Origin of the sequence: Micromonospora sp. NPDC050784, from assembly GCF_044456765.1 — a bacterium.
GTDB lineage: Bacteria > Actinomycetota > Actinomycetes > Mycobacteriales > Micromonosporaceae > Micromonospora > Micromonospora foliorum.
The window spans coordinates 1-115,343 of the sequence record NZ_JBITGG010000018.1 but is presented as its reverse complement, the minus strand read 5'-3'; the positions used below and the strand labels follow the sequence as shown (position 1 = coordinate 115,343).

Here is a 115,343-nt window from a genome sequence, read left to right as displayed (position 1 = left end):
TCAAAAGTGACTCTACGTGCAGCAGATTTCCCCGATCGTCATACTCATCGTGACTTTGGCGTGTCCAAAGCGGACATACGGGGTTCAAAATCCATGGTGACGGATTCCCACGGATCGCTGCTATAACCGAAAAGCACGAGGGCACCGGTTGATACCTGAGTCATCAATCAATCGGCACTCTTCGGCTCCGACGGGGAAGGACGGGAAGGCGTCAGGGACCCAAACTTCCGCCACTATGGTCAGTCGAAAACGGCTTGATCCCGCGATTTCCCGTTACGGCGAACCAGGCCCTAGCGCATGGTCGTCAACGCTTTCACGCAGTTGTTCCCAAACACCCTGGAAAGGAAATCCATGCTTCTCGACAAGGTCAACAGCAACCCGGCGCTGGCGGGCTACGTGCCGCTGACGCCGACCGAGGGTGCCGCAGCGCCGATCATGGCCACCTTCACCATCGCCTGCCCGACAACCCCGGCCATCGCGGCCGGTGCCGCCAAGGCGCTCGGCTTCGCGGCCGGCGCCGGCATGGTGACCGGTGCGGCCTACGTCGCGTACGAGGTGACGAACCAGTGACCTGCACGAACATCATGCTGAGCAAGGTGAACGCCTGCCAGGCCGTGGCCGGTAGCCAGGCGATCATGCCGGTCATGGCGACGCCTGCGGCATTCGTCGTGGCCTTCAAGGCCGGTGCGCAGATCGCGGCGTGGGCCGTGGCCGGCGCGGCGGCCGGCGCCGCAATCGCCAAGACCGCCAACAGCTAGCCGAAAGTTTGGGTCCCCGACGTGAAGCTGCAGAACCGTCTCCGACGGGCTGCCGAGCAGGTCGGCGCTCAGCCTCTCAGCAGTGCCGAGAGGCTGAGCGCCGTCACCCACCTGCTGAGCAGTCTCGAATACATGGCCCGCTCCGTCGATCGCCAGCCGGGCGGGCTCAACAACTGGGAGTACACCCGCGACCAGTTCCCACTCAAGTCGCGCCGTGTCCAGAAGCTGATGGACCTCGTCGCCCGTGAGCCAGTCACCCAGGCCATCCACGCCTCCCGCGCGGCGGCTGCCGCCGTCCTCATCTCACCGGTCGGCGACAACCGCGTCCGGATGGCGTGCAACGCGTACCTCTCGGCCTCGCAACTGGTCGTCTACCCACGACACTTCTTCGGCACGGACGGCTCCGACCAGGTGTCGTTCCTGGTGCAGACCGCGGCGGCGCTGGGCCGACTCGGCGGCACCGACCGCAGCCGCAAGATCGCCAGTGACTTCATCGGCGCCCAGGCGGTGCTCGCCTACGGCGCCTCCGGCCTCGCCAAGCTGCCGGGGCACCGCTGGCGCAGCGGCGACGCCCTCATCAAGATCATGCGAACCCAGACGTACGGCGACGAGCAGTTCTTCCAGCTCCTGTCGAAGTGGCCGGCCGCCTCGCGCCTGCTCTGCCATGCGGTGTTGGCCCTGGAGTGCGGGTTCCCGCTACTCCTGCTCAAGAACGGGCGCCACATCGATCTCGGCCTGCTCGCCATGGGTTCGTTCCACCTGGCGAACGCCCGACTGATGGGGCTGTCCCGCTTCGCCTGGGCGTTCGTGGCCACCTACCCCTCCGTCCGGGCACTGGCGAAAGGAACGGGGCAGTCATGACGAGTCTCGGTAAGGTGACCGGGCTGCTGGTGGGCGCCCTCGGCGTCGCCGGCGTCGGTCACCAGATCTACTGCAGCCTGCGGGCCAAGGCCGACCCGCCGGAGTTGGAGCGGGAGCGGGTCGTCAGCCCGACCGGCAACATCCTCGCCTGCTACCGACGCCCGGGGCTGCCGGGCGGGCCGACCATGCTGCTCGAAGCCGGGCACATCACCAGCGCGATGGCGTGGCGGCAACTGCTCGACCACCTCGACCCCACCGCGACCGTGGTCATCTACGACCGGGCCGGGTACCGCAACTCCCTGCGTCGAAACAACGAGCGGTACTGCATCGCGGAGAGCGTCACCGACCTGGTCGAGGTGCTGACCGTCATGACCGAGGGTCCGACCGTCCTGGTCGGACATTCGCTCGGCGGTTACCTCGTGCAGCGGGCCGCCCGAGAAGCAGCCGAGCGGACCGCCGGGATCATCCTGCTCGACCCGATGCACCCACGGCAGCTCCAGCTGAGCCGGTCGCAGCGGGCCGGAGCCACCCAGCTCGACTCCACCCTCGTGCTGGCGTCGACGACGATGCTGCTGGGCGGTGGCGCACTGCTCGACAAGCGGGGCATCCTCGCCTTCGCGCAACACAGCCCGTACCGGCAGCAGCTGCGCTGGGAGCTGTCGGCCGCCTCGACCTGGCGCACCAGCCGCCGGGAGTGGTCGTACGTGTACCCGTTCATGCTCGACGGGGGCCGCCCGATCGAGAAGGTGCAGGTGCCGGTCAGCGTGATCGCGGCCGGCGAGACCCGCGAGCACCTACCCGAACAGTTCCAACTGTACGAGGAGTACGTCGAGGCGGGCACCGGCGGCGAGATCACCACCGTCGAGGGCTCCAGCCACCTGTCGCTCCTGCACGACCCGGAGCACTGCGCGGACGTCGCCAAGCAGGTCACGGCGATCGTGGACAGGTGGACCGGCGGACCCCTCCGGGCCGACTCCGTGGGAAAGGTGGCCTGACCATGCTCAAGGCCAGGGAAGCTGTCCTCTTGGGCGCCCTGTCGTCCTGGTTCGTCGCCAGCGTGATCTCCCAGCACCCCGACCGCAGCTACGACAAGCTTCGCAAATTCGACAAGACTGGGATTTTCATTCCCAACTGGCGCTTCTTCGCGCCCGAACCGGCGGTCGAGGACCAACACTTCCTCTACCGGCTGGCGACCGCCGACAAGAGCAGCCACACCGAGTGGCGTTCGGTGTACGAGGTGGCACCGCGACGGGCGATCCACGGGATCTGGTTTCCCGGGCGTCGCATCGAGAAGAGCATCTTCGACGTCGCCGCCACCCTGACCTCGAACACCAACACCAACAACCCGATGACCGAGCGCGCCCGCGAATCGGCCTACCGGCTGATCGTCGACTTCGTCCGGAACCGGGTCCAGCCCGAACCGGACCACCCGCTGATGCAGCTCATGCTGGTGCGCTACGCGGGCTACGACCACAGCGAGGACCCGAAGTACGACCTGATCATGGACTACGAACCGGTGACGCCATGACCAGCGTGCAGTACGGCGCCGGGGTCGCCCTGGTCTACGACCGGATGTTCGCCGATCCCACGCCCACCGAGATGACGGTGCAGAGCCTGACTCCGTACGTGCGGGGCCGAGACGTGTTGGAACTGGGTGTCGGGACGGGGCGGATCGCCGTACCACTGGCCGGCGAGGCGCGCTCGATCACCGGCGTGGACAACTCACCCGACATGCTGCGGACCTTTCGCGAGAAGGGCGTTCCGGCCAATGTGACCCTTGTCGAGGCCGACTTCCGCGACCCGGTGCCGGGTCGGCCGGGCCAACGGTTCGACGCCGCCTACAGCACTCTCGGCTCGATGGCCTGCTGCCTGACCCGCGACGATCTCCGCACCGCACTGGGGCATGTCCGCAACGTGCTGCACCCCGGCGCGGTCTTCTGCATGGAGTACTACGCCCGGGAGTTGTACCTGGAGGTCATCCGGCTGACCGGCGGCACCATGAGCACCTCGCTTCCCGGCGGCGAGCAGATGCACACCCGGCTCGCGGTCGACCCGGACACCGACATCATGACCGCGACCACCGACGTGCGCGCCGGCAACGAGACGACCAGCTTCGCCGAGCAGGTGCTGCTCCTCGACTCGGCAGAGATCACCAAGCTGCTGCGGGTGGCGGGCTTCGGCGCTGTCCACGTAGCCGGCGGTCCGGAGCAACCGTTCATCTGGTATATCGCCGAGACCCCGGCACAGCACCCCGAGAGAACGGAGTCGACACCATGATCAAGCGCCGACGTGGCCTACGGTTTCTGGCGGTCTTCGCCCTTACCCTGCCGATCCTGTTGGCCGTCCTGCGCGACGGTGACCTCGATGGCGGCACCTGGGCGCTGGCGATCGTGATCGCCTTCGTCCTCGGCGCGGCCTTCGCGTCGATCGGTGGCCGGGAGGCGAAGCGGTGAGCGTGCAGACCGCACCACGGGTGGCCGAACCGCCGGCGCCCGCCGTGGGCGCCGGCGACGTCGAGGTGCACGCGGTGACCAAGAAGTACGGCGACAAGCTCGCCCTCGACGCGGTCGGGTTCACCGTCCCGGCCGGCACCATCACCGGCTTCGTCGGCAACAACGGCTCGGGAAAGACGACAGCCATCCGCATCATCACCGGCCTGTTGCAACAGGACGGCGGTGAGGTGCGGGTCGCCGGGCGGCCCGTCACCACGGAGTTCCGCTCGGCGATCGGCTACATGCCGGAGGAGCGCGGCCTCTATCCGGAGATGCGGGTGGCCCGCCAGCTCGAGTACCTGGCCCGGCTGTACGGCGCCGGCAAGACGCAGGCTCGCCAGCAGGTCGCGGACTGGCTCGAACGACTCGGCGCGGCGCAGTACGCGTCCGCCAAGCTCAACACGCTGAGCCTCGGCAACCAGCAACGGGTGCAGTTGATCGCCGCCCTCCTCAACGGTCCCCGACTGGTGATCCTCGACGAGCCGTTCTCCGGTCTCGACCGGGCCGCCGTGGCCTCGATGTCGGACATCCTGCGCGAGCTCGCCGCCGACGGCGTGGCGGTGTTCTTCTCCAGCCACCAGCTCGACATCGTCGAGAGCGTCTGCGAGCGGGCGGTGATCCTGCACGCCGGCCGGGTGGTCGCCGAAGGCACGGTCGCACGGCTGCTCGACCGGGGCGACACCGTCGTCCGGGTCACCTTCGAGGCCCCGGTGCCGGCCGACCGGGTGCGGGCGGCGCTGCCCGCCGCCCGGCTGCTGCACGGCGACACCTGGGCGGTGCCGGTCGACGCGGACGACCCGTCGCGGGTGCTGCGCGAGTGCATGCGGCTCGGCGAGGTCACCGAATTCACCCGTGCCCGTCAGTCACTGAGTGACATCTTCGCGGAGGTGTGGCGTGCCGACGTTCCCGAGTAACGGACGCGTCCCGTTCGGACGGTCGCTGCGTATCATCGCCGGCCGGGAGATCCGCCTGCGGACCTTCTCCCGCGCCGCGCTGATGGGCCTGGCGTTCAGCGTCCTCATCATCGCTGGCCTGATCTTCGTACCGAAGCTGATCGGCGGCGACGCCGAACGCGCCCGCGTCGCGGTGGTCGGGATGACCCCGACGCAGCTGCAGGTCGCGTCGGCCCAGCTGCCCGGTCACGAGCTGGTGCAGGGCCAGCCCGGGCAGGTGCCGGACAAGCGGACGCCGTACGTGGTGTCGCTCGGCGAGGCCGGCACCACCGGCGCGGCCTGGAAGTCGTCCCAGCTGACCGACCTGGAGGGCATCGTCACCCGGTTGCAGTTGGACCGGCTCGCGGGCGAGGACCGCGCGGTGGCGACGCCGCAGCTCACGGCGGTCTCCGACGACTCGGAGGACACCGCCCGGCTGCTGATCGGGTACCTCGTCGTCGTGCTTCTCTTCGGGCAGATCGTCGGCATGGCCTCCGCCGTCACGCAGGCGCTGATGGAGGAGAAGGCCAACCGGGTCATCGACCTGCTGCTGCCCAAGGTCAAGACGCTCGCGCTGCTCTGGGGCAAGGTCATCGGTGCGGGTGTCGCCGGTCTGGTGCAGACCGGGGTGATGGCCGCCGCAGCCCTGCTCCTCCTCGCCGTCAGCGGCGATCACACGACGATGGGCATCGTGCTGGAGATCGGCTGGGTGGTGCTGCTCTGGTACGCCCTCGGCTTCCTGTTCATGGGCGTGATCTACGGCGCGGTCGGTGGGTTGATGCGCAAGCCCGACGACGCGCCGACCATCACCGTACCCATGCAGCTGATCAACATGATGACCTTCCTGGTCGGCATCGTCGCCGTGCAGAACCCCGCCGCCGCCTGGGTGGACGTGATCAACAAGGTGCCTCCCTTCTCGGCCGTCCTCGTGCCGCTCGGCGTGATCACCCGGGAGATCTCGACGGCGGACGTCCTGGCCAGCACGGCGGTGATCCTCGCCTGCGCACTGGTCCTGAGCCTGATCGGGGCGCGGCTGTTCGCCGCGGCGGTCCGGATGGACACACCCGGGGAGGCGTTGCGCCGGTTCTGGCGTCGTACCGCCTGATGGCATCGAGCGACAGGAGGATCGACGTGGCACCGACGGCGGCACACCCCCACCGAGGCACCCGAACCGAGGTCGACGTGGTCGTCGTCGGCTCGGGCCCCAACGGCCTGGCCGCGGCCCTGGTGCTGGCCGGCGCTGGCCTGGACGTCGTGGTCTTCGAGGCAGCCGGGACTCCGGGAGGTGGGCTGCGCACGGAGCAGCTCACCCTCCCCGGGTTCTGGCACGACGTCTGCTCGGCGGTCCATCCGATGGCCGTGGCGTCACCCTTCTTCCGGGCCTTCGATCTGCCGGCACACGGCGTCGAACTGGTGCAACCCGAGGTCGCGTACGCGCACCCGCTCGACGGCGGTCGCGCCGGGCTGGCGTGGCGTGACCTGGAGCGGACGGCCGAGGGCCTGGGCCCGGACGCCGCCGCCTGGCGCTCGCTGTTCGGGCCGCTGGTAGCGCGCTGGCAGTCCCTCGTCGACCTGGCGATGTCCGACTACCGCAGCCCGCCACGCGACCTCGGCAGCGCGGTGCGGCTGGCGGCGCGCACCGTCGAACAGGGATCCCCCCTGTGGGACGTCCGGTTCCGCGGTGAGGTGGCACCGGCGTTGTTGACCGGGGTGGGCGCACACGCCATCGCCCCGCCACGGGCGCTGGCGCCAGCCGGCGCCGGGTTGCTGCTCGGCACCCTGGCCCACGCGGTGGGCTGGCCACTGCCCCGGGGCGGCAGTCAGGCCATCGCGGCGGCGCTGCTCGCCGAGCTCTCTCGTCGGGGAGCACGGGTCATCACCGACCACCGGGTCGACAGCCTGCCGGAACTACCAGCCGCCCGGGCGGTCCTGCTCGACGTGGCGCCCCGGGGCCTCCTGCGACTGGCCGGTGGCGAGCTTCCCCCCGGGTACGCCCGGCAACTACGCCGCTACCGACACGGCGGTGCCGCTTGCAAGGTCGACTTCGCGCTGTCCGGGCCGGTGCCGTGGGCCGCCGACGGTTGCGACCGGGCGGGCACCCTGCACCTGGTCGGCAGCCGCACCGAGGCGGTACGGGCGGAACGTGCGGTCGCCGCCGGGCGGCACGCGGACCGACCCTACGTCCTGGCCGTGCAACCGGGTGTCGTCGACCCCGGCCGCGCGCCGGCCGGGCGGCACGTTCTCTGGACCTACGCCCACGTGCCGAACGGCTCCACCATGGACGTCACCGACGCGGTCGTCGCGCAGGTGGAGCGTTTCGCACCCGGCTTCCGGGACCTGATCCTCGCCCGACACGTGGTGACTGCCGCAGGCGAGGAGACCCGTAACCCGAACTACGTCGGCGGTGACATCTCCGGTGGGGCCACCACGCTGTGGCAACTCGTCGCGCGTCCGGTGCCGCGCTGGGACCCGTACCGCACCCCGTTGCCAGGCGTGTACCTCTGCTCTGCCTCGACGCCCCCGGGGCAGGCCGTGCACGGAATGGCCGGGGTGCATGCCGCCGCCCGCGTCCTGCGACAACGCTTCGGCATCTCGGTCAACCCTCTCGACCTGGTGCGGGGCCACGTCCCGCAGCTTCGGTGAGCCCACCATGGGTGAGACGAACCGCCGGGGCATCGATGATGCTGCTCGCCTAAATGATGACCATGCCGATACTGTCAAAGCCATGCGGGTGCTTCTGGTCGAGGACGACGTGCGAGTGTCCGCCGCCCTCGCCGGCGCGCTGCGTCGGCACGGCTACTCCGTCAACTGCGCGACCACCGCAGAGGAGGCGCTGGCCGCGCCGTCCGCCGACCTGGTCCTGCTCGACCTGGGGCTACCCGACCGGGACGGCCTCGAGGTGTGCCGACGGCTCCGCGAGCGTCACCCCCATCTGTCGATCATCGCGGTGACCGCGCGAGGCGAGGAGCACGAGCGCGTCGCCGGTCTCCGCACGGGCGCCGACGACTACGTGGTGAAACCGTTCTCGATGGCCGAGCTTCAGGCGCGCATCGAGGCGGTGCTGCGCCGTGCGGTCCGCGCCGCCCGCCCGCCCGGCGACGTGGTGGAGGTCGGTTCGCTGCGGCTCGACACGGCCGCCCGGCAGGTCAGCCTCAACGGCCGCGAGATCAGCCTCACCCGGATGGAGTTCGAGGTGCTGTTGACGCTGGCGAACAGACCCGGCGTGGCGGTCACCCGCGAGGAGCTGCTGCTGGCGGTCTGGCAGACCACCTTCGGGGGAGGCCGCACGCTGGAGGTGCACATCGCGGCACTACGCGCCAAGCTGGGTGACCCCGACGTGGTCCGCACCGTGCGGGGCGTCGGCTACCGCCTGCAGCCCCGGTAGGACCCGGGACCGTGCGCCGACGGTTGGTCCTTGGCTACGCCTCACTCCTGGCGGCGGTGCTGCTCGCCCTTGCCGTGCCGCTGGCGATAACCGACGTCGGGCATGACAGCCACCGGGTCACCGCCGACCGGTTGGCCGACGCGATCTCCCTCGCCGCTGTCGCCGAACCGGCGCTGCGCACCGGCGAGAGCGAAGCGCTCCGAACAGCGCTCGTCCGGTACGAGGACCTGTACGGGATCCACGCCCTCGTCGTCGACGCCGACGGCCGTACCGTCGCCCAGTCCCGCGTCCTCGCGGACGCCAGCGAAGACGCCGGCCGGGCAGCCGAAGCGGCCACCGGGGTGGACATCGGGCCGGTGCTCCGCCGTGCTCTGGCCGGTGCACAGGAGGGCTCCGACACCCGGATCTGGCCGTGGGGGCCGCACTGGCTGGTGATCGCTATTCCGGTTTCCAGCGGTGGCCAGGCCGTCGGCGCGGTGGTGACGCTGTCCCCCACCGATCGGCAACGCTCGGAGTCGGTCCGCAGTTGGCTGCTGCTGTCCGCCGCCGGCACGGTCCCCATGGCGGCGTGCCTCCTCGCCGCGACCCTGCTCGCCCGCTGGACCCTGCGGCCGGTCCGCGAGTTGGACCGCGCCGCCCAGGAGCTGGCGGCCGGCAAATACACGACCCGGGCGCTGGCCGACGTGGGTCCGCCCGAGCTGCGCCAGCTGGTGGTGGTGTTCAACGACATGGCCGACACGGTCACCGAGGCGCTCGCCCGACAACGGGCGTTCGTCGCCCAGGCCAGTCACCAGCTGCGCAACCCGCTCACCGCGTTGCTGCTGCGGATGGAGTCGCTCGGCGTGGAGCCGCTGACCGAGGAGGGGCGCACCGAGCATCGACTCGCCGTGGAGGAGGTCGACCGGCTGCGCCGGATGCTTGAAGGTCTGCTGGCGCTGGCCCGCGCCGAACGCGGCGGCGACGCCACCGTGACCGTCGACGCGGTCACCGTCGCCGCGGCCCGGGTACGCGCCTGGGAACCGGTGGCGACCGCCCGCGGAGGCCGGCTGCGCCTGGACGCACCGGATGGCCCGGTGCCGGTACTCAGCGTGGCGACCGGTCTGGATCAGTGCCTGGACGCGCTGATCGACAACGCGCTGAAGTTCGGCGCGCAGACCGTCACGGTGCGGGTCGTCGCCGGCGAGCGTCCGGCGGTTCATGTCCTCGACGACGGGCCGGGCCTGTCACCCGAGCGCCTGGCGCGGGCCACCGAGCGGTTCTGGCGGGCACCGGAGTCGCAGAACGTGGCGGGGCACGGCCTGGGTCTGTCCATCGTCGCCGCGCTCACCGCCGTCGCCGGCGGGCGACTGGAACTCGACCATTCTGACGTCGGTGGCCTGGAGGCCGTCCTGCACCTCGCGGTGAGCACCGCGGCGGAATCCGCGCCGGCCGGCGTCTAGGGCTTGCTCTCCTGGAAGTACGAGGCGGCCCCGGAGTGCAGCGGCAGGGGCCCGGTGTCGATCGCCTCGCGCCGATTGAAGTGCTCGGCCGCCGGATGCTCCTCGGCCAGCACGCTCCGCTGCTCCAGCAACACCTCGGTCAGCGCGTAGGCCGTTTCGGCGGGCATCGTCGGTGACACGACGAGGTAATTGGGCAGCGCGACCGTGGCGGTGGGCTCAACGCCGTAGATGGAGGTCGGGATGGACAGCTCCGCGTAGACCTCACCGAAGCGTAGGCGCAGGTCGGGAACATAGCGCCCGAGGCTGACGAGCCGCACCGGGGTCGCCTCGGCGAGCGTCGCGATGGCGGTCACGGGCAGTCCGCCGGAGAAGAAGAACGCGGACACGACACCGCTGGCGAGCGCGGCGGCCGACTCGTCGACACCCAGCCGTACGTTCACCACGTCGGCGGGAGGAAGCGCGGCGGCGGTCAGGACCCGCTCGGCGATCACCTCGGTGCCCGACCCCTGAGCGCCCAGCGACACGCGCTGCCCCCGTAGGTCGCTCACCGACCGCAGCGACCCGTCGGTGCGGACCACCAGGTGCAGGTAGTCGTCATGCAACCGGGCCAGCGCCGACACGGCCGGAAGCTGCCGGGGGTCCAGCACGTCGGCCTGGGTGAAGCCCACCTCGGCGGCGCCGGTGGCAACCAACTTCACGTTGCTCGCCGAGGCCGCGGTGACCAGGACCTCCGCTCGTAGCTCAGGATGGATCCGCCGCAGCGCGCGGACCAAACCCGTACCGAGCCGGAAGTACACGCCGCCCCGCCCGCCGGTGGCGATTCGGAGCGGACCCCGCGGGTGCGGATTGCCACCACAGCCTGCGGAACCGGCCACCAGGGCACCGGCCGCAGCCGTCAACAGGCTCCGCCGACGCACCGCCGCGGACGACAGCACACCCTCACCTCATCCCCGTTTCACGGCAAGGACCCTCCGGGCACGAACCATAGTCGTACGACGATGGATCCGGCGTCCGTCGGATCGGCGGACCTTGCCGTCAGCGGCGCAGGGTGAGGATCAGGTCGGCCACCAGGGCTGTCCAACCGGTCTGGTGCCAGGCGCCCAGGCCGGCCCCGTTGTCGCCGTGGAAGTACTCGGGGAAGGCGATCAGGTCGCGCCAGTCCGGGTGGGTCTGGAAGAGCTGACACGCACCGTAGATCGGCCGGCGACCCCAGTCGTCCTGGGTGAAGAGCGCGATCAGCCGGGCGGAGAGGTCGTCGGCGATCTCGTCCAGGGTGCGCTTCACCCCGGAACGGGTCGGGTACTCCACCTGGAGGTCGTCGCCGAAGAACGCCGCGTAGTCACGCAGTGCGCTGATCAGCAGGAAGTTCGTCGGCATCCAGATCGGGCCACGCCAGTTCGAGTTGCCCCCGAACAGTCCGCTTGTCGACTCGGCCGGCTCGTAGCCGACGGAGAACTCCTGCCCACCGAGGGTGACCGAGAACGGTTTGTCCAGGTGCGCGCGGGACAGCGTCCGGAGGCCGAAGTCGGAGAGGAACTCGTCGGGGTCGAGCATCCGGGCGAGCAGACGGACCACCTGCTCCGGGCCGACCATCGACAACAGCCGCTGCTGCCGGCCGTCGGGGCCCAGCCGGCGGGTGCCGATCACCTGCGCGTACTCCGGGCGGTTGGTGAGGAACCAGCGCAGCCGGGCTCCCAACTCCGGCAGGTGGTGCAGGGTCCGGGCCGTGAGCCGGGTGGTCGCGGCCAACGGCAGCAGCCCGACGACGGAGCGGACCTTCAACGGCACCTTCGTACCGTCGGCGAGGCGCAACACGTCGTAGAAGAAGGCGTCCTCGTCGTCCCACAACCCCTGCTCGTACGCGGCGGCGGCGATGTAGGCGAAGTGCTCGAAGAACTTGGTGGCGGTGTCCACCCAGGTCCGGTCATGCTCGGCGAGCACGATCGCCATGTCCAGCAGGTTGAGCGCGTACATGCCCATCCAGCCGGTGCCGTCGGACTGCTCCAGCACCCCGGCGACCGGCAGCGCCGCCGAGCGGTCGAACGGCCCGACGTTGTCCAGCCCGAGGAAGCCGCCCTCGAAGACGTTGTTGCCGCCGGTGTCCTTGCGGTTGACCCACCAGGTGAAGTTGAGCAGCAGCTTGTGCATCACCCGGGCCAGGAACTCGTAGTCCCGGCCGCCGTCGATCTCGAACACCTTCAGCGCGGCCCACGCGTGCACCGGCGGGTTCACGTCACCGAACGCCCACTCGTACGCCGGGATCTGGCCGTTGGGGTGCAGGTACCACTCGCGGAGCAGGAGCAGGATCTGCTCCTTGGCGAAGCCCGGGTCGACCCGGGCGATGCTCACGCAGTGGAAGGCCAGATCCCAGGCCGCGTACCAGGGGTACTCCCACGGGTCGGGCATGGAGATGACGTCGAAGCTGGTCATGTGCCACCAGGCGCTGTTGCGCCCGTGCCGACGCCCGGCCGGCGGCGGTGTCGAGCCCGGGTCGCCTTCGAGCCAGCGTTTGACGTCGAAGTGGTAGAACTGCTTGCCCCACATCAGCCCGGCGATGGCCTGCCGGGCGACCAGCGCCTCGTCGGGTGTGGCGGCCGGCGGGATCACTCCGGCGAAGAACCGGTTCGCCTCGGCCCGCCGCGCCCACACCACGGCCTCGAAGCCGTCGCTGAGGTCGGCCGGGGGCGGCGGCGCGGCGGCCGGCGGCGACGCGGTACGGGTCAGCCGCAGCCGGATCTGGCGTTGCTCGCCGGCCGGCACGTCGAGCACGTAGTGCAGTGCGCCCTTGGTGCCCTCCCGGGCCGGGTTGACCGTGGCCGCGCCGTTGACGACGTGGTCGTTGATGCCGTCCTTCGGGTACGGCGAGCGGCCGGGCAGCCCCCAGAGCCGTTCGGCGTTGGTGTCGTTGTCGCAGAGCAGCGGCACCGGGCCGCCGTCGCCCTCGAGCAGCAGTTGGCCGAGCACCCGATGTTCGCCGACGAGGCGGGTGCCCTGGCCGGTCAGCCGGGGGATCCGGTCACCGCCGGGCAGGCCCCAGGACCAGGTGTTACGGAACCACAGGGTGGGCAGGACGTGCAGGGTCGCCGCCCGGTCGCCCCGGTTGGCGACGGTCACCACCATGCAGAGGTCGGTCGGGGACGCCTTGGCGTAGTCGACGGTCACCGCCCAATACCGGTCGTCGTCGAAGATCCCGGTGTCCACCAGCTCGTACTCGGTGTCGTCGCGGCCGCGCAACGCGTTCACCGCGACGAGTTCGTCGTACGGGAAGGCGGCCTGCGGGTAGTGGTACCGCCAGCGCATCCAGGAGTGGGTGGGCGTGGAGTCCTCGTACCACCAGTACTCCTTGACGTCCTCGCCGTGGTTGCCGCCGTCGCCGCCGAGGCCGAACATCCGCTCCTTGAGGATCGGGTCCTTGCCGTTCCAGAGGGCCAGGGCGAACGCGAAGGTCTGTCGTTCGTCGCAGACGCCGGCCATCCCGTCTTCATTCCACCGGTAGGCTCTGGACCGCGCGTGGTCATGCGGGAAGTAGTCCCAGGCCGTACCGTGCTCGCTGTAGTCCTCCCGTACCGTCCCCCACGCCCGTTCGGACAGATAGGGACCCCATGCACGCCAGTCCTGCTCCCCCGAGTCAGCCTGGGCGAGCCGGAGCCGCTCAGCGTCGGGTGGCGAGGCGTCGGAGGACGATCGGTCAGTGATCACGTGCACATCTTTGACGTCGCCGCGGTACTTGACCACAGCGGCCATTCTCGTCGTGGCGTGTTACACCCCGCCGCCGGTGGAGGAAAGTTGATCGACATTCACTTCGGCCCGCAGATCTGTGGCGATCTGACCAGCGCTGCCAGCCGGGAGTGGCTGGTCCCCGACGGCCTCGGCGGCTACGCGATGGGCACGGTCGGCGGGCTGCGGACCCGTCGCTACCACGGTCTGTTGGTGGTTCCCGGCGAAACGCCGGCGTCCCGTCAGGTGGGACTGGTCAGTCTCGATCCGGCGGTCACCCTGCCGTCCGGCGCGCGGGTGCGCCTCGGCGCGCACGAGTGGGCCTCCGGCGACGTGGACCCGCGCGGCTTCGAGCTGTTGGAGCGCTTCGACCTGGTCGACGGGCTACCCCGCTGGCGGTGGCGGATCGGCGCGGTGGTGATCGAACGGGAGCTGGCCATGCTGCCCGGCCGCTCCTGCGTCGCCGTGGTGCACCGGCTGGTCGCCGGCGGTCCGGTCCGGCTGGAGCTGTCGGCCGCCTGCACCTGGCGGGACGCGCACGGCGAACGGCGGGCCGACGGCCCGGTCCCGCAGGTCGAGGCGGTGGCCGACGGCGCGGTGGTCGAGGGCGCGTACCGGCTCGACGGCCCGGGCTGGGCCCCCGAGGGGCAGTGGTGGCTGGGCGTGCACCACCGCGAGGAGGCCAACCGGGGGCTGCACCCGGACGAGGACCTCTGGTACGCGGGCCGCTTCTCCGGTGAGCTGGAACGCCCCGGCGACACGGTGTCGGTGCGGGCCTGGGCCGGTCGACTCGACGAGGAACCGCCGCCGGCGGAGGAGATCGTGGCGACGGCCCGACGGCGCAACCGTCAGGTGGTGGCGACGGCGAAGCCGGCCGACGACGTGGACGCCACCCTGGCGCTGGCCGCCGACGCGTTCGTGGTGCGCACCAACCAGGCCGCGGTGGACGTGGTCGCCGGGTACCCCTGGTTCGGGGCGTGGTCGCGGGACACGATGATCTCGTACGAGGGGTTGTTCCTCTGCACGGGTCGCGCCGACGAGGGTCGTGAGCTGCTGCGGGCGTACGCGGCGACGCTCTCCGAGGGGATGCTCGCCAACACGGCCGACACCGGGCGGGTGGAGTACAACACCGTCGACGGCACGCTGTGGTTCCTGCACGCGGTGAGCCGGCACGTCACCGTCACCGGTGACACCGACCTCGGCGACGAGCTGCTGCCCGCGCTACGCGCGGTGATCGACGCCCACGTGGCCGGCACCCGGTACGGGATCCGCGTCGACCCGGCCGACGGGCTGCTCACCCAGGGGGCCGCCGGCACCGCGCTGACCTGGATGGATGCCCGGGTGTACGGGGTGCCGGTCACCCCGCGTACCGGCAAGCCGGTCGAGGTCAACGCGTTGTGGATCAACGGGCTGGCCGGGCTCGCGGAGCTGACCGAGCTGGCCGGGCAGAACGCCGACGAGCTGTGGCGACGCCACGGGCAGGCCACCGTCTCGTTCCGGGAGCGGTTCCCGGCTCCGACCGGTTGGCTGCACGACGTGCTGGACGCGCCCGCGCCGGCGTACCCGCTGGGTGGCGCCGCCCTGCACGACGACGACGCGTTGCGCCCCAACCAGTTGCTGGCCTGGTCGCTGCCGTACGCGCCGATGGAGCCGGACGAGGCCACGCTGCGGCGGGTCGCGGGCGGGCTGCTCACCCCGCTCGGGCCGCGCAGTCTCGCCCCGGACTCCACGGAGTTCGTGGGCCGGCACCGGGGCGGCCCGGCCGACCGGGACGGGGGCTACCACCAGGGCACGGTCTGGCCGTGGCTGCTCGGCCCGTACGTGGACGCCGCACGCCGGGGAAAGGTGTCCGTCGATGACGTATTCGTCGGCATTGAGGCCCATTTGATGGAATATGGGTTAGGCTCGGTAAGCGAGACGGCCGATGGCCTCGCGCCGCACACCGCTACCGGGTGCCCGTTCCAGGCATGGTCGGTGGCCGAGCTGCTGCGGGTGCGGCGAAAGAGCCAGTAGCGCTTTACACGACCGCAACGGTGGTGTCGCCGCTGGTTATCGCGATCCCGGCAGGATTGGCCTCGATCCAGACGCGGCGGCGACACCCATTCCGGTGTCGGTCGGCGCGCGCCCGGGGACAACTCAAAGGGGGCCGCATGTCACTCGATGCCCACGTGATCGACATCAACCCCGCCCGACAGCTGCGGGTGCTGATGCTCTCCTGGGAGTACCCGCCGGTGCTCGTCGGCGGTCTCGGCCGACACGTGCACGCCCTCTCCGTCGCCCTCGCCGCCGCCGGCCACGAGGTCACCGTCGTCACCCGCCACAGCGAGGGCGCACCCCTGGAGGAGTACGCCGAGGGCGTGCGCATCCTGCGCGCCCCCGAAGACCCGGTGGCCTTCCCGCTCGCCACCGGCTCGCTGCTGGCTTGGACCATGGCCTTCAACCACACCCTCACCCGCACCGCGCTGCGCGCCACCCAGGCCGGCTCCTACGACGTCATCCACGCCCACGACTGGCTCGTCGCGCACACGGCCGTCACCCTGGCCGAGCACCTGGACCTCCCCCTGGTCACCACCATGCACGCCACCGAGGCCGGCCGGCACCAGGGCTGGCTGCCGGAGGAGATGAACCGCACCATCCACGGCGTCGAGCACTGGCTCAGCAGCTCCTCCATTCGGGTGATCACCTGCTCCGGGTACATGCGCGACCAGGTGACGGCACTGTTCGACGTACCGGCCGCCCAGGTCGACGTGGTGCCCAACGGGGTCGACGACAGGGCCTGGCGGGCCCGCCCCCGAGCGGTCGCGTCGGCCCGGGCGCGGTTCGCCGGGGACGGCCCGTTGGTCGGGTACGCCGGGCGGCTGGTCTACGAGAAGGGCGTCCAGCATTTGGTGCACGCCGTACCCCGGCTCCGCGAACGGCACCCCGGCCTGCGCGTGGTGATCGCCGGCGACGGCCCGTACCGCGCCGAGTTGGAGGCGGAGGCCCGGCGACTGGCGCTCAACTCGACCGTCCGGTTCACCGGGTTCCTCGACTCCACCCAACTGCCGGCCATGCTCGGCGCCACCGACGCGACAGTGGTCCCCAGCCTCTACGAGCCGTTCGGCATGGTGGCGCTGGAGGCGGCGGCCGCCGGCGCGCCGCTGGCGGTGGCCCGTACCGGCGGCCTCGCCGAGATCGTCGAACCCGGCGTGACCGGGGTGACGTTCCCGCACAGCGACCCGGACGCGCTCGCCGGCGCGGTCGGCCAACTGCTCGGCGACGAGGTCTTCGCCCGGCGGTTGGCCCGCCGGGCCCGCACGATGGTCGGTGAGCGGTACGGCTGGGCCACCATCGCGGCCCGCACCGCCGCCAGCTACGCCGCCGCCCGTCGCGAACACGGCCCCGTGCAGGCCCGCCGCGCCGCCGCCCGACTGGCCGGCGGGCGGAGCCGGATCGCCATCCCGGAGGGGAATCTGCTCGCCGCCGTCGACCACGCCGCATGCTGAGCTGAGTCGGACGACCGATAGGTGACTTCCGATCCGCTGGTTAGGGTGTAGCCCGGACAGCGGCTGAGGAGGAGCGTGCACAGGTGCTGATCGCCGGTCGGTACCGGCTGCTCGACCTGGTGGGTCGCGGGGGCATGGGTCGGGTGTGGCGCGCCCACGACGAGATGCTGCACCGCGAGGTGGCGGTCAAGGAGATCGTCCCACCGAGTTGGTTGGCCGATCGTGAACGGGAAGAGCTGCGCTCGCGCACCATGCGGGAGGCCCGCGCCGCGGCCCGACTCAACCACCCCGCCGTGGTCCGGCTCTACGACGTCGTCGCGGTCGAGGGCAGCCCGTGGATCGTCATGGAGTACGTCCCGTCCCGCACCCTGCAGGACGTCGTGGACGCCGAGGGCCCCCTGGAGCCCGCCCGCGCGGCCCGGATCGGCCTGGCCGTGCTCGACGCGCTGCGGGCCGCGCACACCGCCGGGGTGCTGCACCGCGACATCAAACCGCAGAACGTGCTCGTGGCGCACGACGGGCGGGTGATGCTCACCGACTTCGGGCTGGCCACCTTCGACGGCGGCGACGGCGCGATGACCCGCCCCGGCATGGTCCTCGGCTCCCCGCAGTACGTGGCCCCGGAGCGGGCCGCCGAGGGGGCGTCCACGGTGGCCGCCGATCTGTGGTCGCTCGGGGCGACCCTGCACGCCGCCGTGGAGGGGCAGTCCCCGTACGCCCGCAGCACGGCGATGGCCACCCTGAGCGCACTGGCCGCCGGCCCGCCGGACCCCGCCCCGCACGCCGGGGCGCTCGCGCCGGTGCTCGACGGGCTGCTGCGCCGCGACCCGCGCGACCGCCTCGACCACGACACCGCCCGTCGGTTGCTCAGCACTGCCGCGACCGGCCGCGCCGACCCGCCGTCGGCGACCGACCGGCCCTCGGCCGACGGGCCGGTGCCGGGGCTGGTTGGCCAGCGCGCCACGGCGGACGACCCCGACGACCAGGACCCCACCAATCCACCGCCCGACCCGGCCGCCTCGGCCGTAGCCGTCAGCGCCTCCCCCACCCCGGCCCCGGACCCGGCGGCCGCCGGGCGTACCGCACGTCGGGTGGCGGTGGTCGCCGTGGCGCTGCTGGTCGCCGTCGTGGCCGGCGTCGCGACCGCGCTGACCGTCGCCGACGACACGCCCCGCGACACCACCGGCTGGTCCACCCCGCCGCCGAACCGTCCGACCAACGGCGGGCCGTTCGGCCCCGGCCCGCCACCCGGCCCGCCGCCGAACGGGCGGAACGTCCCCCCGCCCCCGTTCGCCTGCGTCCGCCCCGACATCGTCGGTACGCCCGTGCAGGCCGGCACGCCGAACTCGGGCGAAGAGTTCCGTCCGCCGCCCGGCTGGGTCTGGCACGCCGACACCGCCGGCTTCCGGGTCTCCGTACCGGCCACGTGGCTGACCTCCCGCGACGGCACGGTGGCGTGCTTCCAGGACCCGGCGACCGGCCGGGCGTTCAGCGTCGCCGAGGGTGGCGCCGTCGATCCCCTCGAACGGCTGCGCACCGCCCGCGACACCGCAGCCGGGGCAGGCTCCCTACCGGGGTACGACGAGATCCGGCTCGCCGCGGGCGATCGTGACGCCGAGTGGGAGCTCCGCTGGCAGACACCGCACGGCACGTGGCTGCACGCCCGGCAACAGATCCTCGGGGCCGACCGCTGGACGCTGGGTTGGATCACCCGGGACGAGGACTGGGCCGGGGCCACCGCCGACTGGGAACGGGCGCGAAAGAGTTTCCGAGCACCCCGCTGACCTGCACCGTATGGCCATGATCCGGACCACCGTCCGGCGTGGATCGAGGCCGCTCAGTGGATGAGAAAGCCGACATCGGTGGCTATCGTGGATCCCGGGGTGACCGAGGGGGAGCGACCGTGCATCAGTTGCTGATCGCGGGTCGGTACCGGCTGCTCGACCTGGTCGGCACCGGCGGAATGGGCCGGGTTTGGCTTGCTCGCGACGAGATGCTGCATCGCGACGTGGCGGTGAAGGAATTCGTGCCGCCGTCCTGGCTGGCCGAGACCGAACGCGAGGAGTTGCGGCTCCGAACCCTGCGTGAGGCACGCACCGCCGCCCGACTCAACCACCCCAACGTGGTCCGCCTCTACGACGTGGTGCACGACCGGGAGAGCCCCTGGATCGTGATGGAGTACGTGCCGTCGCGGTCGCTGCAGCAGATCATCAGCGCCGAGGGGCCGCTGAGCCCGCAGCGCACCGCCCGGATCGGGCTGGCGGTGCTCGCCGCGCTCCGGGCCGCGCACGCCGCCGGGGTGCTGCACCGCGACGTCAAGCCGCACAACGTCTTGGTCGCCGACGACGGACGGGTGGTGCTCACCGACTTCGGACTGGCCACCTTCGACGGCGGTGACGGTGTGATGACCGGGCCCGGCACGGTGCTCGGCTCACCGCAGTTCGTCGCCCCCGAGCGGGCCCGCGAAGGCGTGTCCGACGCCCGCACCGACATGTGGTCGCTGGGCGCGACGCTCTACGCGACGGTCGAGGGGAAGTCACCGTACGCGCGCTCCAGCGCGATGGCGACGCTCAGCGCGCTGGCCACCGAACCGCCGGACCCGATGCGTCGGGCCGGCCCGTTGGGCCCCGTCCTCACCGGCCTGTTGCAGCGCGACCCCTGGCGGCGGTTGACCGCCGTCGAGGCGGAGCCGCTGCTGCGCGCCGCCGCGGCGAGCCACGACGAGCCGGCCGGTCCGGTCCGGTCCTCGGCGGTGGCGGCGGTCCGCAGCGCCGGCCGGGCCCTCGCGCCCCACCCGGTCGAACCGGTGGCCCCGTCGGACGAGCCGGCGACGCCGACCCCGAGCCCGCGCCGACCCGGCCGGCGGCGGCGCCTGATCGCCCTGGGTGGTGCGGCCACCGCGCTGCTCGTCGCGGGAGGCGTCACGCTGGCGCTGGTCACCCGGCACGACGAGCGGACGCCACCGTCCGGCTCAGGTGGTGGCGCGCCGACCTCCCGACCGGCGGCGTTCGCCTGCGCGTCGGCCCCGCCACCGTCAGCGACCCCGGTGGTGTCGGCGTCACCGCCGGCCGACGTGAAGTACGCGCTGCGCGAGGGCTGGACCTGGTACGACGACCCGACCGGGTTTCGGATCGCCGCGCCGGTGGGGTGGGCGCGCTGGACCGAGGGCCCGGCGACCTGCTTCCGGAGATCCGGCGGGTCCCGGGTGCTCAGCGTCGAGGCGGGGCCGGCCCACGCGGATCCGGTGGCGCACTGGAAGGCCGAGGAGACTCGGCTGACCGCGAGTGAGGCGCTGCCGGGCTATCGCAAGGTGGACATCTCCGCGATGGACATCTTCGAGGGTGGCGCGGTGTGGGAGTGCGGTTGGCAGAACGCCCTCGGCGTCGCGGTGCACAGCTTCCGGCTGCTGGCCAACACCTCGGCCGACCGCTCCTACACCGTCTCGTGGTTGACAGAAGAGTTCGACTGGCAGGTCAACGCGGCATACTTGCCGATGATCCGGCAGAGCTTCACCCCCACCCTGTGACACCGTCTGATGTGGACCTTCCGGGTGATGCCCCTGCGGCGCCGACGCTGACTACAGTGGCGTAGTTTTGGGCGCTCAAGATCCCTGGGGAGGGTGAGCCGAGATGATGGGACCGCAACACGCGCTGTCTGGCGCGGCGGTGTGGTTGGCGGGCTCCTGGGCGCTGGAGCAGTTCGCCGACTACCACCAGTCGCCACTCGCGTTGGCGGTGGGCACCGCGGTGTGCGCCGGTGGCGCGCTCTTTCCCGACCTCGACATGTCGGGCAAGGTGACCAAGAACCAGGGTGGGGCCACCGTGGCCCGTACCTTCGGAGTCTTCTCGCTCTTCGCCGCCGAGGTGATGGAGAAGGTCTCCCTCGGGGTCTACTACGCCACGAAGCTCAGCAGGGACCCACGCCGCAACAACGGGCACCGGACTCTGACCCACACGCTGCCGTTCACCGTGCTGGTCGGTTGGGGCACCACCGCGCTCTGCGCCGCGTACGGCAAGTGGGCGGTCATCACCATCCTGTTCTTCATGTTCGGCCTGGCCCTGCGCGGGCTGTTCGACGAGTGGGCCGAACGGGCCGGCTGGGTGATCATCACCCTCGCCTCGGCCGGCGCGGCCTGGTTCACCTTCGCCAACCTGCCGGGCGGACGCGGCTATCCCCTGATCGGCACCGCGCTCGGCGTGGGCTGCTTCGTACACATCCTGGGCGACATGATCACCCGAGCCGGCGTGCCGATCCTCTGGCCGATCCCGATCAAACGGCGCATGTGGATGATGATCGGCCTGCCGAACAGCATCGCCCTGCGCGTCGGCAGCAAGGCCGAGGTGGTCGGGATGCGCATCGCACTGACAGTCGTATCCGCGCTCGCGACCGTCGGCCTGATCGCGCCCTCGGTGCTGAGCCGATTCGACATCGACATATGACCGATCCGGTGCCGGTGGTCCCGCCAGCCGAGGACGAGCGCGTGCCGGAGTTCTGCCGCTCGCTGGGGCTACCCGGCCTCGCCGACGTGCACGTGCACTTCCTGCCACCGCGACTGCTGCGTCGGGTGTGGGCCTACTTCGACGCCGCCGGGCCGCTGGTCGGCACCGAATGGCCGATCCGCTACCGGTGGAGCGACGCCGACCGGGTCGCGCACCTGCGCCGGCTCGGGGTACGGGCGTTCAGCGCATTGGCGTACGCGCACCGGCCGGGCATGGCGACGGAACTCAACCGCTGGACGCTGGACTTCGCCCGCGACACCCCCGGGTGCCTGGCCTCGGCCACGTTCTACCCCGAGCCGGACGCCCCCCGGTACGTCGAGGCGGCCCTCGCCGAGGGCGCCCAGCTGTTCAAGCTGCACCTGCAGGTGGGCGGTTTCGCGCCGACCGATCCGGCGCTGGACCCGGTATGGGGGATGCTCTCCGACGCGGGTGTGCCGGTGGTGGTGCACGCCGGGCACGCGCCGGTGGGGACCGCCCACACCGGCCCGGACCCGTTCGCCGCCCTGCTCGCCCGCCACCCCCGGCTGACCGCCGTGGTGGCGCACCTGGGCGCCCCGGACTACCGCGCCTTCCTGGACCTCGCCGAGACGTACGAGCGGGTCCGGCTGGACACCACCATGGCGTTCACGTCGTTCTTCGACCAGTTCGTCCCCTTCCCCGCCGACGAGTTGCCCCGACTGCGCGAGCTGGGGCTGGCCGGCAAGGTGCTGCTGGGCAGCGACTTCCCGAACATCCCGTACCCGTACGCCGAGCAGGTGACCGGGCTGGCCCGACTGGACCTGGGCGACGACTGGCTGCGCGCGGTCTGCTGGAACAGCGCCGCCGCCCTCTTCAACCTGCCCTGACCCGCACCCCGCCCCACCCCGCCCCCGCGCCGCACCCCGCCGCTCCCCACCGCGATCTTGCACTTTCTGTCCCGACACAAGGTGCATATCCAGCCATGTCGGCAACAGGAACTGCAAGATCGGCGCGGTCCGCTCGCTACGCAGGCGCGCCGCGCGACCGCTGAATTCTTTTCGACATCGGCTATTGACGTCGCCGTAACAGGTGGCCTAGCGTCCTGTCGAACCGCTTCGTCGAAACGCTTCGACGAAGTTCGGGAGCGGTCCCACCCCAGGCCGGAGGAGGTGCGCGGTGGCCACCATGCACGACGTCGCCCGCCTCGCACAGGTCTCGGTCAGCACCGTCTCGTACGTGCTCACCGGCACCCGGCCGATCTCGCAGGCCACCCGCAACAAGGTGCTGGCCGCGATGGCGCAGCTCGACTACCAGCCCAACGCGATGGCCCGAGGGCTGGCCAGTCGCCGTAGCCGGATCCTCGGCCTGCTGATGCCGATGGACGAACGCGGCCTCGGCGCCACCGAGACCGCCTTCGTCACCGGTGCCGCCGCCGCGGCCAGCGTCGCCGGCTACCACCTGGTGCTCTCGCCGGTCGGCGGGGGCAACCTCGACGACCTGCGTCGGCTGGCCAGTCAGCGGATGCTCGACGGGGTCGTGCTGATGGAGGTCCAGCTGGCCGACGAGCGGGTCACCGTGCTCCAGGAGGCGGGGGTGCCGCTGGTGCTGATCGGCCGCACCGGCGACACCAGCACGCTCTCCTACGTCGACATCGACTTCGACCAGACCGTCCGGGAGGCCGTCGCGCACCTGGTCGGCCTCGGGCACCGGCGGATCGTCTACGTCAACCACTCGGAGGCCACGCTCGCCAGCGGTTACGGGCCGGCGCTGCGTACCCGTGACGCCTTCACCGCCGCGATGACCGGGCACGGCCTGGAGCCGGTGATGATCGCGGCCGAGGACAGCGCCGCCGGCGGGCGGGCCGCCCTGGCCGCCGCGTTCGCGCAGGCCCCGGAGCTGACCGCGGTGTTGGCCATGAACGAGACGGCGATCTTCGGCATCCTCGGCGAGTTGACCGGCCGCGGGTTGTCGGTGCCCGACGACGTCTCCGTCGTCTCGATGGTCACCTCGCCGCAGGTCGCCGAACTGGCGACCCCGGCGCTGACCGCGATGACGTCACCCGGTTCGGCGCTTGGCCGGATCGCGATCGAGGCGCTGACGCGCCACCTGGATGGCCCCGCTGACCTTCGTCACCAGCAACTGCTGCCGTGTGCGTTGGAGGTCCGGGGGTCGACCGCCGCGCCCCGAAGCCCCCATCCATTGGGGGCGGATCAGTAAATGGCCCGCCGCCGCGCTGCAACGCGACGACGGGCCCCGTGAAGTACCGGCTAGATACTCAACGAGGAGGATGCTAATGCAGCGATTCCACCGGCTCGTCGCCGCGATCGCCCTGGCCGCGACCGCGACGACCACCGTGGCCGCCTGCGGCGGTGGTGACAGCGGGGACGACAGCGACGCCAAGACCCTCAAGCTCTGGCATTACGAGAGCGAGAACAGCGCCATGGGGGTCGGCTGGAACCGGGCGATCGAGATCTTCAAGTCCGAGCACCCGGGCGTCGAGGTGCGCTTCGAGCGCAAGGCGTTCGAGCAGATCCAGCAGAACGCCGGCATGATCATCAATTCGTCCGAAGGCCCGGACATCATGGAGTACAACAAGGGCAACGCGACCGCCGGGCTGCTCTCCTCCCAGGGCCTGCTGGCCGACCTGAGCAGCGAGGCCGACAAGCGCGGCTGGGCCGGCAAGCTCAGCCCCAGCCTGCAGACCACGGCCCGGTACAGCGACAAGGGCGTGATGGGCTCCGGCAAGTGGTTCGGTGTGCCGAACTACGGCGAGTACGTCACGGTCTACTACAACAAGGACCTGTTCCAGCAGAACGGCGTCAAGGTCCCGACAACCATGGCCGAGATGACCGCCGCAATGGACACGTTCGTCGGCAAGGGCGTCACCCCGCTGGGCATGGCCGGCGCCGAGTACCCGGCCGGGCAGCTCTTCTACCAGCTCGCCCTCTCCAAGGGCGACCGGCAGTTCGTCGACAACTACCAGCTCTACAAGAACCCGGTCGACTTCAAGGCCGACCCGCTCAAGTACGGCGCGGACACCTTCGCCCAGTGGGTGCAGAAGGGCTACGTCGCGAAGAACTCGGCCAGCCTCAAGGCCGAGGACATGGGCACCGCCTTCATCGGCGGCAAGGTTCCGATGATCGTCTCGGGTAGCTGGTGGTACGGCCGGTTCAAGACCGAGATGAAGGCCAACTGGGACACCTTCCTCTTCCCCGGCAACACCCTGCAGGCCGGCTCCTCCGGCAACCTCTGGGTGGTCCCGGAGAACAGCAAGGCCAAGAGCCTGGCGTACGACTTCATCGACATCACCCTGCGTCCGGAGATCCAGGACCTGATCGGCAACAACGGTGGTGTTCCGGTCGCCGCCGACGCGTCGAAGATCAGCGACCCGAAGGACCGCAAGCTGATCGAGGACTTCAACACGGTCAGCAAGTCCGACGGGCTCGCCTTCTACCCGGACTGGCCGGTCCCCGGCTACTACGACGTGCTGGTCTCCGGCTTCCAGGGTCTGATCAACGGCTCGAAGACGCCCGACCAGGTCCTCGACACGATCGCCAAGCCGTACGCCGATGGCGTCAAGGAGATCACCGGCAAGTGACACGGCGAGCGGCGGGCGCGACCGGCAGGACCGGCGCGCCCGCCCGCCCCGCCGGGAAGGATCTTCCATGGCAGTCTCCGAGACGGTCGCCGCCACACCGCCGGCCGCGACCCCCACCCCGCCCGCGCCGAGCCGCAGAAGCCGCGGCCGCAACGCGGCGTACTGGCTCTACCTGCTCCCCGGAGCGGTTCTCTTTCTCCTGGTGATCGGCGCGCCGCTGGTCGGCACCCTCTACCTGTCGCTGACCAAGTGGTCCGGCATCGGCGACCCCCGGTGGGTCGGCCTGGACAACTACCAGCAGTTGCTGCACGACGACGTGTTCTGGGCGTCCTTCCGAAACACGGTCTGGATGCTCGTCGCCATGGTGGTGGTGCCCACCCTGCTCGGGCTGCTGCTCGCCGCCGTGCTCTTCGACGTCATCGGCCGCCGGTTCAAGCCCCGCACCGCCGCCGCGCTGCGGGCCGCGTTCTACCTCCCGCAGGTGCTGCCCGTCGTGGTGGCCGGCATCGTCTGGGGCTGGATCCTGCGCCCCGACGGGGCGTTCAACAGCCTCCTCGACGCGGTCGGTCTCGGCGCGCTGCGCCACGACTGGCTCGGTGACCCGGGCACCGCCCTGCCGGCCGTGATGGCCGTGATGATCTGGGTGCAGATCGGCTACCCGGTGGTCGTCTTCATGGCGGCGTTGCAGCGGGTCGACCCCGAGCTGTACGAGGCGGCCGAGGTCGACGGCGCGAACTGGCTGCACCGGTTCCGGGCGATCACCCTTCCGCAGATCCGGCCGGAGACCTTCGTGGTGGCCCTGACCTGCACCATCGCCGCGTTGAAGGTGTTCGGGCCGATCTTCGCCCTGACCCGGGGCGGCCCGGACAACGCCACGAACGTGCCGTCGTACTTCGCCTACTACACGTTCTTCAAGAAGCTGCAGGTCGGCTACGGCTCCGCGATCTCCATGGTGCTGACACTGATCATCGTGGTAGTGGCCGGGGTCTTCATCTGGATGCAAGCCCGCAGCGAGCGCCGGGACCGGGGGTTCTGACATGGCCGTCACGCTCACACCGAGCGCCGCGCCGGTGACGCCGGCCCGGCCGGTACGCGATCGACACCACCGCGGCGTCAGCCGCTGGGTGGTGCTCGCCCTGGTCACCCTCGGCGCGCTCGTCATGCTGGTGCCGTTCGCATTCATGCTGCTCAACGCGTTCAAGTCGCCGGGCGACTACTCGTCGGGCGGCCCACTGAGCTGGCCGACGGAGTTCTACACCAAGGGCCTGCGCACGTACTGGACCGAGGTGAACTTCCCGCTCAAGTTCTGGAACTCGGCGGTCATCGCCGGCTCGGTGGCCGTGCTCGGCGTCGCCGTGTCACTGCTCAACGCGTACGCCCTGGGTATCGGCCGGGTCCGCGGCCGGCTGTGGATCGTTGGTCTCTTCCTGCTGGCCAACATGCTGCCGCAGGAGGCGCTGATCTACCCGCTGTACTACGTGGCGAAGCAGGTCGGCCTCTACAACACCCAGCTCTCGGTGATCATCATCTTCACCGTGATCCAGAGCGCGTTCGGCACCTACCTGCTCGCCTCGGTGCTGGGCACGTTCCCGCGCTCGCTGCTGGAGGCCGCCGCGCTGGACGGCGCCGGCAAGTGGACGGTGCTGTGGCGGGTGGTCTTTCCCAACCTGCGCCCCACCCTCGCGGTGCTGCTCATCTTCTTCTTCATCTGGACGTGGAACGAGTTCCTCATCCCGCTGGTCATGCTTATCGACAACCAGACGCAGACCATTCCGGTCGCGCTCGCGTCGTTGCAGGGCGACCGGCTGATGGACGCTCCGACCACCAACGCCGGTGCGCTGATCAGCCTGGTGCCGGCCATCCTCTTCTTCCTCATCTTCCAGCGCACTTTGGCGCGCGGCATCACGGCAGGAGCCGAGAAGTGAAGTTCACCGACGGGTACTGGCAGCTGCGCCCCGGCGTCAGCGTCCTGCGCCCCGGCACAGTGGAGTCGGTCGAGCCGGACGAGCGCGGCTTCACCGTCTTCGCACCGACCGGTCAGATCACCGGACGCGGCGACACCCTCAACCGCCCGCTGGTCACCGTCCGGTTCTTCTCCCCCGCCCCCGGCGTCATCGGGGTGACCATCGCCCACCACACCGGCGGGCTGCCCCGCGAGCCGCACTTCGGGCTGAGCACCGACGAGACGCACCCGGTCACCGTCGACGTCACCGGGCTCAGCGCGACGCTGACCACCGGCGAGCTGACCGCGCGGGTCGCGCTCATCGACGGGTGGCGGGTCGACTTCCTGCACGGCGATCGGCTGGTCACCGCGTCCACCGCGCGCAGCATCGGCGTCGTCACCGACGCCGAGGGCCGCCGGCACGTACACGAACGGCTCGCCCTCGGTGTCGGTGAGACGGTGTACGGGCTGGGCGAGCGCTTCGGCCCGTTCGTCAAGAACGGGCAGACCGTCGACATCTGGAACGCCGACGGGGGCACCGCCAGCGAGCAGGCGTACAAGAACGTGCCGTTCTACCTGAGCAGCGCCGGGTACGGGGTGTTCGTGGACCACCCGGAGCACGTGTCGTTCGAGGTCGGTTCCGAGGTCGTCACGCAGACCCAGTTCAGTGTCGAGGGCCAGTCGCTCACCTACTACGTCATCGATGGACCCCACCCGAAGGACGTGCTGCGCCGCTACACCGCCCTCACCGGCCGCCCGGCCCGGATCCCCGCGTGGTCGTACGGCCTCTGGCTGTCCACGTCGTTCACCACCTCGTACGACGAGAAGACGGTGACCGAGTTCGTCGACGGGATGGCCGAGCGTGGGCTGCCGCTGTCGGTGTTCCACTTCGACTGCTTCTGGATGCGTCAGTTCCACTGGGTCGACTTCGTCTGGGACCCGGCGACCTTCCCCGACCCCGAGGGGATGCTGCGCCGGCTGCACGAGCGCGACCTGAAGGTGTGCGTCTGGATCAACCCGTACATCGCGCAACGCTCGTACCTCTTCGAGGAGGGCCGCGCGGCCGGCTACCTGGTCCGCAACCCGGACGGTTCGGTCTGGCAGTGGGACAAGTGGCAGGCCGGCATGGCGCTCGTCGATTTCACCAACCCGGACGCGGTCCGCTGGTTCACCGGCAAGCTCAAGACGCTGCTGGACATGGGCGTCGACTGCTTCAAGACCGACTTCGGCGAGCGCATCCCGACCGACGTGGTGTGGCACGACGGCTCGGACCCGCAGCGGATGCACAACTACTACTCGTACCTCTACAACAAGGCGGTCTTCGAACTGCTGGAGACCGAGCGCGGTGAGGGCGAGGCGGTGCTGTTCGCCCGCTCGGCGACCGCCGGCGGGCAGCAGTTCCCGGTGCACTGGGGCGGCGACTGCGAGTCGACGTTCGTCGCGATGGCCGAGTCGCTGCGCGGCGGGTTGTCCCTGGCGGCGTCCGGCTTCGGCTACTGGAGCCACGACATCGGCGGCTTCGAGGGCACCCCCGACCCGGCGGTGTTCAAGCGCTGGGTCGCCTTCGGGCTGCTCTCCTCGCACTCCCGGCTGCACGGGTCCGGCTCGTACCGGGTGCCGTGGGCGTACGACGAGGAGGCCGTCGACGTGCTGCGGCACTTCACCCACCTCAAGCTCGGCCTGATGCCGTACCTGGCGGCCGCCGCCCAGGAGGCACACCGCGACGGGACGCCGGTGATGCGGCCGATGTTCCTGGAGTTCCCGGACGACCCGGCGACGACGCACCTGGACCGGCAGTACATGCTCGGCCCGGACGTGCTGGTCGCCCCGGTGCTCAGCGCCGACGGCGACGTCACCTACTACGTACCCGCCGGCACCTGGACGCACCTGGTCACCGGCGCGCAGGTCACCGGCCCGGCCTGGGTGACCGAGAAGCATGGCTTCGACAGCCTGCCGGTGCTGGCCCGACCGGGCGCGGTCATCCCGTTCGGCTCGCGCACCGACCGACCGGACTACGAGTGGGCCGACGATGTGCGGCTGCGGGTGTACGCACCGACCGAGGGGCAGCGGACCCGGGTACGGGTACCGTCACCCGGCAACGGACCGGGCGCCGAGTTCGACGTGCGCTACGAGGGTGGGACGGCCAGCGCCGAACTGGTCGCCGGCACCTCGACGGGCTACATCTGCGAGATCCAGGGGACGGAACGATGACGCAACACCACTTCCCGGAGAGCTTCGTCTGGGGCTCGGCGACCGCCGCGTACCAGATCGAGGGCGCGGCGACCGAGGACGGACGCGGACCGTCCATCTGGGACACCTACAGCCACACCCCCGGCCGGACCCTCAACGGTGACACCGGTGACGTGGCCGCCGACCACTACCACCGGTGGGCCGACGACCTCGGGCACATCGCCGACCTCGGGCTCGGCGCGTACCGGTTCTCCATCTCCTGGCCCCGGGTGCAGCCGGGCGGCTCGGGCCGGTTCAACCAGGCGGGCATCGACTTCTACTCGCGGCTGGTGGACGGGCTGCTGGAGCGGGGCGTCCGCCCGGTCGCCACCATGTACCACTGGGACCTGCCGCAGGAGCTGGAGGACGCCGGCGGGTGGGCGGCGCGGGAGACCGCGTTGCGCTTCCAGGAGTACGCGGCGGGCATCGTCGGCGCGCTGGGCGACCGGGTGCACACCTGGACGACGCTCAACGAGCCGTGGTGCTCGGCGTACCTGGGCTACGCCTCCGGGGTGCACGCGCCGGGTCGGACCGAGCCGGCGGCGGCACTGGCCGCGGTGCACCACCTCAACCTCGCGCACGGCCTTGCCGGCCGGGTGGTCCGGGAGCTGGCCCCGTCCGCCGAGCTGTCGGTGACGCTGAACCTGCACGTCATCCGGGGTGCGTCCGACTCGGCCGCCGACCAGGACGCGGTCCGGCGGATCGACGCGTTGGCGAACCGGGCGTTCCTCGGCCCGATGCTGGACGGGGAGTACCCGGCCGACCTGTTGGCCGACACCGCCTCCGTCACCGACTGGTCGTTCGTCCGCGAGGGCGACGAGAAGCTGATCGCGGTGCCGCTGGACGTGCTCGGGGTCAACTACTACTCCAGCACCCTGGTCCGGGCCTGGGACGGGGTGTCGGCCCGCTCCGACGCCGACGGGCACGGCGCGTCGACGTCCACGCCGTGGGTCGCCGCGGACAACGTCGACTTCCTGCCGCAGCCCGGCCCGTACACGGCGATGGGTTGGAACATCGACCCGCCGGCGCTGACCGAGCTGCTGCTGCGCCTGCAGCGCGAATACCCCAGCCAGCCCATGATGATCACCGAGAACGGCGCGGCGTTCGACGATGTGGTGTCGGCCGACGGCCGGATCCACGACGACCGGCGGATCGACTACCTGCGTCGGCACATCGGCGCGATGGCCGACGCCCGCGCGCAGGGCGCGGACGTACGCGGCTACTTCGTCTGGTCGTTGCTGGACAACTTCGAGTGGGGCTACGGCTACGACCGCCGCTTCGGCATCATCCGGGTCGACTACGACACCCAGGTACGCACCTGGAAGGACAGCGCTCACTGGTACCAGCGTCTCGCCGCCACGGGTGAGCTGGACCAGGCGCAGGACTGACCGACCGGTTGCGCGTCGCCGTCACCCGCCCGTGCAGGGTTGGTGGCGGCGACGTCGTTCCGGCACCCCGACCGCCACGCCCCGACTGTCACCGGGAACGGCGTCCGTCTCAGGCGTTGCTGCGGTGGGCGCGCAGCCCGCCCCACAGCATCAGGAGGCAGATGCCGATCAGTACCGGCTCGAGGGCGAAGGCGGTGACCAGCCCGTACTGGTCCGCCAGGCTGCCGAGCAGGAAGGGCGAGACGCCGGCGACCACGCCGAGGATCAGTTGCGAGCGGGCGTTGGCCCGGTCCTCGTGTCCGTCGGCCGCGCCGAGGGTGAGGGCGAGCGAGAGCGGATAGAGATTCGCGATCCCCAGCCCGCACAGGAACAGCCCAAGGACGGCGAGGAACGGCTGGTCGGTCAGCCAGAACAGGACGAAACTGGGGCCGGTGACCGCCAGTGAGGCGTACAGCAACGCGACGCCGCGACCGGGACGGCGAGTCAGCCGCGCGCCGAGCAGGCGCCCGATCAGGATACCGAGGTAGTTGCTGCTCAGCGCCGTGCTGGCGGCGGTGGCGGACATGCCGGCGTGGATGAGCATCTGGGGTCCGAAGTACACCAGACAGAACTCGATCGCCGAACTGACCGCGGTCAGCACGGCGAACAGCCAGCAGGCCAGCGGCAAACCTCCGGCTCCCTTCGCCGCGGCGGGCTGAGGCACCGCCGGTAGCGGTTGGTGGCGGTAGCGCAGGTACAGCACCAGGAGGACGGCGGCCGGCAACGCGAACGTGGCGCGCCAGCCCACCGCGCTGGCCGCCAGCACGCCGAGGATCAGCGGGGCGAACACCGCGGAGGCGCCCGCGCCCACGTTGGCCTCGGTCAACGCCCGGTCGCGCCGATCACCGTGCCGGTCGGACAGCACCGCCTGAACCACGGTGAGCATCGTGGTCCCGGCAAGGCCGAGCACCACGGCTCCGAGCAGGGTGACCGGCACGGCCCCGCCAAGGGTGAACAGACCCGCACCGACGACCGTGGCGAGGGCCGAGCACCACAACAGCACACCCCTGGCCAGACGGCGAGCCGCCCACACGAACCCCATCGCGGCGAGGGCCGCGCCGGTCGCCAGGAGGAGTTCGTAGACGCCGAGCAGGGTGTAGGAAAACCCCCACTCCTCGCGCAGGAGGGTCAGCGCCGGCCCGAAGGCGTACAGCCAGAACGTCCAGCAACCCAGGGCGGCGTACGACAGCACGGTCGGCGCATCCCGTACGAACGTCTCGGTCTCGGTCTCGGTCGCGGCCTGCCGCCGTGCTGTGTATCGATACACAGATAGAGTCTGTGCCATGAACCGCCCCGCAGGCAACCCCAAACGGCCGACGCTGCGCCAGGTGGCAAGCGCTGCCGGCGTCTCGCCGATGACGGTTTCCTACACCTACTCCCAGCCGGGAAGGGTTTCCGCGGAGACTGCCGAGAAGGTGCGCGCGGCAGCGCGGAAGCTGGGCTATCCCGGGCCGCACCCAGCGGCCCGCGGGTTGCGCCGTGGGCGGGTCGGCACGCTCGGCGTCGTGCTCGGTGAGCGGTTGAGCTATGCCTTCGACGATCCGCAGGCGGCACGATTTCTCGCGGGGGTCTCCGACGTGTGCGCCGCCGAAGGCGTCGGACTCACCCTGGTCCCGATCACGGGCGCACCCTCCGACGCCCAGCGCGTCGCGCAGGCAGCCGTGGACGGCTTCGTCGTCTGGACCACCAGCGACGACGACCCGGTTCTGGACGCCGTCGCCGACACCGGCCTGCCCGCGGTGGTGCACGCCGGCCCGCACCGGCGGGACCTGCCGGTGGTCGGCATCGATGACCGGGCCGCTGCCGCCGCGGTCGGGCGGGTGGCCTTCGCCGAGGCCCGACGCCCGCTCGTGCTCGGCTTTCCGCTCGATCGGAGTCGCGTCCGCCAACTGCTCACCGGCGACGAGGAGCTGGGGGTGAGGTTTCCGGTTACCCGGCACCGGTGGGAGGGGTTCCGGGACGCCTGGACACACTCGGGTCAGCGAGCCGAGGACCTGCGACTGGCCGTCTGCCCGATCAACCACATCACCGAGGGCGAGACCTTCGTCGCCGAACTGCTCGGGGGCACGGACCCGCCGGACGCCATCGCCGCGATGAGTGACGAACTCGCCCTGGGTGCGCTGCGCGCCGCTGCGAGCGCCGGCCTACGCGTCCCCGACGACGTCGCGGTAACGGGCTGGGACGATTCCGACGCGGCTACGAACGCCGGACTGACCACCCTGGCACAGTCCCTGCGCGAGCAGGGCGCGCACTGTGCCCGTACGGCGCTGGGACGCCCCGCCACGGCATCAAGACGCCACGAGTGGCGCGTCGTGGTACGCGCGACCACCCGCCGCCAGCCCTGATTCGGGCCGCGCCCCGCAGCGGTGGTCAAGAGACTGGCCGGTCTGCTCGACCCGGAGCCGCCGGGGCGGCACTGCGATCACGGTCGGGGCAGGTCGGCGCAGAGCCGGCTCGGGAACGTCGGCTCGGTGGCGCGGACATCCCCGCAGCCGGCCTTCGTCGAGTTGGCGATCGTCGCCCAACCGCCCTGGCCGGCCCACCGCAGGAAGTACCGGCGAACGTTGACCGACGCGTCACAGCCGGGCCGCGCCTCAGCACCGCACGGCACCGGATCGAACGGGACCGTCATGACCAGCCAGGTGCCGTCGCAGCCCTCGACCGATCCGGTGGAGTGCCGGGACACGTCCATACCGCGGACCGCGACGCTGACCCACGCCGGGTCGCAGCGATCCGTCGGCATCGGATCGCAACCGAACGTCGGGTCGCAGCGGTGGTACTCAGCGCCGTTGCGTTTCCACGGCTCCTGGTTGAGCACGACGATCCGGTCGGCGATCTGCCCCGGCGCTGTCAACGTCACCTCGCCCGGCGTGTGGGTGGGGCAGGCCCCGACCACCTCGGACAGGCGCGAATCCTGCACCACGTTGGCGTAGACGCGGTTGTTCTCCTCGGTGAAGTAGGTGATTCGCGGATTCCGGGAGCAACCGTCCGCGTCACCCAGCAGCGCCACGGTCAGCACGAGCGAGCGCGGGTCCGCGCTGACCCGGACGGCCGTGACATCAGCCTGGTAGGTGGCCCAACGGGTGTCCGCGGCTGGGCCGGCCCGCACGGGCGCTTCGCCCGGCCTGGCGCAGCTGACGAGCGCGGCCAGGCACAGCAGAGCGGTGACGAGTCGACGCATGGCAACGAGTATCGCCGCTGGGCGGCCCGGCGCATCCGTACGGATACTCGGTCCGCCTCAGACCCCGACGCGCTGCGGCGGGACCGTCAGGCCATAGAGCGCCATCAGCTCCGGGGTGTCGACCCGGCTGCCGTCGGCCACCGAGTCGCAGGCGATGTCGACGATCTGGTTCTTGTGCGCCAACAGGTACGGTCGAGCGCCCACGTCGGCGCTGGCCAGGGTGGCGATGCCGGGCCAGTGCCGGCGACCGAACAGCATCGGGTAGCCGCGCAACCCGTCGTACGTGGCGCAGACCAGCACGTCCGGGTACGGCAGCGCGGCCACCCGGCTGACCGCCTCGGCGGTCAGGCCCGGCATGTCGACCGGGACCACCACCACCGCCTCGATCCCCTCGTCGTCCATGGCGGCCAGGCCGGCCCGGATGGACGAGCCGACTCCGGTGCCCCACGCCTTGTTGATCACAACGGTGGCCTTGCCCAGGTCGGCGGTCTCCTGGACCTGCTCCGCGGCGGCACCCAGGACGACCACGATCTGCTCGCAGCCCGCCTCGGTCATCGTGTCGATCATCTGATTGACCAGGGGCTTGTCTCCCTGGCGCAGCAGCGCCTCGGGACCACCGATCCGTCGTCCCCCGCCTGCGGCGATGATCATTCCTGCGATCCGGTTCAGCTGCGCCCCCTTTAGCACGGGACGGACCGCGACCGATCCGTCCCCTCCTACGGACACTGCAACGAGGACGGCCAGCCGAGGGTGGCGGGGCGAAAAGGAGAAATAGCACAACCGTTACACGACCGGCATCTCCCGACGCGGACACTCCGTCGGTCAGGCCGCGTCGGCGTAGCAGTCGACGATGGACAGGTCCAGCGGAAACCGGACCGGCGTCGTGCCGAAGAGCAGCGCCGAGGCCCGCTCGCCGGACCTGTTGACCGCCTCGGCGACCGCGTCCGCCTGACCGGCGGGCGCGTGCACGACCACCTCGTCGTGCTGGAAGAAGACCAGCTCGGCGTCGGTGCCGGACAACTCCGTGCGCAGCGTGGCCAGCAACGTGGAGGCCCACTCCGCCGCCGTGGCCTGGATGACGAAGTTGCGGGTGAAGCGCCCCCGGGACCGCGCGGCACGCGCCCGTGGACTGTGCGGATCGGCCGCCCCCTCCGGAGCGGAGGGCTCGTCGTCGAGATCACCGAACCCGGCCGAGCCGGGCGGGCACGTCCGCCCCAGCCACGACCGCACCAGGCCACCCGTCTCACCAGTACGCGCGGCCGCCTCGACGTAACCGAACGCCGTCGGGTAGCTGCGCTTCAGCACCGCCAACGCGGGCACCGCCGCCCCGCCGGTCTGCCCGTACATCGCGCCGAGCAGGGCCACCTTGGCCTTGGCCCGGTCGCCGCCGAACGAGTCCCGGGCCAGGGCCGCGTAGAGGTCGCCGGCACCGCCCGCCGCCGCCAGCCGGGCGTCGCCGGAGACCGCGGCCAGCACCCGAGGCTCCAACTGGCCGGCGTCGGCGACCACCAACCGCCAGCCTGGATCGGCCACCACCGCCCGCCGGATCACCTTGGGAATCTGCAACGCGCCACCACCCCGGGTGGCCCACCGGCCGGAGACGACACCACCCGGCACGTACTCCGGTTGGAACCGGCCACCCCGCACCCACTGATCGAGCCAGGCCCAGCCGTGCGCCGTCCAGATCCGATAGAGCTCCTTGTATTCGAGCACCAGCGGCACCGCCGGATGGTCCACCCCGCGCAGCACCCAGGCCCGGGTGTTGGGCAGCTCCACCCCGACCCGGGCGAACGCCTTCAGCAGCTCGGCCGGAGAGTCCGTGTGCAGGCCGCGTACGCCGAGCGCGTCGGCGATCCGGGCGGCCAACTCGGCGAGTCGGCGTGGCGGCCCACCGACCGGGGACGCCTCACCGAGCAGCTCGTGCAGGATCTCGTTGTGCACGTCGGCCCGCCAGGGCAGCCCGGCGACGCCCATCTCCACCGCGATCAGCGCGCCGGCCGACTCGGCGGCCACCAGCAACCGGAACCGGCCGGGGTGCTCGGTCGCGGCGACGCGGGCGAGCTGGTCGGCGTACACCTGGGTCAGTGCCTCGATGCCCGGGCCCGGCGGACCGGGCAGGGTGTCGAAGAGCGCGCCCTGGCCGTGCCCGGGCGGCGCGACGGCGCGCGGCGGCGGGTCGGGCGGCACCGCCGCGCCGGTCAGCCGGGCCCACGCGGCGGTCAGCGAGCGGGGCTCGCCCCAGCGGCCCGCGTGCCCGAGCAGCAACGCCTCGGTCAACTCCACGTCGTGACACCGATCGACCCGGACGCCGGCGCGCAGCAGCGTCGGGTAGACCGCCGCGGCGCTCGACCAGACCCAACGCGGGTGCGCGGCGGCCTCGCGGACGGCGACCGCGGCGACCAGATCGGTGACGGCCTCGGGCGGGCCGGTCGGCCGGCCGGCGGCGTCCAGCGGGCAGAGCACTCCCCCACCCCGCTCGTCGGACACCACCGCCACCAGCACGAACGTGATTCTGCCTCTCCCATCCGACAGAAACGGAGGCGCACCTCACCGCTGTCGGGTCGGTGCGGTGTCGGGGCCGGTCGGTAGCGTGACCGGGTGCCTCCGCAGATCCCGCACTCCGATCCTGGCACCCCCGACACCCGGGGTCCGATGCGATACCTCTGGTGGCTGGTCCGCTGCCAACCCTGGCGGGTGCTGCGCGGCAGCCTGATCGGCACGGCCTGGATGATCGGGCTCTCGGCCCGGCCCTACCTGATCGCCCGCGCCGTCGACGACGGGCTGCGCGAACGCGACACCCAGGCCCTGGCGCTCTGGGTCGCGGCGATCGTCGTCGCGGGCGTGGGCCTGTCCTACCTGGGCATCATGCGTCACCGCACGATGACCTTCATCCGGGAGGACGCCAAGGCCCGTTCGGCGGAGGTGCTGCTGCGCCACCTGTCCCGCATCGGCGCCGTGCTGCCCCGCCGGGTCGGGGCGGGCGAGGTGTCCACCATCGGTGGCTCCGACATCGACTGGACGGCGCAGGTGCTGACGCTGACCGGGCCGGGCGTCGGCGCGGTCGTCGCGTACGGGGTGATCGCCGTGGTGCTCTGGTCGATCTCCCCGATGCTCGCGCTGTGCGTGCTGGTGGGGGTGCCGGCGGTCGGTCTGGTCGTGGGGCCGCTGCTGCGCCGCCTGGAGCAGGTCGAATCGGTCTACCGCCGGCAACAGGGCGCGCTCACCGCCCGATCCGGAGACATCGTGGCCGGGCTGCGGGTGCTCGCCGGGGTGGGCGGCCGGGACCTGTTCGCCCGGCGGTACGCGGCCCGGTCCCAGGAGCTGCGCGCCGAGGGCTACCGGGTCGGCGCGGTCAACAGCTGGATCGACGCGGCGACCGTCGCCATCCCCGGGTTGTTCCTGGCGGCGGTGGTGTGGCTGACAGCCCGGATGGCGGTGACCGGTGACGTCACGATCGGCGAGCTGGTCGCCGTCTACGGCTACGTGGCCACCCTGATCGTGCCGGTCTGGTTTCTGTTGGAGGGCAGTTACCAGCTCATCCGCGGTCGGGTCGCCGCCCGGCGGATCGCCGACCTGCTCACCGTGACACCGGACGACGTCGGTGGCCCGGGTCGACGGTGGCCGGACGCCGTGCCCGAGGCCCGCCGGCCGGACGACCCGGGAGCGCCGGACGGCCCGGCCGACCTGCACGACCCGGTGACCGGCCTGACCGTGCGCGCCGGCCAACTGACCGGCGTGGCGGCAGACGATCCGGCGGCGGCCGTGGCGTTGGCCGACCGGCTCGGCCGGTACGTGGCCAGCGGCGTCACCTGGGGCGGCGTGCCGCTGCGCGAGGTCGCCCTGGACGAGGTCCGCGCGCGGATCCTCGTCGCCGACCACGACTCCTACCTCTTCGCCGGGACGCTGCGCGACATCCTGCGCGCCGGGGCCGACGACGATGACGAGCGGATGAGCGCGGCCGTGCGGACCGCCTCGGCGCAGGACATCGTCGACGCCCTGCCCGCCAGACTGGACACCCCGATCGACGCCCGCGCCCGGACGCTTTCCGGCGGTCAGCGCCAACGGGTCCGCCTGGCCCGGGCGCTGCACAGCGAGCCGGAGGTGCTCATCCTCGTCGACCCGACCTCGGCGGTGGACGCGCACACCGAGGCACGCATCGCCGAGCGGCTGCGGGCCGCACGGGCCGGGCGGACCACCGTGGTCATCGCCACGTCACCGCTGCTACTCGGCCGGGCCGACCTGGTCGCGCACCTGAGCGCCGGCCGGATCACCGCCACCGGCAGCCACAGCGACCTGCTCGACACCGACCCGGCCTACCGGCACCTGGTGGCCCGCGGCAGCGAGGAGGCGTACCGGTGAGCCGGCTGCCGGTGGCCGACCGCGGCACCGTCCGCCGGGCCCTACGGGACATGATCAGCCGGCACCGGCGCGCCGTCGGGGTCGTGCTGGCGCTGCACAGCGCCGCCGCGGTCGCCGGGCTAGCCCCGCCGTGGCTGCTGGGCACCATCGTCGACCGGGTAACCGCGGGCGCGGGCGTGGCCACGGTGGACCGGCTGGCACTGGCCATCGCCGGCTGCGTCCTGGTCAGCGCCCTGCTCTCCCGGTACGCCCAGTACGCCGGTCACCGCTTCGGCGAACGGGCCGTCGCCGAGCTGCGCGAGGAGTTCGTCTCCCGGGTTCTCGGGCTGCCCGTCTCGGTCGTCGAACGCGCCGGCGCCGGTGACCTGGCCACCCGCAGCTCCGTCGACGTGTCGACGGTCGGCACGACCGTCCGGGACGTGGTGCCCACCATCGTCATCGCCACGGTGCAGTTGACGTTGCTGTTCGGCGCGGTCTTCCTGCTGCACCCCCTGCTCGGGCTGGCCGCGCTGGCCGGGCTCCCGTCGATCGTGGCGGTGACCCGCTGGTACCTGCGCCGGGCCAGCTCGGCGTACCTCGCCGAGGGCGCGGCGGCAGCCGAACTGACCGAGACGCTGACCACCACCGCCGAGGGCGCGCGCACGGTGGAGGCGCTGCGGCTGGCCGACGACCGGGTCCGGCACGGCACCACCCGCGTCACAATGGTGTGGCGGGCCCGCCGGGCGACCCTCGCGCTGCGGACCGTGTTCTTCTCGGTCGTCGAGGCGAGCTACCCGCTGCCGGTCGCCATGGTCCTGCTCGTCGGGGGCTACCTGCTCTCCCGGGACATGGTGTCGCTCGGCGCGGTGGTCGCCGCCGCGCTCTACCTGCAACAGGCGATCGACCCGTTGGACCGGCTGTTGCAGTGGACGGAGCAGGCGCAACGCGGCTTCGCGTCGTACGCCCGGCTGCTCGGCGTCGGCATGGTCCCACCGGAACCACCCGGCACGACCGCCTCCTCACGGGGTGAGCGGCTCGTCGTGCGGGGAGCGCGGTTCTCCTACTCCGACGACGGGCCGGACGTGCTGCACGGCATCGACCTGGAGGTGCAGCCCGGTGAGCGGCTGGCCGTCGTCGGGCCGTCCGGCGCCGGCAAGTCGACCCTGGCCCGGCTGCTGGCCGGGATCGACGCGCCGCGGCACGGCGTCGTCAGCATCGGCGGCTGCCCGGTCACCGACCTCGACCCGGCGGAGCGACGCCGCCGGATCGCCCTGGTCACCCAGGAGCACCACGTCTTCATCGGCTCGGTACGCGACAACCTCTCCTTCGCCGCGCCCGACGCCTCGGACGACCAGATGCGCGCCGCGCTGCTCACCGTGGGCGCCGAGTGGTACGCGGAGCTGCCCGACGGCCTCGACACCCAGCTCGGCGACGGGGCCCGTCAGCTCGGTGCGGCCGAGGCCCAGCAGCTCGCGCTGGCCCGGTTGGTGCTCGCCGACCCGCACACGCTGATCCTGGACGAGGCGACCGCCGCGCTCGACCCGTCCACCGCCCGACGGACCGAACGTGCCCTGGCCGCCGTGCTGGTCGGGCGGACCGTCATCGCGATCGCGCACCGGCTCAACACCGCGCACGACGCCGATCGGGTCGCCGTGCTCGCGGACGGTCGGATCACCGAGATCGGCAGCCACGACGAGTTGGTCGCGGCCGGTGGCGCGTACGCCGCCCTGTGGCGCTCCTGGCACACCCGTGTCGACGAGCGGTGAGGCGCCCTACTTCACCGCGCCGGAGGTGAGGCCGGCCTGGATCTGACGCTGGAAGACCGCGTACACGATGATCATCGGGAGGATGGCGATGGTCAGCGCGGCGAACAGCCCGGACCAGTCCGCCTCGTAACCGGCGTTGACCGAGATGTCGGCGATGCCCTGGGTGAGCACCCACTTGTCCTTGGCGTTGGAGAGCAGCACCAACGGGAGCTGGTACTGCGCCCACTGACCGATGATGTTGAAGATCGCGACGCTGATCAGGCCCGGCTTCGCCATCGGCATCATCACCTGGAAGAACAGCCGGCTGTGCCCGCAGCCGTCGATCATCCCCGCCTCGGCCACCGACGACGGCAGCGTCTTGAAGAACGCGGCCAGGAAGAACACCGTGAACGGCAACGAGTACGCGGTGTAGACCAGCACCACGCCGGTGTGCGTGTCCAGCAGACCCAGGTTCTTCACCACGAAGAACAGCGGCACCAGGGCCAGGAAGACAGGGAAGGCCAACCCCGAGACGAAGAGGAAGTAGATCGCCCGGTTGCCCCAGAACCTGTAGCGGGCCAACACGTACGCGGCCATCGAGCCGAGCAGCATGGTGAGGAACGTGCTGCACGACACCACGATCACGCTGTTGAGGAAGTACCGCCCCACGTGCGCCTTGGTCCAGGCCCGCCCGAAGTTTTCCCAGCGCAGCTCGGCCGGGAGCGTCCACGGGCTGCTGAAGATCTCGCTGGTGTTCTTGAACGCGGCGAGGAAGGTCCAGAGGATCGGCACGATCACGATCACCGCCCACACGGCGAGCGCGACGTGCCCCAGGCCGGCGAAGAACCGTACCTCCGAGCGGGGGCCCTTGGGCCCCGGCCCGGCGGGGGCGGACGGGTCACCGGTCTTCGGCGGCAGCGCCGCCGGCGTCGGCGGCAGCGTCGACTGCGGATTCATCAGTACTCCACGCTTTCCCGCTTGGTGAGCCGCAGCGTCAGCGCCGCGAACGTGAGGGTGAGGAAGAACAGCGCCACGCCCATCGCCGAGGCGTAGCCGTACTTCGAGTAGACGAACGCGTTGCGGTAGATCTCCATGGCCAGCACGGTGGTGGCGCCGTCCGGGCCGCCACCGTCCACCGAGAGCACCGCCACGATGGCGAACGCGTCGAACGCCGCGATCCCGAGGTACACCCACGCCACCTGGAGGGTGTCCCACAGCAGCGGCAGGGTGACCCGGAAGAACAGGGTCACCTTCGTCGCCCCGTCCATCTCGGCGGCCTCGTAGATCTCACCGGGGATGGAGGCCATCCCCGCCGAGAAGAGCACCACGTAGAAGCCGACCGCCTGCCACACCAGCACCGCGATGATCGACCAGAGGGCCAGGTTCGGCTTGATGAGGAAGAGGACCGGCTCCAGGCCGAACTTCATCAGCACGCCGTTGATCAGGCCGGACTCGTTCGGCCGGTACACCATCTGGAACAACACCGCGATGATGGCCACCGCCAGGACCTGGGGGAAGAAGAACACCACCCGGTAGAACTTCGCCCCCCAGACCCCCTGGCGTTGACCGCCGCTGCTCTTGCCGCCCACGTTGAGCAGGAAGGCGAAGAACAGGGCGATGGCAATGGTGATCAGCGGCAGGGCAAGCAGCAGTACGCCGTGGTGCTGGACCGCCTTCCAGAAGGCGCCGTCGTCGAGCAGCCTCCGGTAGTTGTCGAAGCCCACCCACTGCGGGGCGGAAAGCCCCCGCCAGTTGGTCATCGAGATCTGGAACGCCTGCGCGTACGGCCAGATCACGAATGTCACGTACAGCGCGACCGGGGCGAACAGGAACCCGATCACGAATGGATACTTGCCGTGCCGCATGACCCTAGCTCCGATCGATCAGCGCTTGAACTTGGTGACGGAGCTGTCCTTCTTGATGGCGTCGGCGCGCTTCTGGATCCGCTCCACGAAGGCGTCCGCCTTGATCCGGCCGAACATCAGCTCGTTGGTGGCGGTACGCGCCTCCGTGTCGAGCTCCTTGTACCAGTTGTCGAAGAGCATGTTGAACACGTCCTTACCGGCTGCCTTCAGGGCCACCTGCGCGCTGGCCACACCCGGCGGGAACTGGAAGCCCTCGCTGCCGGCCGGCACGACCGTGGCCGCACCGACGGTCTCGGTGAAGCCCCGGGCGCCCGCCTTCGACAGCATCTGGCGCATGTACTCCAGGCCGCCACGCGGGTTCTTGCTCTTGGACGAAACGAAGTATCCCTCGCCACCGGCCGCCCGGATAGCGGCCGCCGGCAGCTTGTCCGACGCGGTGAGGCTGGGCACCGGCATGAGCTGGTAGGTGAAGCCCGCCGGCGTGTCCTTCTTCTGCTCGTTCTCCAGCCAGTCGCCGGACGGGTAGAAGGCGACCTTGCCCTGGTTCTGCCGCAGCTGCACGTCGGTGTGCTTCAGCCCCTCGAAGCTCTTGTCCGAGTACTTCGCGCCGATCTCCGCCCATGCCTCCGCGGCCTGCTTGACAGCGTCCTGCTTCCAGGCGCCGTCCTCCAGGTTGTCGATGTTCTTCAGGACGTCGGCGCCGCCGATCTTCGCGGCCTGGGTGAGGATCACGTTCCACTGGTAGTAGGCCGCGTTCGCCCCGGCGTAGCCGTACGGGGTGATGCCCTTCGCCTTGATCTGCTCGCAGAGCGCCTTGAACTGGTCGAAGTTGGTGGGCGCGGTCCAGCCGTTGTCCTTGAAGAGCTTGCCCGAGTACCAGATGCCGTAGACGGTCGACACGTAGTACAGCACGAACGGCTTGCGCTGCCCGTCGGCCGTGCTGAACATGCCCTGCTCGACGATGCCCGGGATGACGGTGTCGCGGACCTTCTTGCTCGGGTCGTCGACCGACGGCGCGTCCCACAGCTCGGTGAGATCCTGCAGCTGGCCGTCGTTGACGAGCGCACCGAAGTCGAGGAACTTCTCGCCCGAGTTGTTCACGAACTCCGGCGGGTTGCCGGAGGCGAACCGCGGCTGGAGCACGGTGGAGACGGCCTGGGTGGCCTGGTGCTTGATCTCCGCCTTGGGGAACGCCGTCTTGTACAGCGGCTCGTGCACGTCGGTGGCGTACTTCTCGCCGTAGCCACCGTTGAAGATGACCACCTCGATCGCGGCGTCCTCCTTGACGCCCAGCGGGTTCTTCTCGCTCTTGGTGCCGCCGGCGACCTGCTCGCTGTCACCGTCGCTGCCGCTGGTGGCGCAGGCGCTGAGCAGGCCGATGGCCGGAGTGGCGAGCATGCCCACGGCGGCGGCGCGACGCAGCACTGTGCGACGGTCGAGTGCGGCCGGGTGTTCGGGGGTAATCGACATCGTCGTCTCTCCTTGTGGAATTCGGGTCATGCGGTACGCCGGAGACGTCCGGCGTACCGCGACTCGAGGGCGAGGTTGTGCTCGTCCCCGCCGGGGACGTTGGCGGAGAGGTAGATAGGGGGTACCTCCCCGGCCTGGTGGAACCGTCGTACGACCTCCGCGGTCAGGAGCTGCGCCAGCAGCGCCGTGGTGACCGAGGAGACCGCACAGACCGCGCCGCCGCCCTCGAGCGGCAGCAGTGCATCGCCGTACGGCGCGCCATTGTCCAGCACGACGTCGGCGAGGTCGGCGAGCCGGTGCCCGGACGGGTGCCGTGGAGCCACCCGTGCGGTGTGCTCGACCGAGGTGACCGCGATCAACGGGTGACCGCGCTCGGTGACCAGCGCCGCCAGCTCGACCACCGAGCCGTTGATGCCGGATTGGGACGCCACCACGAACACGTCGCGCGGCTGAGGCGCCGCGAGCGCGTAGATCTGGTGGGCGATGGAGGGATCACGTTCCAGCTTGGGGTCGGCGAGCACGTCGCGCGGGGCGTCACCGTGCATCACCAGGTCCCGTACCGAGAGCCGGTTGGTGGGGACCAACCCGCCGGCCCGGGCGACCAGCTCGGCGGCGAACGCCTCCGAGTGCCCGGCGCCGAACGCCTGGAGCACACCGCCGTCGCGCAGACTGTCGGCGATCAGGTCGGCGGCCCGGGTGATCCCGTCGGCCTCCGAGTCGAGCAGCCGGTCGAGCACCGGGCGGACGGCGTCCGCGTACCCCTGGGCGCTGATCATGAATGGGCTCCCTTCGCTGCCTTGTGCCCGTCGACGGCCTGCGCGGTCCGCCGGAAGGCCGCGTGCGCGCGGTCGTGCGTGCGTTGGGCGACGGCGATGTAGAGCAGGTCGAGCACCACCAGCTGGGGGTGCCGGGCGGAGAGCGCGTCCGGCCGGAAGGTGGTCGCCTGGCTGGCCGTGAGCAACACGATGTCGGCCAGCTCGGCCAACGGCGAACGGGGGAAGCCGGTGAGCGCGAGCGTGGTGGCGCCCCGGCTGCCCGCCTCGGCGAGCATCTCGATCGTCTCCCGGGTCTGCCCGGTGTGCGAGATGCCGAGCGCCACGTCCCCCGATCGCAGCAACGCGGCGCTGGCCAGCCCCTCGTGCACGTCGTTCCACGCCCACGCCGCCACCCCGATGCGATGCAGGCTGAACTGCATCTCCTCGCCGACCAGGGCGCTGCCGCTGGCGCCGAAGATGTTCACCCGGCTGGCGCCGGCAATCGCGACCGCGGCCCGCTCCACCTCGGCGAGGTCGAGCAGGGTGGCGGTGTCGTGCATGGCCCGGGTGTCGGCGGCCATGATCTGGTCCAGCACTCGGGCCAGCGGGTCGCTCGGCTGGATCTCCCGTCCGATGTCGACGGTCCAGCCGGCCGAGCGTGCCCGGCCGGTCTCGGAGGCGATGCCCAGTCGCAGGTCGGCGTACCCCTCGAAGCCCATCGCCCGGCAGAAGCGGGTGATGGTCGCCGGTGAGGTGCCGCTCCGCTCGGCCAGCTCGACGATTGTCGAGCGGGCGGCGGCCTCCGGGTCGCTGAGCACGTGCTCGGCGACCCGGCGCAGGGCGCCGGTCAACTCGCCGAGGCCGTTGCGGACCCGGGCCAGCACCCCGTCGGAGGCCGAGGCCCTCCGGTCGAGCACGTCGGCGTCGACCACCGCGGTCCCCGCGGCGGTGTCCACCTCGTGATCAACCATGAGTTGCCTCCGCTTTCCGAAAAGACTGTTAACTGTTAGTGGTAAAAGTTCTTACTGAACGGCCCTCTGTGTCAAGACTGTGGGCGAAGTTTTCAAACTGTTACCTGCTGCACAGCCCCTCACGCCCGCCACAACTTGCCCCACACGACGCCGCCGACCAGCATGAACAAGCCAGATCGCCGTTCCGCGCAAGGAGACCCGTGCCGATGTCCGACACCGTCGTGGTGGGTCTCGATGTCGGCGGTACGTCCACCCGGGCGACCGCCCTCACCCTCACCGGGCAACGCGTCGGCACCGGCCGCGCCGGCGGCGGCAACCCCACCAGTCACGGCGCCGAACGCGCCGCCGCCGAACTGCTGACCGCGCTCCGCGAGGCGCTCACCGACCTCGACCCGACCCGGGTGGCCGCCGGCACCATCGGGCTCGCCGGAGCCGGCCGGCTGCTCGCCGACCCGGCCGGGCGGGCCGCCTTCGACCAGGCCTGGCAGGACGCCGGCCTGCGCTGCCCGTACGAGGTGCACGGCGACGCCCTGGTCGCGTACGCCTCCGGCACCGCCGCCCCGGACGGAACCATCCTCATCGCCGGGACCGGGGCGATCACCGCGCACGTCCACGAGCTGCGGCTCGACCGGATCGCCGACGGCCACGGCTGGCTCCTCGGCGACGCCGGCTCGGGCTTCTGGCTCGGCCGGGAAGCGGTACGCCGGCTGCTCGCCGACCTGGACGCCGGCCGTGAGCTTGGCGGGCTGGCCACGACCGTGCTCACCGAACTCCTGGGCAGCGCGGACATCGCCGCCCGCCCCCGGGACACCGTCGACGCCACCATCCAGACGGTGACCCGGCGACCCCCGATCGAACTGGCCCGGCTCGCGCCACTTGTCGTCGACGCCGCCACCCACGGCGATCCGGTCGCCACCGCGCTGATCACCGACGCCGCCGCGCACCTCACCGAGAGCGTGAGCCGCATCCGCCCCGCCGGGGCGGTGACACCGATCGTGCTCGGCGGCGGCCTGCTCACCGCGGACACCCCGCTGGCCACCACCGTCCGGGCCGAGATCGCGCGACACTGGCCGGACGCGCCCCTGCGGACCGCCGGGGACGGGGCCGCCGCCGCAGCCTGGCTTGCCGCCCGCGGCCTACCCGAGGTGACCGACCCAGCCGCCCTGCACGCCCGCCTCTTCCCCGCCCCCTGAAACCCCCGGCGCTGGGCGTGCGCCCCGCACGCCCCGCGCGCCGCGCCGCACGCCCCGCGCCGCACGCCCCGCATGATCGCACTCGATCCAGGATGTAGTGCTCTCCGGCTGCGACGAGGGGACTCTTTCCAGGATTTAGCGCGATCACCGGCGCGCGGCGCCCGAGACGGGCACGATCATGGCGGGCGGCGGCGAATCCGCGCGGGCTGCCCCGGCCCCGAGCAGGTGACGGCGGTTGTCGAAGCCGTGGCCCCGGCCGGGACGGCCGAGACACGGAATGCGGTCTCGGCACCGCCCCCCAGCGGTGGCACCGCACCAGAGCCCGCCACCTGCCGGGGAATCACCGAGTATATTTGCTTGTTCAAGCAACTTTAGACGGGATCGACGAGAGGTTCAGCCGTTCCGCGTCCATCGACAGCACGGCAGAAACCGGAGGTAAGAACATGAATCGTCTCGAAGGGCGCGCTGCCCTGGTCACAGGCTCGACCAGCGGAATTGGGCGCGGTGTGGCGGAGGCGATGGCCCGCGAGGGCGCCATCGTCGTCGTGACCGGGCTTGGCGCGGAGCAGGGCGCTCAGATCGTCGACGGAATCGTCGCGGAGGGCGGCATCGCCCACTTCGTCGAGGCGGACCTCTCCGCGGGTGCCTCCGAGATCCGCCGCCTCGCACAGGAGGCGACGGCCCTGGCGGGTCGGCCGATCGACATCCTGGTCAACAACGCGGCCTTTCTCGTGCCGCCCCACCCCATGACGGAGTCGACCGAGGAACAGATCGACCTGGTGCTGGAGGTCAACATCAAGGCCCCGTTCCTCCTGACGGCGGCCCTGGTGCCCGGCATGGTGGAGCACGGCGGCGGCTCGGTGATCAACATGGGCTCGATCGGCGGCGTAGATGGAATCAAGTTCACCTCGCTGTACGGCGCCAGCAAGGCAGGCCTGCACTCGCTCACGAGGTCGTGGGCCGCGGAGTTGGCCGCCGACGGCATCCGGGTGAACACCGTCGCTCCCGGACCCACCATCACGGAGGCAAACGAAGACCTCCGCCCCATCCTGGAGAAGCTCGCCGAGAACAACCCGGACAGGCGCACGGGCACGGTGCAGGACACCGCCGCTGCGGTGATCTTCCTCGCCAGTGAAGAGGCGTCGCACATCCACGGTGTGCTCCTCCCCGTGGACGGCGGGGCCCTCGCGATCTGAGGACAGGCCGGCTTGGCTCGTCGGAGCCGAGCCGGCCCGCGAGCCGACGTCAACCGGAGGTCCAGCCCCGGCGCACGTCGGGCAGCGCGCGCACGTCGGGCAGGTCCGTGGACGATCAGGATCGGTCAGACCTGAGTTGCCTGGAGGACGACGGGCCTACCCGACGGCGAGGAGGCAGGAACGGACCCTACTTGAGCTGCCCTGCGGTGAGGCCCGACTGCACCTGGCGCTGGAAGGCCACGTAGATGGCGAGCACCGGCAGCACCGCAATGCTCAGCCCGGCGAAGAGCCGGGCGTAGTCGCCGGCGTAGCCCTGGCTGACCGAGAGCGCGAACAGCCCCTGCGCCAGCATCCACTTGGAGTCGTCGCCCTGCAACAGCACCTGCGGCAGCAGGAACTGGTTCCAGTGGCTGAGGAAGTTGAAGATCGCCACGCTGATCAGTCCGGGACGGGCCATGGGCAGCATCACCCGGAAGAAGAGCCGGAAGTGACCGCAGCCATCGACAAGTGCGGCTTCCGCCACCGAGGTCGGCAGGGTCCGGAAGAACGCGGTCAGGAAGAACACCGTAAACGGCAGCGAGTAGGCCGCGTACACGAGGATCAGCCCGAGCCAGGTGTTGAAGAGGCCGGCGTTGCGGACCACGAAGAAGAGCGGCACCAGGGCGAGGAACACCGGGAACATGAGGCCGCCGACGAACAGGTAGTAGACGACCTGGCGGCCGCGGAACTCGTACCGGGCGAAGACGTACGCGGCGGTGGCGCCCATCAGCATGGTGAGGCTCACCGAGCCGGTCACCACCACCAGGCTGTTGAGGAAGTACCGGCCGATGTGCGCGCCGGTCCAGGCCCGCGCCCAGTTGTCCAGGTGCAGCGCGCCGGGGAGCCCCCACGGGTCGGCGAGGATCTCACCGTTGGTCTTGAACGAGCTGATGAACATCCACAGCAGTGGCAGTACGGTGAGCAGGCCCCAGAGCAGGAGGAAGCCGTGCGAGAGGGCGTTGGCCACGCCGAGTTCCCGGCGTACCGGGCGGTCCCGGCTGACAACCGGGGTCGGGGCGGTCGCGGTGGGCTGGTCCAGAGTGGTCACGAGTATTCGATCCGTTCGCGCCGGCCGACCCGCAGCGACAGCACCGCCACCGAGAGGGTCAGGAAGAACATCACCACGCCGATCGCGGAGGCGTAGCCGAACTTGGTCTCGCTGCCGAAGGCGGTGTCGTACATCCGTACGCCGATCACGTCGGTGGAGAAGTTCGGCCCGCCGTTGGTCATCAGCTGTACGAGGATGAACCCGTCCAGGGCGAAGATGGCCAGGTAGACCCAGGCGACCTGGACGGTGTCCCAGAGCAGCGGCAGGGTGACCCGGCGCAGGGTGGTGAACCGGGACGCGCCGTCGAGCAGCACCGCCTCGTAGATCTCCTTCGGTACGGCCGACATCGCCGCGCCGAACAGCACCACGTAGAAGCCGACGTTGCTCCAGACCATCACCGCCAGCACGCACCAGAAGGCGGTCGCCGGGTCGCCGAGCCAGGTCGGCGCGGGCAGGCCGACGGCGTGTGCGGCGCTGGTCAGCAGTCCCTGGTTGGGGTGGTACACCTCCTTCCAGAGCAGCGCGATGATCACCACGGAGAGCACCTGCGGGAAGAAGTAGACCGTGCGGTAGAGCGCGCTCCCGCGTACGCCGGTCACGCCGGCGCTGCCCTTGCGCCCGCCCATGGCGAGCATGGTGGCGAAGAAGAGCCCGAGAACGATGGTCAGCACCGGCACCAGACCCAGCAGGATCGCGTTGTTCTTCAGCGCGTTCCACACGTAGTCGTCGTGCCAGAGGGTCTTGAAGTTGGCCAGGCCGACGGGGTTGGCGTCGGCCGAGTAGCCGAGCCAGTCGGTGGTGGAGATCTGGAACGCCTGCAGGTACGGCGAGACGACGAAGAACACGTACAGCAGCACCGGCGGCACCAGGAAAGTGACGATCAGCGGCCACTTGCCATGTTTCACGAGAGGGACCTTTCCGTCGGGGTACGGCCGGTGGGGGCGGACCTCTCCCCCACCGGCCGGGCGGGTCAGGCCGCTCGCTTGTACTTCTTGATCGAGCTGTCCTGGGCGATCGAGTCGGCGCCCTTCTGGCACTGTTCGAGGAACTCCGCGGGGCCGATGCGGCCGCTGAAGAACTCGCCGCACGCGGCGTCGATGAGGTTGCGCTCCAACTTGCGGTAGAAGTTGTTGTAGACCCAGTTGAAGCCGTTGGCGCCGGACGCGTCGAGGACCTTGACCACGGTGCTCAGCCCGTACGGCAGCTCGACGCCCTCGGTGGCGCCGGCGACCACGGTGAGGCTGGCGACCTTCTTCGTGAAATCCTGGGCGCCCTTCTTGGAGAGCATTGTCCGGAAGTACTCCAGGCCGCCGGCGACGTTGCGGGCCTTGGCCGGCACCATGAACGGTTCCCCGGCGGTGCCGCGGATCGCCTCGAACGGCAACTTGTCGCCGCTGCCGAGGCTCGGCGTCGGCGCGATGGTCATGTTGAACCCGGCCGGGGTGACGTCCTTCTGCTCGCTCTCCAGCCAGGAGCCGCAGGAGATGAAGGCCGCCTTGCCCTGGCACCAGGCGGTCTGCGACTGCTTGTGGTCCAGGCCGGGCGAGCCCTCCAGGATGTACTTGTCCTTGACGATCTGGTGCCAGGCGTCGGCGGCGGTCCGCATCGAGTCGGACTTCCAGGCGTTCGGCTCCAGGTTGTCGATGGCGGTCGCCACCGACGGGCCGCCGACTTTGATCGCGGTGGAGATCAGCGGCCAGCTCATGTAGCGCGGGTGCAGGCCGGCGTACGTCCAGGGGGCGATGCCGGCGGCCTTGATCTGCTTGCAGAGCGCGATGTGCTCGTCCCACGTCTTCGCGTACGACCAGCCGCGGTCGGCGAACAGCTTGGCGGAGTGCCAGATGCCGTAGGCGGTGTAGGTGTAGTTGAGCACCAGGAACTTACCGTCGTAGGAGCCGACCTCTACCGCGCCGGGCAGCAGCGTGTCCTTGACCGTCTTGCCGGGGATGTCGAGGCTCGGGGCGGCCAGCAGGTCGTCGAGGCCGGCGAGGGCGTTCTGGCTGACCAGGCCGTTGAAGTCGATCTGGCTGGAGCCGGAGTTGTTGACCACGTCCGGCGGGGTGCCGTCGACGAACCGCGGCTGGAGCGTCTTGCTGATCTCCTGGGTGGAGGAGTGCTTGATCTTCGCCTTCGGGTACTTCTCGGTGTACATGGCCTCGTGGGCCTTGGCGTACTCCTCACCGAACCCGCCGCCGAAGATCACCACCTCGAGTGGGGCGTCCTCCTTCACGCCGAGCGGGTTCTGCGCGCTCTTGGTGCCCTGGTAGGTCTCGGCATCGCTCTTGTCACCGCCACCGCCGGTGGCGCAGCCGGACAGCAGGCCGGCGGCAGGGGTGGCCAGGAGGCCGGCGGCGGCGCTGCGCCGCAGGATGTCACGCCTGTTCATGGGTTCTCCTCGGGTCGGGTCGGGCGGGTCGCCGTTCTGTGGGGGGAGGCGTCCGCCGCGCGAGGCGCGGTGATTCTCTTCAGTTCATGCTCTGTTGCTGAAGAATTTCTACGACAGCCGGGCTCGGACTTCAAGTCCTGACGGTCGAACCGTTATCACCACCAGCCGTCGCCGGGTCGCCCAACCCGGGTCCACACGCCGTCTGCGCCAACTGACCGAGCGCACCCCGGCTGGGCGGGAGCGGCACGTCGACCTGCTCCGCGCACTCGCCATCACCATGGTCGTTTTCGGACACCGGGTCATCACCCCGACCGTCGAGGGGTACGCAGCAGGCCCCGGAGCCGCTCGCACGCCCGCCCCGGCGCTGGTGGCGTACCTGGCCGGGGCGGGCGTGCTGCGACTGCTCAGGTCTGGGTGGGGAACCCGAGGTTGACCCCGCCGTGCCGCGGATCCAACCAGCGGCTGGTGACGACCTTGCCCCGGGTGAAGAAGCGCACCCCGTCCTCGCCGTGCGCGTGCAGGTCGCCGAAGAGGGACGACTTCCAGCCGCCGAACGAGTGGTACGCCATCGGCACCGGGATGGGCACGTTGATCCCGACCATGCCCACCTCCACCTCGTGCTGGTAGCGCCGGGCCGCACCACCGTCGTTGGTGAAGATCGCCGTGCCGTTGCCGTACGGGCTGGCGTTGACCAGGTCCACCGCCTCGTCGTACGAGCCGACCCGGACCACGCTCAGCACCGGCCCGAAGATCTCGTCGGTGTAGATCGACATGTCCGGGGTCACCCGGTCGAACAGGGTCGGGCCGAGCCAGAAACCGTCCGGGTCGCCGTCCGGCGTCACGTCCCGCCCGTCCACCACCGGCACCGCGCCGGCGGCGACACCGGCGTCCACGTAGGAGCGCACCTTCGCCGCGTGCGCGGCGGTGACCAGCGGGCCCATGTCGCAGCCCCGTCGGCCGTCGCCGGTACGCAGCCCGACCACCCGCTGGGCGATCCGCTCGACCAGCGCATCCGCCACCGGCTCCACCGCCACCAGCACCGAGATGGCCATGCACCGCTCCCCCGCCGAGCCGAACCCGGCGTTGACCGCCGCGTCGGCGGCCAGGTCCAGGTCCGCGTCCGGGAGCACCACCATGTGGTTCTTCGCCCCACCGAGCGCCTGCACCCGCTTGCCGGCGGCCGTTCCGCGCTGGTAGACGTACCGGGCGATCGGGGTGGAGCCGACGAACGACACCGCCCGCACCTCCGGGTGCTCCAGCAGCGCGTCGACCGCCTCCTTGTCGCCGTTGACCACGTTGAGCACCCCGTCGGGCAGGCCCGCCTCGGCGAACCACTCGGCCAGCAGCAAGGCCGCGCTCGGGTCCTTCTCACTCGGCTTGAGCACCACCGCGTTGCCGCAGGCCACGGCCACCGGCACGAACCACAGCGGCACCATCACCGGGAAGTTGAACGGGGAGATCACCGCGACCACCCCGAGCGGCTGCCGGATGGTGTACGAGTCGACCTCGGTGGACACGTTCTCGCTGAACGCGCCGCGCAGCGCCGACGGCAGGCCGCACGCGTACTCGATGACCTCCAGGCCGCGCTGCACCTCGCCGGCGGCGTCGGCGAGCACCTTGCCGTGCTCGGCGGTGATCACCTCGGCAAGCCGGTCCCGCCGGGCGTGCACCAACTCCCGGAAGGCGAAAAGCACCGCCGACCGTCGCGCCAACGACGCGTCCCGCCAGGCCCGCGCCGCGCGGGCGGCGGCCTGCACCGCCACGTCGACGTCCGCGGTCGAGGCCAGCTCGACCTCGGCGGTACGCCGACCGGTCGCCGGGTCGAACACGTCGCCGCGCCGCTCCGACGTGCCGCCGACCCGCTTGCCGTCGATGAAGTGACCGATGCTCATGCCGCCGCCCCCGCCGCGGAACGGATCGCGTCGACGAGGATCGCCAGGCCCTCCCGGGCCTCCTCCTCGGTCAGCGTCAACGGCGGACCCATCCGCAGCACGTTGCCGTAGAGGCCACCCTTGCCGGCCAGCAGGCCACCGTCCCGGGCGGCTTCGAAGACCCGGTTGGTCAACGCCGGGTCCGGCTCACTGGTGCCCGGTCGGACGAACTCGACGCCGAGCATCAGCCCCTTTCCGCGTACCTCCGCGACGCAGTCGAGCCCGCCCACGGCGGACCGCAGGCCGTCGGCGAGGATCGCGCCGACGCGGGCCGCGTTCGCCTGGAGGTCGTGCTCCAGGAGGTAGTCGAGCACCGCGTTGCCGGCCGCCGTGGAGATCGGGTTGCCGCCGAAGGTGGAGAAGCTGATGGCGGGCACCGACTCCAGCACCTCGGCCCGGCCGACCACCCCGGCGAGGGCGAACCCGTTGCCGATGCCCTTGGCGAAGGTGAGCAGGTCGGGGGTGACCCCGTGCGCCTGGTAACCCCAGAAGTGCTCCCCGGTACGCCCCCAGCCGGTCTGCACCTCGTCGGCGATGAACAGGATGCCGTGCTCGTCGAGAACCTTCTTCCAACCGGCGAAGAGCCCGTCCGGCGGGTACACGAAACCGCCCACGCCCTGGATCGGCTCGGCGATCAGCGCGGCCACGTCACCGGCGGTCTGGGTGGCCAGCACCTCGCGCAGGTCCTCCACCGCCGCGTCGACCTGCTCGTCCTCGCTGAGCCGGGACAGCAGACCGCGCACCCGGTCACCGGAGTGCAGCCAGGCCACCTGGAGCGGGTTGAGGCCGCTGGCCGACCAGTTGCGGTTGCCGGTGACGCCCATCGCCGCGTACGACCGGCCGTGGTAGCTGTTGCGCACGGCCAGGATCTGGTGTGAACGGCGGTGGTTGGTGGCGACCAGCAGGGCCGCCTCGTTCGCCTCGGTGCCCGAGTTGGTGAAGAACACCCGGGCGTCGGGGATGCCGGAGCGCTGGGCGATCTTCTCGGCCAGCTCCACCTGTTGCCGGATCAGGTAGAGCGTCGAGGTGTGCACGACGCCGGTGGCGAGCTGCCGCTCGACGGCCTCCCGGATCTCCGGGATGTCGTACCCGATCATGTTGGTCAGCACGCCGCCGAAGAAGTCCAGGTAGCTGCGACCCTGCGCGTCGGTGACCCGGCGGCCCGAGCCGGACACCAGCTCGATCGGCTCGGCGTAGTACAACGGCATCCAGGACGGGAGTACGGCCCGGTGCCGGGCCAGCAGGTCGTCGGTCATCGTGGCAACCCTTCAGCGGCGTTCGTGGATACCGCACGCTCCCACCGCCGGTCGATGCGAACAACTGTCAGCCTGTAGCGCAAGGACGTCCCCACCTGACAGCACGTCAACGATTTCCAGGGGCATGATCGGTCTTGACCGCTGATTTCCGCAGCCTTCATGGGCTCCTTCCACTCGATCCGCAGCCTGGCCGCCCACCGCTACCCTGGGTCGGTCCACTGTCGCCGAGGAGGCACACGGTGCGCATCGAAGAGACGATCGCCGAACTGGAGCGCGTCGCCGCACGCGAGGTGGGCCGGGGCAGCGAGGCGCTGGCCGAGCCAGCGGCGGGCGGTCTGCTGGCCGCCGCCCGGTCGCTCGCCGCCACCGGGTCGCCCGACGCGGCGGTGTTCACCGGGTTCTTCATCCCCGGCGCCGAGCCACCCAACGCGGAGACCGACGGCCCGCTCGGCGCGGTCCAGATCGCCGCCGCGCTGCGCCTGCTCGGCGGCCGGTGCCGGCTCGTCACCGACGAGCCCTGCGCCCCGGTCGTCGAGGCGGCCGTCGCCGCCGCCGCACCGGGCCTGCCGGTCGACGTCGCACCGCTGCGCGGTTACCAGGACTGGGCCGCCGCCCTCCTTCCCGAGTACGCCCGGCTGACCCACCTCATCGCCTGCGAACGGGTCGGGCCCGGAGTGGACGGTCGACCCCGCAACATGCGCGGCGAGGACATCGGCGCGCACACCGCACCTCTCGACCGGCTCTACACCTCCGGGTCGGCGTACCGGATCGGCATCGGCGACGGCGGCAACGAACTCGGCATGGGCCGCCTACCGGCGGACCTGATCGGACGGGTGGTCGCCTCCGGCGAACGGATCCGGTGCGTGGTGGGCGCGGACGCGTTGCTCGTCGGCGGCACCTCCAACTGGGCCGCCGCCGCCCTCGTCGGCGCGCTGTCGCTGCTCCGCCCCGAGGTGCCCGAGCTTCGGACGCTGCTGGAGCCTTCCTGGTCGTACGACCTGCTGACCGCGATCGTGCGCGCGGGCGCGGTGGACGGCGTGCGCCGCCGCCCCACGCTCAGCGTCGACGGCCTCGACTGGCCCGCGTACGCCGAACCGCTCACCGAGATCGCCGAGTTGGTCAGGGCAGGCCGGTAGGGGTCGGTGGTTCGGTCGCCGGCCGTAACGCCCTCGGCGGACGGCTCGCCGCTTGCGCCTGGGCTGACCGGCGAGGGCGCAACGGCAGGTGCAGGGCGGCGGCGACCACCGCGAAGGCCGCCCAGCCGGCGCCCAGCGCCGCAGCGGACGATACGTCCTGAAGGTAGTGGTAGGCGGTGAGGAAGCCGACCAGCGCGAGGCTGTTGCGGGCGAAGTGCCGACTGAACTCGGCCAACTGCCGGCGGGCCTCGACGGCGACCAGCACCCCTGAGTACGGGAACGTCACCACCATGCCACGCAGCACGGCACCGAGCAGCTGGGTGAGGACCGCCCCAACGAAGATCACCACCAGCTTGAGCAACGCCGGCAGCCCGTCCGGGCGGGTCTCCGCGACGGGAACTGTTTCCTCGGCGGGAGCGACACGCGGGCCGGCGCTGCGGCCGGCGCTGCGGCGGACGCGATGACGCAACCACAGGATGGCCGCCAGCCAGAGCACGAGCGTGCCGGCGAGGGCCACCTCGAACGGGATGTGAACGGCCAACAGGCCGGCGCTCAACGCCACGTACACGGCGATCCCCGCGACGTCGGCGAGCAGGATCGGCCAGCGCCACCGCTGGTGGGTGACCGCCACGGTGACGAAGAAGAGGTTGAGCCCGACCACGCCGACCACCTGCGCGCCGTCCACCCGGTAGTCGGTGGTGACCAGGGCGAGCGTCATCGGCAGCGGCAGACTGTAGACCAGCGCGCGGAGCCGGACGGAGCGGATCACGCTGACCGCCCAGACCACGGCCGTCACCAGCAGGACCGCGCTCAACGTCATGGCTCACCCGTTCCCGCCCCGGCGGAGGCGTCAGTCCTGGAAGGTCGCGGCGTTCGCGCAGAGGTCGAACACGCGGGTGAGCCGAGCGACGTCCGTCCGGTTGACCGAGAACTGATTCTCGCCGATCTCGCCGTGTGCGGTCATGTGGGCCTCCCAACAGCTCGAACCGTCCCAGAGTGTCAGGTTGACGTGCAGGTGCGGGCTGACCACCCCGAGGGGCAGCAGACCCACCCGCGCCCCGGCCGCGCGCTGCTTCTCCACCAGGGCGGACAACTCGTCGGTCAGCGTGGCGTAGACGAAGACCCGGGTGATCTGGACACCCCGTTGCAGGGCCTCCACGTTGGCCTCCCAGTAGCGCCGACCGATCTCACTGCGCCACCAGCTCAGCTCCCCGCTCACCCGGGGCATCACGTTGGTCAACCCGTCCAGCCGGTGCACGCAGGTGCGGGTCGCGCCGACCAGGTCCTCGTCCTCGTCACCGCGCCGGATGATCCGACCGTCCGCGAGCTGCTCGGCCTCCAACCGGAACTGCTCGTACCGCCGCTGCGCCTCCATCGCGACCCGGGTGCCCGCGTGCTGCTCGGCCGCCTCCCGCATGGCCCCGGCCAACTCCGTGGTGGTGTGCACCAGCCAGGGCGGGCCGTCCAGCAGGGTGCGCAGGTGAAAGCGGCGCTCCGCGCGGGCCAGTGAGTCGACCAGCAGCGAGATGGTGATGCCCATCAGGCCGGCCAACAGCGACTCCACCCCGGAGGCGGCGTTGCTGAGGTCGAGCACGATGCTGAGGGTGACCGACAGCGTGATGCCGACCAACGCCACCGGGTCGGTGTGCGCCACCAGCCGGACGAAGCCGGCGCTGGAGCCGCCGCCCTCCCGTAACCGCTGACGGGCCACGTCACGGGTCATCGAGATCCCCCAATCAGCCGCTCCCGCCAGCGTAGACAGCAACCACAACCGCCGGCCCCACCCCAGCGGGCCGGTAGCATCCGGCAGGTGCACAGAGCGGACGCGGCGCCGTCGACCGGGACGGACGACGAGCGGATCACGGCGGAGGTCCGGACCTGGGTCTGCTCCACCCCGCTGCGCGGCCTGGTCGCCCACTTCGGCGGCACCTGGCCCGACGGCGACCTCACCGAGGTGCTCCGCTTCCTCGACGACTTCTCCGCCCACCACTGGGACTTCCGGGGCGGTCGGGAACGGCCCGACGCCCGGGAACCCGACCTCGACCCGGCCACCGCGGCACTGGTGCTCGACGCGGCCGCCGCGCTCGGGCTGACCCACCCGATGCCACCGGGCCGGTCGGCGTACGCCCACCTCGTGGTGCTCGGCGGCCTGGCGCACGCCTGCGTACGCCGCGTCGGGTACGCCGCGCACCTGCTCCGCGCCGGCCTACCGGTGAGCGGCGAGGTCGCCGTCCTGGGCAGCTTCCGGCCGCTGTCGGACTGGGAACGCCGCACCCTCGCCGACGCGGGCCTGCCGGCCGACGAGACCGAGGTGGACGTCCTGGACACGGCCGTCCGCCGGGTGTTCGAGGTGACCGCCCCGGCGGAGCAGGCAGGCGTCGACGCCGGCCACCCGCACCACTCCTGGTCGTCGCGAACCTACCGACCGGACGGACTACCCCCGATCCGGGTGCTGGCCGCGCCGTCCAGCGAACCGGACCAGCGACGCGCGCACACCGCCGACACCCAGCGGTTCTGGGCCGGCCACGTCCGGCTCGCCCCGGGCGACGAGGTCCTGATGGTCACCGCGCCGATCTACGTTCCGTTCCAGCACTGCGACGCGCTGCGCACGCTGGCCCTGCCGTACGGGTGCGCCATCGACACGGTCGGGGTGGACCCGACGTTGGCCGACCTGGCGGTGCTGCCCGAGCAGACGCTCACGCCGGGGCGCTACCTCCAGGAGATCCGGTCGGCGATCCGCTCGATGCGCGCCCTGCACGCCGGGCTTCACCCGCGGTGACGTTGGTGGCCTCGACCCGCCGCTGAGCCGGGCTCAGCGGGCGGTGTCGGCGACGGCCTGGGCGAAGACCTCGGAGCGGTGCTCGAAGTTGCGGAACCGGCCGTAGCTGGGCGCGGCCGGGGACAGCAGCACCACCCCACCTGCCGGGGTCACCTCGCGGGACAGCCGAACCGCGTCCAGCAGGTCGTCGACCAGTTCGGTACGCACCTTCGGCAGGCCGGCGAGCACCTCGACGATGCGGGGCCCGCTGTCCGGAATCCCGATCACGGTCAGCTCCCGCTCGGCCAGGTGCTCGGCCAACGGCGTGTAGTCCAGACCCCGGTCGTTGCCCCCGACGATCACCGTCAACGGCCGTCCGTCGTACGCGTCGATGGCGTGCATGGCCGCGTACGGGCTGGTGGCCAGGGTGTCGTCGACGAACGTCAGCCCGGACGGGTCGGTGATCTCGGTGAGCCGGTGGGCCAGCCCCTGGAACTCGGCGACCGCCACGGCGAGGTGGTCCTTGCCGGCCACCACGTCCACGCCGAGCGCGTCGAGCACGGCGAGCGCGACGCAGAGGTTGCCCTCGTTGTGCCGGCCGACCAGCGGCAGCACGGCACGCGGGAAGAGCGGCTGGTCACCGACGTGGAACCAGGGCGTGCCGTCGGCGCCGGTGGCGACGTGCGTGGTGTCGGGACGACCGGCCCGGACCGCCGGCAGCTCACCCAACTCCGCGGCGAGCCGGGGGTCGCCACCGTTGACCACGATCGTCTCCGGGTCGTGGGCGAGCAGGTTGAGCTTGTCCCGGTAGTACTCCCGTTCCCCACCGTGCGCGTCCAGGTGTTCGGGGAAGAGCGCGGTGACGACCGCCACGCGCGGCGAGTCGGTGAGGTCGCTGCACTGGTAACTGGACAGCTCCAGCACGTACAGCTCCGCGTCCGGCAGGTCCAGGGTCGGCACCCCGATGTTGCCGCCGAAGATATTCGGCCGGCCCATCGCGGTGAGCAGGTGACTGATCAGGCTGGAGGTGGTGCTCTTGCCCTTGCTGCCGGTGACCCCGACGGTGCGCGCGGCGTGGTCGGCCATCCACAAGGCGGTGCCCTGGGTCACCAGGATCCCGCGGCGGCGCAGTTCGACCAGCCACGGGTGGGTCTGGGGCACGCCCGGGGAGCGGACCACCACGTCGGCGGCGGCCAGCCGTTCGAAGCCCGCCTCGCCGGTGACCAGCGGCGCCGCCTCGGCCAAGGGGCCGTCCCAGGGCAGCGACAGGAAGTTCGCGCTGTCGTCCACGGCGACCAGCTCGGCCGGGCCGTGCGCGGCGATGGCGGTCACAGCGGCCCGGCCCTCCCGACCGGTGCCCCAGACGGCGACGGTACGTCCGCGCAGGTCAGAAAGGCGCACGGGGCTCTCCTCGTGGGTCACGGCGGCGGCAGGCGGGCCCGGTCCGGACACGGCCGGACGAACCAGGGCCTAGTATGGCGTGTGCCCAACGAGCAGCTCCGGCGGATGGACGCCTTCACCTTCCCGTCCTACTCGATCGACTTCGCCACCGGCGAGGTGTTGTTCGACTACGCGCTGACCGGCCCGGCCGGTGAGCAGCGGTTCACCGAGGTGATCACACTTCCGCTGCCGGCGGAGCCGCCCTCCGACGAGACGGTGGCGACCCTCAACCGGGTGCTGGAGGTGCTGCACCTCGTCGCCGGGGTCAGCTACTACAAGGCCGCCGCGCCGCCCCGACTCGTGCTGCCGGCGCCGCTGGGCGCGGCCACCGTCGACTACGTCACGGCCGTCTACACCAAGGGCCTCGCGGAGTACGCGTACCGCAACCAGCTGCCGCACGTGCTCGAGCTGCGCCCGGAGGTGCCCGCCGGTTCGCCGGATTCACCCCGCGTGTACGACGACTCCGACCGACGCCCCCTCTCGGCCGTCGGCGGCGGTAAGGACTCGATCGTCAGCCTGGAGGCGCTGCGCCGCGCCGAGCTGGACCCGGTGCCGTTCTCGGTCAACCCGAACCACGTGATCGTCGCCGTCAACGAGGCGTCCGGGCTGGTCCCGCTGGCCGCCCGGCGGCGCATCGACCCGGTGCTGTTCGACCTGAACGCGGCCGGCGCGCTGAACGGGCACATCCCGGTCACCGCCATCAACTCCCTGATCGCGGTGGCCACCGCCGTCCTGCACGGGCTGGGCCCGGTGGTGATGTCCAACGAGCGTTCGGCGTCCGACCCAAACCTGGCCTGGAACGGCCACGAGATCAACCACCAGTGGTCCAAGGGCGTCGAGGCGGAAGGGCTGCTGCGGGCGTCGCTGGCCGAGCACGCCGGCCTCACCGACCCGTACTTCTCCCTGCTGCGGTCACTGTCCGAGCTGCACATCGCCCGGCTGTTCGCCGAGTTCACCCGGTACGACGACGTGGTGACCAGCTGCAACCAGGCGTTCAAGCTGCGCGACGCGAGTGAGCGCTGGTGCCGTGACTGCCCGAAGTGCCGCTTCGTCTTCCTGGCCATGGCGCCGTTCATGCCCCGGGAGCGGGTCACCCACATCTTCGGCGGTGACCTGCTGGCCGACGAGTCACAGATCCCCGGCTACCGCGAGCTGCTGGGCGTGGACGGGCACAAGCCGTTCGAGTGCGTGGGCGAGGTCGAGGAGTCGGTGGTGGCCCTCGGCCTGCTCGCCGAGCAGGACCAGTGGCGCGACGCCCCGGTGATCCAGGCCCTGGTCGAAGCCGTCCCGGCAACGGCCTGGTCCGCGGTGGCCAACTCGGACGTCTTCACCCCCGGCGGCCCCAACCACATCCCCCCCACCTACGCCAAAGCCCTAAGTTCCCTCACCTAACCCACCCCACCCCACCTCTCCCCGGCCCTCCTTCCCTCGGTTGATCATGAAGTTATTGCCACTCCCATCGGCGTGTCAGGGCAATAACTTCATGATCAACGCGGGAGAGGGCGGGGGCCGGAGCGCGGGGTGGGGTTAGGGGGTGCGGACTGCTTCCAGGGCTAGTAGGGCTACGTGTAGGGACAGGCTGGCTTCCACCGAGTCCAGGTCCACGTCGAGGATGCGGGCGATGCGGGCCAGGCGTTCGTAGAAGGCCGGCCGGGACAGGTGGGCGGCAGCGGCACCGGCGGACTTGTTGCGCCCCTGCTCCAGGTAGGCGCGCAGGGTGTCGAGCAGCTGTTCGCGGGGGTGCCGGGCGTCGTACTCCAGCAGCGCGCCGAGTTCGCGTTCCACGAACGTCTGCAGGCGGGGCTCGTCGCGCAGCAGGTGCAGCAGCCCGGCCAGACCGACGTGCGGCAGCCGGAAGATCGGCAGGTCACGCCGGTCCCGCCGGGCCGCCTCGGCGATCTGACGCGCCTCGACCAGGGACCGGCGGGCCTCCCGGAGGGTGCTCACCCCGGACCCGGCGGCAACGATCACGGCACCCGGGCCAGCGCCCCGGGAACCATCGACACCCGCCCGCACGGCCTCCCCGAACCCCGCGCGGGACGGGTCGGCACCCAACGCCGCACGGGAAGCGTCGGCTCCGGGACGGGACACGTCGGTGCTGGTAGCCGCCCGAGCCGGTTCGGCGCCGGGCCCCGGCCGACCGGTGCCGGCGTCGAGGCGTACCCGACGAAGTGCGCTGGCGAACGCGGACAGCGCCCGGTCCTCGGCGGCCGGGTCCGACAGGGCCAGCAGCGCGCCCACCGAGTGGTCGTCGACGGCGCTGGTCAGCGCGGTCAGCTTCGCCTCCCGCAGGGCCTGGCCGACCGCCTCGGAGAGATCCCGTAGCCGGGCCTGACCGGCCTCCGGGCCGACCTCCCCGGCGGGGTCGTCGGCGCGGTGCCGGACCATCACGCCGACCAGGTGCCGCCGGTCGAGCACCACGCCGAGCGCCTTGGCCCGCAACCCCACCTCGTCCACCGGGCGGGAGTGGTCGAGCAGCGCGGTAAGCAGGGTGCGGTGGATCTGCCGTTCCAGACCCTCCGCGTCGCGGCGGATCAGCCGGCCCAGCGCGAGGGTGGACGCGGCCCGCTCGATCAGGATGGTGAGCCGGGTGGGCGGGCCGGCGGTCGGTTCGACGGCCCGGGCGCTGGGCACGTCCCCGCTGGCCGGCCAGCGCAGCAGCAGCCGTCCCCAGTCCTGCCCCCGGGCGCCGACGGTGGTCACGAGCCACCCGCTGTCCGGGTCGTACGCGGTCCGTCCGGCCGGACGGATCCGCCGGGAGTGCTGCTCCCAGCCGTCCAGCAGCAGCTCGGCGCTCTCCCCCGCCGGGTCGTACCCGAGCACCTGCCGGGACAGGTTCTCCAGCACCACCGGGCAGCCGGACAGCTCGGCGGCCTGTCGGATCACCTCGGCGGCGTCGGCGCCCTCGACGGAGAGGTCGTTGAACCGCTGGTGGATCTCCTCGGTGGCGCGCAGCTCGGTGAGCTGCGCGTCGACGATGAGCGCGTGCACCGCCTCGGTGATCCGGACGAACGGGGTGGCCCGGCGCAGCTCCACCAGGGGCAGCCCGCGCCGCTCGGCGGCGGCGGCCATCACCCGGGGCACCCCGCTGACGTACCGGCGGCCCAGCTCGACGACGAGTCCGGAGACTCCGACGTCGGCGAGGTCGCCGATGAACGCGCGCAACCCGGCGTCGTCCCCGGGCAGGCCGATGCCGGTGGTGAGGACCAGTTCGCCGCCACCGAGCAGGGTGGCGATGTCCGGCACCTCGGCGACGTGCACCCAGCGGACGGGTCGGTCCAGCCCCTCGTCGCCGGCGACCACGCGTGGCGCGCCGTGGCGGACCGGGTCCAGGGCGAGGACCTCACGGACGGTAGGGAACACGGCCGCCACGCTACCGTCCGTGACGCCGGAACTCGACTTGCCACCGGTGGCCGGCGGCGGCCGGGCTCAGTCGACGCCGAACTCCATCGCGGCGCGGTCGAGTGCCTCGTCCTCGGGCGAGGCGACGCCCCGGGAGGCGATGGCCTCCGCGCCACCCTGGGGCATCGCGCCGATCAACCCGGTGGAGGCGGCCTGCGCGGCGCCGATCATCCGCTGCGGGTTCCCGCCGCCGACCAGGCCGAGGGAGGCGTACTGCTCCAGCTTCGACCGCGAGTCGGCGATGTCCAGGTTGCGCATGGTGAGCTGGCCGATCCGGTCCGACGGGCCGAACGCCGAGTCCTCGGTACGCTCCATCGACAGTTTGTCCGGGTGGTAGCTGAACGACGGGCCGGTGGTGTCCAGGATCGAGTAGTCCTCGCCCCGGCGCAGCCGCAACGTCACCTCGCCGGTGACCGCCGTGCCGACCCACCGCTGCAACGACTCGCGCAGCATCAGCGCCTGCGGGTCCAGCCAGCGACCCTCGTACATCAGCCGACCGAGGCGGCGACCCTCGTTGTGGTAGTTCGCCAGGGTGTCCTCGTTGTGGATGGCGTTGACCAGCCGCTCGTACGCGTAGTGCAGCAGCGCCATCCCGGGCGCCTCGTAGATGCCGCGGCTCTTGGCCTCGATGATCCGGTTCTCGATCTGGTCCGACATGCCCAGGCCGTGCCGGCCGCCGATGGCGTTGGCCTCCAGCACCAGGTCGACGGCGCTGCCGAACTCCTTGCCGTTGATGGTGACCGGGCGGCCCTGGTCGAAGCCGATGGTGACGTCCTCGGTCGGGATCTCCACCGACGGGTCCCAGAACCTGACGCCCATGATCGGGTTGACCGTCTCGATGCCGGTGTCGAGGTGCTCCAGGGTCTTCGCCTCGTGCGTGGCGCCCCAGATGTTGGCGTCGGTCGAGTACGCCTTCTCGGTGCTGTCCCGGTAGGGCAGGCCGCGTTCGAGCAGCCACTCGGACATCTCCTTACGCCCACCCAGTTCGGTGACGAAGGCGGTGTCGAGCCACGGCTTGTAGATGCGCAGCATCGGGTTGGCCAGCAGGCCGTACCGGTAGAACCGCTCGATGTCGTTGCCCTTGAAGGTCGAGCCGTCGCCCCAGATCTGCACGTCGTCGGCGACCATCGCCCGCACCAGCAGGGTGCCGGTCACGGCGCGGCCCAGCGGGGTGGTGTTGAAGTACGCCCGCCCGCCGGTGCGGATGTGGAAGGCGCCGCAGGTCAACGCGGCTAGGCCCTCCTCGACCAGGGCGGCGCGGCAGTCGACCAGGCGGGCGACCTCGGCGCCGTAGCTGAGCGCGCGGCCGGGCACCGAGGCGATGTCGGGCTCGTCGTACTGGCCGATGTCGGCGGTGTAGGCGCAGGGAATCGCGCCCTTGTCGCGCATCCACGCGACCGCGACCGAGGTGTCGAGGCCGCCGGAGAAGGCGATGCCGACACGTTCGCCGGTGGGCAGGGAGGTGAGAACCTTGGACACGGGGAAAATTATGCAATAGAACGCATGGCCATGCAAGCCGAAGTGACCTACTGACCGCCGAACGGCGGATCGTCGCGGCCCAACTCCCAGAACGCCACCGCCGCGGCGGCGGCGACGTTCAACGAGTCGACGCCGCGCCGCATCGGAAGGACCACCCGCACGTCGCTGGCGGCCTGGGCCGCCGCGGTGAGACCGGGCCCCTCGGCTCCGAGTAGCAGCGCCGCCCGCTCACGCTGCGCGGGGGTCAACCGCTGGATCGGTACGGCGTCCGGCGCGGGCGTCATGGCGAGCACCGTGAAGCCGGCCTCCCGTACCTGGTCAAGGCCCCCGGGCCAGTGGTCGAGCTTCGCGTACGGCATGGCGAAGACCTCACCCATGCTGACCCGGACACTGCGCCGGTACAGCGGGTCGGCGCAGGACGGCGACAGCAGCACCGCGTCGATGCCGAGCGCGGCGGCACCCCGGAAGACCGCACCGAGGTTGGTGTGGTTGTTCACGTCCTCCAGGAGCACGACCCGGCGCGCGGCGGCGAGCACCTCGGCCGCCGTCGGCAGCGGCCGGCGGTGGAACGACGCCAGCACCCCCCGGTGTACGTGGAAGCCGGTGGCCCGTTGCAGCACGTCCTGCGTCGCGGCGTAGACCGGCGCGTCGCCGGTGTCCAGGTCGGCGAGTTGGTCGACCCGCTTGGCGTCGACCAGATAGGACCGGGCCGGGTAGCCCGCGCGCAGCGCCCGGCGCAGCACCAGCTCCCCCTCGGCGATGAACAGGCCGTGCGGCGGCTCCCAGCGGGTGCGCAGCTCGACGTCGGTGAGCGCCCGGTAGTCGGCGATCCGGTCGTCGTCAGGGTCGGTGATCTCGTGGACAGGCACCCGACGATTCTGCCGGACGCGGAGTCTCACACTTCGACGCCCGCTCGGCGGGGTGTTTTGTCCGAAGAAGAAGGGGAATGACCGGCGAGCATCGGACGCGACGGGAAGGACCAGCCAGGTGAGCGCAGACGACACCGCGCCGGGCGAAGCGGGCACCCTGCCCCGGCGTCCGACCGTCGCGGACCACATCGTGTCGCGGTTGTTCAGCTGGGGCGTACACCGCTACTTCGGCTATCCCGGCGACGGCATCAACGGCCTCACCTCCGCGCTGCAACGCACCAACGGGCGGGCCCAGTTCGTCCAGGTCCGCCACGAGGAGACCGCCGGCTTCGCCGCCTCCGCGCACGTGAAGTACGGCGGCGGCCCGCTGGGCTGCGCGCTGGTCACCAGCGGGCCGGGCGCCATCCACCTGCTCAACGGCCTGTACGACGCGAAGCTCGACCACCAACCCGTGATCGCCCTGGTCGGGCACACCGCGACCACAGCCGAGGGCGGCGGTTACTACCAGGAGGTCGACCTGCTCGCCCTCTACAAGGACGTGGCCGCGGCGTTCCTGGCCCAGCTCGACCACCCGGCGCAGGTACGCCACCTGGTCGACCGGGCGTGCCGGACGGCGCTGGCCCGGCGTACCGTCACCGCCCTGATCCTGCCCCTGGACCTCCAGGACGAGCCGGCCGTCCCGAACCCGCCGCACGCGCACGGCTTCTACCAGACCAGCAACGCGCCGAGCAGCACCCCGACCGTGCCGCCGGAGGCGGACGTACGCCGGGCGGCCGAGGTGCTGCGCGGCGGGCAGCGGGTGGCCATGCTTGTCGGCCAGGGTGCACTCGGCGCGCGCGACGAGGTCCGCGAGATCGCTGATCGGCTCGGCGCCGGCGTGGCCACCGCGTTGCTCGGCTTCACCGCCGTCGACCACCGCGAGCCGTGGGTGACCGGCGCGATCGGGCTGCTCGGCACCCGACCGAGCTGGCAGCTGATGAGCGGCTGCGACCGGCTGCTGATCGTGGGCAGCAACATGCCGTACTCGGAGTTCTACCCGCCGCCCGGGCAGGCCCGCGCGGTGCAGATCGACCTGGACGGCACCCAGCTCGGGCTGCGGTACCCGACCGAGGTGAACCTGACCGGCGACGCCCGTCCCACACTGCGGGCGTTGCTGAACGAGCTGGGCCCCGGCCCCGGCCCGACCGCCTGGCGGGCGGAGATCACCGAGGCCACCTCGGCGTGGCGCCGGACGCAACGTGACCTGGCCGAGCAGACCGCCGACCCGGTCAACCCGCAGTTGCTCTTCCACACCCTGAACGAACGTCTGCCCGACGACGTGCTGCTCGCCGTCGACTGCGGCACCGCCACCGCCTGGTACGCCCGACACATCCAGGTCCGCCCCGGGATGCTGGCGAGCCTCTCCGGCACGCTGCTGTCCATGGGCGGCGCCATGCCGTACGCGCTGAGCGCCAAGTTCGCCCACCCGGACCGGCCGCTGGTCGCGCTCATCGGCGACGGCGCCATGCAGATGAACGGCGTCAACGAGCTGATCACCGTGGCGAAGTACTGGCGCAGCTGGGCCGACCCGCGCTTCGTGGTGCTGGTGCTCAACAACCGGGACCTGGCGTTCGTCAGCTGGGAACAGCGGTCCACCGAGGGGACGCCGATGTTTCCGGACAGCCAGCAGTTGCCGGACATCGCCTACCACCAGTGGGCGGAGGTGCTCGGGCTGCACGGCGAGTTGATCGACTCACCGGAGCAGGTGCGGGACGTCTGGGACCGGGCGCTCACCGCCGACCGGCCGGTGGTGATCAACGCCCTGGTCGACCCGGCCGAGTTGATGCTGCCACCGCACTTCACCGCCGAGCAGGCCCGCAAGACCGCCGCGGCGGTGCTGCGCGGCGACACCGACTGGGCCGGAATCATCCGTCGCGGCCTCCCCGCCACCCTGGCCAGCTACCGCCCCCGCCGCCGAGACCGCTAACCCCACCCACACCACCCACCCCGCCCCAGCCCTCGCCCCCGCCCCCGCCGTCGCCGCCGATCATGGAGTTGTGGTGGTGGATGAAAGCCGCGAGCAGCCGCGTAACGGGCACCACAAGTCCATGATCGACGGAGCGGGGGTGGGGGCTGGGGCGGGTGGGGTGGGGTGGGGTTAGCCTCGGCGGTTTAGCCAGCGTTGCAGGGGGGACAGGCGGTCGTTGTCCTGGGTTTGGGGGCTTTGCGGGGGGGACGGTGCGCGCTCCACCGGGCGGTGCGGGTCGCCGGCCAGCTCGTGGCTCGGTGCGACGAACGCCTTCTCCGGCAGGCCCTTCACGGCGGTGGCGATGACCCGGGCGACCGCGTCGATCACCTTGGTCTGCACCGCCGAGCCCACCGAGTCGGCGGGGTCGTCCGGGTTGGCGGCGATACCGGCCACCGCGACCTGCGGGGTGAAGCCGACGAACGTCTCGGTGGAGTTCTGCTCCGAGCTACCCGTCTTACCAGCCACCGGTCGGCCGTCGAGGATGTCGTTCACGCCGGTGGCGGTGCCGCCGTTGCACTGCCCGAACGCCGACTGCTGGCCCACCGGGCAGCGCGCCGCGTCGGTCGCGGCCCGGGCCACGTCGGCGTCGAGCACCCGCTTGCAGGAGGGCTGCCCGACCGGCACCTTCGTGCCGTCCGCGCCGGTCACCGAGACCACCGGCACCGGCGTGCAGTAGGTGCCCTCGGCGGCCACCGTGGCGTACGCGTTGGCCAGGTCGAGCGGGGTGGTGGCCGCCACACCGAGGGTGAACGAACCCCAGTTCGCGGCGTCGTTCTTGGCGAAGGCGGCGTCCGAGTCGGCGCGGAACGTGATGCCGAGCCGCTGCGCCATCTCGACCACCTTGTCCTGGCCGACCTGCTCGGCCAGCCAGACGAAGTAGGTGTTCACCGAGCGGCCGAAGCCGTCCCACATCATCCGGTACCCGTCCATCCAGTCCGGGTTGGCGTTCGCCGGGCACCAGTGGCCGTCGCAGCTGCCCGGCCCTTCGGCGGCGTACCGGGTGGGCAGCTTGGCGGGCGCGTCGAAACCGGTGGAGAGGGTACGGCCCGACTCCAGCGCGGCGAGCATGGTGAACAGCTTGAACGTCGAACCCGCCTGGTACCCGTCGACGCTGGCCCCGCCGGAGATCAACGGGTTCACGGTGTTCGGGTAGTTCGCCTGCCCGGCCGGGTTGTCGGCGAGGCTGTAGTGCCGGTTGACCGCCATCGCCAACACCCGCCCGGTGCCCGGCTGGACCGCCGCGATCGGCAGGGCGCGCTTGTTGTCGTACCCGTAGACCTTGGTGGCCTGCTGCTGTGCGGTGGCCTGGGTCTTCGGGTCCAGCGAGGTGACCACGGTGTAGCCGCCCGAACGCAGCGCCTGCTCGCGCTCCGCGACCGTGGCCCCGAAGGCCGGCTGGGTCAGCCACCACTGGCGCAGGTAGTCGCAGAAGTAACCCCAGTCGTCGTGGCCCTGGGAGACGGCGGTGCAGCCGTTGGGCTGGGCGGTGGGGTGCAGGGCCAGCGGCTCCGCCTTGGCCTGGGCGGCCTGCGCGGCGGTGATGGCGTTGGTGGCGACCATCGAGTCCAGCACGTACGACCGGCGGGCCAGCGCCTCGTTCTTGTCGCCGTCGATCGGGCTGTACGCGTCCGGGGACTGCACCAGACCGGCCAGCATGGCCGACTCGCCGAGGGTCAACTGCGCCGGCGGTTTGCCGAAGTACCGCTGGCTGGCCGCAGCGACCCCGTACGCCCCGGAGCCGAAGTAGGCGATGTTCAGGTACCGGTCGAGGATCTCGTCCTTGCCGAGGCTCTTGTCCAACGCGCTCGCGTACCGGATCTCCTGGATCTTGCGACCCACGGTCGGGTCGGTCGCGGCGGCCCGCTCCTCGGCGGTGCGGGTGGGGTCGGTCTTGAGCACGTTACGGACGTACTGCATGGTCAGCGTCGAGCCGCCCTGCTCGGTGCCGCCGCCCTTGACGTTGGCCACCAGGGCCCGGGCCAGGCCGCGCAGGTCCGCGCCACCATGGTCGTAGAAGCGCCGGTCCTCGGCCGCCACGATCGCCTGCCGCATCACCGGGGCGATCTCCGACAACGGGACGTCGGTGCGGTTCACGTCGTAGAACGTGGTGATCAGCGTCTTGCCGTCGTTGGCGTAGAGGTACGAACGCTGCGGCGTGGCCGGGGTCTTCAGCGAGGCCGGCAACGCGGCGTACGACCCGAGCGCGGAGCGGGCGGTGAGCCCGAGCAGCAGGTTGCCCGGCAGCGCCGCGACTGCCAGGACAAGCCCGGCCAACACGCCGGCAAGCAGCACGGTGAACAGCCGCGACAGCGGCGAGCGGGGGGCGGCCATGCTCCCCAGGATTGCCACGAAAGCCGCCAACCGACCACCCCCACCTGGAGATTGTCAGCAACTTCACCCCCACCCCCCAGCCAACTGCCAACTGCCACCCGCCCCCGCTCCCCCGCGCCCGCGCCCGCGCCCGCCGCACCCTCTGCCTCCGGTGATCAAGAGGTTTGCGTCAGGAAAGGACCTTCGGCTGACTCAAACCTCTTCTCAGCGGCCAGTAGGCGAGGGCTTAAGGCGAGAGGCGGCCCGAGGGGCCGGGTGAGGGCCGGGTGGTGGGTGGGTGGGCGGGTGGTGGGTGGGTGGTTAGGGGTTGGGGGTGCTTAGGCTGGCGGCGGCGGCGTCTCTGGCGGTTTCGCGGGGCATCAGGCGGCCGGAGCGGTAGCCGATGCCGATGCCGGCGATCAGTACGAAGATCGCGCCGAACGTCTGCAACGACCCGATCAGGGCACCGCCGAGGCCGAGCAGCGGCGCGGCGATGATCAACATGACGCCATCGCCGAGGCTGAAGGTGCCTGAGCGGGCCACCGCCCACCCGGTGAGGAACCAGCCCGCGCTGTAGAACGTCGCGCCGAGCAGGACCAGCGACCGCGCCGTGGTGCCGAAGACCGGCGTCTGCTCTTCGAGGCCGGCGAACGGCAGCATGAGCACGGTGCCGGCGATGCTGACCAGCAGCCCGGCGGCGGCCACCCGGCGGCTGCGGGTCGCGGCCAGCAGCCCGGTGAGGGCCAGCAGCGCGAGCAGGCCGAGCCAGACCGCGGCCACCCAACCGATCAGGTACACCGCCCGGCCGTCGGCCGGATAGGGGTCGTTGCCCACCCCTCCGTCGCTGGCCATCGCCACCGCGCCGTAGAGGATGGCGTACGCGGGCAGCAGCCAGACGGCCGCCCGCGCGAACCGGCGCACCGACCAGGCCCAACTGGCGTTCGTGGCGGGGGCGCCCGGGGTCGGCTCGCCAACGAAGGGCAGTACGCCGAACCCGCCACCGCTGCGCCGGGAGCCCAGTGGGGCGATGGGGTCGTGCGCGCCGGGCACGGGGGCCGAGGACCACATCCGATTCGCCGGATCCTTCATGCGTCACCTCGCTCGCCGACGAGCGGTGCGGGACGCGCCGGGGCGCCCCGATTGCCTGGTCACCACCCGTCCTAGGACCGATCGTGGCAGGCGTCGGAGCGCCCCATGAGCCTTTCTCGCATTAACCCTGTGATCAGCCGCGCTCGCGCTGGTCGGCCGGGTCCTCGACGAGGCTGGTCGGGGACACCGGCTCCGGTGCGGGCAGCCCCTGCGGCCCCTTGCCGCCGGTGGCCTGCGCCTCGGCGACGCGTACCTCGTCGTGGATCTGCTGGGCGGCATCCGCCGCGGCCTGCGCCGCCTCCGCGGCCTCGCGCTCCACCTGGCTCGCGTGGTCGGCCGCCTCCGGCGAGGGAAGGTCCCCCACCATCTGGCTCAGCCCACCGAGCGCGCCGCCCATCCCCTCCAGGGCCTTGGTCAGCTCGGCCGGGATGATCCAGACCTTGTTGGCGCTGCCCTGGGCGATCTGCGGCAGAGCCTGCAGGTACTGGTAGGCAAGCACCTTCTGGCTCGGGTTGGCCTGGTGGATCGCGTCGAAGACCGTCCGGATCGCCTTCGCCTGACCCTCGGCCTGCAGGATGCGGGCCTGCCGGTCACCGTCGGCCCGCAGCACCGCCGACTGCTTGTCACCCTCGGCGGTGAGGATCACCGACTGCTTGTGCCCCTCGGCGGTCAGGATCGCCGCGCGGCGGTCCCGCTCGGCGCGCATCTGCTTCTCCATCGAGTCGCGGATGCTGGCCGGCGGCTCGATCGCCTTGATCTCGACCCGGGTCACCTTGATGCCCCAGCGGCCGGTGGTCTCGTCCAGCACACCCGAGAGGTGCCGGTTGATCTCGTCCCGGCTGGTCAGCGCCCGCTCCAGATCGAGCGAACCGATCACGTTACGCAACGTGGTCACGGTCAACTGCTCGATGGCCTGGAGGAAGCTGGAGATCTCGTAGGTCGCCCGGACCGAGTCGACCACCTTGAAGTAGAGAACCGTGTCGATCGAGACCACCAGGTTGTCCGAGGTGATCACCGGCTGCGGCGGGAAGCTGACCACCTGCTCCCGCATGTCGACCTTGGTACGGACCGCGTCGATGAACGGCACCAGCAGGTTGAGGCCGGGGCTGAGGGTGCGCTTGTACTTGCCGAGCCGTTCCACCACGTCCTGGCGTTGCTGCGGCACGATCCGCACCGCCTTGGCCAGCGTTATCACGGCGATCAACGCCACCGCGATCACCACCACCCCGATTAAGGTCATCCCGTTCACCCTCTCGATTCCGGCAACTCGCCGGCGGAAGAAACATCGTCCTGCCACACCAGGGCGGTCGCGCCCCGGACCTTTATCACCCGAACCCGTTGACCAGGGTCGTAGACCTGTGTCGTGTCGTACGACCGGGCGCTCCACAACTCACCGTCGATCTTGACGAGACCGTGCTCGGCGTCCACCCGTTCCAGCACCAGCGCCGTGGAGCCCTCGATCGCCTCCACGCCGAACGGCTGCTCGCCGCTCTCCAGCGCGGAGCGGCTGTGTCGCCGGATCACCGGTCGGACCACCACCAGGCTCAACGCCGACACCACCGCGAAGACCAGCGCCTGCACGGCCACCGGCGCGCCCAGGGCGGCCGCACCGGCGGCGGCGAACGCACCGGCCCCGAACATGATCAGAAATAGCGTCGTCGTGAAAATCTCGGCGACGGCCAGCAGCACACCCAAAACGATCCACACCACGGCGTCCACACCCCGATCGTGACACGCAAATGCACGCGCGACCTCCCCGCGAAGATCAGTAGGCTCGGCGAGGCCCTTTCCGGCTCGCCAAACCACCACTAAACGGCGGCCCGACCCGAGGAGATCCGGTTGACCCTGCTACCCGAGACCGCCCGACAGATCGACATCCGCGTCGCCCAGGCACAGGCCGACGGGCGCACCCCGTCGTTGGTGCTGGGCGTGGTCCGCGACGGCACGCTGGCACATGTTGCCGTCGCCGGCGAAAACCCCCGCCCGGATGTCGACCTGCAGTACCGGTTGGGCTCGATCAGCAAGACGATGACCGCCACCCTGGTCATGCAGTTGCGCGACGCCGGCCGACTGGCCCTCGACGACCGGCTGGAGCAGCACCTGCCGGGCACCGGTGTGGGCGCGCTCACCCTGCGCCAACTGCTCGGTCACGCCAGCGGCATCCAACGCGAACCCGAGGGCGACTGGTGGGAGCGGGCGGCGGGCGTCGACCTCACCACTCTGCTCGCCGAGGTCGACGCCGACAAGATCGCTTACCCGCCGCACCGCGCGTACCACTACTCCAACCTGGCGTACGGGCTGCTCGGCGGGCTGCTCGAACGGCTCACCGGGAAACCCTGGGCCGACCTGCTCGACGAACGGATCCTCACCCCGCTGGGCCTGTGCCGCACCACCTACGCGGCCACCGAGCCGTACGCCCGCGGCTACGTCGTCCACCCCTGGCACGCCACGTTGCGCGAGGAACCGCGTACCGAGACCGGCGCCATGGCCCCCGCCGGGCAACTCTGGTCGACGATCGAGGACCTGGCCCGGTGGGCCGCGTTCCTGGCCGACCCCGACCCGTCGGTGCTGGCCGCCGACACGCTGACCCAGATGTGCGCGCCCGTGGTGATCAGCGACCTCGACTCCTGGACCGGCGGGCACGGCCTGGGGCTGGAGCTCTACCGAGACGGCGAGCGCGTGTACGTCGGGCACGGCGGCTCGATGCCCGGGTACGTGGCCGCCCTTTCGGTGCACCGACCCACCCGTACCGCCGTGGTCGGCTTCGCCAACGCGTACGGCTTCCCGATCACCGGGCTCGGCCGCCAACTGCTGACCTCCGTGCTGGACGCCGAGCCGGCGTTCCCGCAGCCGTGGCGGCCGGCCACCGCCGCGCCCGCCGCCGAGGTGGCCGAGTTGACCGGTCGCTGGTGGTGGATGGGCACTCCGCTGGACCTGCGCTGGGAGGCGGGTGACCTGGTGGCCCACGTACGCGGTGAGCGGGTCAGCCGGTTCGTCGCCGAGGGGACGGACCGCTGGCGGGGACGCTCCGGCCCGGAGAACGGTGAGATCCTGACGGTGCTGCGCGACGACAGCGGACGGGCGCGGGCGGTGGACATCGCCACGTTCGTCTTCACGCGCAGCCCCGACGAGGCTCCCTGACCCGCCGCCGGACGGACCAGGCGGTCAGGCGGTCAGGCGGACCAGGCGGTCAGGCGGACCAGGCGGTCAGGCGGACCAGGCGGTCAGGCCGGCTCGGTGACGAAGTCGATGAGGCGTTCCATGGCGTTGATCAGGGGCGTCTCCACGTCGGCGAAGCTGTTCACCCGGGACAGGATGTGCCGCCACATGTCGGCCGGCTCGGCCACCCCGAGGGCCGCGCAGACCCCCTCCTTCCACGGCCGCCCCGGCGGCACCACCGGCCACGCCGCGATGCCCAACGCCGCCGGCTTGACCGCCTGCCACACGTCCACGTAGGGGTGCCCGGTCACCAGCACGTGCGGCGAGTTCACCCGGGCGACGATCCGGCTCTCCTTGCTGCCCGGCACCAGGTGGTCGACGAGCACGCCGAGTCGTCGGGTCGGGCCGGGGCCGAAGTCGCGTACCTCGGCGTCGAGCGCGTCGATGCCGTCCAACGGCTCGACCACCACACCCTCGATCCGTAGGTCGTCGCCCCAGATCCGCTCGACCAGCGCGGCGTCGTGGATGCCCTCCACCCAGATTCGGCTGGCCTTCGCCACCTGGGCCCGGACGTTGTCCACGGCGACCGAGCCGGACGCGGTCCGCCGACGGGCCGCCGGCACCGCCGCGCGGGTCGGGCGGCGCAGCGTCACCGGGCGGCCGTCGAGCAGGAACGCCGCCGGCAGCAGCGGGAAGTTACGCCGTTTACCGTGCCGGTCCTCCAACACCACCGCGCCGGCCTCGAAGCCCACCACCGCGCCGCAGAACCCGGAGTCGGCATCCTCGACCACGAGATCCGCCTCGGCGTCCACCTCGGGGGTGATCTTGCGCCGTCGCCAGTCGCCCGCCAACACGTCCTCGCCGTATCGCCCCGCCATGTCGATCACGCTAAACCCAGCCCGCGCCCACCCCGGCCCCCGACACACCGCCTCGCGTGCCGACCGCCGGCCACACGCCCCTGCCAGGGGGCGGGGATCGGGGCGAACAGGGCAGTTGGGGGCAGGCCGGGCGACCGGAGCGGCAGCCGAGACAGGGCCGGCCGTGACCACGTACCCTTTCGGCATGTCCACCCCCGCCACGGGCGCGGCCACACTCGCGCCGCGCCGGTCCAGCCGGTTCGTTGCCTGGGTGCGCGCGTGGCGTGCCGGTCTGGTGCCGTACGACGAGGTCGCCGACGCCATCGCCGGCGACGAGGAGCACCTCGTGGCGGACGCCCCCGGCACCTGGACCGACGTCCCGCTGGGTGCCGCGCTGCCCACCCTGGCCAAGCTCTCCCCGGACGACATCCGCCTGGTGCTGCCGGCGCCGGGCGACCCGCGTGGGCTGCCCGGCCCCGGCGACTTCGCCGGTGCGGCACTGGTCACGGGCGAGGCGGTGGTCGCCGGCGGGCTCGGGTTGATCCCCCAGGTGCGGCTGCACACCTCCGGTTCGGGGGACTGTTTCGAGACGGTGCTCTGGCGGGTCTACCCGCTACCGGCCAACGCGCCCGCCGCCTCCCTCGCACTCCCCGGTGCCGCCGAGGCGGAGGCCGAGTTGGCCGCCGCGCTGGCCGAGACGACCGCCGTGCTGACCCGTCTCGACGTGGCCCAGTGGCGGCCCGAGTTGGCCGGCGCGCTGGCCGCGCTGCGCCGCCCGGACGGCACCACCGACCTGCCACCGGGCTTCGACCCACGGTCCCGCCGGCTCTTCGCCCGGGCCGCGGTGCTCGACCGGGTGCTGGCGCTGGCCGGGCACGCCGCCCCCGGCGGCGCGATCAACAACTACGAGGCGCAGCAACGGGACGCGGCACTGCGGCCGCTCACCGCAGCCTGCCGTCAGGCGCTGGTGGCCGCCTGCAACGCCCCGCTGCGTCCCTGACCTGACCGCCGCCGCGAGACCGCCGCGGCGGGTCAGACCTCGTCCAGCAGGTCCGCGACGGAGTTGACGATCCGGGACGGGCGGTACGGGTAACGCTCCGCCTCGGTGCGGCTGCTGATCCCGGTGAGCACCAGGATGGTCTCCAGCCCAGCCTCCAACCCGCACAGGATGTCGGTGTCCATCCGGTCGCCGATCATCGCGGTGCTCTCCGAGTGCGCGTTGATGGTGTTGAGCGCCGAGCGCATCATCATCGGGTTGGGCTTGCCGACGAAGTACGGCTCGACCCCGGTCGCCTTGGAGATCATGGCGGCGACCGAGCCGGCGGCGGGTAGCGCGCCCTCCACGGACGGGCCGGTCACGTCGGGGTTGGTGCAGATGAACCGGGCACCGTCGTTGATCAGGCGGACGGCCTTGGTGATCGCCTCGAAGCTGTAGGTGCGGGTTTCGCCGAGCACCACGTAGTCGGGGGCGAAGTCGGTCAGCACGTAGCCGACGGCGTGCAGTGCCGTGGTCAGCCCGGCCTCACCGATGACGTACGCGGTGCCACCCGGCCGCTGGTCGGCGAGGAACTGGCCGGTGGCCAGGGCGGACGACCAGATGGACTCCTCCGGCACGTCCAGCCCCATCCGGCTGAGCCGGGCCGTGAGGTCCCGTGGGGTGTAGATCGAGTTGTTGGTCAGCACCAGGAACGGCTTGCCGGAGGCGCGCATCCGGTTGATGAACTCCGGTGCGCCGGGTACCGGCTGGCCCTCGTGCACCAGCACGCCGTCCATGTCGGTCAGCCAACTCTGCACGGGCTTACGGTCATGCATGATGATCCTCAGAGGTCAGGGGCGACGGGTCGGCACGCAACAGACGGTGGGGCAGGTGTCCCACATGGGCAGTTCGCCCAGGCGGCGGCGCAGTTGCGCGCCGTCCGGGTCGGTCCGCTCGGTGACCAGCTCACGCACCATGGTCACGAAGCGCGGGTCGGTGCCCGGCGTGCCGGCCCGGACGAAGTCCAGGCCGAGCTGCTTCGCCGTCTCCAGCGCCTCGGTGTCCAGGTCCCACACGACCTCCAGGTGATCGGAGACGAACCCGATCGGGCTGACCACCACGGCGGTGGTGCCGCCCTGCGCGAGGGCGGCCAGGTGGTCGTTGATGTCCGGTTCCAGCCACGGCACCTGCGGCGGGCCGGAGCGGCTCTGCCAGACCAGGTCGTACGCCAGGTCGGGTGCGGCGGCCGCGGCGACGAGCCGGGCGGTCTCGTGCAGCTGCGCCTCGTACCGGCCGCCGTGCGGGCCGGCGTTGGCCGCCATCGAGCTGGGGATGGAGTGGGCGGTGAAGACCAGCCGGGTGGTGTCCCGCTTCGCCGGGTCGAGCTGGCCCAGGGCCTCCCGGACCGCGTCGACGTGCGGCTCGACGAAGCCGGGGTGGTCCCAGAACTGGCGCAGCTTCTCGATCACCGGGGCGTCCGGGCCGACGGCGGCACGCGCGGCGGCGATGTCCTCCTGGTACTGCCGGCAGGACGAGTAACCGCCGTACGCGCTGGTGACGAACGCCAGCGCCCGGGTGACCCCGTCGTCGCGCATCTGGGTCACGGTGTCGGCGAGCAGCGGGTCCCAGTTGCGGTTGCCCCAGTAGATGGGCAGGTCGAGACCGTGCGCGGCGAAGTCGGCGCGGACCGCGGCCAGCAGGTCCCGGCACTGCTGGTTGATCGGGGACACCCCGCCGAAGTGCTGGTAGTGCTCGGCGACCTCGGCCAGCCGCTCGGGAGGGACACCCCGGCCCCGGGTCACGTTCTGCAGGAACGGCATCACGTCCTCGGGCCGCTCGGGCCCGCCGAAGGACACCAGCACCACCGCGTCGTACGACATGGGGTCATTCTTGTCCCTCGGCCGGGACGTCCCGGCGACGCCCCCTGGTCCGGACGCGTAGATCACGCGAACGGCGACCAGGGAGCGTCACGGTGCGGCGTCAGGAACCGATGGCGTGGTAGCCGCCGTCGACGTGGACGATCTCGCCGGTGGTGGCCGGGAACCAGTCGGAGAGCAGCGCCAGGCAGGCCCGCGCGGCGGGCTCCTGGTCGGTGAGGCTCCAGCCCAGCGGGGCACGCTCGGCCCAGGCGTCCTCGAACTGGTCGAAGCCGGGGATCGACTTCGCGGCGATGGTGCGCAGCGGCCCGGCGGCCACGAGGTTGCTGCGGATGCCCTGCTTGCCCAGGTGCAGCGCCAGGTAGCGGGACGCGGACTCCAGGCCGGCCTTGGCCACGCCCATCCAGTCGTACACCGGCCACGCCTTCGTCGCGTCGAAGGTCAGGCCGACCACCGCGCCGCCGGGCGACATCAGCGGCAGCGCCGCCATGGCCAGCGACTTGTACGAGAAGGTGGAGACGTGCAGGGCGGTCGCCACGTCCTCCCAGGGCGCGTCGAGGAAGCCGCCGCCCAGGCAGCTCTGCGGGGCGAAACCGATCGAGTGCACGACGCCGTCGAGGCCGTCGACGTGCTCGCGCACCCGGTCGGCGAGGCCGGCCAGGTGCTCGGTGTTGGTGACGTCCACCTCGATGACCGGCGCCGGCTCGGGCAGCCGCTTGGCGATCCGCTCGACCAGGGAGAGCCGGCCGTAGCCGGTGAGCACGACCTGCGCGCCATTCTCCTGAGCGAGCTTCGCCACCGAGAAGGCGATCGAGGCGTCGGTGATGACACCGGTGACGAGCAGTCGCTTACCGGCGAGCAGTCCGGACATCGCAGATTTCCTCCGTAGTCAAAAGGGTTAGTGGCCCATGCCGAGGCCGCCGTCGACCGGGATGACGGCGCCGGAGACGTACCCGGCGCTGTCCGAGGCCAGCCAGGTGACCACGGCGGCGACCTCGTCCGGGCTGGCCATCCGACCGGCCGGGATGGACTTGAGGATCTCCGCCTTGCGGTCGTCGGTGAGGCCGGCGGTCATGTCGGTGTCGATGAAGCCGGGCGCCACCACGTTCGCGGTGATGTTGCGGCTGCCCAGCTCCCGGGTGATCGAGCGGGCGACGCCGACGAGGCCGGCCTTGCTGGCGGCGTAGTTGACCTGCCCGGCGCCGCCGGCGAGGCCGACCACCGAGGAGATGAAGATCATGCGGCCCCACTTGGCGCGGAGCATCTTGCCGGAGGCCCGCTTCGCGACCCGGAACGCGCCGGTGAGGTTGGTGTCCACCACGTCGGTGAACTGCTCCTCGGACATGCGCAGCAGCAGCGTGTCGGCGGTCATGCCAGCGTTGGCGACCAGCACCTCGACCGGCCCCAGCTCGGCCTCCACGGCGGCGAACGCGGCGTCGATCGAGGCGGCGTCGGTGACGTCGGCGCGTACGCCGAAGAGCCCGTCGGGTGCCTCGCCGCTGCGGTGGGTGACCGCCACCCGGTCGCCCTGCTTGGCGAAGGCCTGCGCGATGGCCAGGCCGATTCCCCGGTTGCCCCCGGTCACCAGCACGGTACGGGCCACTGTTCCCCCTTGCGAATGGTCAGCACGGACGCGTCGGAGCCTAGGCGTTACCGGCAGGTAAGCGCTAACGGGAGTCGCGTCACACTGGGGTACGACACCGGGATCAACCCCTGGTGGCACGCCTCGTGACGGGGTCGACCCGTAGCCTCCGGGTGGTGAACCGGCATCCGATCGGCGCGGCCCTGCGGGCCCTGCGGCAGACCCTGCTGGGCCCGGACGCCCCGCCCGGCCGGCCGCTGCTGGCCCGTTGGCCCGGGCCGGCCCGCTACGCCGCCCCGGTCGGCCTGCTCGCCGCGCTCGGCCTGTTCCTGATCACGCTGACCGTGGAGAGCGAGTGGGGCCTGCCGCCGCCGATCGCGCTGCTGTTCGCGGCGATGACGGTGGCGCCGCTGCTGGCGCTGCCCCGGCGTCCGCTGTTGGCCTGGCGGCTGACGGTGCTGGCCCTGCTGATCTGCACCTTCAACGCCCCGGCCGACCAGGCCTGGCCGTGGACCCCGCCGCTGGCGCTCGGCTCGATCGCGGTGCTGGCGGTGGTCGTCGCGCGGGTCGACCGGCCGGTGCTGGCCTGGGTGGTGACGATCAGCACGGTGCCGGTGCTGATCTCGGTCCACCCCGACAACCGGGTCCCGGTCCTGCTGCTGCTCGGCGCGCTGGCGATCGTCGGCGACCTGATCCGCCGCAACCGGCTGTCCCGGCACGCGCTGGCCGCGCAGGCCGAGCTGAGCGAACGCGAGCAGGAACGCCGCGCGGTGCTGGAGGAACGCACCCGGATCGCCCGGGAGATGCACGACGTGGTGGCCCACCACATGTCGCTGATCGCGGTGCAGGCGGAGACCGCCCCGTACCGGCTGACCGACGTGCCGGCCCCGGCAGCCGCGGAGTTCGTCGCCATCGCCGCGTCAGCCCGTGACGCGCTCACCGACATGCGGCGGCTGTTGGGGGTGCTGCGCAGCGAGGCGACCGGGCCGCAGACCGCGCCGCAGCCGGACCTGACCGACCTGGGCGCCATGGTGGACGCGGCACGCCGGGCCGGGCTGCCGGTGACCCTGAACGCCGATCCGGTGGACGACGACCGGGTGCCCGCGCCGGTCGGGCTGGCCGCGTACCGCATCGTGCAGGAGGGCCTGGCCAACGCAGCCCGCCACGCGGCCGGCGCCGCGGTGCGGGTCACCGTCCGCGCCGGTCGATCCGGCCTGGGGGTACGCGTCGAAAACTCCCCGGCCGACGCCCGACCGACCGCCGACGGCGGCTCCGGCCACGGGCTGACCGGCATGCGGGAGCGGGCCACCTCACTGGGCGGTACGTTCACCGCCGGGCCGCTGCCCGACGGGGGTTACGCGGTGGCGGCCGAGTTGCCGTACGACGCGGAGGGCGGGGACGGATGATCCGGGTGCTGATCGCCGACGACCAGGCGATGGTCCGGCAGGGTTTCGGCGCGCTGCTCGCCGCCCAACCGGACCTGCTGGTGGTGGGGGACGCCGCCGACGGGGCACAGGCGGTGGCCGCCGCCCGCCACCTCGACCCGGACGTGGTGCTGATGGACGTGCGGATGCCGGTCATGGACGGGCTGGAGGCCACCCGCAAGCTGCTCGGTGACCGGTCGACGCAGCGACCCCGGGTGCTCATCCTCACCACCTTCGACCTGGACGACTACGTGTACGAGGCGCTGCGGGCCGGGGCCAGCGGGTTCCTGCTCAAGGACGCCCCGGCGGCCGATCTGGTGCAGGCGGTGCGGGTGGTGGCGGCCGGGGACGCGCTGCTCGCCCCGGGGGTCACCCGTCGGCTGATCGCCGAGTTCGCGAACCGTCCGGACCGCCGCCGCCCACGCCCCACCGACCTGGCCGGGCTCACCCCGCGCGAGACCGAGGTGCTGCGGTTGATTGCCCGGGGCCGCAACAACGCGGAGATCGCGGGTGACCTGGTGGTGGCCGAGCAGACCGTGAAGACGCACGTCGGGCGGATCCTGGCCAAGCTGGGTCTGCGCGACCGGGCCCAGGCCGTGGTGCTGGCGTACGAGACGGGTCTGGTGTCCGCCGGCGAGTAGCCCCGGGGAGCCAGCGCGGGAACGGCTCCGCGGGACGACGACCCGGCCCAGCCCCTGGGCGCACGCTCCCTCCGGACGACATTCCGGAGGGAGAACGTGATGCGACGACGAGGTGCCAGCCGGGTCGCGATGGCCACGCTGCTCGGCGTGAACCTGGTCCTGCCGACCCGACCCGAGCCGGCCACGGCGGCGGGGTTCGTCGAGGCGTACCCCGTGGTGGCGGCGGCGATGCGCGCGGCCGGCCCCCCGTACGCGGACTGGGCGGCCGGCGGACGCCGGTTCCTGCTGTTCGACGAGCGTGGTGACGGCCGCGCGGTCGAGGTGCTCGGCGACCTCGCCGACGCGGACCGGATCGCGGTGCTGGTGCCGGGGGTCGGCAGCACGCTGGCCGACTTCGACCGGGGGTTGGGCGGGGTGGCCCGGCGGGCGCCGGCGGTGCAGGCCGGGCAGCTCTTCCGGGAGTTGCGGGCGACCGACCCGGCGGCGCGGGTCGCGGTGCTGGCCTGGCTCGGCTACGACCCGCCCGACGGGGTGTTGACCGCCGCCGGTGGCGTCAGCGCCCGGCGCGGCGCGGCCGGACTGGCCACGCTGCTGCGCGAGTTGGCCGGGCGGCGTCCGGCGGCGACGATCACGCTGGTCGGGCACAGCTACGGGGCGCTGGTGGTGTCGCTGGCGGCGGCGGACGCCCCGTCCCAGGTCACCGACGTGATCAGCCTCGGCGGCGTCGGCGCCGGGGTGCAGCGCGCCGACGACCTGCCGGGCGGGCGGCGGTTCTGGGCGGCCGAGGCGCCGACCGACTGGATCCGTCGGGTACCCCCGGTGCGGCTGCCCGGTCTGGGCTTCGGCCGGCGACCCGGTGACCCGGCGTTCGGCGCCCGGCCCCTGCCGGTGGGCGGGGTGGCGGGGCACGACGGCTATCTCGCGCCGGGCAGCGCCGCCCTGGTCGCGGTGGCGACGGTCGTGCTGGACGGCGTCGACGCCGACCCGATCGGGGATGCCCGATGAGCCGGGACCGTGCCGTCGACGCGCTGCGGGCGTACGCCATCGGCGGGGTGGTGCTGGGGCACTGGCTGGTCACCGGGCTGGTGCTGACCGGCGACGGTGGGTTGCACCAGGCCAGTCCATTGACCGCCCTGCCCGACCTGGCCCCGGTGACCTGGGTGTTGCAGACGCTCGGGTTGTTCTTCTTCACCGCCGGGTTCGGGTCGACCCGTTCGCTGGCCCGCTACCCGGGCGGCGCGGGCGGTTGGCTGGCCGGTCGGCTGCGTCGGCTGCTGCTGCCCACGGTGGCGCTGCTCGGTGTGGGGGCCGCCGTGCTGCTCGCCGCCACCGTCGTCGGTACCTCGGACGACACGCTCGCCGTCGCGCTGCGGCTCGCGGTCAGCCCGCTGTGGTTCCTGCTGCCGCTGGTGATCCTGGTCGCGGTGACCGGCCCGCTGCGCGCCGCCGTACGCCGGTGGGGGGTGGCGCGGTGCGGGACGCCGGCGGTGGTCGTGGTCGCCGCGGCCGACCTGGCCGTCCGGCTGCTGCCGGCCGGCGCCGACCTGCCCCCGGTCACCGTGCTGGCGGCCTGGTCGGTGCCGTACCTGCTGGGTGTGGCGCACGCCGACGGGCGGCTGGACGGCCGGCGCGCGGGCGCCACGTTGGCGGCCGGTGGGGCGGTCGCGCTGGCGGCGCTGCTGGCGCTGGGCTACCCGGTGAGCGCGGTCGGCGTGCCCGGGGCCGGGGTGTCCAACCTCAACCCGCCGTCGCTGCTGGTCGTGGCGCTGGCGGTCACCCAGGTCGGGCTGGGGCTGCTCGCCCGGCCGGCGCTGCACCGGCTGCTGACCCGGCCGCTGCCGGGCCGAGCGGTGACCGAGGTGAACCGGTTCGCGGTCCGGATCTACCTGTGGCACCAGCCGGTACTGGTGGCGGTGACCGCGCTCACCGCCCGCAGCGGGCTGGCCCTGCCCGGTCTGCACACCATCCCGGACGACCCGGGCTGGGTGCTGGCGCGCTTCTGCTGGCTGCCGCTGCTCGCCGCGGTGCTGGTCACGGTCGTACGGGTGGGTCAGCCGAGATCGCTGCTCCGCCGAGGCGTACCCGCCGGTGGTGAGCGGCGTCGCCGACCGGGCGGTGGAGGGGTCGCGGGCCGGTCAGCCGAGTGCGTTCCGTCGGCACCGCAGGTGTACGATCATCGACGTTCCGGCCCGCCCGACTTGCAGGAGGTGATCGCTGTGCGAGATAGCGATCCTCCCAGTCGTGGCCGGGCCGATGGTCAGTCCCGCTGAGCCACGACTCAGTCTGGTGAGCTGACCCCGCTCCGCTCCCCACCACCTGGGCACCTGCCGAGGTGAGTGTGCCGCGCCGCCCGATCCCGGGCGGTCGCCGGGAGCCGCCCGGTCACGACTTCGTGTGCGCGTCCCCACCCCCTGCGGTCCGCCCCCGCACGCGGACCGTCCAGCCGCCACCCGGAGCCGTCATGAGCCGCTACGTCGCCCCGCTGGGCTTCACCCTCGCCGCCGTCTGGGTGGCCATCGTCTTCGTGCTCGCCGGCGGCGGTCACTGACCCCTCCGGGCCGGCGGTTGGCGCCGCCCCCTGCCGGTGCCGGCGGCGGTCGTCGACCGCCGCCGGCGCAGCGGTTCACAGCATCCGGGACGACCAGAGCAGACTGAACGCGCCCGCGCAGAGCGCCAGCAGCAACGCCACCCCGGCGTACCACTGGGTCACCTCACGCGGCTCGGTGCGGAACCCGATCGAGCTGCCCATGTCCTGGTAGACCTGCTTCAGTTCGCTCACCGAGGCCGCCTCGTAGAAGTAACCCTCGGTGGTCTCGGCGAGCTCGGCGAGGGCCATCCGGTCCACCGGCACCCGCTGCAACTGCCCGCCGATGTCGACCTGGCCGGTGTCGGTGCCGAACGCGATGGTGGAGACCGGAACGTTGGCGGCCTGCGCGGCCGCCGCCGCCTCCTCCACCGCCCGGCCGGAGGTCCGGAAACCATCGGAGAGCAGCACGATCCGGGCCGGTGGAATACCCGCCGCACCGTCGGCCGGCACCGACCGGATCGCCTCCAGGCAGGTGAACACCGCCTCACCGGTCGCGGTCGCCTCGGCCAGCACCAGCCCGTCGATGGCGCTGGTCACCGCGTCCCGGTCCTTGCCCGGCGGCACCAGCACGTTGGCCGCCTTGGCGAACGACACGAGGCCCAGGTTGTAGCTCTCCGGCAGCTCACTGACGAACTGCTTGGCCGCCTCCTGGGCCGCCTCCAGCCGGTTCGGCGCCACGTCGTCGGCCTGCATCGACAACGACACGTCGATGGCGAGCATCACGGTGGCCCGCTCCAACGGCTCCTTGGTGTCCACCGCGGGACGGGCCAGCGCGGTGGCCAGCACCAGCAGGCAGAGCAGGAACGCGGTCGCCGGGACGTGCCGACGCCAACCCAGGCCCTTCGGCGCCACCGTACGCAGCAGGTCCACATTGGTGAACCGCATCGCGTACGCCCGGCGGTGCAGCTGCCGCCAGACGTAGAACGCGGCGAGGGCGAAAACCGGCAGCACAGCCAGCAGCCACCACGGTTGCAGAAAACGGATCATCGTGTCGTCCCCCGGGTACGCGCGTGCCGCTGCGCGGCCACGAATCGCACCATGTCCAGCAGCCAGTCTCGGTCGGTACGCAGACGCAGGTGGGCCGCGCCGGCGCCGCGCAGGGCGGCGGCGATCGCGGCCCGTTGGGCGGTGGCGGCCTCGGCGTAGCGCTGCCGCAGCCGCGGGTCGGCGGTCTGCACCTCGTGCAGCTCGCCGCTCTCCGGGTCGACCACCGGCAACACGCCCACGTCGGGCAATTCCAGCTCGCGCGGGTCGACCACCTCGATGGCCAGCACGTCGTGGCGGACCCGCAGCTTGCGCATCGGTCGCGCCCACTGCTCGACCGGCGCGAGGAAGTCCGACACCACCACGGCCACCCCGCGACGGCGGGGCGGACGGTTGAGCATCTCGACCAGGGCGCCCAGATCGCCACGGCCGGGCCGGATGGCGGTGCCGGCGACGGCACGCAGCAGACCCTGCGCCTCCTTGCGACCGGAGCGGGCCGGCAGCCGGGTGAGCACCCCGGGCCCGACCGGCGGTGCTCCGCCGCGCCAGCGTCGGGCCGGCGCGGACACCCCACCGCCGGTGCCGATCACGGCGCCGATCCGGTTACCCCCGCGCACGGTCAGGTGGGTGATGGCGGCCGCGGCGGCCACCACCACCTCCCGCTTGAGCCACTGCCCGGTCCCGAAGTCCAGGCTGGCGGAGAGGTCCAGCGCGAGCCAGGTCTCCAGTTCCCGGTCGGCGACCGTACGACGCACGTGCGGTGTGGTGGTCCGGGCGGTGACCGGCCAGTCCATCCGGCGCACGTCGTCGCCGGGGCGGTACTCGCGGGACTCTCCCGCCTCACTGCCCGGCCCGGGCAGCAGGCCGGCGTAGTCGCCCTGGAGCAGACCGTCGAGCTTGCGGGTGACGAGCAGCTGAAGCCGGGACAGCACGGCCTCGCTACGGTCGGCGAGGGGGGCCGGACGAGGGGTGGGTGAGGTCACGGCCGCTGCCCGGGCCAGCCGGCGCCCGGCGGCGGCGCGATCGACGGTGGGGTGGCCTGCTGCCGGGGAGCGACCGCCGGGAGCGGGATCGTCGACATCACCCGCTGCACGATGTGGTCGGCGGGCACGTCGTCGGCGAGCGCGTCGTAGCTGAGCACCAGCCGGTGCCGCAGGATGTCCGGCGCGATGTCCTGCACGTCCTGCGGCAGCGCGTAGTCACGCCCGCGCAGCAGCGCCAGCGCGCGGGTGGCCCGGACCAGACCCAGCGAGGCCCGCGGGCTGGCACCGTACTGGATCAGTTGCGCGACGTCGGGCATGCCGTGCTCGGCCGGGGCCCGGGTGGCCAGCACCAGCCGGACCGCGTAGTCGACCAGGGCGTTGTGGACGAAGACCTGGTCCGCCTTGCGTTGCAGGGCGATCAGCTCCGGGGTGTCGAACACCGCGGTCGGCTCGGGCGCGGCCACGCCCATCCGGTAGACGATCTCCCGTTCCTCCGCGTCGGTCGGGTAGCCCACCACGATCTTCATGAGGAACCGGTCCCGCTGCGCCTCCGGCAGCGGGTAGACGCCCTCCTGCTCGATCGGGTTCTGGGTGGCCATCACCAGGAACGGGTCCGGCACCCGGTGGCTCTCCCCACCGATGGACACCTGCCGCTCGCTCATGACCTCCAGCAGCGCGGACTGCACCTTCGCCGGCGCCCGGTTGATCTCGTCGGCGAGCAGGAAGTTGACGAAGACCGGGCCCAGCTCGACGTCGAACTTCTCGCTCGACTGCCGGTAGATTCGGGTGCCCATGATGTCGGCCGGCACCAGGTCCGGGGTGAACTGCACCCGGGCGAAGGACCCGCCGACGACCTTGGCGAGGGTCTCCACCGCCAGGGTCTTGGCCACCCCGGGCACGCCTTCGAGCAGGCAGTGACCGCGGGCGAGCAGCGCGACGAACATCCGCTCCACCATCCGGTCCTGCCCGACGATCACACGTTTGATCTCGAACAAGCCCTTCTCCAGCAGGCTGGCGTCCTGCGCGGGTGTGGTCACCGGCGCGGGCGCCGCTCCGTTCGGCGTCGGGGCGTCGGGCATGGTCGGCTGGGCCACCGGTCCTCCACAGCGTTTGTCGGTCGTCGCGGCTCGTGCGGTATCAAGACTCGCACGCCTTGCTGAGTGTCGAGGTGGGGAGAAGCCGATTTTGGCCGCGCCGTCCCCAGCAGCCGAATCGTGCATCTCGGGAGTGCACGGACCGGCCCGCCGCGTGTACGATTCACCCCGTCGCCGGGCGGCTCCCCCCGTGGTCGCCCGGCGCTCAACTTCTCCGTCCCGCCGCCCTAGACTGGCCGGGATGAGCATCCCCTCCCCCGCCGACGAAGCCCTGGTCTGTTCCGCCCGGGGCTGCCGGTCCGCCGCCGTCTGGGCGCTGGAGTGGAACAATCCTCGTCTGCACGACGCCGATCGGCGCAAGACCTGGTTGGCCTGCGCCGAGCACCGGGGCAGACTCGGTGACTTCCTGGACGCTCGAGGCTTCCTGCGTACCGTCACTCCGGTGCCCGGATCGCCTACGCTCGACCTGTGAGCGGCGACCCTCCGGCTTCCCCCGGCCCCACCTCCCCGTCCTGGCCGCCCACCCCGGCCACCGCACCACCCGGTGTCGAGCCGCCACCCGGCGCGTTCCCCGCACCCGGCACGCTCGGCCCGGAGCCCGCCGCGCCGGATGTCTCGACGCCCGCCCCGCTGCCACCGGGTGCGCTGCCGCCCGGCCACCGGCCGGCACCCGCCGCCGACCAGCGCCCGCCTGACCTACCCTCCCCCGGCCTCCTGCCGTCCGACCCCGTCCCGCCCGGCGCCCTGTTGACGGCCGCGCCGGGTGGTCGGGGTCCGCTGGAGCCCTGGCCGGACACGGTCAACTGGCAGCCGATCTCCACCGACCTGATCTGGGTGGAGCTGATCCGGCTGGCGATCGTGGTCGCCATCGGGCTGGCGGTGACCGGGGTCGGCTGGGCGTTCAGCGGGCACTGGCTGTTCGGGCTCGCCGTCGCCGTCGTGCTGGTGCTCGGCGCGTGGCGGGCCGTCGCGATCGTCCGCGCGGTCCGGGCGTGGGGGTACGCCGAACGGGAGAACGACCTGCTGGTCCGGCACGGGTTGCTGGTCCGCCGGCTCTCCATCGTGCCGTACTCGCGGATGCAGTTCGTCGACGTGAGCGCCGGGCCGTTGGAGCGCGCCTTCGACCTGGCCACCGTGCAGTTGCACACCGCGGCGGCGGCGAGCGACGCCCGGGTTCCCGGCCTGCGTCCGGCGGAGGCGTCCCGGCTGCGCGATCGACTCACCGCGCTCGGCGAGGACCGGGCGGAGGGCCTGTGAGCGCGAGGAGTGAGCCGGGGTTGCGAGCCCCGCAGTCGCGAACGAAAGGCGACCCTGTGAGCACCCGCGCGGGCAGCCGCCGACCATGTCGAGGGCCGCTCCGATGAGCGACGGGCCCGCCGAGCCGAGCACGGTCCCACCCACCGGCCCGACGCCACCGGGGCCGGTGCTGCCCGCCGGCGCGGCACCCGTCGGCGCGGCACCGCCTGCGCCGACCGGCGTGGCACCGCCGGGGCCGGTGCCGCCGGGGGCGCCCACGCCGTGGCCGGCGTCACCGGGCGGCGGCGACGGCGAGCCCCGACAGCGACTGCATCCGCTCAGCCCGGTGCTGCACGGCGCCAAGTCCCTGGTCGTGGTGATCGCCGGGCTGTCCTGGTCGACCCTGTCCCGGGTGGGGTTCGGGTGGTTCGCCGCCATGGTGGCGGTGCTCGCGCTCGGCGCCACCGTGCTGTCGGTGATCAGCTGGTACAACACCGGCTACCACGTCGTGGGCCGGGAACTACGGGTGTACGAGGGGCTGCTCTGGCGGCGTACCCGGGCCATCCCGTTGGAACGGTTGCAGGCCGTGGAGGTGGTCCGGCCGCTGCTCGCCCAGCTCACCGGCCTGGCCGAGCTGCGCCTGGAGGTGGTCGGCGGGGGCAAGACCGAGGCGCCACTGGCGTACCTCGGGGTGGCCGACGCGGCCCTGCTGCGCGAGCGTCTGCTGGCGCTGGCCGGGCGGGTGGCGCAGCTGCCCGCCCCCGGCGACGCGGCGGCCCCGGTGGCCCCGGGCGCGACGACGCCGCAGGCGGCCGCGCCGGGCCGGCCACTGCACGCGGTACGCAACCAGAACCTGCTGGTCAGCCAACTACTCACCCCGCAGGCGTTCCTGCTCCCGTTCGGTGTGGCCTTCGTCGTGGTGCAGTTCCTCACCGCCGGGTCGTGGTCGTTCGTCGCGGTGGCGAGCACCCTGACGGCGATGGCGGGTGTGCTGCTGCAACCGATCCGCCGGGTCCTCGACGACTGGAACTTCCGACTGGCGCGCGACGGCGGCACGCTGCGGGTGCACAACGGCCTGCTGGAGACGCGGGCGCAGACCGTGCCGCTGGAACGGGTGCAGACCGTCCGGGCCACCTGGCCGTTGCTGTGGCGGATGAAGGGCTGGCTGCGGCTGCGGCTGGAGGTGGCCGGCTACTCCGTCGCGGAGGCCGACGACCGCAACCGGCCCGACCGGCTGCTACCGGTCGGCGACCTCCCGACGGCGACGATGATCGTCGCCGAGGTGCTTCCCGGGGTACGCCTCGACGCGCTCCCGCTGAGCCCGCCACCGCGCCGGACCCGTTGGCTGCACCCACTGGGCCGTGCCGCGTTCGGCGCCGGGCTGTTCGACCGGGTGTTCGCCACCCGGTCCGGGCGGCTCACCCGGCAACTGGTGATCGTGCCCTACGCCCGGATCCAGAGCGTGCGGGTGGTCCAGGGGCCTGTCCAGCGCCGTCTCGGGTTGGCCACCGTGCACGCGGACACCGCGGGCGGCTCCGGCGCCACCGCCCAGGACCGCGACCTGGCAGAGGCCTGGGCCCTGGCAGCCGACCTGACCACCAGAGCGCACCAAGCCCGCACCCAACCCTGACCCTGCGCCCGTTCCCCCTCCCTCCCTCCCCTCCCCCGCGTTGATCATGAAGTTATTGCGCCGACACGCCGCGCGGGAGGGCAATTACTTCATGATCACCGGGCCGGGAGCCCTGGGGTCGGGCCGAGAGGGCCAGGCCGGGGGTTAGTGGTCTGCGGGGACTGCGGGGTGGGTGGCGGTGTCTGGGCCGCGTGGTGTTGGGGGCTCGGGTTGGCCGGGTGGGGGGTCGGTGGGGTCGGTGGGCTGCTCCGTGGGCCGGTCCGGCTTGACGCGCGGGTGACGGGCGCGCCACGCCGCCCAGCCGCGCTCCGCCAGACCGACCACCAGGAAGGTCAGCCCCACGTACGCCCAGCCGACCAGCACGTCGATCACGTAGTGCTCACCCGAGTAGACCAGGGTGAAGGTCATCGCCAGCGGGTACGCGAGCAGCAGCGGCCACCAGCGACGACGGGTGGCGGTCAGGAAGAACAGCACCACGAACAACGCCCACGCGGTGTGCAGTGAGGGCATCGCGGCGACCGGGTTGGAGGCGATCTGGCCGGCGTTGAGGACGTTGCCGGCGCCGTGCATGCCGAACGCCTTCCAACCCCGGGTCGAGATCCGGGCGACCTCGGTGAGCAGGCCGTTCTGCGCCGCCCACCAGGGCGGGGCGGCCGGGTAGATGAAGTAGGTGACCAGGCCGGCCGCGCAGAGGAAACCCCAGCGCCGCATGTACGCGGCCCAGCGGTGCCGGTCGCGCAGCCAGAGCACCGCGGCGGCGGTCAGCGCCACCACGAAGTGGGAGAAGTACACCCAGCTCGCCGCGACATCCCACCAGTGCACCTGCGGGTGGTAGAGGTGCTGCTGCAACCAGACGGTGGGCACCTCGCCGCCGGTGGCCCAGCCGAACATGAACCGGTCGGCGACGATCAGCTCCATCGCGTGCGGCGTTGCCCCGTTGTCGGCGAAGCCGCGCGAGAGGTTGTACACCACGAACAGCAGCACCACCGGCACCCAGTCCCGGGCGAAGCGCAGGTGGCTCCGCCAGGGCCGTTCGCTGTTCCAGGCGATGGTCGCCAGCCAGATCCAGACGAAGGCGTACGCCGGGTCGGTGGGCAGGCCGATGGCCAGCCACGCGGCGACGAAGGCGACCGCCCAGACGGTCATGGCGACGACGCGCCGACGACCCCCGTCCGGGGACGCGGGCGGGTCGGTCCGGGCGGGGGGCTGGGGGTCAGTCACGACGGCCATCGGGGTCAAGGTTAACGACGGGTACGGCATAGACCGACGGGGACCACCCGTTGGTCGTCGGGGGTGGGTGCGCCCGGATCGCCGGGCGCGTGCTCGACGTGTCCGGCGAACACCTAGGCTGACGACCATGCAGGAGCAGCCCGAGCCGGCCTTCGCGCCGGGTCTGACCGCCCAGGTCGAGTTGACCGTCACCGACGCGGACACCGCCCAGGCGGTCGGTTCCGGGGACGTACCGGTGCTGGGCACTCCCCGAGTGCTGGCGCTGGCCGAGGCGGCCACCGTCGCGGCGACGGCGACCGGAATGCCACCCGGTTCGACGACCGTGGGCACCCGGGTCGAGTTGGAGCACCTGGCGCCGACCGTGGTCGGCCGGACGGTCCGCGCGCAGGCGCTGCTGGCGACCGTCGACGGTCGCCGGCTGTCGTTCGAGGTCACCGTCAGCGACGGCGACCAGACGGTGGCCCGGGGCCGGGTGGACCGGATCCTGGTCGACCGGGGACGCTTCGTCGAGCGCGCCGGGCGGGTCTCGTGAACGCCGACTTCGTCGAGGTCGCCGACCGGGTGCACGTGCTGGCCGAGCCGCTGCTGCGGGTCAACGTCACCCTGGTCGTCGGCGACGACGAGGCGCTGCTGGTGGACACGCTCTCCTCGGCCGCCCAGGCCACCGAGCTGGCCGCGGCCGTCCGGGCGGTCACCGACCGTCCGTTGACGCTTGTCAACACCCACCACCACTACGACCACTGCTTCGGCAACGCGGTCCTGGCCGGCGACCCACCCCGCCCGGTGTACGCGCACGAACTGGCCGCCACCGCCCTGCGCGAGGAGCCGGAGCGGCTGCGCCGGGAGGCGTACGAGGAGTTGCGCACGGAGCACCCGGCGCTCGCCGCCGAGCTGGCCGACACCCCGTTGCTCGCTCCGACCCACACCGTTCACGTCGAGACGGTTCTCGACCTGGGCGGCCGGCGGGTGCTGCTGCGACACCCGGGGCGGGGGCACACCGAGGCCGATCTGGTGGTGCACGTGCCGGACGCCGACGTGCTGGTCGCCGGCGATCTGGTCGAGCAGAGCGGCCCGCCCGCCTTCGAGGACTCGTACCCCCTGCAGTGGCCGGACGCGGTCGCGGACCTGCTGCGGCTCACCACCGCGCGCACGGTGGTCATCCCGGGCCACGGCGACCCGGTGGACGTCGACTTCGTCCGGGCCCAGCACGCGGAGCTGGCGAAGCTGGCCTGGCTGATCCGGGCCGCGCACACCGGCAGCGCCCCTCCGGAGCGGGTGGCCGCCGAGGCCCCCTTCGGCGCCCGCCCCGCCCTGGTCGCCGCCCACCGCGGCTACCTGGAACTGACCGGCACGGCCTGACCCACCCGGCGCAGCTACACCTGGGTACGCCGCCACTGCTGGTGGGTGCCGGTGCCACACGTCCACTTCGCGAGGCGGGCACCCTCGGTGGTCGAGGTGCGAAGAGAGTCAGCGGGAGCGTATGCGTTCGGTGATCAGCCCGATCGATGCGAAGGTGGCAGTAAGGAAGCCCATCACGCAGGCGACGATGAGCAAGCTGAGCCCACCGAGTGCGCCGTCGCTCAACGGGTCGACGCCCTCCACGTAGTCGGGCGAGATTGAGTCGGACTGTGCGTCGTTCGTCTTGATGAAATCTACGGCCCACCAGGTCGTCCAGCCGAAGGCGACCGCGAGGACAGGGGCCAGCCAGAGGAAGATGCCCTTCCAAAGGGGATCGTGTTGTTTACCGACAGCCTGCGGACAGCGGCTCTTCAACGTCTCGGCCATCGCCCTGGCATCGCGGGTGAGACCGTTGAATTGCAACCGGGCGCCGTCGTCAAGGCTTACCAGACAGCCGAAGTCCCAACCGAACCGGGCAATGTTGCCCTTCTCGATCACGACGAGGCCGTAGACCTGTTCCCATGTCCAGGTGCGCCGGCCGCCCCGCCTGACATGCGCGAGGCCGTGCTCGTGAATCTCGTACGACTCGGCCAGACCGCCCCTTATGGCCTTCGTCAGTTGTGTGATCGCGACCGGCAACGCCACCGCGACGATAACCAACGAGTAGCCGATCAGCCGGCCGAAGCGACTGGGGATCCACGAGGTGGCGATCACGGTAGCCATCACACCCGTCGGAACGCCCGCGATCAGCAACGCTCCAATCGCGATAGCCCACCGCCGGCCGTTCGATACCGGATGGACGCTGACGAGTCCGCCGAGTGACTGCACCTGAACGAGAGTAGCCGCCCTGCGGCGCGCGGTCTCCTCGTCAGAGTCAGGGCGACCTACGGTCAGCGGACAACCGGCATCTAGGCGGTGAAGCGGTTCTGTACGGCGGCGCGGGTGGGCATGGCGGTGGCGCCGCCCGGGGATTCGCAGACCAGGCCGGCCACCCGCAGCGCGAAGGCCACCCGGTCGGTCCAGCCGGACGGGCCCTCCGGTTCGCCGTCGACGAGCAGGTCGGCGATCAGCGCGGCCATCACCGAGTCACCCGCGCCGGTGGCGTCGATCGCGTCGACCTTGGGGGCCGGCACCCGGACCGGGTCGGCGTCGGCGGCGGCCAGAACGGCACCGGCCGCGCCGAGCGTCAGCACCACCGTGGCCGCCCCCAACTCACGCAGGTACGCCGCCACTCCCTCGACCGGCTCACCGGGATAGAGCAGCACCGCGTCGGCGGCGCTCAGCTTGACCAGGTGCGCGCCGGCGGCGAACTCGGCCACCACCTCGCGCAGCCCTTCCAGCGCGGCTGGCCCGTTCAGCAGCCGGGGCCGTACGTTCGGGTCGAAGACCCGCAGGCCGGTGGCGAGCGACCAGGCACGTCGAGCGGCGGCCAGCGTGTCGGGTCGGAGCAGCACGATCGAGCCGCAGTAGAGCACGTCGGCGCCCTCCAGCAGCGCCAGGTCCAGATCGTCGGGGCCGAGCAGTCCGTAGGAGGCCGGCTCACCGTAGAAACGGAAGTCCGGCTCCGGCCCGGCGTACGTGACCACCGCGAGCGTGGTCGGCGCCGGAACCGTGATCGCACCGGCCACCCCGACGTCGGCCGCGGTGAGGAAGGCGCGGATCCGGCCGCCGAGCGCGTCGTCACCGAGCGAGCCGACGAACTGTGCCGCAGCGCCGAGTCGGGCCACCCCGACGGCGACGTTGAGCGGCCCGCCGCCGATGGCCTGGCGATAGACCCGCTCCCCGTCGAGTTCGCTGTCGAGCAGGTCGACGAGCGCTTCGCCGAGCACCACCGCGTATCCCATGCCCATCCCCTCTTCGTCGCCACCGGCCGCCGCTCGCCGAGCCGATCGCCGTGGCACCAGGCTGGCACACCGCACGGCCCGATGGGCGCCGAAGGCCCCGCACCGACGCGCGACTACCCCGGCTGGTGGATCGGCCCGTCGAGCGCCGCGAGGGGGCGGCCGGTGCCGCCCCACCGGGCCGCGACGATCTGCGCGGCCACACTCACGGCAGTCTCCTCAGGGGTACGACCACCGAGATCCAAACCGATCGGGGAGGCGAGCCGGGCGAGCTGCGCCGGGCCGAGCCCCGCCTCGCTCAGCAGCTTGTGTCGCTCGTCGTGGGTGCGCCGTGAGCCCATCGCGCCGACGTACGCCAGCGGGTGGCGCAGCGCCAACTCCAGCAACGGCACGTCGAACTTCGGGTCGTGGGTGAGCACGCACACCACCGTCCGCTCGTCGAGCCGACCGGCCGCCAACTCCGTTCGCAGGTAGTGGTGCGGCCACCGCACCACTACCTCGTCCGCCTCGGGAAAGCGGCGCGCGGTGGCGAAGACCGGCCGGGCGTCGCAGACGGTGACCCGGTAGCCGAGGAACGCACCGATCCGGGCCACCGCGGCGGCGAAGTCGATCGCCCCGAAGACGATCATCCGGGGCGGGGTGGCGTACGTGGTCACGAAGAGGCTGACGCCGCGGCCCCGGCGCTGCCCGTGGTACCCGTACCGGAGCATCCCGCTGCGCCCGGCGGCGAGCAGCCCGAGGGCGTCGGCGCTGGCGGCGTCGTCGAGCCGGTCGTCGCCGAGCGAGCCGACGGACCGCTGGGCGGTCAGCACCAGCCGCCGGCCAAACCGCCGGGCCGGGTCGGCTGCCGGGTCGTTGTGGACGTCGGCGAGTGAGAAGTCGGCGTCAGCGGGTGGGTCGCTGGCGTCGGCGGGTGGAGTGTTGGCGGGTGGGCCGTTGGCGTCGGCGGCCACGCAGGTGACGATCGCCGCCGGGTGGCCGCCGCGACGGGCGGCGGCGACCGCGTCCAGCGCCGGCAGGGCGTTCGCGTCGACCCGCTCCACGAACACGTCGAGGATGCCGCCGCAGGTCAGGCCCACGGTGTACGCGTCGTCGTCGCTGATCCCGTAGCGGCGCAGCTCGGGTTGACCGGTGTCGAGCACACGGCGGGCCCGCTCGTAGAGATCCGCCTCGACACAGCCGCCGGAAACGCTGCCGATGACCGTGCCGTCGGCCGCGACCACCATGGCGGCGCCGGGCGGCTGCGGGGCGGAGTGCCAGGTGGCCACGACGGTGGCCAGCGCGATCGGCTCGCCGTCGCGGCACCGGCGGTGCACCTCGTCGAACACGTCCGGCACCGCGGCCGCCTCTCCGTCCCGCTCCCCGTACGCAGGATATGGGCGTCCGACGGCGACCGGCGGGTCTTCTCATGCATCGAGGAACACCTATTGCGCTCGGCACGTGCGTCATGGTGGGATGACGCGTACCGGGCGGTGCGAGGGCTGCGGCGCCGCCGGTTGCCGGGTTGGTTAGACGCGAGGGCACCGGTCCAGGACAGGACCGTCGACGGCGCACGTCCACCGGCTGTTGTCCGCCGGGGCACGTCACCGTGCTCGTCGCACCGCTCACGACAGCGGGGCGATCAGGCCACATCCCACCCGATTGCGGCGAGGCGGCTCAGGCAGCGCGCCTCGCGAGTCAGGAGAACCCGTGAATCGTTCCCGTACGGCCGCGTTGCTCACCGCGGCCGTGACCATCGCGCTGGGCGCTGTCGCCCTGGCGTCCAATCCGCAGCCGGCCGCCGCGCACGGCGCGGCGATGACGCCGGGCAGCCGCACCTACCTGTGCTGGCAGGACGGCCGCAGCCAGACCGGTGAGATCAGGCCGAACAACCCCGCGTGCTCCGCCGCCGTGGCGCAGAGCGGGGCGAACTCGCTGTACAACTGGTTCAGCGTGCTGCGCTCCGACGCTGGCGGCCGGACCACCGGCTTCATCCCGGACGGGCAACTGTGCAGCGGCGGCAACACCGGTTTCCGCGGCTACGACCTGCCCCGCACCGACTGGCCGCTGACCCACCTGACCGCCGGGGCGCGGTTGGACTTCAAGTACAGCAACTGGGCGCACCACCCGGGCACGTTCTACTTCTACGTGACGAAGAACAGCTGGAGCCCGACCCGGGCCCTGGCCTGGAGCGACCTGGAGGAGCCGTTCCTGACGGTGACCAACCCGCCGCAGCGCGGCTCGGTCGGCAGCAACGACGGGCACTACTACTTCAGCGGCAACCTGCCGTCGGGCAAGAGTGGCCGGCACATCATCTACTCCCGCTGGGTCCGTTCGGACTCGCAGGAGAACTTCTTCGGCTGCTCCGACGTGACCTTCGACGGCGGCAACGGCCAGGTCACCGGCGTGGGTCCGGGTGGCACGCCGACCGACCCGCCGCCGACCACCCCGCCGCCCACCGACCCGCCGCCCACCACCCCGCCGCCCACCACCCCGCCGCCGACCACCCCGCCGCCGGCCGGCGGTGACTGCATGGCCGCCTACAAGGTGAGCAGCACCTGGCAGGGCGGCTTCCAGGGCGAGGTCACGATCATGAACCACGGCAGTACGCCGTTCGCCGGCTGGACCGCGAGCTGGACCTGGCCCAACGGGCAGTCGATCAGTCAGATCTGGGGTGCCACCCAGACGTCGTCCGGCTCGACGGTGACGGCGACAAACGTCGCCTACAACGGCACGGTCGCGCCAGAAGGCACCGCAACGTTCGGCTTCCTGGCCAGCACCTCAGGAACCAACGGACTCCCCACAGTCACCTGCGCCCGCCGCTGACCACCACCACCACCTGAAATGATCAAGAGGTTTGCGTCACCGGAACCGCTCCGGATGACGCAAACCTCTTGATCAACAGGTTCGGGCAGGTTGGGGCCGGGTCAGCGGACCATGGAACCGACGACCGGCTTCGTGAGCAGCGCGGACTGGTTGCGCTGGATGCCCGGGTCGAGCGTCTTGGCCACGAAGATCGCGTGCCAGATGCAGAAGATCAGCACCGTCCATACCTTGCGGGAGTGGTCGGCCTCCTCCCGCTTGTGCTCGTCGAGCAGCCGCAGCGCGTACGACAGGTCGAGCAGGTCCCCCGCACCCGAGGTGCTGAGCACGTGCCGGGCCCACTCGTACATCTCGCCGCGCAGCCAGACCCGGGTGGGGGTCGGGAAGCCCAACTTCTTGCGGTTGACGATGGCCGGCGGCACGACACCCTGCAACGCCTGACGCATCGCGTACTTGGTCGCGTCGGAGCGCGGCGGCAGCTTCAGGTCGACCGGGATCTTCGCCGCGACGTCGAAGACCTCACGGTCGAGGAACGGCACCCGCACCTCAAGCGAGTGCGACATCGAGATCCGGTCGGCCTTGACCAGGATGTCGCCGCGCAGCCAGGTGTAGAGGTCGACGTACTGCATCTTGGTGACGTCGTCGAGCTCGGTGCACTCGGCGTAGATCGGGGCCGTGACATCGGTGTAGCGAACCGAGGGGTCGTAGCGGCGCATCAGGTGCTGCTTCTCCTCCTCGGTGAACATCCGGGCGTTGCCGTAGTAGCGCTCCTCGATCGGGGTGGTGCCGCGTTCCAGGAAGCTCTTGCCCTTGACCCCCTGCGGGATCGCCTTGGAGACCGCGCGCAGCCCCTTCTGCACACCGCCGGGAAGGCCGTTGACGGTGCCCAGCGACAGCGGCTCCCGGTAGATCGTGTAGCCGCCGAAGAACTCGTCCGCGCCCTCACCGGAGAGCACCACCGTGACGTGCTCGGCGGCCTTCTTGGCCACGAAGTAGAGCGGCACCAGCGCCGGGTCGGCCACCGGGTCGTCCAGGTGCCAGACGATCTTCGGTAGCGCGTCGATCATGTCCTGCGGACCGATCTTGGTGGGGATCGTCGTGACGTCGAGGTGCCGGGCCGAGTCCTGGGCGACGTCGATCTCCGAGTAACCCGGCACGTCGTAGCCGACGGTGAAGGTGAGGATGTTCGGGTTGAACTCCCGCGCCAGTGCCACCACCGCGGTGGAGTCGATGCCGCTGGACAGGAACGAGCCGACCGGCACGTCGGAGCGCATGTGCATGCGCACGCTCTCCCGCAGCGTCTCGCGGATCTCGTGGTAGAGCTTCTGCTCGTCGTCGACCGGCGCCGGCCGGAACACCGGCCGGTACCACCGGCGTACGTCGATCCGGCCGCCCGGGGTCCAGTTCAGGTACTCCCCGGAGCCGATCCGGCTGATGCCCTTGTGCAGGGTGCCGGGCTCGGGAACGTACTGCAGGGTCAGGTAGTGGCTCAGGTTGGCCGTGTCGACGCCCGCGTCGCCCTGGTAGTTGCTGTGCGCGAACGGCAGCAGCGCCTTCTTCTCCGAGGCCAGGTAGAGGCCGTCGGCGGTCTCCAGGTAGTGCATCGGCTTGATGCCGAAGTAGTCGCGGGCACCGAACGCCCGGCGCTCCTGCCGGTCCCAGATGACGAAGGCGAACATGCCCCGCAGCCGGGTGAGCACCTGCTCACCCCAGAAGTGGTAGCCCGCGACGATCACCTCGCCGTCACCGGCGGTGGCGAACTGGGCGCCGAAGTTTCTGATCAACTCCTCGCGCAGCTCGATGTAGTTGTAGATCTCGCCGTTGAAGGTCAGCAGGTAACGGCCGTTCGCGTAGGGCAGTGGCTCGTGGCTCGACGCGACGTCGATGATGGCCAGCCGCTTGTGGGCGAACACGCCGTCCGCGTACCGGCCGGAGGCGTCGCCGACCACCTCGACCCCTGTCTCGTCGGGGCCGCGGTGGTGCAGGCATTCCAACGCTCCGGCGATGTGGTCGCGATGCGCGGCGGCGTTGCCGTTCGCGCTGAAGAAGGCCAGAAGTCCGCACATGGTGGCCATCTTTCCACGCGCGCTGTCGGCCCTTGCAGCCGTCCGTCGATCCACCCGATCACAGGGGGCGTTACCGCCAACCGGGCGCGCGGTACCGTCGGGAACAGCAACGAAGCGGAGGGAGCGGCGCAATGACCGAGGGACGCACCGACGGTACGCCGACGGACGGTACGGAATCGCACGATCCGGACTTCCCGGAGGCGTTCCTGTCCTTCATGCGGCAGGGCTGGCGCGACACGGCGCCTCCCGTGACGCCCCGCCCGGAGACGCCCAACTACGCCAAGCGGCGGGCGGCCCTCTCGGCGGCCTTCCCCGGGGAGACGCTGGTGATCCCCACCGGCACCGAGAAGGTCCGGGCCAACGACACCGACTACCCGTTCCGGCCGGGCAGCGACTTCGCCTACCTGACCGGCGACCACGACGCCGACAGCGTGCTGGTGCTGCGCCCGAACGGCTCGGGGCACGACGCGACGCTGTACATGCGGCCCCGGTCCTCCCGCGAGACCGACGAATTCTTCCGCAGCCGCAACGGCGAGCTGTGGGTGGGCCGGCGGCACACCCTCGGCGAGAAGTCGACCGAGCTGGGCCTGCCCACCGCCGACCTGACCGGCCTGGAGGCGACGCTCGCCGACCTGGCTCCGGGGCGTACCCGGGTGTTGCGCGGTTTCGACGCCCAGGTGGACGCGGCCGTCCGCTCCTACGACGGGCCCCGCGCCGAGGGCCAGCCGGCCCGGGACCGGGAGCTGGCGATCGCCATCTCGGAGATGAAGCTGGTCAAGGACGAGTGGGAGATCGGCCAACTCCAGGACGCGATCGACGCCACCGTACGCGGCTTCGAGGACGTGGCCCGGATCCTGCCGGCCGACCGGGCGGTCTCCGAGCGGCTGCTGGAGGGCGTCTTCGCGCTGCGGGCCCGCCACGACGGCAACGACATCGGGTACGGCTCGATCGTCGGCGCCGGCGAGCACGCCACGATCCTGCACTGGGTGCACAACCACGGCGCCACCCGACCGGGTGACCTGCTGCTGATGGACATGGGTGTCGAGGGCCACAACCTCTACACCGCCGACGTGACCCGGGTCCTGCCGGTGAGCGGCCGGTTCACCGCGCTCCAGCGCCAGGTCTACGACATCGTGTACGCCTCGCAGCAGGCCGGCATCGAGTCCATCCGCCCCGGGGTGAAGTTCAAGGACGTCCACCTGACCTGCATGCGGGTGCTCGCCGAGGGTCTGGCCGAGCTGGGTCTGCTGCCGGTGAGCGTGGACGAGGCTATGGACGAGAAATCGACCGTCTACCGGCGGTGGACGCTGCACGGCTTCGGCCACATGCTCGGCATCGACGTGCACGACTGCTCCAACGCCCGCAAGGAGACCTACCGCGACGGCGCGCTGGGCGAGGGCTACGTGCTCACCGTCGAGCCCGGTCTGTACTTCCAGCCGGAGGATGAGCTGGTCCCCGCCGAACTGCGCGGCGTGGGCATCCGGATCGAGGACGACGTGCTGGTCACCGCGACCGGCGCGGTCAACCTGTCGGCCGGGCTGCCCCGCACCTCCGACGAGGTGGAGACCTGGCTGGCCGAGCAGCGCGAAGCCGGCCCCCGCCTGCCCGGCTAACCCCCTGCCTGGTTGACCCGCCTGCCCCTCGCCCGGGGTTGAAGGGTCAAGCCCAACCCCTGGCCCGCCCAGCCCTCGTTGAGGGCTGGCGGCCGGGGGCCTCGGCCGTGATCCACTCGGTTTCCGTGCGCACACGTCGCCGGTCGATCTCGCCGCGCCTCGACCTCGCCGCGACGTCAAGCCGTCCGGCCCTCTCGGCCACACGCCCGGCACCGCCGCTCCACCCGGCCCCCTCGGGCCCCGGCTCACCCGATGCCACCCCTTTCCGCGCGGCCGGGCGGGCACTCTTCGGCCTAAACCCGGCCGACCCAGCCGCCCTTCGGCCCACGCCTGCCCGACCCAGCCGCCCTCCAAGCCCACGCCGGCCCGACCCAGCCGCCCTTCGGCCCGACCCAGGCCCGCCGGCCCCCCCGGCCCTCGCTGAGGGCTGGCGGCCCAGGGGCATCGGCCGTGATCCACTCGGCTTTCATGAGGTCGCGCTATCCGCGCCGCTCGGACACCGCGCCTTCCGGAAAACCGAGTGGATCCTGCCCGGACGGCGAGCGACGTTCGGCGATGCCCGCACAGCGATGGCTTCGATGGGGCGGGGCGAGGTTTTGCTTGCCCAGCGGCGCCGTCCGTCGGCGTTTGTGCTGCTCGGGCCCTTTCTGTCGGCCCGGCCCGGTTGCCCGCCGTCACCTGACCTGCGCTGAATGCGTGGTTATCTCGGATAAGTCCGCATCGCGAAGATGGTTCTCATACGGTGGGGATCAGTAGCTACAACCCATTTGTAGCTGGTCGTGGCGCCTCGGGCGGTGCGATCCCGTCTGGTAGCAGGAAAGGGCGGAAGGCTCTGATGTCCAACGACGTAACGAGTACCGACGGCGGGGCCTCGACAGCTCCGCCAACACGGCGAAGGCGGGCGCTCTGGGTCGCCGGTGTGGCCGGGCTGACCGGCGTGGTCGGCCTGGCGGCCCTCGGCGGCGTCGCCGCTCGGAACGACAAGCCAAAGTCCGACCAGGTGTCCGACGCGCAACCGTCGACCAACCGGCAGAACGTCAGCGACGACGGCGGTGCGGACAAGAACGGCGCCAAGGACGACGGCGGTCAGGACGACGAGTGGAGCGGCGGCGACTGGAGCGGCTTCGACGAGCAGTCCGGCAGGGAGGGCAAGGACGGCAAGAGTGGCAAGAGTGGCAAGGGTGGTGAGGACGGCAAGGACGACAAGCACGACGAGAAGGACCGCACCAAGCAGGTCCCGTGCGACTCCGACAAGCTGATCCAGGCGATCACGTTCGCCAACAACGAGGACGGCGGAGTGCTGGAGCTGGCCAAGGGCTGCACCTACACCCTGACTCGCAACCAGGACGGCAACGGCCTGCCGGTGATCACCGAACACATCACCCTCAAGGGTGAGCACACCACCATCGGCCGCGAGGCCACCGCCGACTACTTCCGCATCCTCAATGTCGGCGCCGGCGGGCAGCTCACCGTCAAGGGCCTGAGCATCAGGGGTGGCCAGACCCTTCAGTCCCCGATAACCACTGACCCGGCGACGGTCTGGGCACCGTACTCGGCCCCGGTCCGCCCGGCCGCGGCCAAGCCGTCGGCCGCGGCGGCGACCGGCGCCAAGCCGGCAACCACGGCCGCACCCGGCGCCAAGCCGGCGCCAGCAGCGAAGCCCGCAGCGACCGCCGCCAAGCCGGCCGCGAAGGCCGCCGCCAAGGCAGCGCCCGCCAAGGCTGCCGCGAAAGCAGCGCCCGCCAAGGCCACCAAGGCCACCAAGGCCGCACCGACGGCCGCCAAGGCCACCAAGGCCGCCAAGGCCGCCACAACGACGGCCGCCAAGCCGGTAGCCGCGGCGGCGAAGCCGACGGGTGCGGGTACGGCGGTGGTGCCGCTGGTCGAGCAGCCTGGGTTCACCGACGGCGCCGGAGTGCTGGTGCAGCCCGGTGGACGCGCGGAGATCCTGGACAGCGAGTTGCTCTACAACCAGTCCGGCGGCAACGGCGGCGGGCTGGCCAACTTCGGCAGCGCCCGGCTCAGCAAGACGACGATCGCCCACAACACCGCCTTCTTCTTCGGCGGCGGCATCTTCAACGCCGGGGTACTCCAGGTCGACGAGTCGAAGATCAAGGACAACATCGGGATCATCGGCGGCGGTGGCATCTCCAACGGTGCTGCGGAGATCTTCACCGATGACGTCGACGGCGGCTCGGCCTGGGTCTACAAGAGCGAGGTCACCGACAACGAGACGCTCGGCTTCGGCGGCGGCGTCCTGGACGTCGAGGGCACCACGACGTTGCACCAGACGACGGTCAGCGACAACACCGCGCTACTCGACGGTGGTGGCGTCGCGGTGGCCGACAGCCAGCTCACCCTCAAGGACGCCACGGTGGTCAAGAACAGCGCCGCTCGTGACGGCGGCGGCCTGGCCGTGACCTCCGACAGCGTCGCGACGATCGAGAACAGCAGGATCAAGGACAACACCGCCGGCTTCTCCGGCGGCGGCCTCTTCAACGACGACAGCGTCACCACGCTGCGCGACAGCGAGGTGGTGGGCAACCGGGCCGTCGGTCCGTCCGGCCGTGGCGGCGGCATCGTCAACGGCGAGGGGAGCGAGGTCAGGCTCCACCGGACGACGGTGGCGCACAACTTCTCCACCCTTCCGCCGGGGGGCATCTTCAACAGCATCGGCGGCACCGTGACCCTGGACGACGAGTCCGCCGTCACTGCCAACCGCCCGAACAACTGCTTCAACGTTACGGACTGCTTCGCCTGATCGGGTGGGGCTGAACCACATAGAAGAGGCGCGCCCCTTCGAGCCGTGACCGGCTCGGAGGGGCGTACCCATTTGGGCAGGTCAGGCGCTTGCAGGCCGGCTTAGGCCACGACGTGTCGGTCCGGGCCCCGCTGGGGGCAACATGAACCGAATGTGGGCTTCTCTCGGATAAGCCCGCGAGGCGAGGAACCTTCTCATACGGTGGTTTTGGGAGCTACAACCGATTTGTAGCAGGGGACACCCGTCTGACGGCGGCGACCCTGTCTGGTACGAGGAGAGGGCAGAGAGCTCCGATGTCCAACTACCTAACGAACAACGAAGCCTCCGGGCGGGCGACGGCGAAGCGCCGCCGCAAGCTCTGGCTCGCCAGTGGCGTGGCCGGTTTGACGGGCGTGATCAGTCTCGCGGCGGTGGGCGTCGCGGGCAGCGCCGGAGCGGTCGGCCTGAACTGGAACACCGCGCAGGTCAGCAAGGACGGTGACCAGCGGGGTGACGAGGCGCGCGACTGGGGCAAGGACGAGGACCGGAACAAGGACCGGGACAAGGACCGGGACAAGGACAAGGACAAGGACCGGGACAAGGACCACGAGCGCGGGAAGGAGGTGCCCTGCGACACCGACAAGCTGATTCAGGCGATCGTGTTCGCCAACAACAAGCACGGCGGTGTGCTGGAGCTGGCCAAGGGCTGCACCTACAACCTGACCCGCAACGACTACGAGGGCAACGGCCTGCCGGTGATCACCGAGCGGATCACGCTCAAGGGTGAGCACACCACGATCTCTCGGGAAGCCACGGCGGACTACTTCCGCATCCTCAACGTCGGCGCCGGTGGTCACCTCACGATCAAGGGCCTGACCATCAAGGGTGGCCAGACCCTCGAGCTGTTCAACAGCGTCGAGCCGGCGGCCGTCTGGGCGTCGTACTCGGACTCCGAGGCGATCGCCGCGCAGGTGAAGGCGGGCACCCCGTTGGCACAGGCGCTCACCGCGCGGCAGGCCAACCCGAAGGCGGGCCTGAAGGCCGCGCCGAAGGTCACCCCGAAGGCCACGCCGGGCGTCACGCCGCTCGTCGAGGAGCCGGAGGAGAACGACGGCGCCGGCATCCTGGTCCAGCCGGGTGGCACCGCCGAGATCCTGGAGTCCGAGGTCGTCCTGAACCAGGCGGGCGGCAACGGCGGTGGCGTGGCCAACTTCGGCACCACGAAGATCTGGCACAGCACCATCACCCGTAACACCGCCTTCTTCTTCGGTGGCGGTGTCTTCAACGCCGGCCTGCTCAAGGTCGAGGAGTCGAAGATCAGTGACAACACCGCCGTCATCGGTGGTGGCGGTATCTCCAACGGCGCCGCGGAGATCTTCACCGACGACGTCGACGGCGGAACGGTCGAGCTCAAGAAGGCCGAGATCACCGACAACGAGACGCTGGGCTTCGGTGGCGGCTACCTCGACATCGAGGGCAACACCACGGCGTACGAGACCAAGTTCGTCTCGAACACCGCGGTTCTCGCCGGTGGCGGTCTCGCTGCGGCGGACAGCCAGCTGAACCTGCACAACGCCACGATCGAGAAGAACAGCACCGCCGGCGTCGGTGGTGGTGTGGCCATCGCCTTCGACAGCGTGGCCACGTTCGAGAAGAGCAGCATCAAGGACAACACCGCCGGCTTCTTCGGCGGCGGGCTCTTCAACGCCGGCAGCGTCACCACGCTGCGCGACAGCGAGGTCGTCGGCAACCGGGCCGTGGGCCCGATCGGGGTCGGCGGCGGCATCTTCAACATCTTCGGCGAGGTCAACCTGTCGAAGACGAAGGTCGCCCACAACTTCTCCACCTTCGAGCCGGGCGGTGTCTTCAGCTTCTTCGGAGACGTGAACGTGGACGACAAGTCCGCCATCACCGCGAACCGCCCGACCAACTGCCTGGCCATCCCGGGCGGCACCATCGAGAACTGCTTCGCCTGATCACCAACGAACCGGCCCCCTTCCGCGAGACGCGGAAGGGGGCCGGTTTCACGTCACTTCTGGACGAAGACCGCCACGCTGCGCGCCGGTACGGTGAACGTGCCGGCCGCCCGGTCGAACGAGGCGGTACGCAGCACCGGGTCGGCCGAGTCGACAAGCACCGGGTGCAGTGCCACGTCCGCTCCGCGCAGTCCGGTCACCGTCTGGCTGGCCGCCGACGGGGTCCCATTGAAGACCACGGTCATCGACTTCCACGGCCCGCCCAGCCCTCGGGCGTCCAGGGTCATGGTCAGCACCCCCGGCGTCTCCTGCGTGCCGGACAGCGGGAACGCGACCCGCTGCTGCACCTGTTCGGCGGTGGCCAGCCCGAACACCGGCGACGACGCCCGGATGCGCAGCAACTCGGCGTACCGGGCGTCGGTGGTGTTGATCGCCGCGCAGTCCGGCACCAGCGCCGGGTCGGCCAGCAGCGGCTTCGCGTACGACCACTTGTCCTCGTTGTCGGGCGCGGGCGGCAGACCGGCGCCGAACCCGTTGCCCCGTTCACAGCCCCAGCGGATCTGGTTGAACCAGTCACCGGAGTTGTACGAGTTGCGGTCCAGCGACTTCGACCGCAGCCGTTCGGTGCCGGCGGTGACGAACCCGGTGCCCTGCCCGAGCACCACCGTGCCCAGCGCCAGCACCTGCATCCGGGAGCGGTCCGCTGCCGTGGTGGCCTGTGGCAGTTTGTACGCCAACGCGTCGTACAGGATCTCGTTGTCGTGTGCGTCGGCGTAGGTGACGGCCTCCCCCGGGGCGGCGGTGTAGCCGGCCGGGGAGCCGTTGTAGTCCACCTGCGCCCCGGTGACCTCACGCCCGGCGGTGTCGGTGAACCGGTAGCCGCGCAGGTTGCCGGTGAGCCCCACCTTGATCAGGTCGTGGGCGTGCAGCAGCCGGGCCTTCTGCTCGGCCGGTGACCCGTTGACCGCGTCGCCGTTCGGGTCGGTAAAGAGCCCGGAGGCGAAACCCTGCACCCGGGGGTTGGCGTCGAACGGTCCGCCGCCGCGCACCGCGTCGCGCAGCCGGTCGTTGAAGGTGCCGATGCCGGTGCCGGCCATGTTGGCCTGGGTGGCCTGGACGAAACGGGCGTCGTTGGCGACCTCGCCGAAGTTCCAGCCCTCGCCGTAGAGCAGGATCGACCGGCCGTCCACGCCGTCGCGGGCGACGGTGAGCCGGTCCAGGGCCGTGCGGACGGCCAGGATGTTCGCCTTCGGGTGGTGGCCCATCAGGTCGAAGCGGAAGCCGTCCACCTTGTACTGCCGGGCCCAGGTGACCAACGAGTCGACCACGAGCTTGCCCATCATGGCGTGCTCGGGAGCGGTGTTGGCGCAGCAGGTGGAGTTGGCCACCGTGCCGTCCTCCAGCAGCCGGTGGTAGTAGCCGGGCACGATCTGGTCGAGCACCGACTTCGCGTCGGTGCCGGCCGCCGAGGTGTGGTTGTAGACCACGTCCATGACCACCCGCAGCCCGGCGTCGTTCGCCCCGGCGACCATCCGCCGGAACTCGGTGGTCCGCGCCGCGCCGACCGGGTCGGTGGCGTAGCCGCCCTCCGGCACGGTGTAGTGCAGCGGGTCGTACCCCCAGTTGTAGCCGTCGGTCTCGGCGACCGCCGCCACGCATTTCTGCTGCTCGGCCGAGTCTGGTGGAAGCGCCGCCAGGTCGCAGGCGGGCTGGCGCTGGTCGACCCGCTTCTCGGGGATCGTCGCGAAGTCGAACACCGGCAGCAGGTGCAGGTGGGTGACCCCGGCGTCGCCGAGCGCCCGCAGGTGGGTCATGCCGGCGGTCTTCGGGTCGGTGAACGCGAGGAACGTCCCCCGCCGCTCGGCCGGCACGGTGTCGTCGGCGATGGAGAAGTCCCGCACGGACAGCTCGGTGATCTGCGCCTTCGCGGCCGGCACCGGTGCCGGTTTGCGCAGCGTGCGCCACCCGGGAGGGGCCAACGCCGCGTCGTTCAGGTCGACGAGTTGGCTGTGCGTGGAGTCCGCGGCGAGGGCCACCGAGTACGGGTCGGTGACCGACGCGGTGACCATCTGCTGCGTCGCCGGCTGCCACGCCCGCACCTCGTACCGGTAGAACGTGCCGGTCCAGGTGTGGTCGCCGCGCACCGACCAGACGCCGGTGCGGTCGTCGCGGCGCATCGGCACCGTCTTCGGCGCGGCGGTGGGCGAGTCGAACAGTTGCAGGCGCACGCTGCGGGCGGTCGGCGCCCACAGCGCGAGGCTCGGCGTCCGGCCCGCGAACGCGGGGCCGAGGGTGGCGTCGGTCGCCCGGGCGTACACGTCGTCGAGCACGCCGGGGAGTTGCACGCCGGTCGCGGCGAGCAGCGCACCCTCGGCGTCGCGCTCGGTGACCAGCAACTGCCCCCGCAGCGCCGCCGGGACCTTGGCCAGGTCCGCGCGGTCCAGCGCGAAGCTACGGTACGACCACAGGTGCGGGAACCGCTCGCGTTGGGCCTCGGTGAGCCCGTTGCGTTGCGCCCGCAGCGGCAGCGTGGTGTACGTGCCGGTCAGCTCGCCGTCGACCACGCTGACCCCGCCGTTGGGTGCGGTGACCAGCGCGTACGTCTTGCCGTCGGTCGGCGGTGTCTGCCACGCCACGGTGGACCTGTCGATCCAGTGCGCCTTCTGCTTGCTGATGTCGGTGTCCCCGCTGGCGGTGGTGGCCGTCGACGGCAGCAGGCGGCCCGGCGTGGCCGCGAGCAACCACACCTCCCGGCCGGCGCTGGCGAAGTCGAGCCGCTGGTCGTCGGGCAGGTCCTTGGTGTCGCCCTGGTGGATGATGTAGTTCAGGCCGGTGGCGCCGGCCGCCAGCGGCACCCGGAACACCGCCCCGAACGCGTCGGTCCTTGTCGGCTTCAGCGGCGCGGACCACTCGGTCGGGTTGGCGGCGCCGTCCCACACGTGCAGGCCCCAGCCGTCGTAGTTGCCGTCGGCCCGCCGGTAGTGGAGCACCGCGGTGCCCTCCTCGACCGGCGGATCCGGCTCACCGGTGGCCGCCTGCCGGCTCGGGTAGATCGCCGGGTCGCCCTGCTTGAGCCAGATCTCGCCGGTCTGGGTGACGTCGATGCTGCGGTCCTGGGCGACGTCCTTGGTGCCGTTGGCGTCGACCACCAGGAAGTTCACCGACGTCGCGCCCGGCTTGAGTTTCACCCAGGCGAACCGGCCGTAGGAGTCCTCCCCGGCGAACGGCTGCCCCTTCGGCCACTCGGTGACGTACGCCGGGTCGATGTCCCCCCAGGCGTACAGCCCCCAGTCGTCGTACCCCCCGGCGGGGCGCTGGTAGTGCACCACCGCCCACTCCCGGGAACTGCCCTGCGCCGGGGTCCCCACGACGGCTGTGGACCGGGCGGTGGCGGTACGGCCCCGGCCGTCGCGGACCACCGCCTTGTACTCGACCCGGGTACCGCCGGCCAGGCCGGTCAGGTCGTGCTGCACGGTGTACGGGGCGTGGTCGGCGCTGCCCAGCAGCGTCCACCGCCCGCCGGCGACCCGGGCCGCGACGGTGACGGTGGCCAGCGGATCGCCGGTCACCCGGGCGCTGACCGCCGCCCGGGTGGCGACCGGCGCGTCCGGAGCCGGGCTGGTGATGGTGATGGTCGGCTTGTCGGCCACCGGTGCGATGGGGCTGCCGGCCCGGTACACCGCCGCCGACAGCGGCGGCACGGTGACTGTCAACTCGCCGTCACCGCCGGCCTGTTCGTCGCCCGAGCCGCCGTAGATGCCGGTGAAGGTGGCGCCGGCCGACCAGGTGTCCACGGTGACAGTCTGCGCGGTGTCGGCGTTGTTCACGGCCACCACGTACTCGGTGCGGTCGGCCTCGGCGATCCGGGAGACGGCGAAGACGCCCGGCCCGTCGTCCGCGTACCGGGTGACCTGCACGCCGTCGCGCAACGCCGGGTGGGCCTGGCGCAGCCGGCCCAGGTCGGCGATGGTCCGGTACAGCGGGTGGGTCGGGTCGAACTGGTCGCTGGCGTGGGTGCGGTCGGTGCCGAGCAGGTCGTCGTCGAGGTAGTCGGGAACCTTCGACGCGAACATGTCCTGGCGGGCGTCCTTGTCCCCGCCCGGGCCGGTGAAGCCCTGTTCGTCGCCGGAGTAGACCACCGGCTGGCCTCGGGTCAGGAACATCAACTGGTGGGCGAGCTGGTCGCGGCGCAGGTGGCTGGCCGGGTCGCTGCCACCAGCGGCGATGAACGAACCGATCCGGCCCATGTCGTGGTTGCCGAGGAAGGTGGTCAACCGGCCGGCGTCGGTGTCCCGGGCCGCGTAGAGGTCGTCGCGGGCGTACACGTCGGCGAGCGCCTTCGCCGAGCCGGCGCCGGCGGTGAAGCCCCGCGCGGCCTCCTGGAAGGCGAAGTCGAGGGTGGCCGGCAGGCCACCCTGGCGGACGTAGCTGGAGCTGACCTCCGGGTCGGCGCTGTACACCTCGCCGAACATGAAGAAGTCCTTCTTGCCGGCCTTCTCGGCGGCCCGCTCGATGCCCTGGCTGAACTGCGGCCAGAAGTCCATGTTGACGTGCTTCACGGTGTCCAACCGGAAGCCGTCGACGCCGGTCGCGCCGATCCAGTCCCCGTACGCCTTGGTCAGCCCTCGGACCACCTCGGGACGCTCGGTCCACAGGTCGTCGAGGCCGAAGAAGTCGCCGTACTCGCTGTTTTCTCCCGCGAAGGTGGAGTCACCCCGGTTGTGGTACATGGTGGCGTCGTTCAGCCAGGCCGGGACCTTGACGCTCGCGTCCTTCGGCTCGGCGAACGTCGGCGTGTACGGGAAGGACTCCCGGTTGACCGGTGGGAACGTGCGGCTGCCGTCGGCGTAGTTGCGGTCCTCGAACGCCCGGCCCTGCGCGTCGGTGTACGGCGAGGTCGCCTTGTCCACGTACGCGTACTTGTCCTCGGCGTACTTGATGACGTCGGCGGTGTGGTTGACGATCACATCGAGGTAGATCTTGATGCCGCGCTGGTGGGCGAGCTTGACCAGCCGCTTCATCTCCTCCATCGTGCCGAAGTGCGGGTCCACCTGGGTGAAGTCGGTGATCCAGTAACCGTGGTAGCCGGCCGAGACGTCGTTGCCGGCGCCCTGCACCGGCCGGTTCTTGAAGATCGGGGCGAGCCAGATGGCCGTGGTGCCCATCCCCTGGATGTAGTCCAGCTTGTCGATGACGCCCTTGAGGTCGCCGCCGTGGTAGAAGCCCTTGTCGGTCGGGTCCAGGCCGGTCCGCAGCCGGTCGCCGGTGAGACCACCCCGGTCGTTGCGGGGGTCTCCGTTGGCGAACCGGTCCGGCAGGACGAAGTAGAACTGCTCGGCTCGGGCGGAGTTGCCGCCGGCCTTCAACAACGCATCGGCGGTGGGTTCGTCACGCCACTGGGTCGAACCGCCGATCGAGAGTGCGGCGCGATCGGACGACCGGGGGTCCGCGGCGGCGGGATGCACGGCGACCGGAGCGCCGACGAGCGTCACGGTGAGCAGGGAGGCAAGGGTCAGCAGGGCGGTACGCGGTATCGGCGGGGGTTTCATCGACGCCTTCCTCTGGTCGCTGATTGGCCGCACGCTAACCCTTGCCGAAACATTCTGCAATACCTTGCAAACATGGTCGCAACAAAGCAGCATCCTTGCGGAAGCGCCGCTCAGAACCCGTTGCAGCGCGCCCCGTCCACCGTGCACTCCAGTGGCGTGTGGGATGCCCGCTCCATGTGGAACCGCAACGACACCGAACCACCGGGCGACACGTCGACCCCGCTGACGTACGTGAAGCCGTCGTCGCTCTCCCGGACCGTCCCCTGTGGGACGCCCTCCACCCAGGCGGTCACCAACCGTCCACCGGAGAACTCCAACCGCACCGTCCAACCCCGGCTCTGGGCGGATGTGTTGACCATCGCCACCTCGCCGATGAAACCCCCGTCGAAGCTCTGCACCACCCGGTACCGCCCGGTCATCGCCGGCTGCCCCTGCCCCGCCCGGCTCGGCGACCGGGTCGCCGTCGCCCTCCCGGTCGGACCGACCGTCGGGTGGGCCGAGGGTGAACCGGACCCGGCCGCAGGGCTCGGCGGCAGCCCACTCGCGCGCCCGGACAACCCCGGCAGCACCGGCGCCGGAGACGGCACCGACGTGGGCACGCTCGGCGCCGTCACCGCCGTCACCGCCGTCACCGCCGTCGGCACCGGCAGCGCCGGCGGCTGCGCGCCGTCCGGCGCCGGACTACGTCCCCGGTACGCGCCCAGAGCCACGAAGAGCAGGACCACCATCACGACGACACCGGCGCCCACCACGATCCAGGGCGACGTTGCGATCGCGACCGGACCGTGCGGCGGGCGCGGTGCGCGGCGGCGCATGCCGGACATGTACCTCCTTCAGCGGACCGTCCGCGCAGCGTAGCGATCGACGGCCCGGGCCGGAAAGCCTTGGCGGCGCAGCGCCGCCGTGCCACTCACCCGGCTCCAGCTCAGCCGATCCGGCAGTCGACCCCGTTGATCGTGCAGCTGAGCGGTCGCTGCGCCGAGTCACCCCAGCCGACGCGTAGCCGCAGCGTCCGAGAGTCACCCGCATCCAGCGAACGGGTGCCCCGCACCACGAACTTCCCGTCCCCGCGCCCCCATACCGAGATGCCCGAGTCATCACCGACCCGCAGAGACCACGTGTCGTCGTCGAACGCCAACTCCACCTGCCAGTCGATCGATTGGCTCGACTCGTTGGCGATCGACAACTCCGCCGCGTCCCCGTCCCAGCCGTTCGTACCGACCTGGTACCGGGCGCTGACCGGGTCGTCCGCCGGTGCCGGCGGCGCCACCAGGACGCTCGTCCGCCCCGGAGTCGGCGATCCCGTCACGGTCGCCCGCGGCGACGGCGTCCGGCTACTGCGCGACGGTCGCGGCGACACCGAGCGGCGTTCCACAGCGGCCGGCGTCGGCCCACCGGTGGCCGACGCGGCGGCCGGCGCGGTCGGCAGGAACGCCGGAGGCGCGGCCTGCGGCGGGGCGTCCCGCTCCCTGGTCCGGAACGACAACAGCGCGATCACCAGGAGCACCACCAGCGCGCACACACCGAGCAGCACCACGATCCACGGCACCGACGCCAACACCCGTGCCGCCCGCGAAGCTGCCGCACCGTCCGGCCGTACCGCCATCAGGTCTCCCCTCGTCCCCACCGACGCGACAGCGTAGCCAGCGCCGCACGGACCGGAAACCGGGCGGGTACGGATCGGACCGACCGGCCCCGGTCGGTCAGCCCGTCCGGACGACCGTGCAGATCAGTGGTCCGTCATCCGAGATACGCAGCAGATAGCGGTACCGCTCCCCCGGCACCGCCTGCCCCTGACTGTCCAGGAACTCCCACTCCACCGCCACCATCGTCAACAGCGCGGAGACCGGCTGCACGTCCTCGATGCGGGCATGGGCCGCGACCAACTCCCGGTCCTGGTAGTCGGGCGCGGCGCCCACGAACGACAGCGCCACCGCCGCCGCGGACGTGAACGAGAAGCTGTAGGTGTCGGCCACCACCAACCCGGGCAGCGCGTAACAGCCGGCGATGGCCGGCAGATCGCCGGAGGTCAACGCCACGCCGTACCGGTCGAAGAAGTCGGCCAACGTGTCAAGATCCGTGGAGGCGTTCACGGTCACAGCAATTGCCGGTCACCGCCCAGGTCAAACCTCAGCGCGGCGGTACCCGCACCTCGATCTCCGAACCCAACCGGGCGTCGGCGGCCAGACCGAGGTCATCCCCACTCCAGAACCGCCCCGGGTCGTACCAGTTTGGACGCCGTCCCGCCGGCAGCAACCCCATGGCCTCATAGGTCACCGCCACCACCTCCGCGCAGTACGCCGTCTCCAGCGCCCGGTCCCGCTCCCCCGCCGACCGGGCCGGGCTGCCCGGACCGGAGGGGTTGGTGCGGTCGGCTGGGGTCGGTCGGGATGTCGGCTGGCCGAGGCGCGACATCGCCGACAGCCGACCGAGGTGCGGCAGGTTGGGCAGCCGGCCGGGGCGCGGCAGCGCCGGCACCCGACCACGCACCCAGCGCCACGCCAACTGCGCGGTCGACGGGAACGGCGTACCGTCCAACCGCGCGATCGTCCGCAGCACCGCCCGTTCCATCTCCGCGTCGGCAGGCGGGTCGAGCTGCCGCAGCCAGGCCCGTTGGCCGTACCGGTTGGCCCAGACGCAGACCGCGTCCCGCAGGTCGTGCAGCTGGACGCCGCGCTGATGGGTGCCCGACCACAGGTCCGGCAACGACCTGCCCAACTCCGCGTGCCACATCAGCGGCGGCATGTCGTCCAGCACCACCGCCATCCCGACGTGGTTCACCGGGCTGTTGGTGGTGAACTGGATCGCCCGGTCCGGCACGCTGCGACCCCGGAACACCCACACGTCACCGGTGCGGGTCAACTCGACGGCCTCATCCAGGCTGATGCTCATGAGGGTCTAGCCTAGGCCGATGCGGCAACGAATGCGGTGGTGGAAGGTTCTCGGGCTGGCCGGGCTCGCCGGCGTCGCGGCCTCCGGTGTGGTCATCGCACGGGCCGAGCGGCGTCGGCGCGCGTACACCCCGGAGGAGATCCGGCAGCGGCTCCTGGAGCGACACGCCCAGGCCGGCGACGCCGCGAAGCCGGGTGACCCTGCCTGACTCGCTGTCCCTTGTAGATCGTTTGGGGCAATCGGGCAGGTTGATGATCGATACGATGGGGTTATGACGACGCCCGTCGCACAACGGCCCTTCGTCCTGTCCACCCCACCCGCGCCGGTCGAACGGCACGGCAACGTCGACCTGCACCTGCCCACCCACACCGGTCCCGCCCCCGCCGTCGTGGTGGTGCACGGCGCTCCACTACCACCCGACGCGCCCGACCCCCGCGACTGGCTGCTCTACCGCGGCTACGGCGCGTTGCTCGCCGCGAGCGGCGTGGTCACCGCGCTGGTCAGCTATCAGGTGTCCGACCTGTCGGCGCTGCCCGCCGCAGCCGACGACATCGCCGCGATGGTCGAGCAGGTCCGCGCCGATCCGCGCGTCGACCCCGAGCGGGTGGTGCTGTGGTTCTTCTCCGGCGGCGGCCTCTTCGCGGCCGATTGGCTCCGCGTCCCACCGCCATGGTTACGCGGGATCGCACTGACGTACCCGCTGCTCATCCCGTTCCCCGGCTGGGAGGTCGACGCTCGGTTCCTGCCGGTCGAAGCCCTCAGCTCCGGCCCGGGCGTGCCACTGGTGCTGACCCGCGCCGGCCAGGACATCCCACCGGTCCTGGCCGGCATCGACGCGTTCCTCCCCGCTGCGACCGCACAGGGCTGGCCGATGCGGGTGATCGAGGTGCCGGACGGGCAGCACTCGTTCGACATCCTCAACCCCGGCCCGCAGTCCGAGACAGCCGTACTGTCCGCCCGCGACGCCGTCCTGGAACTACTCACCGCAACCTGATCACTGTCGCCTCGCCGTTCCCACCCCGCCTGCCGTCCCACCTCGTCGGCCCGCAGGGCGGCAGAGCCACGTGCCGCAAGGGCAAGGCCCGACGCGACGCACGGACAAGGCCGACGCGGCGCGGGCATTAGGGCAGGACCGACGCCGGGGCGCGCGCAGGGGGAGAGCCGACCCGTCGGCGGGGCTACAGGTTTGCGTATGCCGACCATTTGCCGGTTGAGGTGTCGCGGCCCTGCATGATCGTGCTCGATCCTTGTTGTAGTGGCCTCCTCAGCGCAGGGAGGGGCCTCTTTCCCGGATCGAGCACGATCTTGATGGGCTGGTTCGTGTGGCCGGCTAAGCGCTGCTTGGGCCGGTGCGGGGCGCGCGATCGGCGCAGGCAGGCGTGATCCACTCGGCTTCCTTGATGTCGGGGTATCCCCGGCACCGGGACACCGCGTTTTCCGTGAACCCGAGTCGATCACGCCGTCGTGGCCGGCCTGTCCGGTTTTCCGGCTGGCCGGGGTGGGCGGGTTGTCGGGTTTGACCTGGGGTGTCGGGTGGTCGGGGCCACCCCGGCGGCGGAATCGGGGGCCGGCCGGGGTCGTTATACCTGGCATGCCACCGCGACTCTCGGGTCGTGGGG

At 71.6% G+C, this 115,343-nt stretch carries 95 protein-coding genes; 51 read left to right on the top strand and 44 right to left on the bottom strand.

What is annotated here, in order from left to right:
* Positions 1-351: 351 nt before the first annotated feature.
* The 12 genes from ACIBD9_RS23700 (at position 352) to ACIBD9_RS23645 (ending at position 9,867) form a co-directional block, all read left to right on the top strand.
* Positions 352-570, top strand: a complete 219-nt coding sequence (locus tag ACIBD9_RS23700) for a hypothetical protein (RefSeq protein WP_387171538.1) — start codon at positions 352-354, stop codon at positions 568-570.
* Complete coding sequence (locus tag ACIBD9_RS23695; RefSeq protein ID WP_396720924.1) at positions 567-758, top strand: hypothetical protein; 192 nt, start codon at positions 567-569, stop codon at positions 756-758. Before ACIBD9_RS23700 ends, ACIBD9_RS23695 begins: the two co-directional genes overlap by 4 nt.
* A gap of 21 nt (positions 759-779) precedes the next feature.
* A complete protein-coding gene (locus tag ACIBD9_RS23690) occupies positions 780-1,619 on the top strand; it encodes a hypothetical protein (RefSeq protein ID WP_387171534.1) in 840 nt (279 codons plus the stop codon).
* Positions 1,616-2,614: an alpha/beta fold hydrolase gene (locus tag ACIBD9_RS23685; protein ID WP_387171532.1), complete on the top strand. Its 999-nt coding sequence runs from the start codon at positions 1,616-1,618 to the stop codon at positions 2,612-2,614. Before ACIBD9_RS23690 ends, ACIBD9_RS23685 begins: the two co-directional genes overlap by 4 nt.
* Positions 2,615-2,616: 2 nt before the next feature.
* Positions 2,617-3,147 carry a hypothetical protein gene (locus ACIBD9_RS23680; protein WP_396720921.1) on the top strand — a complete coding sequence of 177 codons (531 nt, stop codon included), beginning with the start codon at positions 2,617-2,619 and terminating at the stop codon, positions 3,145-3,147.
* On the top strand, positions 3,144-3,896 hold the full coding sequence (locus tag ACIBD9_RS23675; protein ID WP_396720919.1) for a class I SAM-dependent DNA methyltransferase: 753 nt from the start codon (positions 3,144-3,146) through the stop codon (positions 3,894-3,896). Before ACIBD9_RS23680 ends, ACIBD9_RS23675 begins: the two co-directional genes overlap by 4 nt.
* Positions 3,893-4,072, top strand: coding sequence for a hypothetical protein (locus tag ACIBD9_RS23670; protein ID WP_387171526.1), 180 nt, complete (start codon positions 3,893-3,895; stop codon positions 4,070-4,072). The genes ACIBD9_RS23675 and ACIBD9_RS23670 overlap by 4 nt, the downstream gene beginning before the upstream one ends.
* On the top strand, positions 4,069-5,025 hold the full coding sequence (locus tag ACIBD9_RS23665) for an ABC transporter ATP-binding protein (RefSeq protein WP_387171524.1): 957 nt from the start codon (positions 4,069-4,071) through the stop codon (positions 5,023-5,025). Before ACIBD9_RS23670 ends, ACIBD9_RS23665 begins: the two co-directional genes overlap by 4 nt.
* On the top strand, positions 5,006-6,148 hold the full coding sequence (locus tag ACIBD9_RS23660; protein WP_396720917.1) for an ABC transporter permease: 1,143 nt from the start codon (positions 5,006-5,008) through the stop codon (positions 6,146-6,148). The genes ACIBD9_RS23665 and ACIBD9_RS23660 overlap by 20 nt, the downstream gene beginning before the upstream one ends.
* A gap of 26 nt (positions 6,149-6,174) precedes the next feature.
* The gene (locus ACIBD9_RS23655) at positions 6,175-7,686 is read left to right on the top strand and encodes a phytoene desaturase family protein (protein ID WP_396720915.1); all 1,512 of its coding nucleotides are present in this window, start codon (positions 6,175-6,177) and stop codon (positions 7,684-7,686) included.
* 82 nt (positions 7,687-7,768) lie between these two features.
* Positions 7,769-8,428: a response regulator transcription factor gene (locus ACIBD9_RS23650; RefSeq protein WP_396720913.1), complete on the top strand. Its 660-nt coding sequence runs from the start codon at positions 7,769-7,771 to the stop codon at positions 8,426-8,428.
* An 11-nt stretch (positions 8,429-8,439) separates the two neighbouring features.
* The gene (locus tag ACIBD9_RS23645; protein ID WP_396720912.1) at positions 8,440-9,867 is read left to right on the top strand and encodes a sensor histidine kinase; all 1,428 of its coding nucleotides are present in this window, start codon (positions 8,440-8,442) and stop codon (positions 9,865-9,867) included.
* On the opposite strand, the gene ACIBD9_RS23640 is transcribed toward ACIBD9_RS23645, so the two are convergent.
* Positions 9,864-10,802 carry a TAXI family TRAP transporter solute-binding subunit gene (locus ACIBD9_RS23640; protein ID WP_396720910.1) on the bottom strand — a complete coding sequence of 313 codons (939 nt, stop codon included), beginning with the start codon at positions 10,800-10,802 and terminating at the stop codon, positions 9,864-9,866. The genes ACIBD9_RS23645 and ACIBD9_RS23640 overlap by 4 nt on opposite strands.
* Before the next feature lie 100 nt (positions 10,803-10,902).
* Positions 10,903-13,611 (bottom strand): MGH1-like glycoside hydrolase domain-containing protein, encoded by a 2,709-nt coding sequence (locus ACIBD9_RS23635; protein WP_396720908.1) that lies wholly within the window; start codon positions 13,609-13,611, stop codon positions 10,903-10,905.
* A gap of 42 nt (positions 13,612-13,653) precedes the next feature.
* Here ACIBD9_RS23635 and ACIBD9_RS23630 point away from each other — a divergent pair, with 42 nt between their 5' ends.
* The 12 genes from ACIBD9_RS23630 to ACIBD9_RS23575 all read left to right on the top strand — a co-directional run bounded on the left by ACIBD9_RS23630 (position 13,654) and on the right by ACIBD9_RS23575 (position 30,683).
* Entirely contained in the window at positions 13,654-15,597 is a 1,944-nt protein-coding gene (locus tag ACIBD9_RS23630; RefSeq protein WP_396720907.1) for an amylo-alpha-1,6-glucosidase, read from the top strand.
* A gap of 137 nt (positions 15,598-15,734) precedes the next feature.
* On the top strand, positions 15,735-17,069 hold the full coding sequence (locus ACIBD9_RS23625; protein ID WP_396720905.1) for a glycosyltransferase family 4 protein: 1,335 nt from the start codon (positions 15,735-15,737) through the stop codon (positions 17,067-17,069).
* Positions 17,070-17,152: 83 nt separating this feature from the next.
* Positions 17,153-18,853: a serine/threonine-protein kinase gene (locus ACIBD9_RS23620; RefSeq protein ID WP_396720903.1), complete on the top strand. Its 1,701-nt coding sequence runs from the start codon at positions 17,153-17,155 to the stop codon at positions 18,851-18,853.
* A gap of 119 nt (positions 18,854-18,972) precedes the next feature.
* The gene (locus tag ACIBD9_RS23615; RefSeq protein WP_396720901.1) at positions 18,973-20,595 is read left to right on the top strand and encodes a protein kinase; all 1,623 of its coding nucleotides are present in this window, start codon (positions 18,973-18,975) and stop codon (positions 20,593-20,595) included.
* Between the two features lie 103 nt (positions 20,596-20,698).
* The gene (locus ACIBD9_RS23610) at positions 20,699-21,508 is read left to right on the top strand and encodes a metal-dependent hydrolase (protein WP_387171503.1); all 810 of its coding nucleotides are present in this window, start codon (positions 20,699-20,701) and stop codon (positions 21,506-21,508) included.
* Complete coding sequence (locus tag ACIBD9_RS23605; protein ID WP_396720899.1) at positions 21,505-22,413, top strand: amidohydrolase family protein; 909 nt, start codon at positions 21,505-21,507, stop codon at positions 22,411-22,413. Before ACIBD9_RS23610 ends, ACIBD9_RS23605 begins: the two co-directional genes overlap by 4 nt.
* A gap of 298 nt (positions 22,414-22,711) precedes the next feature.
* Positions 22,712-23,743 (top strand): LacI family DNA-binding transcriptional regulator, encoded by a 1,032-nt coding sequence (locus tag ACIBD9_RS23600; RefSeq protein WP_396721009.1) that lies wholly within the window; start codon positions 22,712-22,714, stop codon positions 23,741-23,743.
* Between the two features lie 76 nt (positions 23,744-23,819).
* Complete coding sequence (locus ACIBD9_RS23595; protein ID WP_396720897.1) at positions 23,820-25,124, top strand: ABC transporter substrate-binding protein; 1,305 nt, start codon at positions 23,820-23,822, stop codon at positions 25,122-25,124.
* Between the two features lie 67 nt (positions 25,125-25,191).
* Positions 25,192-26,160 carry a carbohydrate ABC transporter permease gene (locus ACIBD9_RS23590; protein ID WP_387171498.1) on the top strand — a complete coding sequence of 323 codons (969 nt, stop codon included), beginning with the start codon at positions 25,192-25,194 and terminating at the stop codon, positions 26,158-26,160.
* Position 26,161: 1 nt separating this feature from the next.
* Positions 26,162-27,049 (top strand): carbohydrate ABC transporter permease, encoded by an 888-nt coding sequence (locus tag ACIBD9_RS23585; protein ID WP_387171497.1) that lies wholly within the window; start codon positions 26,162-26,164, stop codon positions 27,047-27,049.
* Positions 27,046-29,277: an alpha-xylosidase gene (yicI, locus tag ACIBD9_RS23580; protein ID WP_396720896.1), complete on the top strand. Its 2,232-nt coding sequence runs from the start codon at positions 27,046-27,048 to the stop codon at positions 29,275-29,277. The genes ACIBD9_RS23585 and yicI overlap by 4 nt, the downstream gene beginning before the upstream one ends.
* On the top strand, positions 29,274-30,683 hold the full coding sequence (locus tag ACIBD9_RS23575; protein ID WP_387171493.1) for a GH1 family beta-glucosidase: 1,410 nt from the start codon (positions 29,274-29,276) through the stop codon (positions 30,681-30,683). Before yicI ends, ACIBD9_RS23575 begins: the two co-directional genes overlap by 4 nt.
* A gap of 109 nt (positions 30,684-30,792) precedes the next feature.
* Here the strand turns inward: ACIBD9_RS23575 and ACIBD9_RS23570 are convergent, their stop codons facing one another.
* Positions 30,793-31,989: an MFS transporter gene (locus ACIBD9_RS23570; RefSeq protein ID WP_396720893.1), complete on the bottom strand. Its 1,197-nt coding sequence runs from the start codon at positions 31,987-31,989 to the stop codon at positions 30,793-30,795.
* Positions 31,990-32,005: 16 nt separating this feature from the next.
* On the opposite strand from ACIBD9_RS23570, the gene ACIBD9_RS23565 reads away from it, so the two are divergent.
* The gene (locus tag ACIBD9_RS23565) at positions 32,006-33,067 is read left to right on the top strand and encodes a LacI family DNA-binding transcriptional regulator (RefSeq protein WP_396720891.1); all 1,062 of its coding nucleotides are present in this window, start codon (positions 32,006-32,008) and stop codon (positions 33,065-33,067) included.
* Between the two features lie 77 nt (positions 33,068-33,144).
* Here the strand turns inward: ACIBD9_RS23565 and ACIBD9_RS23560 are convergent, their stop codons facing one another.
* The 3 genes from ACIBD9_RS23560 to ACIBD9_RS23550 all read right to left on the bottom strand — a co-directional run bounded on the left by ACIBD9_RS23560 (position 33,145) and on the right by ACIBD9_RS23550 (position 36,405).
* Positions 33,145-33,903, bottom strand: coding sequence for a hypothetical protein (locus tag ACIBD9_RS23560; protein ID WP_396720889.1), 759 nt, complete (start codon positions 33,901-33,903; stop codon positions 33,145-33,147).
* A 57-nt stretch (positions 33,904-33,960) separates the two neighbouring features.
* Positions 33,961-34,554: an NTP transferase domain-containing protein gene (locus tag ACIBD9_RS23555; protein ID WP_396720888.1), complete on the bottom strand. Its 594-nt coding sequence runs from the start codon at positions 34,552-34,554 to the stop codon at positions 33,961-33,963.
* A 171-nt stretch (positions 34,555-34,725) separates the two neighbouring features.
* Positions 34,726-36,405 (bottom strand): bifunctional 3'-5' exonuclease/DNA polymerase, encoded by a 1,680-nt coding sequence (locus ACIBD9_RS23550; protein ID WP_396720887.1) that lies wholly within the window; start codon positions 36,403-36,405, stop codon positions 34,726-34,728.
* A 150-nt stretch (positions 36,406-36,555) separates the two neighbouring features.
* Between ACIBD9_RS23550 and ACIBD9_RS23545 the strand changes: the two genes are divergently transcribed.
* On the top strand, positions 36,556-38,262 hold the full coding sequence (locus ACIBD9_RS23545) for an ABC transporter ATP-binding protein (RefSeq protein ID WP_396721007.1): 1,707 nt from the start codon (positions 36,556-36,558) through the stop codon (positions 38,260-38,262).
* A gap of 50 nt (positions 38,263-38,312) precedes the next feature.
* Complete coding sequence (locus ACIBD9_RS23540; protein ID WP_396721005.1) at positions 38,313-40,007, top strand: ABC transporter ATP-binding protein; 1,695 nt, start codon at positions 38,313-38,315, stop codon at positions 40,005-40,007.
* A 6-nt stretch (positions 40,008-40,013) separates the two neighbouring features.
* Here ACIBD9_RS23540 and ACIBD9_RS23535 read toward each other — a convergent pair whose 3' ends face one another.
* From ACIBD9_RS23535 to ACIBD9_RS23515, 5 genes are read right to left on the bottom strand one after another with little or no spacing between them, the layout of a single operon-like run.
* Positions 40,014-40,943 carry a carbohydrate ABC transporter permease gene (locus tag ACIBD9_RS23535; protein ID WP_396720885.1) on the bottom strand — a complete coding sequence of 310 codons (930 nt, stop codon included), beginning with the start codon at positions 40,941-40,943 and terminating at the stop codon, positions 40,014-40,016.
* On the bottom strand, positions 40,943-41,851 hold the full coding sequence (locus ACIBD9_RS23530) for a carbohydrate ABC transporter permease (protein WP_238660884.1): 909 nt from the start codon (positions 41,849-41,851) through the stop codon (positions 40,943-40,945). Before ACIBD9_RS23530 ends, ACIBD9_RS23535 begins: the two co-directional genes overlap by 1 nt.
* 18 nt (positions 41,852-41,869) lie before the next feature.
* The gene (gene ngcE / locus ACIBD9_RS23525; protein WP_387171481.1) at positions 41,870-43,321 is read right to left on the bottom strand and encodes an N-acetylglucosamine/diacetylchitobiose ABC transporter substrate-binding protein; all 1,452 of its coding nucleotides are present in this window, start codon (positions 43,319-43,321) and stop codon (positions 41,870-41,872) included.
* A gap of 26 nt (positions 43,322-43,347) precedes the next feature.
* Positions 43,348-44,097, bottom strand: a complete 750-nt coding sequence (locus tag ACIBD9_RS23520; protein WP_091403970.1) for a sugar isomerase domain-containing protein — start codon at positions 44,095-44,097, stop codon at positions 43,348-43,350.
* Positions 44,094-45,047: a MurR/RpiR family transcriptional regulator gene (locus tag ACIBD9_RS23515; RefSeq protein WP_387171479.1), complete on the bottom strand. Its 954-nt coding sequence runs from the start codon at positions 45,045-45,047 to the stop codon at positions 44,094-44,096. Before ACIBD9_RS23515 ends, ACIBD9_RS23520 begins: the two co-directional genes overlap by 4 nt.
* Before the next feature lie 206 nt (positions 45,048-45,253).
* Between ACIBD9_RS23515 and ACIBD9_RS23510 the strand changes: the two genes are divergently transcribed.
* Together ACIBD9_RS23510 and ACIBD9_RS23505 are read left to right on the top strand one after the other, a co-directional pair.
* The gene (locus tag ACIBD9_RS23510) at positions 45,254-46,240 is read left to right on the top strand and encodes an N-acetylglucosamine kinase (RefSeq protein ID WP_396720883.1); all 987 of its coding nucleotides are present in this window, start codon (positions 45,254-45,256) and stop codon (positions 46,238-46,240) included.
* A gap of 353 nt (positions 46,241-46,593) precedes the next feature.
* Positions 46,594-47,436, top strand: a complete 843-nt coding sequence (locus tag ACIBD9_RS23505) for an SDR family NAD(P)-dependent oxidoreductase (RefSeq protein WP_396720881.1) — start codon at positions 46,594-46,596, stop codon at positions 47,434-47,436.
* Positions 47,437-47,623: 187 nt separating this feature from the next.
* Here ACIBD9_RS23505 and ACIBD9_RS23500 read toward each other — a convergent pair whose 3' ends face one another.
* The 5 genes from ACIBD9_RS23500 to ACIBD9_RS23480 form a co-directional block, all read right to left on the bottom strand.
* A complete protein-coding gene (locus tag ACIBD9_RS23500; protein ID WP_396720880.1) occupies positions 47,624-48,523 on the bottom strand; it encodes a carbohydrate ABC transporter permease in 900 nt (299 codons plus the stop codon).
* Positions 48,520-49,428, bottom strand: coding sequence for a carbohydrate ABC transporter permease (locus ACIBD9_RS23495; protein WP_238661556.1), 909 nt, complete (start codon positions 49,426-49,428; stop codon positions 48,520-48,522). The genes ACIBD9_RS23500 and ACIBD9_RS23495 overlap by 4 nt, the downstream gene beginning before the upstream one ends.
* Positions 49,429-49,493: 65 nt before the next feature.
* Positions 49,494-50,909: an N-acetylglucosamine/diacetylchitobiose ABC transporter substrate-binding protein gene (gene ngcE / locus ACIBD9_RS23490; RefSeq protein WP_396720879.1), complete on the bottom strand. Its 1,416-nt coding sequence runs from the start codon at positions 50,907-50,909 to the stop codon at positions 49,494-49,496.
* A 404-nt stretch (positions 50,910-51,313) separates the two neighbouring features.
* Entirely contained in the window at positions 51,314-52,801 is a 1,488-nt protein-coding gene (locus ACIBD9_RS23485) for a CoA-acylating methylmalonate-semialdehyde dehydrogenase (RefSeq protein ID WP_396720877.1), read from the bottom strand.
* Positions 52,798-54,096 carry an aspartate aminotransferase family protein gene (locus tag ACIBD9_RS23480; protein ID WP_396720874.1) on the bottom strand — a complete coding sequence of 433 codons (1,299 nt, stop codon included), beginning with the start codon at positions 54,094-54,096 and terminating at the stop codon, positions 52,798-52,800. The genes ACIBD9_RS23485 and ACIBD9_RS23480 overlap by 4 nt, the downstream gene beginning before the upstream one ends.
* Positions 54,097-54,335: 239 nt before the next feature.
* Here ACIBD9_RS23480 and ACIBD9_RS23475 point away from each other — a divergent pair, with 239 nt between their 5' ends.
* Complete coding sequence (locus ACIBD9_RS23475; RefSeq protein ID WP_396720871.1) at positions 54,336-55,232, top strand: glutamate cyclase domain-containing protein; 897 nt, start codon at positions 54,336-54,338, stop codon at positions 55,230-55,232.
* Here ACIBD9_RS23475 and ACIBD9_RS23470 read toward each other — a convergent pair.
* Both ACIBD9_RS23470 and ACIBD9_RS23465 read right to left on the bottom strand, forming a co-directional pair.
* On the bottom strand, positions 55,216-56,052 hold the full coding sequence (locus tag ACIBD9_RS23470) for a hypothetical protein (RefSeq protein ID WP_396720869.1): 837 nt from the start codon (positions 56,050-56,052) through the stop codon (positions 55,216-55,218). The two genes, ACIBD9_RS23475 and ACIBD9_RS23470, sit on opposite strands and share 17 nt — an antisense overlap.
* 30 nt (positions 56,053-56,082) lie before the next feature.
* Complete coding sequence (locus tag ACIBD9_RS23465; RefSeq protein WP_396720866.1) at positions 56,083-56,955, bottom strand: hypothetical protein; 873 nt, start codon at positions 56,953-56,955, stop codon at positions 56,083-56,085.
* Between the two features lie 87 nt (positions 56,956-57,042).
* Between ACIBD9_RS23465 and ACIBD9_RS23460 the strand changes: the two genes are divergently transcribed.
* On the top strand, positions 57,043-58,011 hold the full coding sequence (locus tag ACIBD9_RS23460) for a hypothetical protein (RefSeq protein ID WP_396720863.1): 969 nt from the start codon (positions 57,043-57,045) through the stop codon (positions 58,009-58,011).
* A 33-nt stretch (positions 58,012-58,044) separates the two neighbouring features.
* Here the strand turns inward: ACIBD9_RS23460 and murD are convergent, their stop codons facing one another.
* Positions 58,045-59,391, bottom strand: a complete 1,347-nt coding sequence (murD, locus tag ACIBD9_RS23455) for a UDP-N-acetylmuramoyl-L-alanine--D-glutamate ligase (RefSeq protein WP_396720860.1) — start codon at positions 59,389-59,391, stop codon at positions 58,045-58,047.
* An 81-nt stretch (positions 59,392-59,472) separates the two neighbouring features.
* Between murD and ACIBD9_RS23450 the strand changes: the two genes are divergently transcribed.
* Entirely contained in the window at positions 59,473-60,822 is a 1,350-nt protein-coding gene (locus tag ACIBD9_RS23450; protein WP_396720858.1) for a hypothetical protein, read from the top strand.
* Between the two features lie 135 nt (positions 60,823-60,957).
* Here the strand turns inward: ACIBD9_RS23450 and ACIBD9_RS23445 are convergent, their stop codons facing one another.
* The 3 genes from ACIBD9_RS23445 to ACIBD9_RS23435 form a co-directional block, all read right to left on the bottom strand.
* Positions 60,958-62,793, bottom strand: coding sequence for a PucR family transcriptional regulator (locus ACIBD9_RS23445; protein ID WP_396720855.1), 1,836 nt, complete (start codon positions 62,791-62,793; stop codon positions 60,958-60,960).
* A 66-nt stretch (positions 62,794-62,859) separates the two neighbouring features.
* Complete coding sequence (gene argG / locus ACIBD9_RS23440; RefSeq protein ID WP_396720853.1) at positions 62,860-64,311, bottom strand: argininosuccinate synthase; 1,452 nt, start codon at positions 64,309-64,311, stop codon at positions 62,860-62,862.
* 47 nt (positions 64,312-64,358) lie between these two features.
* Positions 64,359-65,210: a TrmH family RNA methyltransferase gene (locus ACIBD9_RS23435; RefSeq protein WP_396720851.1), complete on the bottom strand. Its 852-nt coding sequence runs from the start codon at positions 65,208-65,210 to the stop codon at positions 64,359-64,361.
* An 88-nt stretch (positions 65,211-65,298) separates the two neighbouring features.
* On the opposite strand from ACIBD9_RS23435, the gene ACIBD9_RS23430 reads away from it, so the two are divergent.
* Positions 65,299-67,146 (top strand): thiamine pyrophosphate-requiring protein, encoded by a 1,848-nt coding sequence (locus ACIBD9_RS23430; protein WP_396720848.1) that lies wholly within the window; start codon positions 65,299-65,301, stop codon positions 67,144-67,146.
* A 171-nt stretch (positions 67,147-67,317) separates the two neighbouring features.
* Here ACIBD9_RS23430 and ACIBD9_RS23425 read toward each other — a convergent pair whose 3' ends face one another.
* The 4 genes from ACIBD9_RS23425 to ACIBD9_RS23410 all read right to left on the bottom strand — a co-directional run bounded on the left by ACIBD9_RS23425 (position 67,318) and on the right by ACIBD9_RS23410 (position 72,306).
* Positions 67,318-69,519 carry a transglycosylase domain-containing protein gene (locus ACIBD9_RS23425; RefSeq protein ID WP_396720846.1) on the bottom strand — a complete coding sequence of 734 codons (2,202 nt, stop codon included), beginning with the start codon at positions 69,517-69,519 and terminating at the stop codon, positions 67,318-67,320.
* Positions 69,520-69,819: 300 nt separating this feature from the next.
* On the bottom strand, positions 69,820-70,587 hold the full coding sequence (locus ACIBD9_RS23420; protein ID WP_396720843.1) for a hypothetical protein: 768 nt from the start codon (positions 70,585-70,587) through the stop codon (positions 69,820-69,822).
* A 133-nt stretch (positions 70,588-70,720) separates the two neighbouring features.
* Entirely contained in the window at positions 70,721-71,827 is a 1,107-nt protein-coding gene (locus ACIBD9_RS23415) for an SPFH domain-containing protein (protein WP_387171438.1), read from the bottom strand.
* 5 nt (positions 71,828-71,832) lie between these two features.
* On the bottom strand, positions 71,833-72,306 hold the full coding sequence (locus tag ACIBD9_RS23410; protein ID WP_238657184.1) for an NfeD family protein: 474 nt from the start codon (positions 72,304-72,306) through the stop codon (positions 71,833-71,835).
* 120 nt (positions 72,307-72,426) lie between these two features.
* Between ACIBD9_RS23410 and ACIBD9_RS23405 the strand changes: the two genes are divergently transcribed.
* Positions 72,427-73,728, top strand: coding sequence for a serine hydrolase domain-containing protein (locus ACIBD9_RS23405; RefSeq protein ID WP_396720839.1), 1,302 nt, complete (start codon positions 72,427-72,429; stop codon positions 73,726-73,728).
* A gap of 83 nt (positions 73,729-73,811) precedes the next feature.
* Here ACIBD9_RS23405 and ACIBD9_RS23400 read toward each other — a convergent pair whose 3' ends face one another.
* Positions 73,812-74,624 (bottom strand): DUF3097 domain-containing protein, encoded by an 813-nt coding sequence (locus tag ACIBD9_RS23400; RefSeq protein ID WP_396720837.1) that lies wholly within the window; start codon positions 74,622-74,624, stop codon positions 73,812-73,814.
* A gap of 184 nt (positions 74,625-74,808) precedes the next feature.
* Here ACIBD9_RS23400 and ACIBD9_RS23395 point away from each other — a divergent pair, with 184 nt between their 5' ends.
* Positions 74,809-75,603: a hypothetical protein gene (locus tag ACIBD9_RS23395; protein WP_238657187.1), complete on the top strand. Its 795-nt coding sequence runs from the start codon at positions 74,809-74,811 to the stop codon at positions 75,601-75,603.
* A 32-nt stretch (positions 75,604-75,635) separates the two neighbouring features.
* Here the strand turns inward: ACIBD9_RS23395 and ACIBD9_RS23390 are convergent, their stop codons facing one another.
* The 4 genes from ACIBD9_RS23390 to fabG form a co-directional block, all read right to left on the bottom strand.
* Positions 75,636-76,415 (bottom strand): HAD-IIA family hydrolase, encoded by a 780-nt coding sequence (locus ACIBD9_RS23390; RefSeq protein ID WP_238657188.1) that lies wholly within the window; start codon positions 76,413-76,415, stop codon positions 75,636-75,638.
* A 15-nt stretch (positions 76,416-76,430) separates the two neighbouring features.
* Positions 76,431-77,459: a ferrochelatase gene (locus tag ACIBD9_RS23385; RefSeq protein ID WP_396720833.1), complete on the bottom strand. Its 1,029-nt coding sequence runs from the start codon at positions 77,457-77,459 to the stop codon at positions 76,431-76,433.
* Between the two features lie 100 nt (positions 77,460-77,559).
* A complete protein-coding gene (gene fabI, locus ACIBD9_RS23380) occupies positions 77,560-78,327 on the bottom strand; it encodes an enoyl-ACP reductase FabI (RefSeq protein ID WP_091403861.1) in 768 nt (255 codons plus the stop codon).
* A gap of 27 nt (positions 78,328-78,354) precedes the next feature.
* The gene (gene fabG / locus ACIBD9_RS23375) at positions 78,355-79,059 is read right to left on the bottom strand and encodes a 3-oxoacyl-ACP reductase FabG (RefSeq protein WP_396720830.1); all 705 of its coding nucleotides are present in this window, start codon (positions 79,057-79,059) and stop codon (positions 78,355-78,357) included.
* 155 nt (positions 79,060-79,214) lie between these two features.
* On the opposite strand from fabG, the gene ACIBD9_RS23370 reads away from it, so the two are divergent.
* The 5 genes from ACIBD9_RS23370 (at position 79,215) to ACIBD9_RS23350 (ending at position 83,651) form a co-directional block, all read left to right on the top strand.
* Entirely contained in the window at positions 79,215-80,444 is a 1,230-nt protein-coding gene (locus ACIBD9_RS23370) for a sensor histidine kinase (RefSeq protein ID WP_396720827.1), read from the top strand.
* Positions 80,441-81,103, top strand: coding sequence for a response regulator (locus tag ACIBD9_RS23365; protein ID WP_396720825.1), 663 nt, complete (start codon positions 80,441-80,443; stop codon positions 81,101-81,103). Before ACIBD9_RS23370 ends, ACIBD9_RS23365 begins: the two co-directional genes overlap by 4 nt.
* 99 nt (positions 81,104-81,202) lie before the next feature.
* A complete protein-coding gene (locus ACIBD9_RS23360) occupies positions 81,203-82,108 on the top strand; it encodes an alpha/beta hydrolase (protein WP_396720822.1) in 906 nt (301 codons plus the stop codon).
* Positions 82,105-83,373 carry an acyltransferase gene (locus tag ACIBD9_RS23355; protein WP_396720819.1) on the top strand — a complete coding sequence of 423 codons (1,269 nt, stop codon included), beginning with the start codon at positions 82,105-82,107 and terminating at the stop codon, positions 83,371-83,373. Before ACIBD9_RS23360 ends, ACIBD9_RS23355 begins: the two co-directional genes overlap by 4 nt.
* Before the next feature lie 62 nt (positions 83,374-83,435).
* A complete protein-coding gene (locus ACIBD9_RS23350; RefSeq protein WP_196925116.1) occupies positions 83,436-83,651 on the top strand; it encodes a hypothetical protein in 216 nt (71 codons plus the stop codon).
* 75 nt (positions 83,652-83,726) lie between these two features.
* Here the strand turns inward: ACIBD9_RS23350 and ACIBD9_RS23345 are convergent, their stop codons facing one another.
* The 3 genes from ACIBD9_RS23345 to ACIBD9_RS23335 are packed head-to-tail and all read right to left on the bottom strand — an operon-like array spanning position 83,727 to position 86,751.
* The gene (locus tag ACIBD9_RS23345; protein WP_238682141.1) at positions 83,727-84,677 is read right to left on the bottom strand and encodes a VWA domain-containing protein; all 951 of its coding nucleotides are present in this window, start codon (positions 84,675-84,677) and stop codon (positions 83,727-83,729) included.
* Positions 84,674-85,675, bottom strand: coding sequence for a DUF58 domain-containing protein (locus tag ACIBD9_RS23340; RefSeq protein WP_396721003.1), 1,002 nt, complete (start codon positions 85,673-85,675; stop codon positions 84,674-84,676). The genes ACIBD9_RS23345 and ACIBD9_RS23340 overlap by 4 nt, the downstream gene beginning before the upstream one ends.
* The gene (locus ACIBD9_RS23335; protein ID WP_091403835.1) at positions 85,654-86,751 is read right to left on the bottom strand and encodes a MoxR family ATPase; all 1,098 of its coding nucleotides are present in this window, start codon (positions 86,749-86,751) and stop codon (positions 85,654-85,656) included. The genes ACIBD9_RS23340 and ACIBD9_RS23335 overlap by 22 nt, the downstream gene beginning before the upstream one ends.
* Before the next feature lie 241 nt (positions 86,752-86,992).
* Here ACIBD9_RS23335 and ACIBD9_RS23330 point away from each other — a divergent pair, with 241 nt between their 5' ends.
* The 3 genes from ACIBD9_RS23330 (at position 86,993) to ACIBD9_RS23320 (ending at position 89,617) form a co-directional block, all read left to right on the top strand.
* Complete coding sequence (locus tag ACIBD9_RS23330; protein WP_396720815.1) at positions 86,993-87,223, top strand: hypothetical protein; 231 nt, start codon at positions 86,993-86,995, stop codon at positions 87,221-87,223.
* Positions 87,224-87,465: 242 nt separating this feature from the next.
* A complete protein-coding gene (locus ACIBD9_RS23325; protein WP_387171772.1) occupies positions 87,466-88,008 on the top strand; it encodes a PH domain-containing protein in 543 nt (180 codons plus the stop codon).
* A 103-nt stretch (positions 88,009-88,111) separates the two neighbouring features.
* Positions 88,112-89,617, top strand: a complete 1,506-nt coding sequence (locus ACIBD9_RS23320; protein ID WP_396720812.1) for a PH domain-containing protein — start codon at positions 88,112-88,114, stop codon at positions 89,615-89,617.
* 144 nt (positions 89,618-89,761) lie between these two features.
* On the opposite strand, the gene ACIBD9_RS23315 is transcribed toward ACIBD9_RS23320, so the two are convergent.
* Positions 89,762-90,847 carry a phosphatase PAP2 family protein gene (locus ACIBD9_RS23315; protein WP_396720809.1) on the bottom strand — a complete coding sequence of 362 codons (1,086 nt, stop codon included), beginning with the start codon at positions 90,845-90,847 and terminating at the stop codon, positions 89,762-89,764.
* Between the two features lie 127 nt (positions 90,848-90,974).
* Between ACIBD9_RS23315 and ACIBD9_RS23310 the strand changes: the two genes are divergently transcribed.
* Both ACIBD9_RS23310 and ACIBD9_RS23305 read left to right on the top strand, forming a co-directional pair.
* Entirely contained in the window at positions 90,975-91,379 is a 405-nt protein-coding gene (locus ACIBD9_RS23310) for a thioesterase family protein (RefSeq protein WP_124820573.1), read from the top strand.
* Positions 91,376-92,206, top strand: a complete 831-nt coding sequence (locus ACIBD9_RS23305; RefSeq protein ID WP_396720805.1) for an MBL fold metallo-hydrolase — start codon at positions 91,376-91,378, stop codon at positions 92,204-92,206. Before ACIBD9_RS23310 ends, ACIBD9_RS23305 begins: the two co-directional genes overlap by 4 nt.
* 108 nt (positions 92,207-92,314) lie before the next feature.
* On the opposite strand, the gene ACIBD9_RS23300 is transcribed toward ACIBD9_RS23305, so the two are convergent.
* From ACIBD9_RS23300 to ACIBD9_RS23290, 3 genes are all read right to left on the bottom strand, one after another.
* Entirely contained in the window at positions 92,315-93,073 is a 759-nt protein-coding gene (locus ACIBD9_RS23300; protein ID WP_396720803.1) for a hypothetical protein, read from the bottom strand.
* Between the two features lie 80 nt (positions 93,074-93,153).
* A complete protein-coding gene (locus ACIBD9_RS23295; RefSeq protein WP_396720800.1) occupies positions 93,154-94,089 on the bottom strand; it encodes a carbohydrate kinase in 936 nt (311 codons plus the stop codon).
* A gap of 113 nt (positions 94,090-94,202) precedes the next feature.
* The gene (locus tag ACIBD9_RS23290; RefSeq protein ID WP_396720797.1) at positions 94,203-95,423 is read right to left on the bottom strand and encodes an XdhC family protein; all 1,221 of its coding nucleotides are present in this window, start codon (positions 95,421-95,423) and stop codon (positions 94,203-94,205) included.
* Positions 95,424-95,775: 352 nt separating this feature from the next.
* Here ACIBD9_RS23290 and ACIBD9_RS23285 point away from each other — a divergent pair, with 352 nt between their 5' ends.
* Positions 95,776-96,891 carry a lytic polysaccharide monooxygenase gene (locus tag ACIBD9_RS23285; RefSeq protein WP_396720794.1) on the top strand — a complete coding sequence of 372 codons (1,116 nt, stop codon included), beginning with the start codon at positions 95,776-95,778 and terminating at the stop codon, positions 96,889-96,891.
* Between the two features lie 101 nt (positions 96,892-96,992).
* Here ACIBD9_RS23285 and asnB read toward each other — a convergent pair whose 3' ends face one another.
* On the bottom strand, positions 96,993-98,954 hold the full coding sequence (gene asnB, locus ACIBD9_RS23280) for an asparagine synthase (glutamine-hydrolyzing) (protein WP_091405235.1): 1,962 nt from the start codon (positions 98,952-98,954) through the stop codon (positions 96,993-96,995).
* A gap of 131 nt (positions 98,955-99,085) precedes the next feature.
* Between asnB and ACIBD9_RS23275 the strand changes: the two genes are divergently transcribed.
* The 3 genes from ACIBD9_RS23275 to ACIBD9_RS23265 all read left to right on the top strand — a co-directional run bounded on the left by ACIBD9_RS23275 (position 99,086) and on the right by ACIBD9_RS23265 (position 105,283).
* Positions 99,086-100,567: an aminopeptidase P family protein gene (locus ACIBD9_RS23275; protein WP_396720792.1), complete on the top strand. Its 1,482-nt coding sequence runs from the start codon at positions 99,086-99,088 to the stop codon at positions 100,565-100,567.
* Between the two features lie 835 nt (positions 100,568-101,402).
* The gene (locus ACIBD9_RS23270; RefSeq protein ID WP_396720790.1) at positions 101,403-103,328 is read left to right on the top strand and encodes a hypothetical protein; all 1,926 of its coding nucleotides are present in this window, start codon (positions 101,403-101,405) and stop codon (positions 103,326-103,328) included.
* A 293-nt stretch (positions 103,329-103,621) separates the two neighbouring features.
* Positions 103,622-105,283 carry a hypothetical protein gene (locus ACIBD9_RS23265; protein ID WP_396720787.1) on the top strand — a complete coding sequence of 554 codons (1,662 nt, stop codon included), beginning with the start codon at positions 103,622-103,624 and terminating at the stop codon, positions 105,281-105,283.
* A gap of 53 nt (positions 105,284-105,336) precedes the next feature.
* On the opposite strand, the gene pulA is transcribed toward ACIBD9_RS23265, so the two are convergent.
* The 5 genes from pulA to ACIBD9_RS23240 form a co-directional block, all read right to left on the bottom strand.
* The gene (gene pulA, locus ACIBD9_RS23260) at positions 105,337-110,832 is read right to left on the bottom strand and encodes a pullulanase-type alpha-1,6-glucosidase (protein WP_396720784.1); all 5,496 of its coding nucleotides are present in this window, start codon (positions 110,830-110,832) and stop codon (positions 105,337-105,339) included.
* A gap of 110 nt (positions 110,833-110,942) precedes the next feature.
* Entirely contained in the window at positions 110,943-111,656 is a 714-nt protein-coding gene (locus tag ACIBD9_RS23255; RefSeq protein WP_396720782.1) for a cellulose binding domain-containing protein, read from the bottom strand.
* 101 nt (positions 111,657-111,757) lie between these two features.
* A complete protein-coding gene (locus tag ACIBD9_RS23250; RefSeq protein WP_396720779.1) occupies positions 111,758-112,438 on the bottom strand; it encodes a hypothetical protein in 681 nt (226 codons plus the stop codon).
* A 97-nt stretch (positions 112,439-112,535) separates the two neighbouring features.
* Positions 112,536-112,925 carry a hypothetical protein gene (locus ACIBD9_RS23245; RefSeq protein WP_238658501.1) on the bottom strand — a complete coding sequence of 130 codons (390 nt, stop codon included), beginning with the start codon at positions 112,923-112,925 and terminating at the stop codon, positions 112,536-112,538.
* A gap of 37 nt (positions 112,926-112,962) precedes the next feature.
* Positions 112,963-113,724, bottom strand: a complete 762-nt coding sequence (locus ACIBD9_RS23240; protein WP_396720776.1) for a hypothetical protein — start codon at positions 113,722-113,724, stop codon at positions 112,963-112,965.
* Positions 113,725-113,743: 19 nt separating this feature from the next.
* On the opposite strand from ACIBD9_RS23240, the gene ACIBD9_RS23235 reads away from it, so the two are divergent.
* Both ACIBD9_RS23235 and ACIBD9_RS23230 read left to right on the top strand, forming a co-directional pair.
* A complete protein-coding gene (locus ACIBD9_RS23235) occupies positions 113,744-113,932 on the top strand; it encodes a hypothetical protein (RefSeq protein ID WP_112582944.1) in 189 nt (62 codons plus the stop codon).
* A gap of 63 nt (positions 113,933-113,995) precedes the next feature.
* Entirely contained in the window at positions 113,996-114,718 is a 723-nt protein-coding gene (locus ACIBD9_RS23230; RefSeq protein ID WP_396720773.1) for an alpha/beta hydrolase, read from the top strand.
* The last annotated feature ends 625 nt before the right edge of the window (positions 114,719-115,343 follow it).

What these genes read in the sequence shown, in the direction of transcription:
- ACIBD9_RS23700 (WP_387171538.1), top strand. Translation starts at nt 352, where the DNA reads ATGCTTCTCGACAAGGTCAACAGCAACCCGGCGCTGGCGGGCTACGTG.
- ACIBD9_RS23685 (WP_387171532.1), top strand. Translation starts at nt 1,616, where the DNA reads ATGACGAGTCTCGGTAAGGTGACCGGGCTGCTGGTGGGCGCCCTCGGC.
- ACIBD9_RS23680 (WP_396720921.1), top strand. Translation starts at nt 2,617, where the DNA reads ATGCTCAAGGCCAGGGAAGCTGTCCTCTTGGGCGCCCTGTCGTCCTGG.
- ACIBD9_RS23675 (WP_396720919.1), top strand. Translation starts at nt 3,144, where the DNA reads ATGACCAGCGTGCAGTACGGCGCCGGGGTCGCCCTGGTCTACGACCGG.
- ACIBD9_RS23670 (WP_387171526.1), top strand. Translation starts at nt 3,893, where the DNA reads ATGATCAAGCGCCGACGTGGCCTACGGTTTCTGGCGGTCTTCGCCCTT.
- ACIBD9_RS23650 (WP_396720913.1), top strand. Translation starts at nt 7,769, where the DNA reads ATGCGGGTGCTTCTGGTCGAGGACGACGTGCGAGTGTCCGCCGCCCTC.
- ACIBD9_RS23635 (WP_396720908.1), bottom strand. Translation starts at nt 13,611, where the DNA reads ATGGCCGCTGTGGTCAAGTACCGCGGCGACGTCAAAGATGTGCACGTG.
- ACIBD9_RS23625 (WP_396720905.1), top strand. Translation starts at nt 15,735, where the DNA reads ATGTCACTCGATGCCCACGTGATCGACATCAACCCCGCCCGACAGCTG.
- ACIBD9_RS23610 (WP_387171503.1), top strand. Translation starts at nt 20,699, where the DNA reads ATGATGGGACCGCAACACGCGCTGTCTGGCGCGGCGGTGTGGTTGGCG.
- ACIBD9_RS23605 (WP_396720899.1), top strand. Translation starts at nt 21,505, where the DNA reads ATGACCGATCCGGTGCCGGTGGTCCCGCCAGCCGAGGACGAGCGCGTG.
- ACIBD9_RS23600 (WP_396721009.1), top strand. Translation starts at nt 22,712, where the DNA reads ATGCACGACGTCGCCCGCCTCGCACAGGTCTCGGTCAGCACCGTCTCG.
- ACIBD9_RS23595 (WP_396720897.1), top strand. Translation starts at nt 23,820, where the DNA reads ATGCAGCGATTCCACCGGCTCGTCGCCGCGATCGCCCTGGCCGCGACC.
- ACIBD9_RS23590 (WP_387171498.1), top strand. Translation starts at nt 25,192, where the DNA reads ATGGCAGTCTCCGAGACGGTCGCCGCCACACCGCCGGCCGCGACCCCC.
- ACIBD9_RS23585 (WP_387171497.1), top strand. Translation starts at nt 26,162, where the DNA reads ATGGCCGTCACGCTCACACCGAGCGCCGCGCCGGTGACGCCGGCCCGG.
- ACIBD9_RS23575 (WP_387171493.1), top strand. Translation starts at nt 29,274, where the DNA reads ATGACGCAACACCACTTCCCGGAGAGCTTCGTCTGGGGCTCGGCGACC.
- ACIBD9_RS23565 (WP_396720891.1), top strand. Translation starts at nt 32,006, where the DNA reads ATGAACCGCCCCGCAGGCAACCCCAAACGGCCGACGCTGCGCCAGGTG.
- ACIBD9_RS23560 (WP_396720889.1), bottom strand. Translation starts at nt 33,903, where the DNA reads ATGCGTCGACTCGTCACCGCTCTGCTGTGCCTGGCCGCGCTCGTCAGC.
- ACIBD9_RS23555 (WP_396720888.1), bottom strand. Translation starts at nt 34,554, where the DNA reads ATGATCATCGCCGCAGGCGGGGGACGACGGATCGGTGGTCCCGAGGCG.
- ACIBD9_RS23545 (WP_396721007.1), top strand. Translation starts at nt 36,556, where the DNA reads ATGCGATACCTCTGGTGGCTGGTCCGCTGCCAACCCTGGCGGGTGCTG.
- ACIBD9_RS23540 (WP_396721005.1), top strand. Translation starts at nt 38,313, where the DNA reads ATGATCAGCCGGCACCGGCGCGCCGTCGGGGTCGTGCTGGCGCTGCAC.
- ACIBD9_RS23535 (WP_396720885.1), bottom strand. Translation starts at nt 40,943, where the DNA reads ATGAATCCGCAGTCGACGCTGCCGCCGACGCCGGCGGCGCTGCCGCCG.
- ACIBD9_RS23530 (WP_238660884.1), bottom strand. Translation starts at nt 41,851, where the DNA reads ATGCGGCACGGCAAGTATCCATTCGTGATCGGGTTCCTGTTCGCCCCG.
- ngcE (WP_387171481.1), bottom strand. Translation starts at nt 43,321, where the DNA reads ATGTCGATTACCCCCGAACACCCGGCCGCACTCGACCGTCGCACAGTG.
- ACIBD9_RS23520 (WP_091403970.1), bottom strand. Translation starts at nt 44,097, where the DNA reads ATGATCAGCGCCCAGGGGTACGCGGACGCCGTCCGCCCGGTGCTCGAC.
- ACIBD9_RS23515 (WP_387171479.1), bottom strand. Translation starts at nt 45,047, where the DNA reads ATGGTTGATCACGAGGTGGACACCGCCGCGGGGACCGCGGTGGTCGAC.
- ACIBD9_RS23510 (WP_396720883.1), top strand. Translation starts at nt 45,254, where the DNA reads ATGTCCGACACCGTCGTGGTGGGTCTCGATGTCGGCGGTACGTCCACC.
- ngcE (WP_396720879.1), bottom strand. Translation starts at nt 50,909, where the DNA reads ATGAACAGGCGTGACATCCTGCGGCGCAGCGCCGCCGCCGGCCTCCTG.
- ACIBD9_RS23485 (WP_396720877.1), bottom strand. Translation starts at nt 52,801, where the DNA reads ATGAGCATCGGTCACTTCATCGACGGCAAGCGGGTCGGCGGCACGTCG.
- ACIBD9_RS23480 (WP_396720874.1), bottom strand. Translation starts at nt 54,096, where the DNA reads ATGACCGACGACCTGCTGGCCCGGCACCGGGCCGTACTCCCGTCCTGG.
- ACIBD9_RS23470 (WP_396720869.1), bottom strand. Translation starts at nt 56,052, where the DNA reads ATGACGTTGAGCGCGGTCCTGCTGGTGACGGCCGTGGTCTGGGCGGTC.
- ACIBD9_RS23465 (WP_396720866.1), bottom strand. Translation starts at nt 56,955, where the DNA reads ATGACCCGTGACGTGGCCCGTCAGCGGTTACGGGAGGGCGGCGGCTCC.
- ACIBD9_RS23425 (WP_396720846.1), bottom strand. Translation starts at nt 69,519, where the DNA reads ATGGCCGCCCCCCGCTCGCCGCTGTCGCGGCTGTTCACCGTGCTGCTT.
- ACIBD9_RS23420 (WP_396720843.1), bottom strand. Translation starts at nt 70,587, where the DNA reads ATGAAGGATCCGGCGAATCGGATGTGGTCCTCGGCCCCCGTGCCCGGC.
- ACIBD9_RS23415 (WP_387171438.1), bottom strand. Translation starts at nt 71,827, where the DNA reads ATGACCTTAATCGGGGTGGTGGTGATCGCGGTGGCGTTGATCGCCGTG.
- ACIBD9_RS23400 (WP_396720837.1), bottom strand. Translation starts at nt 74,624, where the DNA reads ATGGCGGGGCGATACGGCGAGGACGTGTTGGCGGGCGACTGGCGACGG.
- ACIBD9_RS23395 (WP_238657187.1), top strand. Translation starts at nt 74,809, where the DNA reads ATGTCCACCCCCGCCACGGGCGCGGCCACACTCGCGCCGCGCCGGTCC.
- ACIBD9_RS23390 (WP_238657188.1), bottom strand. Translation starts at nt 76,415, where the DNA reads ATGCATGACCGTAAGCCCGTGCAGAGTTGGCTGACCGACATGGACGGC.
- ACIBD9_RS23385 (WP_396720833.1), bottom strand. Translation starts at nt 77,459, where the DNA reads ATGTCGTACGACGCGGTGGTGCTGGTGTCCTTCGGCGGGCCCGAGCGG.
- fabI (WP_091403861.1), bottom strand. Translation starts at nt 78,327, where the DNA reads ATGTCCGGACTGCTCGCCGGTAAGCGACTGCTCGTCACCGGTGTCATC.
- ACIBD9_RS23365 (WP_396720825.1), top strand. Translation starts at nt 80,441, where the DNA reads ATGATCCGGGTGCTGATCGCCGACGACCAGGCGATGGTCCGGCAGGGT.
- ACIBD9_RS23360 (WP_396720822.1), top strand. Translation starts at nt 81,203, where the DNA reads ATGCGACGACGAGGTGCCAGCCGGGTCGCGATGGCCACGCTGCTCGGC.
- ACIBD9_RS23355 (WP_396720819.1), top strand. Translation starts at nt 82,105, where the DNA reads ATGAGCCGGGACCGTGCCGTCGACGCGCTGCGGGCGTACGCCATCGGC.
- ACIBD9_RS23345 (WP_238682141.1), bottom strand. Translation starts at nt 84,677, where the DNA reads ATGATCCGTTTTCTGCAACCGTGGTGGCTGCTGGCTGTGCTGCCGGTT.
- ACIBD9_RS23330 (WP_396720815.1), top strand. Translation starts at nt 86,993, where the DNA reads ATGAGCATCCCCTCCCCCGCCGACGAAGCCCTGGTCTGTTCCGCCCGG.
- ACIBD9_RS23320 (WP_396720812.1), top strand. Translation starts at nt 88,112, where the DNA reads ATGAGCGACGGGCCCGCCGAGCCGAGCACGGTCCCACCCACCGGCCCG.
- ACIBD9_RS23315 (WP_396720809.1), bottom strand. Translation starts at nt 90,847, where the DNA reads ATGGCCGTCGTGACTGACCCCCAGCCCCCCGCCCGGACCGACCCGCCC.
- ACIBD9_RS23310 (WP_124820573.1), top strand. Translation starts at nt 90,975, where the DNA reads ATGCAGGAGCAGCCCGAGCCGGCCTTCGCGCCGGGTCTGACCGCCCAG.
- ACIBD9_RS23295 (WP_396720800.1), bottom strand. Translation starts at nt 94,089, where the DNA reads ATGGGATACGCGGTGGTGCTCGGCGAAGCGCTCGTCGACCTGCTCGAC.
- asnB (WP_091405235.1), bottom strand. Translation starts at nt 98,954, where the DNA reads ATGTGCGGACTTCTGGCCTTCTTCAGCGCGAACGGCAACGCCGCCGCG.
- ACIBD9_RS23275 (WP_396720792.1), top strand. Translation starts at nt 99,086, where the DNA reads ATGACCGAGGGACGCACCGACGGTACGCCGACGGACGGTACGGAATCG.
- ACIBD9_RS23270 (WP_396720790.1), top strand. Translation starts at nt 101,403, where the DNA reads ATGTCCAACGACGTAACGAGTACCGACGGCGGGGCCTCGACAGCTCCG.
- ACIBD9_RS23265 (WP_396720787.1), top strand. Translation starts at nt 103,622, where the DNA reads ATGTCCAACTACCTAACGAACAACGAAGCCTCCGGGCGGGCGACGGCG.
- pulA (WP_396720784.1), bottom strand. Translation starts at nt 110,832, where the DNA reads ATGAAACCCCCGCCGATACCGCGTACCGCCCTGCTGACCCTTGCCTCC.
- ACIBD9_RS23255 (WP_396720782.1), bottom strand. Translation starts at nt 111,656, where the DNA reads ATGTCCGGCATGCGCCGCCGCGCACCGCGCCCGCCGCACGGTCCGGTC.
- ACIBD9_RS23250 (WP_396720779.1), bottom strand. Translation starts at nt 112,438, where the DNA reads ATGGCGGTACGGCCGGACGGTGCGGCAGCTTCGCGGGCGGCACGGGTG.
- ACIBD9_RS23240 (WP_396720776.1), bottom strand. Translation starts at nt 113,724, where the DNA reads ATGAGCATCAGCCTGGATGAGGCCGTCGAGTTGACCCGCACCGGTGAC.
- ACIBD9_RS23235 (WP_112582944.1), top strand. Translation starts at nt 113,744, where the DNA reads ATGCGGCAACGAATGCGGTGGTGGAAGGTTCTCGGGCTGGCCGGGCTC.
- ACIBD9_RS23230 (WP_396720773.1), top strand. Translation starts at nt 113,996, where the DNA reads ATGACGACGCCCGTCGCACAACGGCCCTTCGTCCTGTCCACCCCACCC.